Origin of the sequence: Anaeromyxobacter oryzisoli (assembly GCF_022690765.1) — a bacterium.
Lineage (GTDB): Bacteria > Myxococcota > Myxococcia > Myxococcales > Anaeromyxobacteraceae > Anaeromyxobacter > Anaeromyxobacter oryzisoli.
This window is the reverse complement of sequence record NZ_JALCZA010000008.1, coordinates 1-114,008: the sequence shown is the minus strand read 5'-3', so window position 1 is coordinate 114,008 and position 114,008 is coordinate 1. Positions and strand designations below refer to the sequence as shown.

Here is a 114,008-nt window from a genome sequence, read left to right as displayed (position 1 = left end):
GCGTTCCTCAACGTACCGTCGGCGGTCGGGCTGGCGGTGCTCGCGCGCCCGATCATCTCGCTCATCTACGAGCACGGCCGGTTCGGCGCGGCGGACACCGACGCCACCGGCCAGGCCCTGCTCTGCTACGCGCTCGGGCTGTACGCCTACTCCGGCGTGAAGGTGCTCGCGCCCGCCTTCTACGCGGTGGATCACGCGCGGGTCCCCGTCATCGGCAGCATCCTCGGGATGATCTCGAACGTGGCGCTGAACGCGGCGCTGTACCCGCTCCTCGGCTACCGCGGCGTCGCGCTCGGGACGTCCGTCGCGGCGGGCGTGAACTACGTGGTGCTCGCCTGGGCCTGGCGCCGGCGCGAGGGGACGCTCGGAGGGAAGGGGCTCGTCGTGCAGCTCTGCAAGGTGCTCGCGGCCTCGGCGGTCCTCGCCCTGGTGGCGTGGACGGTCCAGCGCGCCCTGGTGCAGGTCCTCCCGGCCCACAAGAGCCTCCCGCGCCAGCTCGTCCTCGGGCTCGTGCCCGTCCTCGCCGGCGCCGCCGCGTACCTCGCCGCGGCGTGGGCGCTGCGGATCGCCGAGCTCGGGGAGCTCCTGGGCGCGCTGCGCCGCCGGCGCGGTCGCGCTCGCGCCGGCGCGAGCGCGCCCCGGCCCTGACGCACGCTGCCTGCCTGCGCGGGGCGGACTCCTTCCTGCGGTCGCGCCCTTCGACTCCGGCGCGCAGGGCGCGCCTACGCTCAGGGCGAACGGAGCTTCGATCGCCTGCGCTGCTCGGTGGTCGTGTCCCACGCCCGGCGGCGCCCTTCAGGGACGTTCACCGCTCGCCCCGCCGGCTCCGGGCCGCACCGCGCGGGGCCGGTCCCCGCGGCCGGAGGAGGCGCGGCCCATCTCGGGCTCGATCGGCTCCCTGGGGCTTTGGCCGCCCGCCCAGACGCGTCCTACCTTGCCGCCAGGGCCCGGTCCACGGACCGGGCCGTCCGATGCATCGCGCGAGCGAGGCCCACGGAGGTTCGCGATGGACGACGGCGGCAAGGGTGAGGAGACGACGCAGCTCAGGCAGGAGGCGGAGGAGCTCGCGGCGGACATGCAGGCCCGCCTCGAGGGGCTCCGCGGTTACGCGGAGGACGTGGGGGACTTCATCCGGGCGTTCGCGCGGGAGCGGCCGGTCGCGGCGGTGGCGATCGCGGCGGGCGTCGGGTTCATCCTCGGGCGCATGCTGTCGCGTGCGTAGCGGAGGGGGCGATGGAGCAGCGGAGCGGGATGGGCGGCATGGCAGGACAGGAGGTCGACGAGCTGGCCGAGGCGCTGCGCGATCTCGGCGCTGAGGCGCGCGAGGCGGCGCGGCGGCTCGGGGAGGAGCTCGACCTCGATCGGCGCATGGCGGAGAACCCCATGGCGGTGCTCGGGGTGGCCGCCGCGGTCGGGTTCGTCGTCGGGGGCGGCGTCTGGCCGCTGCTCCGTCCGTTCCTGAAGGCGGCGGTGCGAACGGCGCTGTCGCCCGCGAACCTGCTCGCGATCGGCGCCGCCGTCGGGGCGATGCGCGCGGCGCGCGTCCCCGAGGAGCCGCCCGTGACGGCGGGGTCCACTTCGGGTGCGACACACTGACCGACCGGAGCATCGACGATCATCGACGGCCGGGAGCTGCTTCGATGGGGCCTTCCGTTGACCCGTGGCGGGGACGGACGCACCCTAGACGCCTCTCCAGAAAGCGGCGAGGCAAGCGATGATGGACGTGACGCGCGGTGCAGCGGGCGAGCTCGTCATCCGCATCGATGGGACCTTCGACCGGCAGGCCGCGTCGCGCCTGAACGGTTGGCTCGGCGAGGTGCCCCGGGATGCGCCGGTCGTGCTCGACTTCTCCCGGGTGCGGGAGCTCCAGGATCTCGGCCTCGCCGCCGTGGCCGGGGCGCTCGCAGGCCTCGGGGGCGTGCAGGTCCTGGGGCTGGGCTGGCACCAGCAGCGGCTGCTGCGCTACTTCGGCGTGGACATGTCGAAGCTCGGCGCCGGGCTCCGCGGTGACGAAGAGGTGCTCGGGTAGGGCGGCGGGCGCGCCGGTCTACTCGCGCCCGACGACGGCGGCGGCGCGCCGCTCCTTCTCCGCCGGCGTCTCCGCGGGCAGCCCCTCCTCGAGGAGCTGGGCGGCGATGGCGAGCGCCTTCCGGACCTTGTCCTTCACCTTCTCGTCGTTCTTGATCTTCTGGTAGGCCTTGAGGACGCGCTCCTCGTGCTTCGCGTTCGCCGCCTCGAGCTCGGCGACGCGCTTCTGGAGCTGCGCGCCCTGCCGCTCGATCTCCCCGCGGGCGCCGTCGGCCTCGCCGCGCGCGACGACCAGCTCGCCCCGGAGCTCGTCGAGCTCATGCTCGAGCGCGGTGGCCGCGTCGGCCCGCCGGCGCAGCTCGTCGATGCGGCGCTCGGCGGCGGCGAGCTTCTCGCGCGCCCCCGAGAGCTCGCCCTCCGCGGCGCGCGCCTGCTCGCCGGCGCGGCGCGACTCCGCTCGCGCGGCGTCGAGCTCCGCCTCGAGCTTCCGGAGCTGGGCGGCGGCCGACTCGGCCCTGCTGCGCGCCGCGGCGAGCTCCGCGTCCTTGTCGGAGAGGGCCGCCTCCGCCTCCTCGGCCCGGCGGATCGCGTCATCATCGTCGCGGGCGCGCGCGCGGGCGCGGGCCTGGCGCAGCTCGTCCTCGCTCCGGTCGGCCGGCGCGGCGCCGGCGTCACGCTCGCGCCCGGAGGGATCGTCGTGGAGCAGCCGGATGCCCGCCGCGCGGAGCCGATCCGCGCTCGCGCCGCGCACCGGCGGGCGGACCGCCTCGAGCTCGCGGTCGAGGTCTGCCGTGGGATCCGCCGTCGGCGCGAGCGAGCCCACCTCCTCCAGGGCGCGATCGAGGTCCAGCTCGGCGCCGGGCAGGTCGTCGCCGGCGGGAGCGGCCGCCGTGAGCGGCTCGTCGTCGCCGAGCGCACCGAGGGCGTCCCCGGCCTCGCCGCCGAGCTCGGCGCCGAGCGGGCCGTCGTCGGCAGCGGGCGGCTGCTCGTCGCCGGCGTCCAGCTCGAGGGCGTCCTGCCCTGCGGGGGCGGTGAGGCCGTCGAAGGCGTCGTCGAGCAGCGAGAGCGCCTCGTCGGCGCTGGTGCTCGCGGCGGGCTCCTCCGGGAGCGACTGGAGATCGAGCTCCGGCAGGTCGCCCTCGGCCTCCGGGAGGGCCTCGAGCCCCACCTCCTCGTCGAGCGAGACCAGCTCCTCCTCCGCGCCGTCGTCCCCGAGGCCGTCGCCTGCAGGAGCGCCCTCGGGCAGCCCCACCAGCCCGCCGAGCGTCTCGACGAGCGCGTCGGGGGAGTAGGGCTTCAGGAGGTACGCGTCGGCGCGGACCTTGAGGGCCCGGTGCTTCTCGAAGGTGTCGGCGGTCGCCTCGGCGCTCGTGAGCACGAGCGGGATGCCCTTCAGCGCGTCGTCCTTGCGGAGCTTCTGGCAGACGAGATAGCCGCTCATCCCCGGCAGCTCGACGCAGAGCACGATCGCCGCCGGGCCCCACTCGCGGGCGAGGTCGAGCCCTTCCTTGCCGTCGCCGGTGACGCGCACGTCGAAGCCCGTCTGCTCGAGGGCGTGCGACAGCTCCGCGGCGAACGCCGGGTCGTTCTCGATGAGGAGGATCTTCTTGGACATCGGGCGGCCCCGGCCTGGGCGATGGGCGCGACGATCGCGCGCCACCGTGCGGAAAAGGCTGGGGAATGTTACCCGCCGCCGGCCGTCAGGTCAAAACCGCGACCGGCCGCGCCGGGCCCTCGGGACGCTACCGACCGCCGTCCGCCTGCGCGGTCCGGACGAGATGGAACAGGGCCTGCTCGTCGAGATCGGACACGAGCGAGTAGACGATCTCGTCCTTGCGCCAGACCGCGACGTTGTAGCCGCCGGCGCTCGCGACCCGCACCACTCCCGGACCGAGCCGCACCTCCCGGCCGGGCGCGTCGAAGCGGCCGTCCGGATCGTCCACGATGAAGAGCCCGGCCTGACCCTGCGGGAGCCGATACCGGATGTACGCCGCCGGCCACTCGCGGAGGTTCGACAGGCGCGCGCCCAGCGGCGCGGCGCCGCCGGCCTCGAGGTGAGGCGGCGCGGGGCGGAAGGGGAGCTTCCCGCTGAACCACGGGACCATCGAGGCGGCGTCCACCTCGAGCGGCAGCGAGCGGTGGTGATGGTCGATGGCGTCGCGGACGAGGAGATCGTCCCCCGTGTGGATCGAGAGGACGACCAGGGCGCCAGCGGCGCACGCGGCCATCGTCGCGACCGGGACCGGGGAGAGCGCGCGTCGCCACAGCGGGCGCCGCTCGCGCGCGAGCGCACGCTCCACGCGCCCTCGCAGCTCGGGGGGAGCGCGGCCGGCCGAGGCGTCGGCGCCCATCGCGTCGCGGAGCTTCGCCTTCAGCGCGGCGCGGAGCCTCGCCTGCGCCTCGACGGCGGCGCGGCAGCGCGGGCACCCCATGAGGTGCGCCTCGGCTTCGGCGATCTCCTCGGGCTCGAACTCACCGTCGAGGTAGGCGTCGAGCGATCGTTCGAGCTCGGCGCAGTCCATCGTCGGGAGGGCGTTCGGCGACATGGCGCGCGTCCGGGGGCCGTCAGGCGGATTTGCCGCGCCTGCGGCGATAGGTCTCGAGGTCGATGCTCTGACCCTCGCCCGGATCCTGGAGGACGCCGGAGACGACCGCGTAGTTCGCGAGCGCCTTCTGGAGCAGCCGCCGGCCGCGGTACAGGCGGCTCATCACGGTGCCGACCGGGATGTCCAGGATCTCGGCGATCTCCTTGTACGAGAACTCCTGCAGATCGGCCAGGATCACGACCATCCGGAAGTCCACCGGCAGCGCGTCCACGGCCTTCAGCACGTCGTCGGAGAGCAGCCGGTCGAAGAAGTACTGCTCCGGGTTGGCTGCGTACTCGGCCGCCTCCCGGGAGACGAACCGCTCGTGCACGGCGTCGCGCTCCGACCCCTCCACGATGTTCCGCTCCTTCACGGAGCGGCGGTACCGGTTGATGAAGGTGTTGGTCAGGATCTTGAACAGCCACGCCTTCATGTTCGTGCCGCGCTCGAACTTGTCGAAGAAGCGGTACGCGCGCAGGAAGGTGTCCTGCACGAGGTCCTCGGCGTCGCGGTCGTTCTTGGTCAGCCGCAGGGCCGCCGAGAAGAGCGGGTCGATGTGCTTGAGCGCGAGATCCTGGAACTCGTCTCGCGTGAGATCGTTCTGGCGCAGGTCGAACATCGTGGAGTTCGTCTTCTCCTGGTTCGGTTCTATTCCAGACGCCGGGAGCCCGCTCCCTCCATCGTCTCGGCCTGGGAAACGGCCCGGCGCTCGCGGAGATTCCCGCCGCCCGGGCTCTCCCCGCGTCGGCCGGGGAGAGGGTGAGCGAGCATGCGGGAAGTACGGAGGAAATCCTAGCACCCAGGACGCCCGCGCCGCCCCCCGCCGATGGGCGACGCGGCGGGCCCCCGGAGGGGCGCGCATCGCGCGCGAAGCGTGGTAAGAACCCGCGCCCGACGCCCTGACGGACCACGGCGGCGCGCCGACCTCGATGGAACTGCCGAGATTGCTCTTCTCCGACGACCGGGGGCAGGTCTACGACCACCCCGGGCTGCTCGCGGCCGCCCGCACGGGCGACGCGCTCGTCGGTCCGCGGGAGCGCCCCATCGCGCTGCCGCCGGGGGGAACCCTCTGCATGCTGCCGGGGCGCCGTCCGGTCGGGATCGACCCGACCACGGGCGCGACCGTGGTGCTCGGCGAGGTGAAGGTCGGCCGGCGCCGGATCGTGCCGCACGCGGTGGGGGCGACCCTGCCGCCGGGCTTCACCCGCACCCTGCTGCCTGGCGCGGCGCGGCCGCCGCTCGCCACGGTGGACGAGGCGCCGGTGCTGCCGCAGTGGGCGTACACCGCGGCCGGGTTCGGCCCGGACGGACCGGTGGTGTGGGCGCTCCGGACGGACCGCCGCGGCCACTGGGATCCGCGGCGCCACTCGACGCCGGACCTGCCGGCCCGCGTCGAGCGGCTCGTCGCCACGGGGAACCCGATCTACCGCCAGCTCGCGCGGTGCGCCCTCGAGTGGCGCTGCTTCACGGCGCAGAACACGTTCTACGGTCGCGACGAGGGGGGGATCCCCTCGTCGGCGTCCTGCAACGCGGCGTGCGTCGGCTGCCTCTCCGAGCAGGCGGAGGGGATGCCGCCGTCCTCGCACGAGCGGATCGCGCGTCCGCCCACCGCCGAGGAGATGGCGGACGTGGCGGTGCGCCACCTCGAGACGGCGACCGGCCACGTGATGGTGAGCTTCGGCCAGGGCTGCGAGGGCGAGCCCCTCACGCGGTGGAAGGAGATCGAGCAGGCGATCCGCCTTGTCCGGCGCCGGACGCGCCGCGGCTCGATCCACGCGAACACGAACGGCTCGCTCCCGGACGCGCTCGCCCGCCTCGCCGACGCGGGCCTCGACTCGGTGCGGATCTCCACGAACAGCGCCTCGCCTGATCTCTATGCCGCCTACTACCGGCCGACGGGGTACGGGCTCGAGGACGTGATCCGCTCGATGCGGGTCGCGCGGAGGAAGGGCGTCTACGTCGCGGTCAACCTGCTCACGTTCCCGGGCGTCACCGACCGGGCGGGGGAGGCCGAGCGGCTCTGCGCGCTGGTGGCGGACACCGGCGTGGAGCAGGTGCAGACGCGACCGCTCGCGATCGACCCGGACGTCTACATGGGGCCGGCGGGGGGGGGGGGCGCGGGGGGGGCCCCTTTGGGGGGGGGGGGGGGGGGGCGGGCGCTGGCGCTCGCGCGCCCGGGGCTCGTGGTGGGGAACTTCTCGCGGGCGAAGGAGGAGCGGCCGGCGCGCCGCCGCGCCCGCGGCGTGGAGGTGAGAGGATGACGGGCGTCGAGGCCGAGCTGCCGCTGCGGAAGGACCTGGCCCGTCACCTGCGGGCCGGACACCCGTGGGTGTTCCGCAAGGCGGTGGAGCGCGCGCCGAACCGGCTCCCCGCGGGCGCGATCGTGGACGTGACGGAGGGCGGCCGGTTCGTCGCCCGCGGGTACTACGATCCGCATTCGGCGATCTCCGTGCGCATCCTCACGCGCGAGCCGGCCGAGGCCGTCGACGACGCCTTCTGGCGCCGCCGCGTCGCCCGGGCGGTGGCGCTCCGCCGGGAGCTCGTGCAGGGCACGAACGGCTGGCGCGTCGTGCACGGCGAGGCGGACGGGCTCCCCGGCGTCGTCGCCGACCGCTACGACCGGTTCGCGGTGCTGAAGCTCTACTCGGCCGGGCTCACCCCCCACCGCGCGGCGATCGTCGAGGCGCTCCGCGCGGAGGTGGAGGGGCTCGCCGGCGTGTACGGGCGCGACGAGCTCGCGCGGGACGACGACGGCGACGAGGGCAGCCCGCAGGGGCGCGTGCTGTGGGGGGCGGAGCCGCCGGAGCGGATCGCGGTGGACGAGCACGGGATGACGATCCTCGTGGACGTCCGGCGCGGCCAGAAGACCGGCCACTTCCTGGACCAGCGCGAGAACCGGCGGATGGTGCGCGAGCTCGCGGCGGGCCGGCCGGAGGCGCTGAACCTGTTCAGCTACACGGGCGGCTTCTCCGTGGCGGCGGCGCTCGGCGGCGCGAAGCACGTCGTGTCCGTGGACGTGGATCGCGACGCGATCGCGCTCGCGCGGGAGAACTTCCGCGCGAACCACCTCGACCCCGCCGATCACGCGTTCGCCACGGAGGACTGCTTCGACCTGCTCGCCCGCTACAGGAAGGAGGGGCGCCGCTTCGACCTGGTGGTGTGCGATCCGCCGGCGTTCGCGAAGTCGCAGAAGGCGGTCGAGGGCGCCATCGCCGGGTACGCGTCGCTGAACCGCGCGGCGCTCGCGGTGGTGGCGCCGGGCGGGCTGCTCGTCACCGCGAGCTGCTCGGCGCGCGTCTCGGCGGAGCAGTTCACGGAGGCGGTGAAGGAGGCGGCCTTCAAGGCGCGCGTCGATCTCGCGCTGGTCCGCGAGACGCGCCAGCCGCCGGATCACCCGGTGTCGCTCCAGTTCCGGGAGGGGCGATACCTCAAGTGCCTGGTCTTGAGGCGGCTGAGCTGAGGCTTCGCGGAGGGCGCAGGCGGGCGCAGCCGTCGGTCGGTACGCGCACCGTGCCCGTGCCCGTCACCGTGACCGTTCCCGTGCCCGCATCCCGCCTCCCGGTTCCCGTGGCCCGTGATCCGACGGCGTCGGACGACGGGGAGCGGGCCACGGGCCACGGGACTCGATTCACGGGTCACGGAGAAGCCGGTGACGGTGACGGGCACGGTCACGGGCGTGCGTGCGGCGCGTGCCCGCGGAGCAACCCGCGCGGTCTCCGTCAAATCGCCTCTCCCGGCCCCGGCGCGTGCTCCTCCCCGCAGCCCTCCATCGTCTGCTCGACCACCTGCTCGAGCTTCCCCGCCCGCGCCGCCTGGAGCAGCAGGTCGAGCTCCTCCCAGCGGGCGGACGGATCCACGCGGAGCAGCGCGCGGTAGGTCCTGAGGACGCTCTCGATGCCCGCGGTCTGGATGACGACCCAGTCCTTCTCCCGCGGGTGCTCCACCTGGTAGGCCGCCATCCCGAACATCGACTGGACCCAGAGCAGGCGGCCGTGGCGCTCCCCCTCGGCGTCCTGCGCGAGGGCGTCGAGCGGGCCGGAGCAGCCCTGCACGTTGATGTCGGGGATCTCCACGATCCACTGGATCAGCCAGCGCCGCGCCGCGTTCGCCTCCTTCGCGAGCGGCTGCTGCTCCAGCCTGCGCGTGGTCTCGACGGCGCGCCGGCGCTCGGCGGGCGTCGAGGGGCCGCGCGCGGCGGCGAGCGCGGGGGCGAGGGCGAGGCCAGCGACGAGGGCGGCGACGGCGAGCGATCGGCGGCTCAGGCGGCTCAAGGGTCGGTCTCCGGAGATGGTTCCTTCGTTTAATCGGGACGGCGGTGCATCACACGGACCCGGCCCGGCCCAGGATCCACCGGACGGCCTCGTCGAGCCAGCATTCTCGGGCGTCCCATCGCGACCCCCGCGGGGCGCCCGCGCGGGGATTCAGGATGCGCGTCCGAGGCGCGCCGCCAGGAGCATCGCGAGCAGGAGGGCGATCCCGATGGCGGCCGCGGCCCAGAGCCGATCCGGGACGCGCGCCGGGGAGAACCGGGTGGAGGGCTCGCCGGGATCGACGAGGACGACCGCCGCGGTCGCGGGGGGCGGGGTCGTGGCCACCCGGTAGGCGGACATGAGGGCCGAGAGCGCCAGCGCGCCGAACCCCAGCGTGAAGAGGACGGCCCGCAGCGGCGGCTCCGCCTCGGGTCCTCGCGGGACGCCCTCGGCGAGGACGAAGCCGGACGCGAGCCCGTTGTTCACCGCGTGCGCCATGATCGCGGTCCAGGTCGAGCCCGAGCGCCACGCGAGCCACCCGAATACCGCGCCGAGGACGGCGACGGCGGGGAAGCGCACCGGGTCGTGGAGGACCCCGAACAGCAAGGCGGAGATCGCGATGGCGACCGCCGGCGATCGCCGGAGCGCGATCGTCCGCTGGAGGTAGCCCCGGAAGGCGGTCTCCTCGCACACCGGCGCGAGGACGCTCGCGACGACCGCGATGGCGATCCGCTCGCCGAGCGGCGCGTCGAACACCCGCGCGACGTCGAAGAGCCGGAGGACGCGGGCGGGGAGGAGGCGCGACCAGAGCGCCATCACGCCGTTGGCCACCAGGAAGGCGGCCACGCCCACGAGGGCCGCGAGGGCGAGCTCCCTGGCGCGCGGCCGGCCGAGGCCGAGGAGCGCCACCGGGCGGAGGTTCGACCCCGCGGCGAAGATCACGGGCGGCAGGAAGAAGACGAACAGCTCGCTCCAGGCGATCCCGCCCGCCCGCGAGAGCGACTGCGCGACGAGCCCCGGCAGGAACAGCAGGACCAGCGTGAGGAAGAACAGGGTGGCGCTCTTGCGCGGCGGCGCCGGCGCGGGGGGCGGGCCGGGCGGCGCCGGGATCGCGGGGGAGGTGGGTTCCAAGCCCGGGCATGATAGCGAACCCTCGCGACCGGGCCACTGCGGCGCGTGCCGCTCGCCTGCGCGGGGCAGACTCCTCGCCTGCGCCCGGGCTTCCGATAAGATGCCCGCATGGACTTCCGGAGCCGGACCGTCGTGGTGTGCGTGGGCGGGGGCATCGCCGCCTACAAGGCGTGCGAGGTGGTTCGCCAGGTGGTGAAGGGGGGCGGGACCGCCCGCGTCGCGATGACCCCGGCGGCGACCCGCTTCGTCGCCCCGCTCACGTTCCAGGCGCTCTCCGGGGCGCCGGTGCTGACCGACGTGCTCGAGCCGCCGGCGGAGCTCTCGTACGGGCACCTCGAGCTCGCGCGCGCCGCCGACCTCGCGATCGTCGCGCCGGCCACCGCCGACCTGCTCGCCCGGATCCGCGCCGGCATGGCCGACGACGCGGTGACGACCACGCTGGTGGCGACGACCTGCCCCGTCCTGCTCGCGCCGGCGATGAACACCCGCATGTGGCGGAACGCGGCGGTGCAGGAGAACCTCGCCGTGCTGAAGGCGCGCGGGATGCACGTGGTCGGCCCCGGGGTCGGCGAGCTCGCCGACGGCGAGGTGGGGGAGGGGCGGATGGCCGATCCCGAGGAGATCGCCGTCGCCGCCGCCCGGATCCTCGGCCGGCGCGACCTCGCCGGGCGCAAGGTGCTCGTCACCGCCGGGCCGACCCGCGAGCCGATCGACCCCGTCCGCTTCGTCTCGAACCCGTCCTCCGGGAAGATGGGCTATGCGATCGCGGCGGTCGCGGCCCGGCGCGGCGCGGAGGTGACGCTCGTCTCCGGGCCGACCGCGCTCCCCGATCCCGCCGACGTGGAGACGGTCCGGGTGGACACCGCCGAGGAGATGGCGCGCGCGGTCGAGTCGTTCGCCGGGGCGATGGACCTCTTCGTGGGCGCGGCGGCGGTCTCGGACTACCGGCCGCGCACCGTCGCGTCGCACAAGATCAAGAAGGCCGAGGGCGAGGAGACCCTCGTGCTCGCCCGCACCCCGGACATCCTCGCCGGCCTAGGCGCCCGGTTCGCCGGGAAGGCCGGGGCGCCGGTGCTGGTGGGCTTCGCGGCCGAGACGGAGGAGGTGATCGCCCGCGCCCGCGAGAAGCTCAAGGGGAAGCGCTGCGATCTCGTGGTCGCGAACAAGGTCGGCGCACCCGGCGCCGGGTTCGGCGGGGACACGAACCGCGTCGCGCTCGTCTCGGCGACGGAGCTCGCCGAGATCGAGGGGCCGAAGGAGAAGGTCGCCGAGGCGATCCTCGACTGGATCGTCCCGGTGCTCGACGGGCGCCGGCCGCGCGATCCTGCCTGATAGCGAGCCCGGTCTACACCACCAGCTTCGCGATCGACGCGGGCAGGACGAGCTTGCCGTGGATCCCGCGCCGGAAGCTCTCGCGGGTCTCGGCGGCGATCTCCGTCGCGTCGCGGAACGGGATCCGGCGGTGCGAGGTCCGGTCCTTGAGCCGCTTGCGGAGGTCGCTCGCGAGCCGGATGTTGCGGCCGCCGGTCGCGTCGGCGCGCGCCGCCTGGCACCGCTCCCCCTCGGCGAGCAGGCCCAGGATGCCGTCGAGGGCGAGCGCGTTCGTCTCGGTGACGAGGTCCGGCTCGAGGATCAGGTGCCGCTCCCGCGCCAGGGCGTAGCGCGACACCTGCCGGAACGGGCTCAGGCGCGCGCTCGCGACGAGGCCGCGGAAGAGCTGCTTCGACACGCCGAACGGGATCACCGACGAGCCCACCAGGGCGCGCGCGAGGAACGCGTCGTGCCCGCGCATCTCGCGGGTCGAGACCTGGCGGGCGAGGCGCGACAGCCCGCGGTCCATCCGCTGGTCGTAGCGCAGCTCCCAGTACGCGTGGCGGGTGTTCGTCTTGTGGAACGACGCGACCGTCTTGAACGGCACGAAGTAGTTGTGCGCGATGGTGTCCGCGGCGAGGTGCGAGAGGAAGCCCAGGGCGAACGCCTGCTCGTCGCCGGGGCGCGCCTGCTTCAGCACGTTGAAGCCCACGCGCCAGTTGTGACAGTGGTACAGGTACCGCGCCATGTTCTTGCCGACGACGATGTCCGCGGCGAGCGAGCCGTAGAGGAACTCGTCCCCGAAGTCCTGGAGCAGCGCGCGGACGGAGGGCTGGACCACCCCGAGGTTCGCGAGCGCCTGGGCCGAGAAGCTCAGGTGCGCGAGGGGACCCCAGGCACGGGCGTCGGAGGGCCAGGCCAGGATGACGGCGGCGGCGACGAAGGGGAGTGCTGCGAGCAGGCGATGCAGCTTCATCGGCGCTCGATTCTAGGGACGCGGGCGCTGCCGCTGCAACGCGAAGTCCCGAAAAGTTCGAGGTGCGCGTGAGCGAGGACGCGAAGGGGACGCGGGAGACGGTCGCCGAGGCGGCGGAGGAGCTGGTGCGTCACCTCGTCTGGCTCGAGGCGGCGGGCGTCCGCGAGGTGCCGCCCGGAAAGCCCAAGTGCCCGCCGGCGCAGCTCGCCGCGCGCGCCGCGAGAGCCCAGGAGGCGGCCGGGGGAGCGGTCGCCGTGCCTCCTCCTGGTCCGTCGATCGCCCGAGCGGAGCGGCAGCCGTCCGGCCCCGTGAGCGCCCCGACGGCGGCGCGCGTGGCGGCCGCGCCCCGGCTGGCCGGGGGCGCGACGCCCGCCCCCGCGGCCCGCCCCTCGGCGGCGAAGGGCTGCGGGAGCGAGGCGCTCGTCGCGGTGCGCCGCGAGATCGGCGAGTGCGCCCGGTGCAAGCTCGCGGGCGGCCGGACGAACCTCGTGTTCGGGGTCGGGAACCCGCGGGCGGAGTTGGTCTTCGTGGGCGAGGGGCCGGGCGAGGACGAGGACCTCTCGGGAGAGCCCTTCGTGGGCAGGGCGGGCCAGCTCCTCACGAAGATGATCGAGGCGATGGGGTACCGCCGCGAGGAGGTCTACATCGCGAACGTCGTGAAGTGCCGCCCGCCGGGGAACCGGAACCCGGAGCCGGACGAGATCGCGGCGTGCGAGCCGTTCCTCCGCGCCCAGCTCGCCGCGATCGGGCCGAAGGTGATCGTCGCGCTCGGGAAGTTCGCCGCCCACACGCTGCTGCGCGAGACGACGCCGATCTCCAAGCTGCGCGGCCGCTGGCGCGAGTACGCCGGCGTGAAGCTCATGCCGACCTTCCACCCCGCCTACCTGCTCCGGAGCCCGGAGGAGAAGCGGAAGGCCTGGGAGGATCTCCAGGCCACGATGCGGGAGCTCGGGAGGCCCGTCCCCGGGAGGTGAGCCGTGATCGCCGCACTCCGCCAGCGCGGGGCGGGCCGGGCGTCGCACGCCGCGGCGGTGGCGCTGCTCCTCGCGGCGCGGGCGGGGGCGGCGGTGGGCGCGCCGGCGCCGCCCCCGACGACCGCACCGCGGGTGATCGCCGCGGAGGTGAAGGGGCCCATCACCTCCGGCACGGCGGAGTACCTCGCCGCCGCGCTCGCGCGCGCCAAGGCCGAGGGCGCGGCCGCGGTCGCGATCACGCTCGACACGCCCGGCGGCGCGCTGGACGCGACGCGCGAGATCGTCCAGGGGATGCTCGCGAGCGACGTCCCGGTGATCGTGTGGGTGGGACCGGCCGGCGCGCGGGCGGGCTCCGCCGGCGTCTTCCTCACCCTGGCCGCCCACGTCGCCGCGATGCACCCGACCTCCAACATCGGGGCGGCGCACCCGGTCACCGGGAGCGGCCGCGACGTGTCCGAGGAGGGCGGGAAGGACCTGGCGCGCAAGGTGGAGAACGACACCGCCGCGTTCGCCCGGAGCATCGCCGCCGCCCGCGGCCGGAACGCCGACTGGGCGGAGAAGGCGGTCCGGGAGAGCGTCTCCGTCACGGCGGACGAGGCGATCCGGCTGCACGTCGTGGACCTCGCCGCGCCCGACCTCGGCGCCGTCCTCGCGGCGGCGGACGGGCGCCGCGTCGTGACCGCCGCCGGTCCCCGGACGCTCGCGCTGCGCGGCGCCGCGGTGGAGCCCTTCGAGCCGACGGTCCGGCAGCGGCTCCTCATGTTCCTCGCCGACCCGAACGTGATGGCGATCCTGATGCTGGTCGGGCTCCTCGGGATCGCCGTCGAGTTCTACCACCCGGGCGCGATCCTCCCGGGCGTCGCGGGCGGCTTCTGCCTGTTCCTGGCCTTCCTCGCCATGCGGGTGATCCCCGTGAACGTGGGCGCGGTCCTGCTCGTGCTGGTGGGCGTCGGCCTCATGGTGACGGAGGCGTACCTCCCGTCGCACGGCGTCGCCGTCGCGGGCGGCGCCGCGCTGGCCGTGCTCGGGACGCTCTTCTTCGTCGACCGGTCCGCGCCCGGCGAGTGGTTCGACCCGTCGGCGCTGCGCCTCTCGCCGTGGGTGGTCTGGCCGACGCCGCTGGCGATCGCCGGGCTGATCGGGTTCATGGCCTGGAAGGTGGCGGGAGGCCGGCGGGTGCGGCTCCAGCTCGGCGCGCCCGCCCTGATCGGGGAGGTCGGCGACGCCCTCTCGGACGTGGGCCCCGGCGGGGGCGAGGTGTTCGTCCACGGTGAGTACTGGCAGGCGCGGAGCGCGGCGCCGATCCCCCGCGGCGCGCGCGTCCGGGTGGTGGCCGTGGAAGGGCTCACGCTCACCGTGGTGGCCGAGGGGCGCGCCGCGGGATAGAACGCTCGAGGGGGCCCCGGCGCGGAGTTGACCCTCCGTTCACCGGTGGCGGCCCTCGGAGGGACAAGCGATCATGCCGAACATCGTCGGCCTCGTCGTCCCCGTCGCGATCGTCGTCCTGTGGTTCCTCTCCGGCATCCGGATCGTGAACGAGTACGAGCAGGGCGTGGTCCTCCGCCTCGGCCGCTTCGCCGGGATCCGGACCGCGGGCCTCAAGTGGATCATCCCGTTCATCGACCGGATGATCATCATCGACATGCGCATCACGGCGGAGCAGGTCCCGCCCCAGGACGTGATCACCCGGGACAACGTCTCGATGAAGGTGAACGCGGTGATCTACTTCCGCGTGATGCAGGCGGATCGCGCGTTCCTGCAGGTCACCGACTTCCTCTTCGCGTCGAGCCAGCTCGCCCAGACCACGCTGCGGTCGGTGCTCGGCCAGGTGGATCTCGACGACCTCCTCTCCCAGCGTGACAAGATCAACCGGCAGCTCCAGGAGATCATCGACCGGCACACCGAGCCGTGGGGCGTGAAGGTCACCGCCGTGGAGGTGAAGCAGGTGGATCTCCCCGACGAGATGCGCCGGGCGATGGCGCGGCAGGCGGAGGCGGAGCGCGAGCGCCGGTCCAAGGTGATCGCGGCGGAGGGCGAGTTCCAGGCGGCGGAGAAGCTCAGCCAGGCCGCCGACGTGATCGCCCGGGCCCCCGGCGCCCTCCAGCTCCGGTACCTCCAGACGCTCGTGGAGATCTCCGCGGAGAAGAACTCGACGATCGTCTTCCCGCTGCCCCTCGACATCGTGAAGCCGTTCATGGAGGCGGCCAGCGCGGTGGGGCGATCGTTACCCAAGTGAGCGCCGCGAGCGGAAGGGCCTCGGGAGGCCTGCGGGGCCTGCACGCCCCGTTGACGCCCGCGCGCGGGGCTCCATATGTTCGGGGTGCCCGACGAGATCCTTCGGGCAGCTCCCCTTTCCGGAAGAGAGGTCGTCATGGCCGGTCGCGAGGTGGTCGTCGTGGGGGCGGCGCGCACGCCCGTCGGTTCGTTCCTCGGCTCGCTCGCCGCGGTGACCGCGCCTCGCCTCGGGGCGATCGCGATCCGCGCGGCCGTCGAGCGCGCCGGCCTCGCCCCCGGCGCGGTGGACGAGGTCGTGATGGGCAACGTGCTCCAGGCCGGCGAGGGTCAGGCGCCGGCCCGCCAGGCGACGATCTTCGCGGGGCTGCCCGAGACCACGCCCGCCTGGACGCTCAACAAGGTGTGCGGCTCCGGCTTGAAGGCGGTGATCGCCGGGGCGCAGGCGATCGCCCTCGGGGACGCGGAGGTGGTGGTCGCCGGCGGGATGGAGTCGATGTCCAACGTCCCGTACTACGACCGGGCCGCCCGCGGCGGCGCGCGGATGGGGAATGTCGAGCTCGTGGACGGGATGATCCACGACGGGCTCTGGGACGTGTACGGCCAGCAGCACATGGGGATGTGCGCGGAGCACTGCGCGACCACCCGGGGCATCTCGCGCGCGGCGCAGGACGAGTACGCGATCGAGTCCACCCGCCGCGCGATCGAGGCGGCGCGCTCCGGCGCCTTCCGGGCGGAGATCGTGCCGGTCGAGGTCGAGGGGAAGCGGGGCGAGAAGACGGTCGTCGCGGAGGACGACGGGCCGCGGAGCGCGCGCCCGGAGAAGATCCCGGCGCTGCGGCCGGTCTTCAAGAAGGACGGGACCGTCACCGCCGCCAACGCCTCGTCGATCAGCGACGGCGCCGCCGCGCTGGTGCTCATGTCCGCCGAGCGCGCCGAGCGCGAGGGCCGGGCGGTGCTCGGGCGGCTCCGCGCCTGGGGCGGGGCGGCGCGCGCGCCGGTGGAGTTCACGATCGCCCCGGCCGACGCGATCCGGGCGACGCTCGCGAAGGCGCGGCTCGAGCCGGCCGACGTGGACCTCTGGGAGATCAACGAGGCGTTCGCGGTGGTGTCCCTCGCGAACGCCGCGCTGCTCGGCCTCGATCCCCGCAAGGTGGACGTGCGGGGCGGGGCCGTGGCGCTCGGCCACCCCATCGGCGCCTCGGGCGCGCGGATCCTCGTGACGCTGCTGTACGCGATGAAGGACCTCGGGAAGCGGCGCGGCGTGGCCTCGCTCTGCATCGGCGGCGGCGAGGCGGTGGCGCTGCTCGTCGAGCGGTGAGCGGTAGCAGGGGAGGGACCATGGACAAGCGGGTCGAGTCGGCCGACGTCGCGGTCGCGGACGTGACGGACGGCGCGACCGTCATGGTGGGCGGGTTCGGCCTGTGCGGGAACCCGGAGAACCTGCTCCGCGCGCTCCACCGGAAGGGCGTGAAGGACCTCACCGTCGTCTCGAACAACTGCGGGACGACCGACCGCGGGCTCGGGGTGCTCCTCCAGGCGCGGCAGATCCGGAAGATGATCGCGTCCTACGTCGGCGAGAACAAGGAGTTCGAGCGCCAGTACCTCGCCGGCGAGATCGAGGTCGAGCTCGTGCCGCAGGGCACCCTCGCCGAGCGGATCCGCGCCGGCGGCGCCGGGATCGGCGGGTTCTACACCGCGACCGGCGTCGGGACGCAGGTGGCGGAGGGGAAGGAGACGCGGGTGCTCGCGGGGCGCGAGTACCTCCTCGAGCTGCCGCTCCGGGCGGACTTCGCCCTGGTGCGGGCCTGGCGGGCCGACACCTGGGGGAACCTCGTGTACCGGGAGACGACCCGGAACTTCCAGCCCATGATGGCCGCCGCGGCGGCGGTGACGATCGCCGAGGCGGAGCAGATCGTGGAGCCGGGCGAGCTCGATCCGGACCGGGTGCACACGCCGGGCATCTACGTGAAGCGGGTGGTGAAGGGGGAGCGGTACGAGCGGTGGATCGAGCGGCGCACGGTGCGGCCGCGGCCGGCTTCGGCGCCCGATGCGGAGCTTCGTTCGGAAGACGGTGCTCGGGGTGGGGCCCCGACGAGCTTCGATCGGGGAGGGGGCCCACCGTAAGGTGGGGAGGGGCGGAGCCCCTCCCCGCGGGACGGCGCGCGAGGCGCAGCCGAAGCGCGCCAGGGCCCCGCGAAGCAGGGGTGGGGCCCCGACGAGCTTTGCTCGGCGGGGCGGGGGCGCAGCCCCCGAGGAGACGACCATGCCGCTCACCCGCGACCAGATCGCCGCGCGCGTCGCCCGGGAGCTGCGCGACGGCTTCTACGTGAACCTCGGGATCGGGATCCCGACGCTCGTGTCGAACCACGTGCCTCCGGGCGTCGAGGTGGTGCTCCAGTCCGAGAACGGCATCCTCGGCGTCGGGCCGTATCCGTACGAGGGCGAGGAGGATCCGGACCTGATCAACGCCGGGAAGGAGACCGTCACCGTCGTGAAGGGCGCGGCGTTCTTCTCCTCGGCGGAGTCCTTCGCCATGATCCGCGGCGGCCACGTCGATCTCGCGATCCTCGGCGCGCTCGAGGTGTCGGAGCGCGGCGACCTCGCCAACTGGGTCGTGCCGGGGAAGATGGTGAAGGGGATGGGCGGCGGGATGGACCTCGTGGCCGGCGCGAAGCGGGTGGTGGTGACGATGGAGCACGCCACGAAGGACGGGAAGCCGAAGCTCCTGCGGCGGTGTACGCTGCCGCTCACCGGGCTCCGCTGCGTCTCGGCGATCTGCACCGACCGCGCCTGGATCGACGTCTCGAAGGACGGCCTCGTGCTCCGGGAGCTGGCGCCGGGGGAGACGGTCGAGTCGGTCCAGGCCCTCACCGAGCCCCGGCTGCTCGTGGGGCCCGACCTGACGACCCTGTCGTCCTGACGCACGAGCGCGGTCCTGCGCCGCGGGCGCCGGACCGGGAGGCACGCGTGACCGGACCGCTGTTCACCCTCTCCACCGACTTCGGGGCCGGCTCCGGGTACCCGGCGCAGATGAAGGCGGTGCTCCTCGCGGCGCACCCCGACGCGCGGATCGTGGACGTCACCCACGACATCCCGGCCTTCGACGTGCTCTCCGGGGCGCTCCTCCTCGAGGCCTGCCTGCCCTGGTTTCCGCGCGAGGCGATCCACGTCGCGGTGGTGGACCCCGGCGTCGGGACGCCGCGGCGGGCCCTCTGCGTCGTGGACGGCGAGGGGCGCCGCTTCCTCGCGCCGGACAACGGTCTCCTCACGCCGTTCCTCGCCCGCGGCGCGCGGGCGCACGCCGTCGTCGAGGGGGGCGTGCTCGCCACGCCGCGGAGCGCCACCTTCCACGGGCGCGATCTCTTCTGCCCCGCGGCCGCCTACCTCGCCCGCGGCGGGACCCCGGCCGCGCTCGGACCGGCGGTGGCGGAGCCGGTCAGGCTCGAGTGGCCGACCGCGGAGGTCGCGGGGGACGAGGTGCGCGGCACCACCCTGGCCCGGGATCCCTTCGGGAACCTCGTGACGTCGATCCGCGCGGCCGATCTCGCCTCCGCCGCCGTGCGCGCCGCGAGCGCCGGCGGCGAGGCCGCGCGCTGGGTCCGGACGTTCGGGGAGGCGCGTCCCGGCGAGCTGCTCGCGCTCGTCGGGAGCGGCGGCCGCGTCGAGATCGCGGTGCGCGAGGGGAGCGCGGCGGAGCGGCTCCGCGCCGTGCGCGGCGTGCCGGTCCGGCTCGTCCTTGGCCCCGCCGGGGGCGCCTGCTAGAGTTTCGGCGGATGGCGCAGACCGATCACAAGCCGCGAGCCCCGCGCCTCCACCACGAGATCCCGGTCGCCTACCGGACGGTGGGGAGCTTCCTCTCCGACTGGGCCACGAACATCAGCCGCGGCGGGCTCTTCATCAACACCCGGTCGCCGCTCCCGGTGGGCACCGCGGTGACGATCCTGATCCAGCTCCCCGGCGCGTCGTTCCCGTGCCGGCTCGAGGGGCGGGTCGCCCGCGTCACCCCGCTCGACGACCACGCGAGCGAGGTGCCGGGGATGGGGATCGAGTTCACCGGACTCGACGAGTCGCAGCAGCGCGAGCTCGACCAGTTCGTCGAGCGGCTCCGGAGCGAGCTCGACGAGGCGTAGGCCTCGCTCGCGCGCCGGCCGGCGATCCGCGCTAGAACCACCCCGTGCGCCTCCCGATCCTCGTCGAAGACCTCGCCCCCGGCGGCGAGGGAGTGGGCCACCACGGCGCCCGGGCGGTGTTCGTGCCGTTCACCGCGCCGGGGGATCGCGTCCTGGCGGAGGTGCCCCCGGGCGAGGGGGCGGCGCACGGGACGCTCGTCGCGGTGGAGGGAGCAGGCGCGGACCGGACGGCGCCCCCGTGCCGGCACTTCGGCCCGCGGACCGGGCCCGACACGGAGTGCGGCGGGTGCGAGTGGCTGCACGTCGCCTACGCGCGCCAGCTCGAGACCAAGGCGCGGACGCTCCACGAGGCGCTGCGCCGGATCGGGCGGCTCGCGCCTGGGAGCTACGGCGCGCGCCCCATCGCGCCGTCGCCGGCGCCCCTCCGCTACCGCGCGCGCGCCAAGTTCCACCTCGATCGCGCGAGCGCCCGCCTCGTCTTCTTCCGCCGGCGCTCGCACGAGCCGATCCGCCTCGCGGAGTGCCACCTGCTCGTGCCCGGGCTCGACCGGCTGCGCGAGGCGGTCGGGCCGGCGCTCGTCGCGGCGCGGCTCGCCGCGCGCGAGATCGCCCTCGAGTGGTCGGAGCACGCGCAGGCCGGTGCCGCCTGGCTCCTCCTCCCGGAGGTCACCCCCGCGGCGCGCGCCCGCGCGGCGGACCTGCTCGCGGCGGTGCCGGCGCTGGCGGGCGTGGTGCTCCAGGCGGAGGGCGGGGCGGCCCAGGTGGTCGGGGAGCCGGTGCTCCGGCACGCGCGCGTGCCGGGCAGCCCGGAGGCGGGGCTCCAGCGCTCGCGCCCGGACGTGTTCCAGCAGGCGAACCGCGGGGCGAACGCGCTCCTCGTCCAGACGGCGCTCGGGCTGCTCGCGCCGGAGGGGCTCGACGTCCTCGAGCTGCACTGCGGCGCCGGGAACTTCACCGGCCCGCTCGCGTCGCGGGCGCGCTCGGTCTGGGCGGTCGAGGTCCAGGGCCCGGCCCTCGACCTCGCCCGCGCCGATCTCGGGGGCGGGAACGTCCGGTTCTTCGCGGGCGACGCGCTGAAGCTCGCGCTCGCGTTCGGCCGCGAGCCGGGCGGTCCGGGCCGGTTCGGCGCCGCGCTGCTCGATCCGCCGCGGGAGGGCGCGCGGGGGATCGGCCCGGCGCTGCGCGATCTCGCGGTGCCCCGGGTCGTCTACGTGTCGTGCGACCCCGCCACCTTCGCGCGCGACCTGCGGGCCTGCGTGGAGGCCGGCTACCGCGTCGAGACCGTCGTCCCGGTGGACATGTTCCCGCAGACGCACCACGTCGAGGGCGTGGCGCTGCTGGTGCGGTGAGCGGCGGGATACGGGCGCTGACGGCACCGGGGCTCGGACCGAGCCCGAGCCCGCCACGCGTGCCGTCCCCCTGCCCCGGAGAGGTGGCCCGGGCACGCGGAACGCCGTGCGGCGGCCACGTGCCCGGTGAGACGGTATACTTGCGAGAGGACACGGACGGGCGAACGGTGGCCGTGATGCGGACGCACGGGGAGATCGACGCTCGGAGCCTCGCGCTCCATCGGCTCGTGGCCGAGAAGGTGCGCCACGAGCCCGCGCTGTTCGCGAAGGCCCAAGCCACGCTCGCGCGCTGGCTCGGCGAGTGTACGCCTCGGGAGCGTCGGTACCTGGAGGAGTGGCAGCGCGCGTTCCAGCAGGGGATGCAGACAGCCCTCGCGCTCGCGGAGGAGGATTCGGAGCGGGGGCGTACGCTGCGGCAGTCGTCTCCCTTCGCGGGGGTGATCGCGCCGCGGGAGCGGTTCGCGTTCCTGAGGGCCTGGAGAGACGCCCATGAAGCGCCAGGAGCTTGAGCACATCATCCGGGCGGCGGCCGCGGTGACCGGACACCGCGAGATCGTGGTCGTCGGCAGCTCTTCGCTCCTGGGCGCGGTGCCGGACCCGCCCGACGCGCTGAGGGAGTCGCTGGACGCGGACGTCTACCCGCTGCGCGCGCCCGAACTCGCCCAGGACATCGACGGAGCGCTCGGCGAGCTCTCGATGTTCCAGGAGCGGTTCCGGTACTACGCGCACGGCGTCGGGCCCGAGACCGCGACCTTGCCGGTCGGATGGGAAGGGCGGCTGGTGAAGGTGCAGGGCGGCGCGCGCGGGGCGGAGGCGTGACGGTTGCGCCGCACCGTTGCCGCGCGCTGCGCTAGGCTGGTGAGAGTGAAGCGTGTGTGGCACGTCGTCGCCGCCGCCCTGTTCAGCGTGGTCGCGTCCGGCTGCGGCCCGAGCGACCTCATCAGTCTCGGTCGCGAGCCCACCCTCGGCCAGTTCGCTTCGTACCTGCTGCTGCTCCCGATCTTTTTCGTCGCCAGGATCTTCCTCGAGGATCTCATCGGCGAGGCGGTCGGCATGCTCCTCGGCCGGCTCCTTCCTCCGTGGATCAAGACGCGGCGCGCGCTCTGGACCGGCGTGGCCGTGATGTGTCTCCTCACGCTCGCCGCCGTCGCCTACTGGAACCGCGCCGGTCGCGCCTGACCGCACCGCCACCTTGCAGAAAGGGGAGTGCCTCCGGGGCCTCGCCATCCCCGCGTGATCCCATGGCTCGCCGTGCCTTGCATCAATGCGACCGCGCGATTCGGGCTCGGCGGGCGCAGTGTCGCACCATCGTTTGACTATTGGAGTGGTACCGTGCGGACATGAGGACCTTCCTCGCCATCCTGCCCGCCGCGGCAGTGGTTCTCGCTTGCGGAGCCGGCGACTCGCCAACCTCGCCCCACGTCGATCTTCCCGGGACGGCCCCAACCTCGCCCCACGTCGACCTTCCCGGGACGGCCGCCCCGGTGACGGAGATCAGGACCAGCGGGGCGCCTCCCCCGGCCCCCGCTCGTGCCAGCTACTCCGATTTCACGGAGCCTGCGAGGCTGGTCATCCGCTCGCAGGAGGAGTGGGCCAGCGCCTGGGCGCTGATTCAAGGCAGCGCGGCCGCGTCGCCGCTGCCTCCGGTGGATTTCGGCGCGGACATGGTCGTCGTCGCCGCGACCGGCACGCGCCGCTCCGGTGGCTACGACATCATCATCCCTGACGCCGCGCTCGATGCGGGGACGCTCCGAGTCGGCGTCGTCGAGACGACTCCGGGAAGCAGCTGTGCCGTCGAGACCGTCCTCACCAGCCCCGTGGCGGCGGCGAGAGTCCCGCGCCATGACGGCCCGGTCGAGTTCGTGGACGAGACGGTCGCCGTCGCGTGCCAGTGATCCGCTCGGGTGCGCGGCGCACCACGTCGAGGGCGTGGCGCTTCTGATACGGTGAGGGCCACCCACGGGCGCACCGTGATCGGTGACGCCCCGGTGACACGTCGGGCGCACGCTCCAGGCGGTCCTCCGCATGCACCCCACGCTCCCGATCTTCCGCTTCCCCGCCCGCACCCTCCCCGGGCTGCTCGTCCACACCGCCCGCCGGATCCCGGGGACGGTGTTCATCCGGTTCATCGATCCCGCCGATCCGGGCGGGACCCCTCGGGAGATCACCTTCGCGGCGCTTCACGCGAGCGTCGCCCGCGCGGCCGCGTACCTGCGTGGCGTCGGGGTCGGCCCGGGCGACCGGGTCCTCCTCCTCGCCGAGAACGCGCCGGAGTGGCAGACGTTCTCGCTCGCCGCGCAGGCGCTCCGGGCGGAGCCGGCGGCGCTGTTCTCGAGCCTCTCCGCCGCGGCGGTGCAGGACATCGCGCGCCGCGTCCGCCCGCGCGTCGCGTTCGTCTCCGCGCCGCAGTGGGCGAAGCTCGCGCCGATCGCCCCGGAGCTCGCCGCCGGCGGCCTCGTGGCGGTCGTCTCGGCCTCGGCGATCGGCGCGCTCCCGCCCGGCGTGGCGTGGGCCGACGCGGCCGCGGTCACCGCCGACGGCGCGCCCGCGGAGGACCTGGACGCGCTCGCGGCGGCCGTGGGCGAGGAGGATCCGTTCCTCCTCCTCTTCACGAGCGGCACCACCGGCCGGCCGAAGGGCGTGCGCCTCCCGCAGCGCGCCATCGTCCATGCCATCGAGGGCGGCGCCATCGCCACCGGCACGGTCGAGGCGGATCTCGGCGTGCACTTCCTGCCGTTCGGTCACGTCGCCGGCCACGACCAGTTCGCGATCGCGCTGGCGCAGGGGCACGGCCTCGTGATGGTCGCCCGCCGCGAGGACATCGAGCGCAGCCTCGCGCTCCACCCGACCTACCTGTTCTCGGTGCCGCTCGTCTACGAGCGGATCCGGGGCGGGGTGGAGGAGAAGCTCGCGGGGCTCCCCGCGCCGGCGCGCGCGCTCGCGCGGGCGGCGCTCGCCGCGGCGCAGCGCGTGCGCGTGGACGGCTCCCGCGCGCTCCGCGATCGCGTCCTGACCCGCGTCGCCGACGTGCTCGTCGGGCGCGCGGTGCGGGCGCGGCTCGGCGGCCGGATCCGCGGGCTCTTCTCCGGCGGCGCGCCGGCCACGGTGGCGACCTTCCGGTTCTTCGAGGCGCTCGGGATCCCCTTCGTCGAGCTCTACGGGATGAGCGAGACGGCGGGCCTCGTCTCGTCGAACCTCTTCGGCGGGCTGCGCCGCGCCGGCGCCGCCGGCCTCGTCTCCCCGGATCACGAGGTCCGCATCGCCGAGGACGGGGAGCTGCTCGTCCGGGGCCCGCTGCTCCTGTCCGGGTACCTGGAGCCCGAGGACGCGGCCGGCGCCTACGACCCGGACGGCTTCTTCCGGACCGGGGACGTGGCGCGGTTCGACGAGGAGGGGCTCCTGCGGATCGCGGGGCGCAAGAAGCACCTGCTGGTCCTCTCGACCGGGAAGAAGCTCTCGCCCGAGCCCATCGAGCAGGCGATCGTGTCCGCCGCGCCGTTCCAGGGCGCGGTGCTCGTGGGAGAGGGGCGGCCGTTCGTCTCGGCGGCCGTCTTCGTCGCGCGCGAGGAGCTCGCGCGGCTCGCGGCGGCGGGCCAGGACGCCGCCGAGGAGCTCCTGCCGCGCGTCCGCGCGGCCCTCGCGGCGTTCAGCGAGTTCGAGAAGCCGAAGCGGCTGCTCGTCATCCCCGGCGCGCCGCAGGACCACCCGGACCTCGTGACGCCCACGCTCAAGCTGCGGCGCGAGGCCGTGCTCGACCGGTTCGGGGCGGGCGTCGCGCGGCTGTACGGCGCGGCCTGATGGCGCCACCCGCTTGCGTTGAGCGTCGCGAGGCACACGATGCCGTCGCCGAGCGGGGGCACACGACGACCGAGCAGCGCAGGCGTGCCTGGAAGGCACGTCGAGCAGCGCAGGGAGGAGTCTGCCCCGCGCAGGCAGGCAGCGTGCGCCGCAGCAGCTCAATGCGAGTAGGTGTCGCCATGAATCAGGGCGAGCGGAGCAGGGCCGCGCCGGCCGCCGCGCTCGCGCCGCGCGCGGCCTCCGCCTCGATCGCGGCGAGCCGCTCGACGAGCGCCGGGTGGCTGTAGTGCCACGCGCTGTACCAGGGGTGCGGGTGCAGGTTGGAGAGGTTCTCGCCGTTGAGCCGGACGAGCGCGCTCGCGAAGGCCGCCGGCGCGCGCGCGAGCCGGACCGCGTAGCGATCGGCCTGGTACTCGTGACGGCGGGAGAGCCGCGCGGCGAGCGGCGCGAGCCAGAAGACGAACGGCCCGGCGCAGAGCGAGAGCAGCGCCACCGCGGCGTGGAGCGAGGGGCCGTCGAAGCCGAAGGCGGCGTAGAGCGGCGCCCAGGGCACGACGCGGGAGAGCGCGTACAGGACGAGCAGCGTCCCGGCGAGCGAGAGCGCGAGCCGGCGGTGGACGTGGTGCGCGCGGTAGTGGCCGATCTCGTGGGCGAGGACGCTCGCCGCCTCGTCCACGCTCATGCTCGCGACCAGCGTGTCGAACAGCACGATGCGCGGGCGGAAGATCCCGGCGAAGTAGGCGTTCGAGTGGCCGGACCGGCGCGAGGCGTCCATCACGAACAGCCCGCGGTTCCGGAACCCGGCGTCGCGCGCCAGCGCCTCGAGGCGGGCGCGCAGCGCGCCCTCGGGGAGCGGCTGGAACCGGTTGAACAGCGGCGCGATGAGCACCGGGTACGCCCAGAGCAGGAGCACCTGCACGATGGTGAGGAACCCGAACAGCCAGAGCCACCAGAGCGCGCCCGTCGAGCGCATGAAGGCGTGGATCGCGTAGAGCAGCGGCACCCCGATCGCCGCCTGGAGGGCGAGCGCCTTCACGCGGTCGAGCGCCCAGAGCCGGGGCGTGGTCCGGTTGAAGCCGAAGCGCGCCTCGAGCACGAAGGTGTGCCAGAGCGAGAAGGGGAGGGAGAGCACCGCGGACCCGAGGGCGAGCGCCGCGAGGTACGCCACGAAGAGGTTCGCGCCGGAGAGCCCGCGCGCCCCGAGCGCGCGGTCGAGGGCGGGGAGCAGGCCGGAGAAGAGGACGGCGAGGGTCACCGCCGCCGAGAAGGTCCCCTCCAGCAGCCCGAAGCGGCCGCTGGCGAGGGTGTAGGCGCGGCTCCGCTCGGCCGTCTCCTCGGAGACGCGGCCGCTCAGGGGCGCGGGGACGCCGCGGGAGCGGGCGGCGTGGCGCAGGTTGAGGACGAGGAGCGCCGTCTCGACGGCGAACTGCACCGTGAAGAAGGCGAGGAAGAGCGGGACCACCGGAGGCGTCATGGACCGGGGTCATACCCCGGCGCCGGGGCGGACGCAGCCGCGGCGGGTGTTCCTCCTGTCGCCCGCCCGCGCGGGCGGGGAGCGGATGGCGCTCGTGCTCTCGCCCGGCGCGCGGTTCGCGCTGGCGCGGGCCGTCCAGGGCGAGGGCGGCGCCCCCCTCGCCGACGTGTTCCTCTTCGCGAGCGGGCTCTACTTCCGGGGGAAGCTCGCGTACGCGCTCGCCTTCGCCACGCCGCCGCCCGGCGTGCCGGGGGCGCTCGTCATCGCCCCCGGCGCCGGGCTCGTCCCGGTGCACGCCCGCGTCCGCGCCGCGGACCTGCGCGCGCTCGCCGAGGTGCGCGTCCACGCCAGGGAGCCGCGCTTCCGGGAGCCGCTCGAGCGCGACGCCCGCGCCCTCGCCGAGGCGCTCGGGCCGGGCGGCGAGGTGGTCCTGCTCGGGAGCGTCGCGAGCCCGAAGTACGTCGAGCCGCTGCTCGGGGTCCTCGGCGCGCGGCTGCTCTTCCCGCTCGCGTTCGTGGGCCGGGGGGACATGAGCCGGGGCGGGCTGCTCCTCCGTGCGGTCCGCGCCGGGACCGAGCTCGCCTACGGCCCCGTCGCCGGCGCCGTCCTCCACGGCCCACGGCCGCCGCGCCTCGAGCCGCTGCGGCGAGCTCCCGCTCCTCGCCCCCAACCCCGGCGTTGACTCCTCCCCCCGCCTTCCTTACGTTCCGCGCCCGATGTCCGACCTCGTCACGCTCTCGAAGAAGCCGGCCGCGCCGGGCCCCGCCGTCCCGTCCGCCGGCGCCCGGAAGGTGTTCGTCCACACCTTCGGCTGCCAGATGAACGAGTCGGACTCGCAGCGGATGATCGAGCTGCTCGGGCGTCACGCGTTCACGCGCGCCGCGACCGCCGACGAGGCCGACCTCATCCTCCTCAACACCTGCGCGGTCCGGGAGAAGGCGGAGCAGAAGCTGCTCTCCGCGCTCGGCCGCTACCGCGAGGTGAAGGCCCGCCGGGGCGCGCTCATCGCGGTGTCGGGGTGCGTCGCCCAGCAGGAGAAGGACCGGCTCCTCGCGCGCGTCCCGTACGTCGACTTCGTCTTCGGGCCGGACAACATCGGCAAGCTGCCGGAGATGGTGGACCGGGCCGGCGCCCGGGAGCGGTTCGCCGAGACGGGGTGGATGGACTCGGAGGAGTACCTCTTCCCCCGCGCGGATCCCGAGGCGGCCCGCGGCCGCGTCACCGCCTTCGTCACGGCGATGAAGGGCTGCGACAACGTCTGCGCCTTCTGCATCGTCCCGCACACCCGCGGGCGCGAGGTCTCGCGCCCTTACCCCGAGGTCGTGGCCGAGTGCGCCGACCTGGCCGCCGTGGGCGTGCGCGAGGTGACGCTCGTCGGCCAGAACGTGAACTCGTACGCGGGCGGCTGCACCTTCGCCGAGCTCCTCCGCCGCGTGGCGGCCATCCCGGCGCTCGCCCGGATCCGGTTCACGACCAGTCACCCGCACGATCTCTCCGACTCGCTGATCGACGTGTTCCGGGACGAGCCGAAGGTGATGCCGCACTTCCACCTGCCGGTGCAGTCCGGCTCGGACGCGGTGCTGGCGCGGATGCGGCGCGACTACACCGCCGCGGAGTACCTCGACCGCTTCGACCGGCTCCGCGCCGCGCGCCCCGGCGTCGCCGTCACCACCGACTTCATCGTCGGCTTCCCCGGCGAGACGGACGCGGACTTCGAGGCGTCGCTCGCGCTCCTCGAGCGGGCGCGCTTCGAGCAGAGCTTCAGCTTCGTCTTCAGCCCCCGCCCGCACACCGTGGCGGGGCTGAAGCTCGACACCGCCCCGGAGTGGCGCGAGGTCCCGCGCGACGTCGCGGTGGCGCGCCTCGAGCGGCTCCTCGCGGTGCAGCGGCGGATCGCCGCCGGGATCCTGGCGGCGGAGCTCGGGAAGGTCGTCGAGGTGCTGGTCGAGGGGCCCTCCGACGAGCCCGGCGAGCGGGTCGGGCGGACGCCGGAGAACCGGGTGGTCCACCTCGCCGCCGACGAGGCGTCGGCGCCGACCGGCGCGCGCGTGGCGGCGCGGATCACGCGCGCGGGCGGCAGCTCGCTCTCCGGGGTGCTCGCGTGACCGGCCCGATCGAGCCCGCCGGAGACGGCGCGCTCGCGTCGGGCGGCGCCGGCAGGCTCGGCCGGGCGGCCGCCGCGTTCGGCGTCCTGGCCGCCGTCTACGCGGGCGGGATCTTCTGGGCCTCGGATCAGCCGAACCCGTTCCCCTTCGTCCCGTCCGACCTCATGTCGCACGACAAGCTCCTGCACGCGGGCGCCTACGCCGGGCTCGCGCTGCTCCTGCGGCTCGCGCTCGCCGGGACCCGGCTGGCGGGGCCGGCGGCCCTCGCGGTCGCCGTCGCGGCGGCGAGCCTGTACGGCGTCACCGACGAGCTCCACCAGCGCTTCGTCCCGAACCGGCAGTGCGACGCCCTGGACTGGCTCGCCGACACCTCGGGCGCGCTCGTCGGCGCCGCGGTCGCGAGCGCGTTCTTGCGGCGCCGGGGGGCCGCGGGCTAGCATCCACCGTTGATGACGGTCATCCAGCCTTTCGGGGGGAAGGTTCCCCTTCTGCGTGCGCGGGTCTTCGCGGCGGAGGGGAGCGTGATCGTCGGCGACGTGGAGATCGGGGAGGACTCCTCGATCTGGTTCGGGGCGGTGATCCGGGGCGACGTGAACTCCATCCGGATCGGCGCCCGGACCAACGTGCAGGATCAATCCGTCGTGCACGTGACGACGGCCACGCACGCGACGGTCATCGGCGACGACGTCACCATCGGGCACCGCGCGGTGCTCCACGGCTGCACCGTCCACGACCGCTGCCTCGTGGGCATCGGCGCGATCGTGCTCGACGGCGCCGTGGTCGGGCCCGACGCCATGATCGGCGCGGGCGCGCTGGTGCCGCCCGGGGCCGTCGTGCCCCCCGGCACCCTGGTGATGGGCACGCCGGCGAGGCCGAAGCGGAGCCTCACCCCCGAGGAGATCGCGTCCCTGAAGAGGAGCGCGGAGCATTACGTGAGCACCGCCGCGCGGTACCGCGAACCCGGGGGTACGCCGCCGTGACCGCGCTCGAGGCGCTGCAGCGCTCGGTGCTCTTCAAGGACTTCTCCCCCGCAGGCCTCCAGATCTTCGCCGGGATCGCCCAGCAGAGGGCGCTCCCCGCCGGCACCCCGCTGTTCGTCGAGAACATGGTGGGGGAGTCGTTGTTCATCGTGAGGTCCGGCACGGTGCGCGTCACGCAGCGGACCGCCGCGGGCGAGCAGGAGCTCGCCGTCCTCGGGGCGGGCGAGCACCTCGGGGAGGTGGCGCTCCTCGGCAAGGGCGTGCGCCTCGTCTCCGCGGTCGCCGCGACGCCGTGCGAGGTGATCGAGATCACGCACCGCGACTTCTTCCGGAAGGCCGCCGAGAAGCCGAGCGCGTGCCTCAAGCTCGCGCTCGCGATCGCGGCGGATCTCGCCGCGCGCGTCGCGGAGAGCCGGGACGCGCTGCGCGAGCTGCCCGGCCGCAAGCCCGCCGGGTAGCCGCCCTCGCGGGCGGGAAGGGGAGCGGGCCGCGGTCCGTTTGGTACGGGTACGGGTCCGCTCCGCATGGCACGAACGACCCGGTGACGGCGAGCGGCACTTTGCGGTAATCCGTTCGATCGGAGGGACGAGGAGCCGATGCTCGAGTGGCTGGTCCAAATGCTGGGAGGGCACTCCCTCCACATCGGGTACGGCTTCGTCTTCGCGATGCTCGTCCTCTGCGGCTTCGGCCTGCCGCTGCCGGAGGACGTCATCCTGGTCACCGGCGGCGTGCTCGCCTGGCTGGAGGCGAGCCGACAGCTCGGGCTGGACACTGCGAGCGTCTCGCTCATGCTCGGCGATCCCGGGCTCCTGGCCATGATGTTCGTGGGGCTCGTCGGGATCGTCACCGGCGACTCGGTGATCTTCTTCGCCGGGCGCAAGTTCGGGGTCCGGGTGGCGGACTTCCGGCCGCTCCGGCGGGTGATCACGCCGGAGAAGCTCGAGAAGGTCGAGAAGCTCATGCGGCGGCGCGGCAACGTCGTCGTGGTGATCGCCCGGTACCTGCCGGGCATCCGGGCGCCCACCTACTTCACCGCGGGCCACGCGAGGCTCCCGTACTGGGAGTTCCTCGTCTTCGACGCCGCCGCGGCGCTCGTCTCCGCGCCGCTCTGGGTCTGCATCGGCTTCTACTTCGGCTCGAACATCGAGGACGCGGCGCGGTTCGCCGCGCGCTTCGGGCACTACATTTTGCTCGGCGTCTCGGTGGTGCTGCTCGGCATCGGGCTGCGGTGGCTGCAGACCCGTCGCGCGGCCGCGAGCGCGGCCGAGGCGGCGGCGCAGGGGGAGCGGGAGTAGCGCGGCGGCCGGCGGGAGCCCCGCCGGGCTAGCGCGCCTCGCGCCGGAACAGCCGCCGGAGGAGCCCGCCGGCGCCCTCGCCCTGCTCCGGCTGCTCCGGCGCGGGCGCCGGCTGCCCGTCGGCGACCGGGGGCGGCGTGGCCCCGGGCACCGCGAAGGTCCCGGTGGCCCCCTTCGCGATCCCCTGCTCCAGCCGGCGCTGCGCCGCCTCCGGCCCCTCGCGCGTGCTCATCACCGCCTGCACCTGGCGCCCGGAGTTGAGCTCGCGCGCGGTGACGGTGAGCAGGCACTCGGCGCCGAGCTCGAACGTGATGGCGATCCGCACCATGCCGCGCGGCCCGGGGGGGAGCCCCTCGAGCCGCAGCGTGCCGAGGTACTCGCACTGATCGGCGCGGTCGCTCTCGCCCTGGAGCACGACGAGCTCGAACTCGGTCTGGCCGTCGCGCGTCGTGGCGAGCCCGTACTGCTTGCGCGCGGGGAGCGGCGTGTTGCGCTCCATGATCGTCTTCACCCGCCCGCCGGGGAGGCCGAGGCCGATCGACATCGGGAGGACGTCGATGAGGACGACGCCCTCCGGGCTCTCCAGCGACTGGGCGAGGAGCGCCGCGCCGATCGCGACCGCCTCGTCGGGGTGGACCGCGCACGAGGGCGGCTTGCCGAAGAACGCGGCGACCTTGTCGTGCACCAGCGGCATGCGCGACTGTCCGCCGACGAGCAGGACCTCGTCGAGGTCGGCCGGGCGGAGCCCCTTGGCGTCGAGCACCTCCTGGCACACCGCGAGGGTGCGATCGACGAGGGGCTCGACGAGCCCGACGATCTCCTCCCGCGACAGGGTGGTCTCGAGCGACAGCGGCTCGCCGTCCTTCATGGCGAGGAACGGCAGGTTGATGGAGAGCTCGGTCCGCTGGGAGAGGGCGCACTTGGCGCGCTCGGCCGCGTCCACGAGCCGGGACAGGGCCACGCCGTCGCCGGAGAACGGCTCGCCGGCGCGCTCCTCCCAGACGGAGAGGAGCCGGTCCACGATCCGGGCGTCGAAGTCCACGCCGCCCAGGAACGTGTCGCCGCCGGTCGAGACGACCTCGTAGACGTTGTCGTTCAGCTCGAGGATGGACGCGTCGAAGGTGCCTCCGCCGAGATCGTAGACGAGGACGCGCTGGTTCAGGTGCCGGTCGAAGGCGTAGGCGAGGGCGGCGGCGGTGGGCTCGTTCAGGATCCGCTCGACCTGGAGGCCGGCGAGGGCGCCCGCGCTCCGCACCGCGGCGCGCTGCCGCTCGTTGTAGTAGGCGGGCACCGTGATGACGGCGCGGTTCACCTCGGCGCCGAGGTGGTTCTGCGCGACCTCCTTCACCTCGCGCAGCACGAGCGCCGAGATCTGCTCGAGGGTGAGGGTCTCGCTTCCGAGCCGGACCGCGGCCAGCCCGTCCGGCCCCTCGACGATCTCGTACGCGAACTTGCTCTTGATCTCCTGGACCACCGGCGAGTCGTAGGGGCGCCCCACGAGCCGCTTCGCGCCCCACACCGTCTGGCGGGGGTTCGCGAGGAGCTGGGCCTTGGCGAGGTGGCCGACGACGATCCGGGCGCGCGCGTTCAGCGCGACGATCGAGGGGACGGTGTTGTAGCCCTCGCGCGACGGGATCACGTAGGGCTTCCCGCCCTTCACGATGGCGGCGCAGGAGTTGGTCGTCCCGAGGTCGATGCCGATGATCGCCCGCGACGGCCGGGCGATGGGCTCCGGGCGATCGGGCAGCCCCGTCTCCAGGCGCGCAGGCCCGTCGGAGAGGCGCTCCGCGCGATGAGGCTGCGAGAGGTCCGCCTGGGCTGGCGCGGCGCTCGCCGGGGCGAGGGCGGGCGGTGGCGTCGCCGCCGCCTGCGGGCGCGCGGTAGGGGTGAGGACGGGCGGTGGGGTCGGGGTCTGCGGGCGCGGCGCGGGGGTGAGGACGGGCGGCGGGGTCGAGGTCTGAGGGCGCGGCGTAGGGGTGAGGACGGGCGGCGGGGTCGAGGTCTGAGGGCGCGGCGTGGGGGTGAGGACGGGGGGCGGGGTCGCGGCCCGCGGGCGTGAGGTGGGGGTGAGCGTGGGCGGCGGGGTGGGCGCGGGGCGCGGACTCGCCGGTGCGGGCGTCGCCCCCCGGCGCTCCTTCAGCGCCACCATGCGGTCCACGAGCGCGCGCGAGGGCTCGTCGAGCGCCGTGAACTGGACGCCCATCCCCGCTGCCGTCGCCGGGCGGGCGCCGGCGTTCTCCGCCTGGTGCCAGCGGACGACGCCCTGCGCGCGCAGGACGGTCTCGCCGCCGAGGAGCTTGAGCTCGAGCGAGAGCGGCGTGCCGAGCGGCTTCGGCTCGCGGCAACGGATGAAGATGCCGCCGCGCGAGACGTTCACGGCGAAGCGCTCCGCGAACGCGTCCACGCTGTCGTAGGACAGCTTCACCACGAGGGCGATCGGCGCGCGCCCCCCGCTCTGCTGGTCGTGAGGTCCCTCCACCGCCACGAGTATCCCTTTTGGGCTAGCCGCCCGGCAAGCGAGGTCGCGTGTGGGCGCCCGCCCACCCGGCGGGCCCGCGGGCGATCCGCCCGGCGCCGCGCCGCGACGAGAACGCTGGCGCGGCGCGGGGTTGGCTTCGTTCGGCCGGTCGTCTTGACGGGCGCGATCCCGGTCGTCTATACGTCCGCATGCTCAACCGTGACGACCTCCGCCTGGCACTGACGTTCGACGACGTCCTGCTCCTCCCGGCCGAGTCGGACGTGCTCCCGAAGTCGGTCGAGACGTCGACGCGCCTGACCCGCAACATCCAGATCAACATCCCGATCGTCTCCTCGGCGATGGACACCGTGACCGAGGCGCGGATGGCCATCGCGATGGCGGCGGTCGGCGGGCTCGGCTTCGTCCACAAGAACCTGCCCGTCGAGGAGCAGGCCGCCGAGGTGGCGAAGGTGAAGAAGTACGAGTCGGCCGTCGTGACCGACCCGATCACCATCGAGCCCGACGCGCCGCTGCACCGCGCCGTGGCGCTGATGCAGGAGAACGGGATCAGCGGCATCCCGGTCGTCCAGCGCGGTCGCCTCGTCGGCATCCTCACGAACCGCGACCTCCGGTTCGAGAAGAACCTCGAGCAGCGGGTCGAGCAGGTGATGACGAAGGAGCTCGTCACCGCGCGCGAGGGCGTCACGATCGAGGAGGCGAAGGACCTGCTGCACCGGCACCGGATCGAGAAGCTCCTCGTCGTGAACGAGGCCTTCGAGCTCCGCGGCCTCGTCACCATCAAGGACATCGAGAAGATCCAGAAGCACCCGAACGCCGCGAAGGACCGGAACGGCCGCCTGCTGTGCGGCGCCGCGATCGGGGTCGGGGCGGACCGGGAGGCGCGGATCCAGGCGCTCCTCAAGGCGGGCGCCGACGTCATCGCCGTGGACACCGCCCACGGCCACTCGAAGGGCGTCATCGAGGCGGTCCGCGCCACCAAGGCGAACTTCCGCAACGTCGAGCTGGTCGCGGGCAACGTCGCGACCGCCGAGGCGGCCGAGGCCCTGTGCAAGGCGGGCGTGGACGCGGTGAAGGTCGGCATCGGCCCGGGCTCCATCTGCACCACCCGCGTGGTCGCCGGCGTCGGCGTCCCGCAGATCACCGCGGTGGACGACTGCGCCCGCGCCGCCGAGAAGTACGGCGTGCCGGTCGTCTCCGACGGCGGCGTGAAGTACTCCGGCGACATGGTGAAGGCGCTCGCCGCCGGCGCGTCCTCGGTGATGATCGGCTCGCTCCTCGCCGGGACGGAGGAGGCGCCGGGCGAGGTGATCCTGTACCAGGGCCGCAGCTACAAGTCGTACCGGGGCATGGGCTCGATCGGCGCGATGAAGCTCGGGTCGAAGGATCGCTACTTCCAGTCCGACGTCTCCGACGTCGAGAAGCTCGTGCCGGAGGGCATCGAGGGGCGCGTCCCGTACAAGGGCACCGTCGAGATGAACCTCTTCCAGCTCGTGGGCGGCCTCCGCAGCGGCATGGGCTACCTCGGCTGCAAGACGATCGCCGAGCTGCGCACGAAGGCGAGGTTCGTCCGGATCTCCGCCTCCGGCCTCCGCGAGAGCCACGTGCACGACGTGATCATCACCCAGGAGGCGCCGAACTACCGCGTCGACTGACGGACACGTCGCGCCGTCGCCGCTCCTCACCTCGGCCCGTCTCCCGAAGCCCGGCGAGCCCGACGCCCGAGGCCCGAATCCGCAGCCCTCTCCCGAAAGATCGCCCCGTGGACATCCACTCCGAGAAGATCCTCATCCTCGACTTCGGCTCGCAGTACACCCAGCTCATCGCGCGGCGGCTGCGCGAGCTCGGCGTCTACTGCGAGATCCACCCGTGCACCGCCACGGCGGAGCAGATCCGGGCCTACGCGCCGCGCGGGATCGTCCTCTCCGGGAGCCCGGCCTCGGTGCTCGCCGAGGGGAGCCCGCGGGCGGACCGGATCGTGTTCGAGCTGGGCGTCCCGGTGCTCGGCATCTGCTACGGCCTCCAGCTCATGGCCCACGCCCTGGGCGGCAAGGTCGACAACGCGGCGCACCGCGAGTACGGACCCGCGACCATCGGCGTGAAGGGCTCCTCGCCGCTGTTCGAGGGGCTGCCCGCGAAGCTCGACGTCTGGATGAGCCACGGCGATCGCGTCGAGGCGCTGCCGCCCGGCTTCGAGCCGGTCGCCTCGACCCCGAGCGCGCCGTACGCGGCGGTGGAGGACCGGCGCCGGCGCTTCTACGCCATCCAGTTCCACCCCGAGGTCGTCCACACGCCGCGGGGGAAGGACGTCCTCTGGAACTTCGCCCACGGCGTGTGCGGCTGCTCCGGCTCCTGGTCGATGCGCGCCTACGTGGACGTCGCCGTCGAGCAGATCCGGGCGCAGGTGAAGGACGGCCACGTGATCTGCGCGCTCTCCGGCGGCGTGGACTCCGCGGTGGCCGCGCTCCTCGTCCACCGCGCCATCGGCGACCGGCTGCGCTGCATCTTCGTGGACAACGGCGTGCTCCGCGCCGGCGAGCGCAAGGCCGTGGAGGACGTCTTCGGGCGGATGTTCCACCTCCCGCTCGTCACCGTGGACGCGTCGCAGCGCTTCCTCTCGAAGCTCGCCGGCGTCACCGACCCCGAGCAGAAGCGGAAGATCATCGGGCGCGAGTTCATCGCGGTGTTCGAGGAGGAGGTCGAGCACTTCGCCGCGCACGGCGCGCGCGCCGGGTTCCTCGTCCAGGGCACGCTCTACCCGGACGTGATCGAGTCGGTCTCCTTCAAGGGGCCGTCCGCGACCATCAAGAGCCACCACAACGTCGGCGGCCTGCCCGAGGTGATGAAGCTCGCCCTCGTCGAGCCGCTGCGCGAGCTCTTCAAGGACGAGGTCCGGCGGCTCGGGCTCGAGCTCGGGCTCCCGGAGCAGATCGTCCGCCGCCAGCCGTTCCCCGGCCCCGGGCTCGCCATCCGCGTCCTCGGCGAGGTCACCGAGCCGCGCCTCGCGTTGCTCCGCAAGGCCGACGCCATCGTGCAGGAGGAGATCCGGGCCGCCGGGCTGTACGACCAGCTCTGGCAGGCGTTCGCGGTCCTCCTCCCCGTCCGGAGCGTCGGCGTGATGGGCGACGAGCGCACCTACGAGGCCACCTGCGCGATCCGGGCGATCGAGTCCACCGACGGGATGACCGGCGACTGGGCGCGCCTCCCGTACGAGCTGCTCGCGCGGATGTCCACGCGGATCATCAACGAGGTCCGCGGGATCAACCGCGTCGTGTACGACGTCTCGTCGAAGCCGCCGGCGACGATCGAGTGGGAGTAGGTGGGCGCAGGTCCGCCGTTTCACTCCGCGCAAGCGAGCAAAAACCGCGCAGCAAACGCAGCACGTCGTTTGCCCGAGGGACGTTCGGGGCTATCATCGCCGCCGATCGGAGGTCCCTCTTGATGCGACCGGTTCGCGTCCGCACCCGCCTCGTGTTGCTGACCCTCGGCGCCCTCGTCGCGGGTTGCCAGGATTACAACTTCAACCCGGTGGGGCACTGCCTCATCCAGCCCGGCCAGGAGCGGGTGACGCTGTCGAACATCTCGACGGCCGACGTGCTCTTCGTGGTGGACGACTCCGGGTCGATGGCAGGCGAGCAGCAGAAGCTCGCCGACAACTTCGCCGCCTTCATCTCGAACCTCGACGCCACCAACCAGGCGCGCCGTAACAACGGGCTCGAGCCCATCGACTTCCACATCGCCGTCACGACGACGTCGATCTTCATCAACAACCCGACCACCGCGGTCTGCCGGAGCGACTGCCCCGGCGCGGGCGCGGCGGACGTGTGCTGCTCGATGTCGGGCTCGACGCCGGTCGCGCCGATGAAGACCGCGAAGAGCTGCGCCGCGGACTCGGACTGCGGCGGCGCCGCGGGGAGCTGCACCGACCAGTGCGCCGGCTACCTCGGCGAGAAGATCTGCTGCGATCCGTCCACGAAGACGCTCACCGCCGCCTACCAGACGAACCAGACGTGCAGCGCGGTCGGCGCGGCGTGCGGCAAGCTCTCCAAGCACTACTACGTGCCGACCGACGGCACCTGCACGGGCGGCCTGGCGAGCAACGGACAGCTCTACCCGCACGGCGCCTTCGTCGGATTTGGCAACAACCCGCGGGTGATCCACTTCGACAAGGAGCTGTACCCCGCTCCCACCGATCCGCAGAACCCCGCCTGCGCCGCGGGTACGGTGTGCAACAAGCAGGGCTACACCTCGGCGCAGCTCCAGGCCTTCTTCAAGCAGAACGTCCTCGCGGGCACCTGCGGCTCGGGCGAGGAGCAGGGGCTCCAGGCCGGGCGCCTCGCGGTCCAGAAGGCCCTCGCCGGCCAGCAGCAGGACCGGAAGACGGACGGCACCGCCATCCCGGCCGACTGGCCGCACCAGAACTCCAAGCTCGTCCTCGTGTTCCTCGGCGACGAGGACGACTGCGCGTCCCCGGAGGACCCGGTGAACGGCATCATCCTCAGCGGCGGGCCGGGGGCCGACTCCTGCGTCTCCGACGCGGCGCTGCCCGACGGGCAGGGCAAGCACTACCCGGTGAGCCAGATCGTGGACTACTTCGGCGGCCTCGGCCGACCGCTCGGCGCCGCCTTCATCGTCTCGGCGAACAGCGAGACGTGCGAGGATCAGTCGTGCGTGGCGGGCATCTGCTGCGACTACCAGTGCACGGGGAGCGCCAGCGTCTGCAGCACCGACACGTGCGGCGGCCAGGGCCCGGGCACCCGGTTCCTCCAGGCCGCGGACGCGCTCCGCCAGAAGGGCGCAGACGTGGTGGCCGGCTCCATGTGCAACCCCAACTTCGGGACGATCCTCAATCGCATCGCCGAGATCGTGAAGCCGCCGTCGGGCCTCGTCCTGCCGAGCCAGCCCGCCGGCTCGGAGATCACCATCCTCCGGATCGCCGACTCCTCGGGCAAGACCGTGAAGACCTGCACCGGCCCCGCGCCCGCGGGGCTCACCGCCGCCGACGCGAACACCCAGGGTTACGACTGGTGGTTCACGGCGAGCGGCGATCAGCTCGCGAGCAACGATCCCTCCGTCGTGAGCCGCTTCATTTACATCAACAACAACCATCACTGTGAGGCGAACCCCGGCCAGACCTACTCGGCCGACTACCTCGGCCGGGTCCCCGCGGGCGGCTGCCTCACGCGCGCCGACTGCTACGCCGCCCTGGGCGGCATCCGCACGGGGACGCAGGCGGAGGCCTGGACCTGCTACGCCGGCGACAACGCGCCGGGCTCGGCGCAGCCGTTCGTTCAGCCGACCGCGGCGACCGCGACGACCCCGGGGAACCCGGGCACCTGCATCTGCGGCGACCTGGGGCCGGGCTCGTACTGACGTGATCGACGCTCGGTGAGCGGGACGGCGGGACGGCGGGATCGCGTCCCGCCCCCGCTCACCGTGGGTGTCGCCCGGTTCCGCCGCCGAGCCCGGTACACCTCTCTCCGGGTTGCTGCGCAGGCGAGGCGTGGTCAGCATGGGTAGGCCCATGCCCACCCGCTCGCTGCTCCCGTGCATCCTCCTCGTCGTCCTCGTCGCGTCCCCGGCGCTGGCCCAGCAGCAGCCCGCCGCCGGACCGCCGCCGCATGACGCGGTGCGCCAGGGCGACGTCGCCTCCCTCCTCGCGAAGGCCGACGCGGCGTACGCGAGGCGGGACGCGCCGGGCGCCCTCGACGAGGTCCGGTCGAGCCTCGAACAGGCCGAGCGGCGCGCCCCGAACGACTACGAGGTTCTGTGGCGGCTCGCGCGGCTCTACTTCTGGCTCTCGGACGACCCCGCGCTCCCGAACAAGGAGAAGAGCAGGCTGGGGAAGCGGGGCTGGGAGTACGGCGACAAGGCGATCGCGGCGAACCCGAACCGGGTGGAGGGCTACCACTTCGCCGCCGCGGGGATGGGGAACTACTCGCTCGGGATCGGCATCCTGCGGGCGCTGGGCGAGGGGATCGAGGGCAAGTTCAAGGACCGGCTCTCGCACGCGGAGCGGATCGACCCGAACTTCCAGAACGGGAGCATCCAGACCGCCTGGGGTCGCTTCTGGTTCAAGCTCCCGTGGCCGAAGTACGACGCGAAGCGCAGCGAGGCGGCGCTCCTCGCCGCGCTCAAGCGGAACCCCGACAACGTGCGGGCCCGGGTGTACCTGGCCGACCTCTACGAGAAGGAAGACGAGGGGAAGGCGGCCCGGGCCCAGCTCGAGAAGGCGCTCTCGGGCCAGCCGGGACGGTACGATGCTCCCGAGGAGCGGCGCTGGCAGGCGGTGGCGCGGGCGGAGCTCGAGCGGAGGTGAGGAGGGTCCGATGATCGCCGAGGTCGAGCCGAGGAAGGGCGCGCAGGTGGCGCAGAACCTGGTCGCGCTCTTCGAGGAGCGCGCCCGGGCCAGCGGCGCGCGCGTCGCCGTGAAGCACAAGCGCGGTGGGAGGTGGGAGGACGTCTCCTGGGCCGAGGCGGCGCGGCGGGCGCGGGACGTGGCGGACGGGCTCGCCGCGCTGGGGATCCGCGCCGGCGATCGGATCGCGGTGATCGGCGAGACGAACCTCGAGTGGATCCTCGCCGACCTCGGGATCCTCGGCGCAGGCGCCGTCACCGTGACGATCTACCAGTCGAACACCGCCGCCGAGTGCCAGTACATCCTGGCGGACTCCGGGGCGCGGCTCGTCTTCTGCGACTCCGCCGTCCAGGTGGCGAAGATCCGGCAGGTGCGGGGGCAGCTCCCGGCGCTCGAGCGGATCGTCCGGGCGCAGGGCCCGGCCGAGGACGGCTTCGAGCGCACGCTCGCGGAGGTGGAGCGCGCCGGCGCGGAGTGGCGGAGGGAGCACCCGCACGCCCACGAGGAGCGGATCGCGAAGCTCGGCCGCGACGACCCGGCGAGCTTCATCTACACGTCCGGCACGACCGGGAGGCCGAAGGGGGTCATCCTCACCCACGGCAACTGGGTGTACGAGGCGTACGCGGTCGAGGAGATCGAGATCATCGGCGAGGAGGACCTCGTCCTCATGTTCCTGCCGATGGCCCACTCCTTCGCGAAGGTCATCGAGGCGGTGTTCTTCGCGACCGGCGCGACCGCCGTGTTCGTCGAGTCGCTCGAGAAGATCGTGGAGAACGCCGCCGAGGTGCGGCCGACGGTGATCCCCGCGGTCCCGCGCATCTTCGAGAAGGCCTACAACACGGTGATCACGAAGGGGTTCGCCGCGCCCGGGCTCAAGGGCGCGCTGTTCCGCCTCGCGATGGAGAGCTTCGACCAGTACGCGGCGGCGAAGGAGCAGGGCCGGGATCACGCGTCGCTCGGCATGCTGGTCGGGCGGAAGCTCGTGTTCCCCAAGCTGGCGCACGCGCTGAGGGAGCGGTTCGGCGGGCGGGTGCGGCTCTTCGTGTCGGGCGGCGCGCCGCTCGCGCCGAAGATCGCCTGGTTCTTCGACCTGCTCGGCTTCACCATCCTCGAGGGCTACGGCCTCACCGAGACCTCCGCCGGCACGTTCGTGAACCGCCCCGGGCGGAACCGGATCGGCACCGTCGGACCGCCGGTGCCCGGCACGCAGGTGCGCATCGCCGAGGACGGCGAGATCCTGGTGAAGGGGGGCGGCGTGATGAAGGGCTACCACGGGGACCCCGCCGCGACGGCGGAGGTCCTGCAGGACGGGTGGCTCGCGACGGGCGACATCGGGCTCCTCGACGAGGCCGGTTACTTGAAGATCACCGACCGCAAGAAGGACATCATCGTCACCGCGGGCGGGAAGAACGTCGCTCCGCAGAACCTCGAGAACGAGCTCAAGACCGATCCGCTCGTCTCGCAGGTGATGGTCCACGGCGATCGGCGGAAGTTCCTCAGCGCGCTCGTCACCCTGAACGACGAGAACGCCCGCCGGTGGGCCGCCGAGAACGGGCTCCCCGCGGAGGGGCTCCACCAGGACCCGCGGATGCGCGCGCGCATCCAGGAGACGATCGACGCGCTCAACGCCCGGCAGGCCAGCTACGCGAGCATCAAGAAGTTCGCCATCCTGCCTCGCGACTTCACGCAGGAGGGCGGCGAGCTCACCCCGACGCTCAAGGTGAAGCGGAAGGTCGTCACGCAGCGCTACCAGGCGCTGCTCGACGCGTTCTACTCCGAGCAGGGGGATGAAGGCGGCGCCCGCCCGCGTTGACGAGGCCAACCGAGGCGGGGGGCCCACGGCCCCCACGAGGGCTCGCGCGGCACCCGCGGGAGGTGGTTAAGTGACCGTTCCCGTCGGCGCCGAGGCGGGGCGGGGGTCGCATGGAGCCGAGCCGCGTGCGCGTCCTGCTGGTGGAGGACGACGAGGACAACCGGGAGCTGATGGCCGAGGTGCTCGAGGCCTCCGGCTACGAGGTGTTCCCGGCGGCGAGCGGCCAGGAGGGGCTCCGCACGCTCTCGGAGCGCCAGGTGGACATCGTGGTCACCGACGTCGGGATGCCCGGGATGGGCGGCCTCGAGCTGGCCCGGGCGTCGAAGGCGATCGCCCCCGCCGTGCCCGTCGTGATCGTGACCGGCTGGGCCGAGCGCGAGGACATCACGCGCGCCCGTGGCAAGGAGGTGGACGCGGTGCTCGTGAAGCCGGTCGATCCGGACGCGCTCACCGGCGCCGTCGCGGAGGTCGTCCAGGGCCGCCGCCCCTCGCCTTGACAGGCGCGGGGAGTGCCAAATAGGTTCGTCGCGACCGATTCCCCAGTCGAGACCCTTCCGGCGGGAGCGCGGACATGGCCGAGCCAGCGTCGAGCGTGAAGGACGTCTTCGAGCGGATCCTCCCGGCCCGGCTCCAGGCCCGGCCGGACGTGGTCGCGAAGATCAACGCCGTGTACCGCTTCGACATCGGCGGCGCCGCCGGCGGGAGCTGGTCGCTGGACTGCACCGCGCCGGGCGGGAGGATCGCCGCCGGCCCCATCGAGGACGCGGACGCGGGCTGCGTCGTCGCGGCGACCGACCACGACTTCGTGGACATCGTGAACGGCAAGCTCAACGCGCAGATGGCCTTCATGTCCGGCAAGCTCCGGATCCAGGGCGACATCGGGCTCGCGCTGAAGCTGCAGCAGATCCTCACCTGATCGCGACCGGCCCGTGCCGCTCCCGCTCGAGGGGCTCCGCGTGCTCGACCTGTCCCGGCTGCTGCCGGGCCCGTACGCGACGCTCGTCCTCGCCGACCTCGGCGCCGACGTCGTGAGGGTGGAGGCGCTCGAGAACGGGGACTGGCTGCGGGAGCTGAGGCCGTTCCCCGGCGCGCACGCCGGCGCGTACCACGCCCTCAACCGGAACAAGCGCTCGATCGCCCTCGACCTGGCGCGCGACGAGGGACGGGGCGCCTTCCTCCGGCTCGCCGCGCGCGCCGACGTGGTGGTCGAGTCCTTCCGGCCGGGCGTCCTCGACCGCCTGGGCGTGGGCTGGGACGCGCTGCACGCCGCGAGCCCGCGCCTCGTCCTCTGCTCGATCACCGGCTACGGTCAGGACGGACCGTACGCCGGCCGCGCCGGTCACGACCTCGACTACTGCGCGATCTCCGGCGTGCTGGCGCTCTCCGGTCCGCCCGAGGCGCCGGCGCCGCCGGGGGTCCAGCTCGCGGACGTCGCCGGCGGATCCTGGCCGGCGGTGGCCGGGATCCTCGCCGCGCTCGTGGGGCGCGCGACCACCGGCGCGGGCGCGCACGTGGACGTCTCGATGACCGAGGGGGCGCTCGCGCTGCTCGCGATGCCGCTCGGGATGGCGGAGGCGCGCGGGAGCCCGCTGGTGCGGGGGCGCGAGCTGCTCACCGGCGGCGCCGCCTGTTACGGCGTGTACCGGACGCGGGACGGCCGACACGTCGCGCTCGGCGCCCTCGAGCCCCGGTTCTTCGCGGCGTTCTGCGCCGCGGTGGGCTGCCCCGAGCTCGCGGCGCGCCAGCTCGACGACGGCGGCGCCGGGCCGCGCGCCGAGCTCAAGGCGATCTTCGCGGAGCGGACGCGCGAGGAGTGGGCGGCCTTCGCGGCGGCGCACGACGTGTGCCTCGCGCCGGTGCTCGAGGGGGACGAGCCCCGGGCGGACCCGCAGCTCGTCGCGCGGGGCGCCTTCGTCGAGGTGGGGACGCCGTCCGAGGGGCGCGCCCTGCCGGGCGTCGCCTCGCCGGTGCGGCTCCGCGGCCTCACCGCGCCGCGGCGGCCGGCCCCGCGCCTCGGCGAGCACGGGGCGGAGGTCCTCGCCGAGGCCGGGTTCGGCGCGGAGGAGATCGCCGCGCTCCGCGCCGCCGGGGTTCTCGGAACGTGAAGCCCGTCCGGCAGCCCGGCCACCGGCCGGGCGCCCTCGCTTGACACGGCGCGGCGTCCACGGCGATCCTCCCGCGAGATGCGCGCGATCGTCGCCGCCGGCCTGGCGCTGTTCCTGGTCCTCACGGCCGCGGCCCCGCACGTCCACACGGGCCCGCACGGGCGCGAGGACTGCGCGGTCTGCGTCGCGCGGAACGCGGACGTCGCGCGCCCCGCCACCCCGGACGTCGCGCCCGTCCCCGTCGTGACCGCGGCGCCGCCGCCCGAACCGGGGCTCGCGCCCGTCTCGGGCGCCCCGCTCGGCGCCATCCCCGGGCAGTCACCTCCCCGCGAAGCGTAGGCCCCGAACGCGAGGCGGCGCCGTGTGCGCGCGCCTCGCTCCGTCGTGCCAATCTTCGTGGCGCGCCCCAGGCGCGCCGAGGTGTACTCCATGCGTCCCGTGATCGTGGCGAGCGTGCTCGCCGCGCTGTCGTGCCCGTGGACGGCTCGCGCTCATGATGGCGGCGACGTTCCGCCGTCACTGGAGCCGCATCCGCCGGAACGGTCGTCGCAACCGCCCTCGCAGCCGCAGCCGCAGCAGCCGCAATCACTGCCCCCCGCGCAGTCGCCTTCGGCGCAGCCGCCGCCGTCCGACGAGCAGCAGCGCAAGCTCGAGGAGGAGATCCGGAAGGAGCTCGGCGCGGCCCCCGGCGCGCCCCAGCCGGCGCCCGCGCCGCCCGGGACCTCCCCCGAAGCGAGCGGCGCCGCGCCGGCCCCGCAGGCGCCGCAGGGGGCACAGGGGGCGCAGGGCGGAAATCCCTACGCGCGCCTCCTGCTGATGCCCGACATCAGCGCGATCGGCTCCGTCGGGGCGGCGTTCGACAGCTACGACGTGGAGACGCGCTCGCCGCGCCCGGAGCTCTTCGGCCCGAAGAACCAGCCGAAGTTCTTCTTCCAGGAGCTCGAGCTCGGGCTCCAGGCGGTCGTCGATCCGTATGTCCGCGCCGACGCATTCGTGTCCTTCACGCCCGCGGGGGCGGACGTGGAGGAGGCGTACGCGACGACGCTCTCGCTGCCCGCCGGCCTGCAGGTCCGCGCGGGCAAGTTCTTCAGCCCGTTCGGGCGCATGAACCAGCAACACCCGCACGTCTGGGAGTTCGTGGACGCGCCCCTCGCCCGGACCCGGCTCCTCGCGGAGGAGACGCTCTCCGGCCCTGGCGTGGACGTGGCCTGGCTCGCGCCGCTGCCGTGGTACGCCGAGCTCCACCTCGCCGGCCAGGAGACCGCGCCGTTCGGGGAGGAGAAGGGCGGGCTCACTGGCCTGGCGCGGATCCTCCAGTACTTCCCGCTCGGCGAGAGCACGACCCTGGGCGTCGGCGTCTCCGCCGCGCGCCGCGGCGAGGGCACGCCAGGCGCGTTCCGGGATCTCGGCGGCGCCGACGTCTACCTGCGCGTCCGCCCGCTCCAGACCCGGGCGTACCTTGCGCTGCAAGGGGAGGTGTACCTCCGGAAGCTGCGCGGCGTCCCGGGCGCGGACTCGACCACGCGGAATGGCTGGTGGGCGCAGGCGTTCTGGAGGCGAGACGCGTGGTGGGGCTACGGCCTCCGGTACGAGGAGGCGCCGGGCGCCGCCCTCGACCTGGCCGGCGGCACCGAGCGGCGAACCTCCGCGGTGCTCGCCTGGCTCCCGTCGGAGTTCCAGCGGATCCGGCTGCAGGCCGGGTACGACCGGGCCCCGGGGGGCCGCGACGGGTTCGAGGCGCTCCTCCACCTCGAGTTCGGAATCGGCGCCCACGGCGCGCACCCCTTCTGACGGAGACCACCATTGACCTCGACTTCCCCGATCCCGATGCTCCTCCGCGGCGCGCTCGCCGCCCTGGCCGTGGCCGTCGCGGCGCTCCTGCCGCGCCCAGCCGCCGCCGCCCTCAAGGTCGTCACCACCACCGAGGGGCTGGCCGCCCTCGCGCGCGAGGTGGGCGGTGCGCGCGTGGACGTGGAGAGCCTGTCCCGCGGCGTGCAGGACCCGCACTTCGTGGACGCGAACCCGATGCTCGCGGTGAAGCTCCGCAACGCCGCCCTCCTGATCGACGTCGGCCTCGAGCTCGAGATCGGCTGGCTCCCGCCGCTCGTGAACCAGTCGCGCAACCCCGACATCCAGCCCTCCGGCAAGCGCCGGCTCACCGCCGCGAACGCGATCCGCGTGCTCGACGTGCCCACCGGCCCGGTGGACCGGAGCCTCGGCGATCTGCACCCCGCCGGGAACCCGCACTTCCTCGCCGATCCGCGCCGCGCGCTCCAGGTCGCGACGGCGATCGCCCGCAAGCTCTCCGCGCTCGACCCCGCCGGCGACGCCGACTACCAGCGCAACCTCGCGGCGTTCCGCGGCCGGCTCGAGGCCGCGATGGCGCGCTGGCAGGCCCAGCTCGCGGCCGTGAAGGGCCGGAAGATCTTCAGCCAGCACCGGACGATGACGTACTTCCTCGACTGGAGCGGGATCGTCTCGGCGGGGGAGATCGAGCCCCGCCCGGGCGTCCCGGCGCCGCCGAGCCACCTCGCGGAGCTGGTCGTGCGCGCGCAGCGCGACGGCGTGAAGGCGGTGACGATCGAGGACTACTACGACTCGAAGTCGGCCGAGGTGGTGGCGCGCCACGCGGGGGCGAAGCTCGTGCGGATCCCGGGCGACGTGGGCGGGGAGCCGGGGATCAAGACGTACGCCCAGTACCTCGACGCGGTGGTGGGCCGGATCGCCGGGGCGCTCCGATGACGGCCTACGTGTCGCCGCTCGTCGCGCTGGAGCGCGCCGCGATCGGCTACGGCGGCCGCGCGCTCCTCGAGGGCGTGGACCTCGCCGTCGCGCCCGGCGCGTTCCTCGCCCTCGTCGGCCCGAACGGCGGCGGGAAGACCACGGTGATCCGGTCGCTGCTCGGGGCGTTGCCGCTCGTCGGCGGCCACCTCGTGCGGCCGCGGCCGGTGCGGGTCGGCTACGTGCCGCAGCGTGAGCACGTCGATCCGGTGTGGCCGTTCACGGCGGGGGAGGTCGCGCTCATGGGGCGGATCCCCGGGCTCGGGCCGTGGCGGCGGCCCGGCGCCGCGGACCGGGACGCCGTGCGGCGGGCGATGGCCACCGTCGGGGTGGAGCACCTCGCCGACGCGCCGTACGGCGAGCTCTCGGGAGGGCAGCGCCAGCGCACGCTCATCGCGCGGGCGCTCGCCGCCGAGCCCGAGCTGCTCGTCCTCGACGAGCCGACGAACGGGATGGATCCCGCGGCCGAGCTGGCGACGATGGACCTGCTCGAGGAGCTGCACCGGGGCGGCGGCCTCGCGATCGTGATGGTCTCGCACCGGCTCGAGGCGGTGGCGAACTACGCCCGCGCCCTCGCGTTCGTGGACAAGGACCAGCGGCTGTTCCGGGTCGGCCTGCTCGAGGCGATGCTGCGACCGGAGGCGCTCGGCGCGCTCTACGGCCGGCCGGTCGCGGTGCGCGAGGTGGACGGGCGGCGCGTGGTGTACCCGGTGAACGGGCGGGCGGGGGAGCACGGGAGGCGGGCGTGAACGGGCTGGATGCCGTGCCGGCGGGCAAGCTCGCCGAGTTCCTCGCGGCGCGCGAGATCTGGGAGATCCCGCTCGCCGCCTCGATCCTCTCCGGGGCGCTGCTCGGCGTCCTGGGCGTCTACGTCGTGCTCCGGCGGACCGTGTTCGTCTCCGCGGCGCTCACCCAGCTCTCGACGCTCGGGCTCGTGGCGACGCTGCTCGTCGAGGAGCGGGTGCACATCGAGACCGAGCACGCGTCCGAGCAGCTCGCGGTGGCGATCCTGTTCTCCGTCGCCGGCGCGCTCCTCCTCGGGGCGTTCCGCCCGCGCCGGCTCCCGGCCGAGGCCGGCGTCGGCGCGGCCTGGGTGGTCGCGTCGGCCGCGGTCGTGCTCGGCGTGAGCCAGCTCGTCCACGCCGCGCACGACCTCGGCGGGATGGTGTTCGGGAACGCCGTGGCGGTGCCCGCCGGCGACCTCGCCGTGATCGCGGTGGTGGCGGTCGTCTGCGTCGCCGTGCACGCGCTGTTCGCGAAGGAGCTCGCGTTCGTGTCGTTCGACCCCGAGACCGCGCTCTCGCTCGGGATGCCCGTGCGCCGCTGGGACGCGCTGCTGTTCCTCACGATCGGGCTCGCGATCCCCGTGACCGCCCGCGCGCTCGGCGCGCTGCCCGTCTTCGCGTTCCTCACGCTCCCCGCCGCCGCCGCGCTCGCCGGCGGGGCCCGCTTCCGGGTCGCCTTCGCCATCGCCGGCGTGATCGGCGTGCTCTCCGCCGCCGCCGGCTATGTGCTGTCGTGGGTCTGGGAGATCCCCACCGGCGCGACCATGGTGGCGATCGCCGCGCTCTTCGTCGGGGCCGGCGCGCTCGTGCGGCGCCGCGGGCGGTGAGGGCGGCGAGGGCGATGAGGGCGGGGTGGCAACGGCAGGGCGGCAACAGCGGCGCCGGAGGCGGCGGAGGCGGTGAGGGCGGAGGCGGCGAGAGCGATCCCTCTGCGTGCGTGCGCAGCCCGCTCTTCCGCTCGCTCGCGGTCGGGGCCTGCGCTCGGCCCCCGGCGTTCAACCCTCGCCCGGGCCGTCAAAAATGTCTTGACCAGCGGGGGGCTCGCCTGTAGAACCCCGCCTCGCAACGACGCTTTTCCCACCTGACGCGGGGTGGAGCAGCCAGGTAGCTCGTCGGGCTCATAACCCGAAGGTCGCAGGTTCAAATCCTGCCCCCGCAACCAGTCTGAACGAACAGGCCGCCTCCCTCTGGAGCGCGGCCTGTTCCATTTCTGAGGGTCAGCTTCGCCGTGTAGCCCGTCCGGCCCGGGCGTCAGCTCGATCGACTCGACGACCTGGGCGAGCGCGGTCCGCGCCTGCTCGGGCCTCTTCGCCGCTAGGGCGTCCAGATCGCCAAGGGCCGTGAGGACCGCCGCGACCCAGACCCGGCTTCGCTTCGGCGCAGGGTGGCCCGCGCGAGCTGGGCGCGGAGGTCGCGCAATTTCGCCTCCTCGGTCCGAAGGCGGCGCGCGAGCGGCTCCGAGAACCCGATGCGCGCGAGGACGTCCGTCACCTTCTCGACGCGCGCCTCGGCAGCGGCGACCTCGGCGAGACGCGAGGTGTGCCCGGACCGCCCGGAGGGCGGCCGCGTTCAGGCCCAGTTCGCCGGTGGTCGTCTTGTTCGCGCAGGCGGTCGGCCACGGGTCAGCCATCGGGCTCGCTCAGCGCGCCTCCTCGAAATCCGCCTGAGCGTGAAGATGGCGCAGCGTGAGTCGGTCGCGACCGGCTCGGGTCGAGGTCATCCCCATTATCGCGCAGCGTGATCGAACGCCCGCGTGGGCGGCATGAAGCCTGACGACTGCGCCGCCGCCCATTTGGACGTCTGCGTCATGAGCGCGCGCCCCATCGTGCTCGGGACCGCACGCGCCGGCGACGCGTAGCGTTTTCCTGCCCTGCCACTCACGTCCGCACACGGCCGTTGTCGCGGGCTCGCGAGAGGCATCCAGAGCCCCGGGGGGATCATGAAACGAGACCTGTCTTGGATGGGCGTCTTGACCACCGTGATCTTGCTCGCGTCGGCCACGGACGCCAACGGGGACCCGGATTCGACGTCAGCAGTCGCGTCGGCCGAAGCTGCCGGCGAGGATGCGCAAGTGCCCGCAATCGGACCGACCTGGCTCGTGCTCGCGGTCGGCTACGACTCCGCGAGCATCTGGGATGGAGTGACATGGACGTCACACTCGATCCCCCGAGACGCGTGGTCTGAGTCGGGCGTCGTCTACACGCAGGTCGCGTGGAGTGGCTCATTGCTCGTTGCGATGGGGGCGACCGGCGGTCCCCCCGTCACCTCTACGTCTCGCGACGGCGTCACCTGGGAGTACCGCGGCCCGATATGGATGGGTGAGAGCCTCACGGGGCTAACCTGGGCGGGTACCTCGTTCGTGGCGGTGGGGTCGTTCGACGGGTACAACGCGATCTCGTTCACGTCGGTGGATGCGACCTCGCCCTGGACCGGACCGGTCATCGTGTATGAGGCTTCGTATTTCGACGGCCCGGCGTGGAACGGGTCCACGCTCGTCGCCTCCGGAGGAAAGGGGTGCATGTCACCGCCTTTCGACTGCCAAGGAATCCTCGGGACGTCGACCGACCTCCTCCACTGGACGGTCGTTCCGGTGCCGCAGCCCTTCACATCGATGGAGGTGATGCCGAACGGAACGTCGTTCATGGCTGTGGGGACCGACTCGACCTCCAGGTGCGTCTTCGGCACCTCGCCGGACGGTCAGAACTGGTCCGCCGCCCCGCTGCCGTTCGCGAAGGCCTGCTTCGCCGCCGCATCGGACGGTTCACAGTTCGTCGTGATCGGAACCAGTTCGTCCGACGCGCGCAGCGCCTTCGTGTCGCAGGACGGGGTCGCGTGGATGGGACCGTTCGCGCTCCCGCCCGGCGCAGATTACCGCGCGATCACGTGGAATGGCTCACGGTACGTCGCGGTCGGCTCGAGCGCCTCGGGCGACGCGATGTCCGCGACTTCCCCGGACGGCGAGACCTGGATCGGACCGGTCTCGGTCGGCTTGCGGTATGCCCAGACCAGAGGCGGCCTCATCTCGTTCGTCGCGCCACCTCGGATCGACAGGGTCAGCCCGGACGCGGCGCCCCCGAACGGCAAGGGATCGGTGCTCATCCGCGGAAATTACTTCCAGACCGGCGCCACGGTGACGTTCGGCGAAGCGCGCTCGACCCGCGTGCGCGTGACGAGCGCCGCGACGATCACGGTCACTCCGCCCGCGAACGATCCCGGCCCTGTCGACGTCACGGTCGTCAATCCCGACGGTCAGACGGCGACCCTCCCTGGAGCGTTCGTCTATCGCGCGCCGCGACGGTGAGCTGCGGAGCAGCGCGGCCGAATGCCGCTCGCCCACGATCTCGTAGAGGTCCTCGGGCGCCGGCGCGCGGAGCGGCTGGAGCCCGAAGTCGTCCAGGATGAGCAGGTCGGGACGTGCGAAGCTCGCGAGGCGGCGCTCGTACGTACCGTCCGCGCGCCGCGCGCCGAACTGGGCGAGTGCGCGGGTGGCCCGCATGAAGGCGACCTCGTATCCTCGTCTGGCCGTTTGGCCGCCCCCGCGCGCGTCGCGTTGTCGCAGCTCTGGACTGCGTCGGGAATCACATTGCGTGTACTTCGACAGCGCCCGTAGCATGGCGGCATGAACGGACTCGAGCCCGGCCTCGCCGGCGGCGCCCCGCTCGCCGCGTCGTCCCCCCTGGTCTCCGTCTTCCGGCGCGTCTTGGGGCCGGAGACCACCGCGCTCGAGGCCCGGGTCGTGTTCGTCGGGGCGCTCGTGTTCACCTGCCTCGTCGCCGCTGCCGCCGCCGCACGCGCGCCTGGGTGGGGCGCCCTCCAGTGGGCGCTGGCGATCGCGATCGCCTTCGACTTCGGCGGCGGGGTCGTCGGGAACGCGACCCGCTCCTCGGCGCGGTGGTCCCACCGGCCGGGCCAGAGCCGCGCCCGCGCGCTCTTCTACGCGGGGCACGTGCACCCGGTCGCGCTCGCCTGGGCGTTCGAGACGCCGTGGGCGCAGGCGGCCGCGCTCTACGGCGGGATGCTCGCGGCCGCGGCCATCGTGGAGCTCGCCCCGCGCGCCGTCGCGCGGCCGGTCGCCTTCGGCGCGGTGGCGCTCGGGCTCGTCATCGCCTCCGCGGTCGCGTGGCCCGTCGGCCTCGAGTGGTTCGCGCCGGTCTACCTGCTGAAGCTGGTCGGGCACGCGGTTCCGCCCGAGGCGTGAACGCCGCGGGACCTCGGCCTCGGCTACGCCGTCCGTTCCATTCCGGCCACGCAGAGAGCGAGCAAGGTGCAGCGGAAGATGGATCTCGCGCCATCGGGACGGCGGGGAACCAGGAGCGGGCGCAACGCGCGGCGGGGTAGGGGGCTCCCGGGCGGCGGTAGAGCAGCCACGCGGCGATGTGCCGGGTCGTCTCCGTCGCAGGTCAACGGCCCGGTCATCGGGCCATCGAGCGTTTGCCCGGAGCAAGACGCCGTTGCGCCCGGCGCGCGGTCACAGCGGTGACGGCCGTGGCGTCGCCGTGGCATGCTCGCGTGCGCTGCGCCGGCCCGCGGACGGCGCCGTCCAGCGGCGGAGCCAGCACGTGACGTCCTTCGATTTCGACAACGCGCCCGATCGGCGGAGTACCGACTCCATGAAGTGGGGCCGTTACACCGGGCGGGACGTGCTCCCGCTCTGGGTGGCGGACATGGACTTCGCAGCGGCGCCGCCCATCCTGGAGGCGCTGCGCGAGCGCGTGGCGCATGGCGTGTTCGGCTACGCCGAGCCCTGGCCGTCGCTCCTCAAGGCGACGACCGACCACCTGGCCGGCGAGTACGGCTGGGACGTCGATCCGTCGTGGATCGTGTGGCTCCCCGGCGTCGTTCCGGGGCTGAACGTCGCCCGCCGTGCCGTGGGCGGGACCGCCTTCACCGCCACCCCCATCTATCCGCCCTTCCTCTCCGCGCCGGAGGTGCTGCTCACCGCGCCGCTCCGCCGCGGCGAGGTCCGGTGGGAGTGGGACCTCCCCGCCGTCGAGCGGGCGCTCACGCCCGAGTGCCGCCTCTTCCTGCTCTGCCATCCGCACAACCCGACCGGCCGCGCCTGGGAGCTTGCGGAGCTCGAGGCCGTCCACGACCTCGCCCGCCGCCGAGACCTCGTCGTCTGCTCCGACGAGATCCACTGCGGCCTCGTCCTCGACGCCGGCCGGCGGCACCACCCCTTCGCGACCCTCTCCGAGGACGCTGCCCGGCGCAGCATCACGCTCATGGCGCCCTCCAAGACGTTCAATGTCCCGGGGTTGGGGTGCGCCTTCGCGGTCATCCCCGATCGCCCTCTTCGGCAGCGCTTCCAGCGCGCCATGCGCGGCATCATCCCTCACGTGAACGTGCTCGGCCTGGTTGCCTGCGAGGCCGCGTTCCGTCACGGAGGGCCGTGGCACCGGGCGCTCCTCGACTATCTGCGTGGCAATCGCGACCACCTCCTCGCCGCGCTCCGTTCCATGGCGCCGCTGGTCACGACGCCCGTGGAGGCCACGTATCTCGCCTGGATCGACGCGCGCGCGACGGGCCTGGCCGACCCGCAGCGCCACTTCGAGGCGGAGGGCGTCGGGCTCTCGGCGGGTCGGGCCTTCGGGCCGGGCGATCTCTACCAGGGCTTCGTCCGGCTCAACTTTGGTTGCCCGCGCGCCGTGCTCGACGAGGCGCTGTTGCGGATGCGCCGCGCCCTCGCGCGCGAAGAGCGGCGCTGATCACGCTACACGGTCCCGTGTCAGGCTTGCCGGTCAGCTGCACGACCGCGGCGAGCGCGCTCGACGCGGTGGACCGCATCGACGCCGCGCATCGCGATGCTCTCGAGGTCATCCGGTCCGGCAGCCGCTCGAAACACAGCGCCGACCCGGCGGAGCAGTGCTCTTCGCGCGCTCCCGGTTCGCCGCCCGCACCGCAACCCTCGAGCGCCCGCACGGTTGCGCTCCGCAACCCGCCTCGGCGTCGCCCGCGCCACCCCGAGGATGGTCGTCGCGTTGCGCGCGCTCACCTTACCCGTCGCGCCGCCTCCGGAGCCGCGGTCGCTCGCGCAGCGCCCGCGCGAGCTGGACCATTCCCTGCGCCGGCCCGGTCCGCGATCCCGAGCCGCACCGGGCCGACGCTCGAGCGGCTGTACCGCGTCCGCATCGACGAGGTGAGTGACCGTATGGGCCACATGGGCCAGCGGCCGGTCCGCGCCGCCGCCGCTCGCGCCGAGTGGCAGCCTGCTATGCGGCGGACGTCAGCTTCAGTCCGACGATCGACACCACGAGCAAGAGGATGAAGACGACGCGAGGTGCGGGCATCGTCTCGCCGAACAGGACGACGCCGCCGATGGCGGCACCGACTACGCCGATCCCCACCCACACCGCGTACGCAGTCCCGATCGGCAAGGTGCGCGCGGCTCGCGCGAGCAGCAGCATGCTCGCGACGATCGCCGTGCCCGTGAGGACGCTCGGGAGTGGGCGCGTGAAGCCGTGCGTGTACTTGAGACCGAGGGACCAGACGGCCTCGAGGACCCCTGCGATGACGAGAACGACCCAGGACATGGAACACGCCTCCACGGCCCGTCGTTCGTTCCTGGTACGGGTCGCCCTCGTCAGGGCTCGAGATGAGCGACCAACACCTAGCCGTCTTGGACCTTCGCGGCAACTGCTGACCGGCACCGACGGTCAGGCCTCCGGCCCGAACACGGCCAGCGCCCTCCCGTCGCGACGCACCCCGAGCTCCCACCGGAGCGCGTCCGGCGCCCGGCCGCGGACCCGGATCCAGCCCCGGTGGATGGCGTGCAGGTGATGCGCGGCGCAGAGGGCGATCTGGTTCTCTTCCGAGTCATCGCCGCCCTGCGAGCGGAAGCACACATGGTGCACGTGCGCGGCGGGGCGGCTGCACCCGGGCACCTGACAGCGGCACCGATCCCGCGCGAGGACCTTCCGCTTCCGCGCAGGGCGCGAGCGCTCCAGTTGCTTCACCGCTTCGGTCCACGTCTCGATGAAGTGCTCCGCGATGCGGACGACGCACTCCTCCGGGTTGAGCCAGTGACCTGCGGCGGCCCGAGCCGCGCGGAACGAGGCGTCGATGAGGAGGGCCACCCGGCGCGGCACATGGAGGGTCAGCCAGGCGCGCGCACACATCTGCGCGGGGAAGGGGCCCGTCGGCTTGCTCGGCGTGCCCGTCTCCGCCGCGGAGTCGTCGGTCCGGCTCGAGGGCGCACACATCTGCGCTGGTTCCGCCCCGGAGTTTGCAGGCAGCTCCGACGGCGCACACATCTGCGCTCGCTCCTCCCCGGAGTCGTGGGCCTGCCGCGACGGCGCACACATCTGCGCCGCGGCCCGCGCCTCGGCCTCGGCCCGAGCGGCGAGCTCGTCCTCGAGCTCACGCCGGAACGCGATGCAGGTCGAGGCCTCGGCGTGTGCGATCAGCGCCCGGACCGTGTCCTCGTCCGTGCTCGCTCCCGCCGCGCGAACGACGAGCCGTGCCTGCTCGTAGCTGACCCGGCCGCCCCGGAGCGCCTGCCGGAGCGCCGGCAGCGCATAGAGCCGGCGCTCCAGCGCGGCGCGCTGCGCGACGGTCCGCTCCGCCATTCCCAGGCGCTCGGCGCAGTAGTGGCCGAAGGTGGCGAAGCCCATGTCGCGCCAGAGCCCGACGTTCAGGACCAGCATGGCGAGGTGGCCGACCAGCTCGTCCCAGCGCTCGCGCATGGAGGCGAGGTGCCGAAGCTGCTCGTCGAGGAGCTCCGCGGGATCCCTCGCAGGCGCGCCGCCCGCGTCGCTCGAACCCCCATCGTCCAGGCCCACGCCGTTCGTCACGACGCCGACGACCGGCGCCGGCACCGCCTCGACCTGATCGAGCGCGGCCCAGCACGCCGTCTCTTCCTCGAGCGCCTCTCGCGCGGCATCGAGCCACTCCGCGCGCGACGCCTCCACGCTCCGCTCGTCCGCCTCCTCGTCCGCGTCCACCGGATGCGCGGCGAGGAACTCCTGGCAGATCGATTCGAACCGCTGCCACCGCGGCGAGGTCGCCCCGAGCAGCTTCCCCGCCAGGGCGAGCGCCTCGTCGAGCCGGGCCCGCGCCTCCGGGCCGAGCGCGACGTCCACTCGATCGAACCGCTCCTCCTCGGATTCGGCGCCAGCCGTCGCGCCGAGCCCGCCAAGTGGGTCAATCGCCCCGGTCGCGCCCTCCGGACGATCCTTGGTACCCGCCGCCCGTACCGCCACCTCGAGCGCCCGCACCGTCGCGGTCCGCGCACGCTCGACCCACTCGGCCTCCGCTTCGCCGAGCGCCACCCGCAAGATCGTGGTCGCCTTCCGCGCGCTCACCACGCCGGAGCGGACCGCCTCGCGGAGTCGTGGTCGCGTCTGCAATGCGCGCGCGAGCTGGACCATCCCCTGCGCGGTCCGGCCGGCGATCCCGAGCCGCTCGCGGGCGTAGTCGCCGATCCCCGAGTACCCGAGTCGCAGCGTCCGGTCGCCCTGGGCCAGGGCGAGGAGCCCCTCGCCGAGCGCGACATCCAGCGCGCCCCGCCCCCGAGCCACCCGGGCGAGGAGGCCGTCCACGAGCAGGGCCGCCTCCTCGCGAAGGACATGCGGCCGCTCGTGCGGCATCGGCGGGTCGAGCTGCCACGCGGCGCGGGCGAGCGCCTCGGGCGGCGGCACCGCCGAGGTTGCGTTCGAGCTGGCAGCGGCTTCGCACATCGTCCGGACGATTGCACGAGGGTCTGACATCCGGCGTGGTCGTGAATTGCGCGATTGGTGCGGTGAATTGCCGCCTGCTTGATCTCCCGGAGCCCGCGGTGCTCCTCGCTGCGGCAACGCCGGTCTCTCGCAGGCCATGGAGTCCGTGGCGGACTGCTGACGTCGCCGCCGCCGTCCTGGCGGCCGTGCTACGGTCCGAGCATGGGCACCTGGGATGCGGGACCGTTCGGGAACGACGCAGCGATGGACCTCGTTGGCACGGTCGTCGATTCGCTCATGGAGACCGTTGACGCATTCCTCGCCAATCCCCGGATCGACGAGACCTTCGACGAGGGCTTCGCGGCCATCGCCCTCCTGAACGAGGTCATGCAGCGGACAGCGGCGCGCCCGTGGCGCGACGGCGGCGGGGTGGCGGGTCCCCCCATCCGCGAAGCGTTCCTGCGCTGCTTCGACGAGCAGATCGACGGGATGGATCCTGCGCCAGGATCAAGGACGCGCAACGAGCGGCCCTCGACGCGGAGCTGGCGCGGTTCGTCCGGTTCCTCGAGGAGTGACGACACGGCGAAGGGGAGCGTCTCTGCGTGGTTGTTCGCGGAGCGAGCTTCGCTGATCGATCGCGTGGACCTCGGGCCGGCGCGCGTGCGCCCGCCGACCCAGGGGACGGCGGGGCTTGTTCCTTCGCTGGAGCCTTTCGGGGCCGCTCCCGCGTTCGCGCGCGGCGGTATCGTCGCGGTCGGGAGGCGATCATGGCGACGTCGATGCGGGACGCGGGGCGGGAGTTCCTCGCCCGCGGGCGCTTCGCGCTGGTGGGCGCGTCGCGCGACGGGAAGAGCTTCAGCCGGTACGTGCTCCGGGAGCTCGTCCGGCGCGGGTACGACGTCGTGCCGGTGAACCCGTCGGTGGCGGAGCTGGAGGGGCGGCGCTGCTTCCCGCGCGTCCAGGACATCACGCCGCCGGTCGGCGCGGCGCTGCTCATGACGCCGCCCGCCCGCACGAGCGACGCCGTGGGTGACTGCCTGGCGGCCGGCGTACGCCACGTGTGGATGCACCGCGGCACCGGCCCCGGTGCGGCGACGCCGGAGGCGATCGCCCGCTGCCGGGCCGCCGGCGTCGAGCCCATCGTCGATCTCTGCCCGTTCATGGCGCTGCCCGACGCCGGCTGGTTCCACCGGCTGCACGGCCGGCTCCGCGGCGTTCACCGGCGCCCGGCGACCGTCGTCCAGGGCGACGTCTAGTCGCCGCCAGCTCTCGTCCGCCGCTGGTCTCCGGTTGCTCTCCATCCCCGCGGGCTGGAACTCGCTTGTCTTCTCGGTGGCACCGGGCGATCCTCACCGCCCATGAAGACCCTCTTCCTCTGCGCTTTCGTGGTCATCGTCTCGGCCGTCGCAGCGCCTGCGCGTGCACAGGTGGCGGTCGACGTCCGGATCGGCTTCCAGGCTCCGCCGCCGCTCGTGGTCGTCAGCCCGGGCGTCCAGGTCGTCCCCGACTACGACGAGGAGGTCTTCTTCGCGGACGGCTGGTACTGGCTTCGCCGAGATGAGGTCTGGTATCGGACGCGCGATTACCGCGGCGGCTGGGTCCTGGTGGCGCCGCGAGCGGTGCCTGGTTCGCTCGTGACCCTCACGCCCGGTCAGTACAAGCACTGGCGGAAGGACGAAGAGAAGGCGGAACGGAAGGCGTGGAAGGAGCACGAGAAGGCGGAGAAGAAGGCCCGCAAGCACCACAAGGACTGACCGCCGCTCGAGGTCCTCGCGTCTGCCGCGCGTCTACCGCGTCTACCGCATGTTGGCGGCTTCGAGCGCGTCCTCGATCATCTTTCGCGGGGGCACGCCCGCGAGACCGTAGAGGCGTCAACCGAGCCCGACGTCGCGCGGTGCGTTCGGGTCGATGTCCTTGCCGTTCACCCTCACCGTGGGTGATCCCGGGAAGGCCTGTCGTTCGGCGTCGTCCACGGTGGCGATGATGAAGGTCTCGATCGTCGCCGTGGGATCGACCTCGGCGACGACCTGGCGCAGCAGCTCCAGCGCGCGCGCCCCGTGCCCACACCCCGGACTCATCAAGAGCTGAACCGTGACGGCCACCGTTCGAGCGTAGCACCAACCGCCGCCGACCGGCGGCCCGGAGCGGTCGGGCGTCGCCGAATGCATGATCGGAGAGATCCGGGCGGGGGACGGACGACATGCCCCCGCCACCCGGCGCCGACGGTGCGTGCGGGCTGTCCCGCCCGCGCTACCTGCTACCAGCCCTCCCGGTCGAAGTTCGCGGTGTGGCCGGGCCGGATCGCCTCCCCCCGGCGCAGCGCGCGCCAGAGCTCCCGGGCGTGCTCCGGCGCGTAGGGCCGGTGGACGAAGTGCACGCGGAAGCTTCGGGCGCCGGCATCCCGCAGGGCGGCGAGGCGCGGCGAGAGGTTGAACGGCGCGTCGTTCAGCGTGAAGGAGCGGCACCGCTCGTTCACGACCAGCGCCTTCCCGCCGTGGGAGGAGGTGAGCTCCATCCGGACGAAGGTGCAGTCGGCCGGGCCGGGGCAGCGCCCGGCGAGGTTGGCGTACGGGCACGACTCCGAGACGAAGAGCGGCGAGTCCTCGTACACCACCACCGCCGCGGCCGGGCCGAGCTGCCCGAGCAGCGCCGCCAGGTTCGCGCGGACGTCCTCGGTGGAGAGGGTGATCCGGCCGACGCCCATGTCCCGGAGCTGCCGGGCCGCGGCGCGGTTCACCGCGTAGAGGCTGGAGTCGGAGGAGAGATCGAGGCCGCCGGCGTCGCCGGGGACGAGGCCGAGCAGCGCCCAGGACGCCGGCCCGGTCAGCTCCCAGCGCCGGTACCCGGCCGCGCGCAGCGCCTCGACGCGGCCCCGGAGGGCCCGCTCCTCCCAACTCCGCACGACGAGGGGGAGCCCGAGCCGCAGCCGGTCCGGACCGGCCCGCGTGGCGAGCGCGTCCAGCCGCTCGACCAGGCCGCGGAGCGGGAGCAGGCCGAGATCGACGATCACGTCGTCGGTCCCCTCGAAGTCCTCGCGCTCGAAGGCGTCGAGGGTCTCGAGCCGATCCACCTTGACGGTGAACCCCACCCGCTCGGCGGGCGCGGGCGCGGGAGGAGGGGCGAGCTCGGCGCGCGCGGCGTCGGCCCGCGCCCGGACGTCGGCGGAGATCGCCGCGTCGAGCCCCTCGGCCAGCGCGCGCCGGGCCTCGTTGAGCCGGGACACCGGGACGAAGCGGCCGGCGGGGTCCCGCCAGTCGAGCGCCTCCAGCCGGAAGCGCGTGTCGCCCATCTTCTCGAAGGCGGCCCGGGCGCTCAGGGCCATCCTGGCGGGATCGCGCGCGGCCTCGAGGGCGCCGGGCACGGCCACCTCGGCCCGGACGGCCCGGCCCGGCGCGACCTCTGCGGTGGCCTCGAGCCGGAGCCCGGCGGCGGAGACCTCGGCGGTGACGTGCATGGGCCGACGCGCGCGCTGCGCGCCGAGGTTGGGCCGCTCGAGGTGGTAGCGGAGCTTCACCGCCTGGGAAGAGGAGAGGGAGACCGGCGCGCCGAGCGGGATGGTGGGGTAACCGTCGGGCAGCGGCACCTCCACCAGCGCCTCCGCCGGCGCCTCGAAGACCTCCGCGGCGGCGCCGCGCGTCACGACCCTCAGGGTGGCGACGCCGAACCCGAACGGTCGGTCGAGGCCGGGGATCTCCACCTGGAGCCCGTCGTGGCGCGCAAGGGCGCGGGCGGTCCGGAACCGGATCGCGGCGCCGTCGCCCGACCGCACCACCGCCTCGACCTTGCCGAGCGGCGCGCCGCGGTGGCCGACCAGGTCCCGGTCGGCCACGTCCTTCTCGAGGTGGGAGTCGAGGTAGAGCGTGGTCCAGGGGCGCGCGAAGGTGGCGCGCAGGTCCGCCTCCCGCTCCGACCGCTCCCCGGGCGGCAGCGTCCCGTCGAGCAGCCGGCGGTAGAAGTCCACCGCGGCGGCGACGTAGGTGGGCCCCTTCTTGCGCCCCTCGATCTTGAGGCACGCCACGCCGGCGTCCCGCAGCGCGCCCACGTGGTCGGGCAGGGCGAGGTCCTTCATGGAGAAGGCGAAGCCGGACCGCAGCCGCTCGGGGAGCGGGGAACCGTCCAGGGAGGTCACCTCCCACCGGTCGCGGCAGGGATACGCGCACGCGCCGCGGTTGCCGCTCCTCCCGAGCAGGTGCGAGGAGAACAGGCAGAGGCCGCTGTAGGCGTAGCAGAGCGCGCCGTGGAGGAAGGTCTCCACCTCCACCCCGGGCACCGAGGCGGCGTCGCGGATCTCCTCCAGCGTCATCTCGCGGGCGAGGGTGACCCGGGCGAAGCCGAGCTCGCGCAGCGTCTCCACCGCGGCGCGCGAGTGCGCGGCGAGCTGGGTGCTGGCGTGCAGCTCCAGCTCGGGGAAGTGGCGGCGGGCGACCCGCGCCACCCCGAGGTCCTGCACGATGACGGCGTCGACGCCGAGCTCGGCGAGGCTGCCCAGCGTGTCCACGAGCCCGTCCAGCTCGCCCTCCAGCACCAGCGTGTTCACCGTGACGAAGACGCGGCGGGCGGGGGTGAGGGCGCGGGCGTGGCCGAGGAACCGATCCAGCTCGTCGAGGGTGAAGTTCTGGGCGTCGGCGCGGGCGGAGTAGCGCTTCAGCCCGAGGTACACCGCGTCGGCCCCGTACTGGAGCGCGGCGAGGCCCGCCTCGAGCCCGCCCGCGGGCGCGAGGAGCTCGATGGGGCGTCGGGGGCGCTCTACGCCTGGTCTCGCGCGCGACACGGGAGGTCTCCGGGGTTCGCGGGAGCCGGCCGTCTCGGGCTCCCGCACCGCGGCACCCTAGCTCGGGAGCCTCTCCCGGGGAAGGGACCTTCGCCGCGCGGCGCCGCGACGTCGAGGCGAGGTGGCGCTCGCGCTCGAGCGCTCCTCTGGAGAGGCTGGAGCCGGCCGGGCGGCTAGCGAACCAGCAGCGCCTTCACCGCCTCCGGGGACAGCACCTTGCCGGCAGACCTGACCTCACCGTCCACGGCGAGCGCGGGCGTCGTCATCACGCCGAACTTCGCGATCTCGCGCAGGTCCTCGACCTTCTCGACGGACGCGTCGAGCCCGAGCTCCGCGACCGCCCTCTCGGCGTTGGCGGTGAGCGCCTTGCACTTCGCGCAGCCGGTCCCGAGCACCTGGATCTTCATGTCGTCCGTCCTCCTCACAGCACCGCGTTGAACAGCCACCCGACGAGCAGGATGCCGCTCGCGACGACGCCGACGAACGCCGCGATGAGCGGCGGTCGGAGCACCTTCCGCAGGATCACGATCTCGGGGAGCGAGAGCCCGATCACCGACATCATGAACGCGAGGACGGTGCCGAGCGCGGCGCCCTTCCCGAGCAGCGCCTCCACGACCGGGATGATGCCGGCGGCGTTCGAGTACATGGGCACGCCGATGACCACCGCGGCCGGTACGGACCACCAGGCGGACTTCCCCATGAAGCTCGCGAGCAGCCCCTCGGGCACGTACCCGTGCACGCCGGCCCCGACGGCGATGCCCGCCAGCACCCACGGCCAGACCTTCCCCACGACGTCCCGGACGGCCTCCCGGCCCTTCTCGACGCGGCCCACGAAGCCGAGGCGCTCCGCCTCGAACGCGGCGCCGCGCCTCATCGACTCGTAGACCCACGCCTCGACGTGGCGCTCGAGCTTCATCCGCCCCAGGATGAACCCCGCGGCGATGGCGACGGCGAGGCCGGTGAGGAGGTACAGCAGCGCCACCCGCCACCCGAAGAGGCCGAAGAGGAGCACGAGCGCGACCTCGTTCACCATCGGCGCCGAGACGAGGAACGAGAGCGTGACGCCGAGCGGGATCCCGACCTCGACGAAGCCGAGGAAGAGCGGCACCGCCGAGCACGAGCAGAAGGGTGTCACCACGCCGAGGAGCGCCGCGAGCACGTTCCCGACCGACTCGCGCCTCCCGGCGAGCAAGGCGCGGGTGCGCTCCGCCGTGAAGAACGAGCGGACGATCCCGACGAGGAACACGATGAGGCCGAGCAGGAGCAGGACCTTCGGCGCGTCGTACAGGAAGAACGCGACGCTCTGCCCGAGGTGCGAGGTCCGCCCGAGGCCGAGCAGGCCGAAGGCGATCCGCTCCGAGACGGGCTGGATGGCGGCGTAAGCGGCGAGCCAGACCAGGAGCGCGCCGGCGAGCGCGAGCGCCGTGCGCGCGGAGCGACCCGAGGACGACGCGACCCGGGCCGCCGCCGGGGGCGTGCAGCAGCACGGGGAGGGCGGCGAGTCCGGGCGGGCGACGGGCGGCTTCATGGGGACGGGCTCCTTCGATTCCTGCTCGCGTGGCGGGATCAGGGCGGGTGTAGAGGAAGCAGGCTGGCGGCCGGTCTCCCCGTTCATCGTCATCCGCCGCGTACGGTGCGTGACGCGTGCACGACGGCTTGCATCGCGCGGAAGGTCCATCGTAGAACATCGATGAAATGACCGCCACCTCGAACAAGGAAGCCTGCACGCCCCGGACCTCCCAGGAAGGGCCAGACGTCCGGCCCGTGGAAGGGCCCCAGGCCGACGAGGAGCTCGCGTCGCTCACCAAGGCGCTCGGGCACCCTGCGCGCGTGCAGATCATGCGGCTCCTCGTCCGCCGCGAGGCGTGCATCTGCGGCGACATCGTGGACGAGCTGCCGCTCGCGCAATCGACGGTGTCCCAGCACCTCAAGGTGCTGAAGGACGCGGGGCTCATCCGCGGCGAGATCGACGGCCCCCGCGTCTGCTACTGCGTCGAGCCCCGCACCCTGCGTCGTCTCAAGGCGCTCGTCGGAAGTCTCTGACGATGAAGGAGCCACGCATGTCCGAAGCCGCGCTCGCCGTCACCGACACGCGCCCCGGCGTCGTCCGCCTGCTCTCGTTCCTCGACCGCTACCTCACGCTCTGGATCTTCCTGGCCATGGCCGCGGGGATCGCGCTCGGCTGGGCGGTCCCGGGCGTCGTCCCCGCCCTCGACCGGCTCAGCGTCGGGACCACGTCGATCCCCATCGCCATCGGGCTGATCCTCATGATGTACCCGCCCCTCGCGAAGGTCCGGTACGAGGAGCTGCCGCGCGTCTTCCGGGACGGGAAGGTGCTCGCCCTCTCGCTCGTGCAGAACTGGATCGTGGGACCGCTGCTGATGTTCGCGCTCGCCGTGATCTTCCTGCGCGACCGGCCCGAGTACATGGTCGGGCTCATCCTGATCGGCCTCGCGCGCTGCATCGCGATGGTCATCGTCTGGAACGAGCTCGCGAGGGGCGACACCGAGTACTGCGCCGGGCTCGTCGCGTTCAACTCGATCTTCCAGGTGCTGTTCTTCCCGGTCTACGCCTGGATCTTCGTCACGGTGCTCCCGGGCTGGCTCGGGGTCCGCGGCGCGGAGGTCCACATCACCATCGGCGAGATCGCCCGGAGCGTCTTCGTCTACCTCGGGATCCCGTTCCTCGCCGGGATGGCGAGCCGGTTCGGGCTCCGGGCGTGGAAGGGCGAGGAGTGGTACCGCGAGGTCTTCATCCCGCGGATCTCGCCGATCACGCTCGTCGCGCTCCTGTTCACCATCGTCGTGATGTTCTCGCTCAAGGGCGAGGCCATCGTGCAGGTCCCGCTCGACGTCGTCCGCGTCGCGCTCCCGCTGCTCTGCTACTTCGCCGTCATGTTCTTCGTGTCCTTCTGGATGAGCCGGAAGGTCGGCGCGACGTACGGGCAGACGGCCACCCTGTCCTTCACGGCCGCGTCGAACAACTTCGAGCTCGCCATCGCGGTCGCCGTCGCCACGTTCGGCATGGCCCACGGCGCCGCGTTCGCCGCGGTGATCGGGCCGCTCGTCGAGGTGCCGGTGCTCATCGGGCTCGTGAACGTCGCCCTGCGGCTCCGCGAGCGCTGGTTCCCGGGCGAGACGGGCGTGCCGAGCTTGGCCGGGGCGGTCGAGGGGCCAGCGCGGACGCGGTGAGCGCCGGGCGGGAGCGGCTCGGCGCCGGGGAGGTCCCGGGCTCCCGGCGCGAGGCCGGGAGCTCGAGGGAGGACGTCCACGGGGGCTCCGCGATCCGAGCCGCGGAGAAGGCGAGGGGGGCGCCGCCTACCGCGCCCAGCCCCGATGCTCGATACTGCCGGGGATGACCTCGACGCCGCCGCTCCCGTCGCATCCCTTGCGCGTCCGCCACCTCGGAGACGGTCTGGGCCCGCCGCTCCCGCTCGACGTGCTCGTCGAGGGAGGTGCGTTCGGCAGCGGCACGCATCCGACCACGGTGAGCTGCCTCGAGCTCCTGGCCTCTCTCGCTCCCCTCGACGGCCTGGCGGTCCTCGATCTCGGGGCCGGCACCGGCATCCTCGGCATCGCCGCGGTCCGCCTCGGCGCCGCGAGCGCCCTCTGCGTGGATCTCAACCCCGCGGCGGTGGCCGGCGCTCGGCGCGCGGGCGAGGCGAACGGGCTCGCCGACAGGGTCTCGCACCGCGTGGGGACGGCGAGCGACCTCCCGGGTGAGGCGTTCGATCTCGTGGTCGCCAACATCGGCGGCGACCTCCTCATCGAAGAGGCGGCCGCGGTCGCGCCGCTCGCGCGTCAGGGCGGGAGGCTCCTGCTCTCGGGGGTGCTCCGAGCCTATGCGCCGGAGCTCGAGGCCGCCTATGCCGAGCGCGGCTGGCGCGTCGTCGAGCGCCGCTTCCCGGACGCGTTCTGCACCGTCCTGATGGCCGCGTGAACGCGGGGGCTTCACCGTCCGATGCTCAGGACGCGAGCCGGGCCGAGGCGGCGGCTGCGGCCGCCCGACGCTCCGTCACCCCGAGCCAGGCGGCGACCGGGAGCACCGCCAGGAGGACCGCCGCGCTCCCGACGTACGCCACGACGTCGGAGCGCACGAGCAGGACGGTCCCGAGGAGGGGACCGACGGTCGCGCCGGCGTCGCCGAAGAGCTGCATCGCGCCGACCACGCTGCCGCGCAGCTCGGGGCGGGCGACGTCGCCGGCGAGCGCGAGCAGCGGCGTCGTGACGGCGCCCATCCCGAGGCCGACGAGCGCGAGGCCGGCGCCGAGCGAGCCGGCGCCGGCGGCGAAGGCCGTCGCGAGCAGGCCCGCCGCCATCGCCGCGAGCCCGCAGGCGACGAGCGGCGCGCGCCTGCCCGCGCGGTCGGACGACCGTCCGGCGATCGCGGTGGAGGCGATCATGGCCGCGACGACCGCGCCCATGAAGACGCCGGACGCGGTCTGATCGGAGAGCCCGCCGATCGCGATCCCGCGCTCGTGGACGAGCAGCACGAGCGTGGTGAGGACGACCCCCTGCGCCGCGAGGTAGCTCGCGAAGTTCACGACGGCGATCCCGAGGACGCGCGGGTCCGCGATCGCCGCGAGCGACTGGCGCAGCGTCGGCCGCGTCGTCGCCGCGCCGCGCAGGTCCGGGATCATCCGCTGCCCCACGGCCGCGGCGACGACGGGCACCGCGACGCTCGCGCCGAACGCTGCGGCCGGCCCGAGGAGGCCCGCGAGGATCCCGCCCAGGACGAGGCCGGTGGGGACGCTCGCCGCCTGCGCCAGCCGGACGATGCCGGAGGCGAGCCCGCGGTGGTGAGGCCCCCCGGCGTTCAGGGCCAGGGTCTGGCTGCTCACGAAGACGCACGACGAGCCGGGCCCGTGGAGGAGGCGCCCCGCGAGGAAGAACGGCCCCGGGTGCCCGGACACGACGCCGAGCAGGTACATCGCGAAGACCGCGACCTGCAGCAGGAGGCCGGCGACGAAGACGCGCTTGCCGCCCACGCGGTCCACGAGGGCGCCGACGAGCGGGTTGCTGAGGACGCGGCCGAAGCGGTTCGCGGCCAGGATCACGCCGATGAACGGCAACGAGAGGCCGGCCTGGAGCCCGACGAGCGGCAGGATCGGGAACGCCATCCCTCCGCCGATGCCGGCGATGAGGACGCCCGGCGCGATGGCGAGCGCCGTGCGCCGGACCTCGGCCTCGTCCTGGATCGCGGTGGGTTGCACGCGGTCCGCGGGATACAGGATCGGCGCGCGCGCCGCAATCGCGCTCGACGGCGCCCCGCGAGCGCGCTTGACGAGCGGCTCCCGTTCCGGCAGCCTGCGCCGCAATTATGGACCTCGGTATCCACAATGAGCGGACCGGAGGGCGGCCGTGATCTTCGGCGCCTCCACCACGCACGCGCTCCGCGCGCTCGCGTACCTCGCCGCGAAGCCGGACGGCGAGGCGTCGCTGCGGCGCGAGCTCGCCCGCGAGGTCGGCGTCCCGGCCCCGTACCTCGCCAAGGTCCTCGGCGCGCTGGCGCGGGCAGGGGTCCTCATCGCGGCGCGGGGCGTCGGCGGCGGCTACCGCCTGGCGCGGCCCGCCGACCAGATCGCGCTCGTGGACGTCGTCGAGCCTTTCGAGGGCGACGGCGTCCGGCCGGGCTGCCTGCTGCGCCCCGGCGAGCCTTGCCGCGAGGACGGTCCCTGCTCGGCGCACGCGGCCTGGGCGCAGGTGAAGACCGTCTACGAGCGCTTCCTCCGGACGACGACGCTCGCCGACATCCAGGGCGGCCTCGTCGCGCCCGCCCGAGACGCACGCGCCGCGGGCCCGCGCCGGACCGGCCGCACCGGACGCAGCACCCACCCCAACCCGAAGAGGAGACCCACGACATGACACACCTCACCCTCGCGCTCGCGCTCGCGCTGGCGTCGACGCCCGGCGCGAAGAAGGCGCCGGCGAAGGCCGCAAAGGCCGACGCGTGCGTCACGTGCCACCAGGGGCTGTCCCCGCAGATCGTCGCGGACTGGAAGGCGTCGCGCCACGCGGCCCTCGGCGTCGGCTGCGCCGACTGCCACGGCGGCGATCACAAGACGAAGGAGGACGCGGCGAGCGCGCGCCTCCCGACCCCGGACACGTGCGGGTCGTGTCACGAAGCGCAGGTGGCCGGCTTCAAGAAGGGGAAGCACGCGTTCGCCTGGGCCGCGGTCAAGGCGATGCCGACCTTCCACTACCAGGCGCTCGCGGTCCGCGAGGGGCTCAAGGGCTGCGGCGGCTGCCACAAGCTGGGCCTGAAGTCGGACGCCGAGGCGAAGGAGCTGAGGGAGACCGCGGGCGGGTACGGGGTCGGGAGCTGCGACGCGTGCCACACGCGCCACCTGTTCTCGAAGGCGGAGGCGCGGCAGCCGGAGGCGTGCAAGACCTGCCACATGGGGTTCGATCACCCGCAGTGGGAGATGTACGACGGGTCCAAGCACGGCGTCCGCAACGACCTCAAGCGGACGAGGTCGCTCCCGGACACCGCCGCCGCTCCGACCTGCCAGACCTGCCACATGCAGGAGGGGAACCACGAGGTCCGGACCGCGTGGGGCTTCCTCGCCGTGCGCCTGCCGATGCCCGCGGGCGACAAGCAGTGGACGGACGATCGCGTGACCATCCTCCAGGGGCTCGGCGTCCTCGATCCGAGCGGCAAGCCGACGGCCCGGCTCGACGTGGTCAAGGCGGCGGACGTCGCGCGGCTCACGCAGGAGGCCTTCGACCAGGAGCGGTCGAAGATGCTCGACACCTGCACGAGGTGCCACGCCGGCAAGTTCGCGAAGAAGCAGCTCGAGCTCTCCGACGGGCTGATCCGCGACGTCGACCACCTCATGGCGGAGGCGATCCGCACCGTGGCCGGGCTCTACCAGGACGGCACGCTCGCCAAGCCCGCGAATTACGCGTACCCGTTCCCGGATCTGCTCACGTTCCACGACGCCCCCACGCCGATCGAGCAGAAGCTGTTCGTGATGTTCCTCGAGCACCGCATGCGGGCGTTCGAGGGGGCCTTCCACGCCAACCCGGACTACGTGACCTGGTACGGCTGGAGCGAGCTGCAGCGCGACCTGACGGAGATCCGGTCGATGGCGGACGAGCTGCGGCGCGCGAAGAGGATCGACGCGCGGCTGCAGGCGGCGGCGCCGGCGAAGAGGTAGCCTCCTCCAGCGTCCCCGATGGATCGGGCGGGCGTTCCCGTGAGGGGGCGCCCTCCCTCCGTCTAGGACGACGCTCCGGCTTCGCCGAACCGGGTCGAGAGCTCCTCCCGCGCGGCGCGTGAGCTCGTGGATGCGCGCGCGCTCGTCGCCGAGCCAGCGCTGCTCGGCGCTCGCGTGCCGTCGCCGAAGGGCGCCTCGTCCCTCGTGTCGTTCGCCGCGATCGACGCGACGGGGTGCGCCCGCGGAAGGACGCTCCCACGCCGCTCGGCGCATCGAGCGCGCGCCCGCAGTGCGGGCGATCCGGGCTCCGCCTCCAGCACGGTGGCGAACGCGCGGCGGGCCGCAAGCCCGTCGCGGAGCGACGCGAACCGACGAAGCGTCGAACGAGCCGGTCGGATAGACGAGGTGCTCCGGCGCGCGCGATGGGGCGGTGCTCCATCCTGGAGCAGGGGGGCGGGATGACCGAGAGACCTGCGATCGTGATCCTCGACGACGATCCAGTGGCCCTGAGCGCGTTGCTCGACGCGCTCGCCCGGCGCTTCGGGGCGGACTACCGGGTCGTCTCCCATCTCTCCGCAGGGGCGTGCCTCGACGCCCTCGCGGCGATGAAGGCGGCATCGGAAGAGGTGGCGCTGCTGGTGGCGGATCTGTGGATGCCGGAGATGACCGGGAGCGAGCTCCTGGCTCGGGCCCATCGCATCTACCCCGCCGCCAAGCGGGCGCTGCTCGTCGCCTGGGGGGACCGGGCGGCGTCGCCCTCCATCCTCCAGGGCTGCGCCTTCGGCGAGCTCGACAACTACCTCTACAAGCCGTGGAGCCCGGCCGAGGTCCACCTGTATCCGCTCGTCAGCGAGTTCCTGGCGGAGTGGACGCGCGCGTTTCGCCCAGGCCTCGAGCTCGTCAAGGTGATCGCGCCCGCTCCGTCTCCTCGGTCACACGAGCTGCGGGAGCTCCTGACGCGCAACGGGGTGCCGCACGGGTTCTATGCGTCGGGTACACCCGAAGCCGCGCAGAGCCTCGCGGAGACCGGGGTGTTGGACCGCGGTGCTCCCGTCGTCGTCCTCCTCGACGGGACGGCGCTCGTCGATCCGAGCAACGCGGCGCTGATGGACGCCGTCGGCGAGAGCCCGGAGGAGCTGCGGTGCGATCTGGCGATCGTGGGGGCCGGGCCCGCGGGCCTCGCGGCGGCCGTATATGCAGCGTCGGAGGGGCTGCGGACGCTCGTGGTCGAGCGGGAGGTCGTGGGCGGTCAGGCCGGTTCGAGCGTGCTCATCCGGAACTATCTCGGGTTCCCGCGCGGCATCTCCGGGGCCGAGCTCATGCAGCGCGCTTACCAGCAAGCGTGGCTCTTCGGCGCCAAGTACGTGTTCGCGCGGGAGGTCGCCGGGCTGTCCCAGTCCGGCGGGTACCGGGTCCTGTCGCTCTCCGATGGACGCGAGATCACCGCGCGTGCGGTCCTGGTCGCGACGGGGGCACGCTACCGCCGCCTGGACGTGCCCGGGATCGACCGATTCGTCGGCTCTGGCGTCTTCTACACGGCCTCCACCGACGCCAGCGTGGTCTCGGGGCGCGACGTGGCGGTCGCGGGCGGGGGCAACTCCGCCGGTCAGGCCGTGCTGCACCTCGCGCGGTACGCACGCCGGGTCTCGCTCCTCGTCCGAGGCGATGACCTGACGCAGCACATGTCGGACTACCTCGTCCAAGCGATCCGACGTACCGAGAACGTCGACGTTCGCTTGTCGACGGAGATCGTCGACGTGCAGGGGCTGCACCACATCGAGGAGGTCACGGTGCGCGATCGGTCCCGAGGTGTGCTGGAGAGCATCCCCACGCAGTTGCTGCTGGTGATGATCGGCGTACTCCCGCAGACCGAGTGGCTGGCGACGGCCGTGGAGTGCGATGATCGGGGCTTCATCGTCACCGGTGCCGACGTCACGCGCGACGTCGCCCGGCGACCGCTGCGCCTCGAGACCAGCATGCCGGGCGTCTTCGCGGCGGGCGACGTGAGGCACGGGTCGGTCAAGCGCGTCGCCTCGGCCGTCGGGGAGGGCGCCATCGCGGTCCAGCTCATCCACGAGTACTTGTCGGAGGAGCGCGCGGAGGACCCTGCTTCCGTTCCGGGGACTGCCGCCAGGCTGCCGACGGGAGGCGCGCTCCGCGCGCCCTCCGCGTGACGAACGCCATGACGCGGAATGACCTCGGCGTCGGGAGCGGAGCGCCCGGCGTCCGGACCCCGCGCGCGTTGCGGCCCTCGGCGACCCGTGTGGCAGGCGGTATCGAGCGCGACGCGCCCGCTGCGAGGCGGGACCCTCGCGAACGACGCAGCGGCGCTCGCTACCGGGTCGGCTCCGTCCGGATCGCGCGGATGAAGTCGACGAACATCGCCCGGTCGGAGTCGCGGTACTTCACCTTGGAGAGGTGGACGTCGATCCAGACCCCGTTCACGACGAGGTGAGCGTTGACGTGGTGCTGATCGAGCCGGATCCCCTTCGGGCCGGGGTCGGTGCTCTCGGTGACGAAGACGTCGCCGATCCGCGCCTCACGCCAGTCGCGCCGGCCAGGGTAGAGCTTCTTCAGCCTCGCGGAGAACAGGTCCCGGCAGGCCTCGCTCGACCGGCAGTCCTGCGCGGGCTCGAAGTTGAACGAGACGTTGAGCCCGGTCTTGCCGTCGGTCAGCATGTAGTAGGGGCGCGCGTCGTCCTTCTGCTCGATGCCGAGCGCGGCCGCGGGGAACGCGAGCGATCCCAGCCCCTCCGGGAGCGCGATCCGGTACGCGTCGCCTCGCCGCTCGATCGACGCGGCCTGCGCCGCATGGTCGAGTCGAGCCCGGCGCAGCAGCTCCAGGGCGCGCGGGACGACGGGGGAGCGGGGGCCGCTGGTCAGCAGCGTGAAGAGGCAGGCGGTCTCGCGGTCGAGGGCGAGCGCGCCCTGCACCAGGTACGGGAGCTCGCCGGGCTTGGGCGCGCGGTCCGTGGCGCCGAAGTAGAACCCCGCCTTTTCGCCACCGATCGGCGCGAGCGCGAGGGACTTCTCCACCGCGTTCCGGGCGACGTCATCCGCCATCCGCTGGACCTGGGCGCGGAGCGCGTCCCGCCCGAGGAGCTTGGCCCGCTTCGCCGGTGGGATCGGGAAGGCGGTCAGCTCCAGGGTGAAAGGCTCGCCGCTCGCGGGGGAGAGCGCGACGGTCGGGGGGATGCCGTCGTCGTTCCCGCGGACGCCGGCCCGCCAGCTCTCCGGAGCGGGGAGGTGCAGGGTGCCGACCCCCGGGATCCGCAGCGCGCGCTCACCGCCCGGTGCGGCGGCGGTGGGGCTCGGCGTGGCGAACGCGAAGATCAGCGCAGCGACCGCGGCGTGCATCCTCATGGTGCCTCGTCTCACGGTGAACGAACCGCCAGGGTACACCATCGGACGCAACCGAGGTCACGGAGCGAGGGGGGCTAGCCCCTCGGCCTTGCGCCGAGGCCTCGCTTCGCCGCGCTCGACTACGCGGTCGCCGCGGGCGGGACGCGCGGTGAGCGCGACGGCGCCCTCGCGGACGACGTCCCGTCGACGCCGGCGGCGCGACGGGGCTCCGGCCCCGCGACGCCGCCGCGCGTGCCGATGCGGAAGTACCCGACGAGCTGGCGCAGCGCCTCCGCCTGCGAGGCCATCTGCTCAGCGGTGGACGAGAGCTCCTCGGCCGCCGAGGCGTTGCGCTGCGTCACGGCCTCGACGCTCGCCATCGCCCGCCCGATCTGCTCGACGCTGCTCGTCTGCTCGCGGGACGCGGCCGCCACGTTCTCGACGAGCTTCGCGGTCTTGCCGATCGCGGGCACGAGGTCGCCCAGCAGCTTCCCCGACTGCTCGGCGACCGCGAGGCTCGAGGTGGCGTCGCCGCTGATCTGCTTCGCGGCGCCCTGGCTTCGCTCCGCGAGCTTGCGGACCTCCGCCGCGACGACGGAGAACCCCCGCCCGTGCTCGCCCGCGCGGGCGGCCTCGATGGCGGCGTTCAAGGCGAGCAGGTTCGTCTGGTACGCGATCTCCTCGACGATCCCGATCTTCTCGACGATCGACCGCATCGCGTCGACGGTGGCGGCCACGGCCGTGCCGCTCGCCTCCGCGTCGCGCGCGCCGCCGAGCGCCGCCTGCTCGGTCTCCCGGCTCGCCTGGGCGTTGCTGGCGATGGACGAGGACATCTGCTCGAGCTGCGCCGTGGTCTCCTCGACGGACGCCGCCTGCTCCCCGGTGCCCTGCGACAGCGTCTGGGCGGTGGACGACACCTGGTCGGACGCCAGGCCGAGCGCCTCGGCGCCGCCGCGGACCTCCCCGATGATCTCGCGCAGCCGGTCGGTCATGGTCCTCATCGCGGCGAGCGCCTGGCCGGCCTCGTCGGAGGAGGAGTCGTCGATCTCGACCGTCATGTCGCCGGCGCCGATCGCCTCGGCGGTCCGCGCGATCTTCTCGAGCGGCCGCAGGGCCCGGCGGACGACGAGGTACGTCGCCCCGACCACGAGGATCACCGAGACGGCGCCGACGAGGAGGAGCTCGCGCAGGAACGCGTGCAGCGCGGTGTACTTGTGCCCCTCCGGGACGGCGTAGGCGACGGTCCACCCCCACGCCGGGAACCGGTGGAAGGCCAGCCACGTCCGCTGCCCGTCGAGCGACACCCAGGTCGTGCCTTGCTCGCCGAGGTCCCGCGGCCCGCTCGCGCCGAGGTCGGAGCCGGGCGGCAGCGTGGGGTGGTGGATGACCTTGCCCGCGCCGTCCAGCACGAAGAGCTGGACGCCGTCGCTGCGCGTGGCGCCGTACCGCGCGACGACGCTCTCGAGGGCGCTCTTCTGCGCGCCCTGCACGTACGCCTCCACGCCGGCGAGCCCCGTGCGCTGCAGGTTCGCCTGCTCCGCCTCGAACTGGGCCACGATGCCGTCGAGCCGCTCGCCGTAGAGCGCGTCGTCCTTCTCGTTGATGAGGCGGGACGCCGTCGCGTAGACGGCGACGACGATGACCGCGAGCGTCGCGGCCATGACGAGCGACTGGATCCCGGTGACGCGGGTGCGGATCAGCATCGTGGCCTCGGCGCTACTGCACGACCTGCGCGTTGCGGACGATGCCGGGCGCGAACACGATGCCGGCCGCCTTCGCGAGCTTCAGGTTCATGAAGATCTTCGACTGCTTGTTCGTGGCGACGGGGATCGCGGACGGCGCCTCGCCCTTGAGGATGCGCAGCGCGGTGGTGGCCGCGTAGGCGCCCTGCTCCTCCTCGATCTTGGTGAAGCCGAGCATCGCGTAGGGCATCATGAAGTCGTACGCGGTCGCGGAGGGGACCTTCGTGTTGGCCGCCACGAACGCCTTCGCCTCGGCCTCGTTCCAGCCCTGGATGCCGGTGACGTTGCCGAGGAAGATCATGTCGGTGTCGCGCTGCATCTCGAGGAACGCCTGCTTCCACTCGGCGAACGTCTTCGCGAACTTCTCCTTCGCGAACGTGATGCCGAGCGTCTTCTTGTAGTGCGGGTTCTCGATGCGCTCGGTCTCGGAGTCCACGGTGAGGTAGCCGATGCGGCTCCCCTTCGCGTAGGCCCGGAGGTTCTTGAGCAGCTCCTTCACCGGCGCCACCTCGACGATCCCCGTCGCGTTCTTGTAGGGGAGGCCGTACTTGCTCGCGTCCCAGTTCACGCCGCAGAAGACGAAGGGGAGCCGCGCGTTCTTGTAATGGTCCTCGAGCACGTACCGGACGGCGGGATCGTCGGCGACGACGACGACGTCCGGCCTGTAGGCCTCGATCTCCGCCCTCGCCTTGTCCGCGGCCTGGTTGCGGAACGCGTCGTCCGGGTGGCGCTTGAGATCCATCCGGATGAACCGGAGCTCGACGCCCGAGCCCGCGAACGCGGCGCGCGCCCCCTTCTCCTCACCGTCACTCCAAGGATAGCCCTCGTGATACGAGTTCACGAAGAGCACCTTCTTGCCTGCGAGCGGCGCCGCCTGGGCGGTCGTGGTCGAGAGGGCGAGGAGGGCGGGAGCCAGCCGGAGCAACAGTCGGATCATGTGGGCCTCGTTGGGAGTCGTCGGCCGCGGCGTGATGCATCGTGTGGTCCAATAACGGAGCGTGTAACCCACCGGAAGCCGTCAGCCGGAGCGGCGCGCTCGCCGTGATTCGACGCGGCATGACCCGGGTGGCGTCGGCCCCATGGGTCGCGCAGTTCGTCACTGCGGCAAAATGCCGCAACGCCAGGCCCGGCGAGCGGGTCACCGGCCCGACCCAGCGCGACCAGTCGTTCGGGGATGACGCGTCGAAAAGAGGCGTGATGCCGTCGAAGCCTCGGCCCGACCCGGAAGCGCAGGCCAGTCGAAGCGCCGTTCGCCCTCAGCCCGGTGACGCCGAGCCCGGTGGCGCCGTGTTCTCCGGGGGAGCTCTGCGGCCCGGTCAGGGCCCTCCCGCCCGGAGCACGCTGAGCGTGTGCCGTCCCAACGCCCGGAACTCGTCGAAGTGCGTCGCGAGCAGATAGCTCCAGACGAAGAGCATGGAATGAAACACGCCGGGCGCCCTCACGCGCAGCGCTTCCCCCCAGCGGCCGATGGCCGTGCACACCGGGGCGGACCGGGCGATCTGGGCGAACCCCACCCCGAGCGCTGCCCCGGCCAGGATGTCCGAGGGCCAGTGGAGCCCGAGGTACACCCTGGGCAAGAGGACGAACACGAACACGTACGAGAACGCGATCCAGCCGAGCCGGCGCGAGGCGAACCAGATCCCGGCCGCGAGCATGCAGTAGAGGACCGCGTGATCGCTCGGGAACGAGCTCCAGCCGTCCAGGGGGCGGGTCACGAGCCCACACGCAGGATGGAGCCCGAGGGCGAGGTCGTGAAGCGGCCTCGTCCGGAACGGCAGCAGGACCGCGAGGGCGCGGGCGGCGGCGAGCGCGAAGATGGCCACCACCAGGACCGACAGGAGCTCGTCACGGCGCGCCCGGGCCCTGTCGTTCGCGAACAGCGCGAACCAGAGCAAGGCGAACAAGACGACCCCCTTCAGCATCGTGGCGCTCAGGAGGTACACGACCGCCTCGTCGAAGAGGCACGAGCGCGATTTGAAGCCGTCGAAGAAACGGACGATGGCCGCATCCAATTGGAGCATCTGCTCACCTCTGGCGAGCTACGGGTGCCGGCATCGCACTTACTCACTGGACCGATGGCCGGGTAGCCGCCATCGTCAGGGCCGTTCGAGGGGGCGCTCGCGTCATGGCCGATCGGGCCGTGCGCTCGAGGATCGAGTCCCGAGGGTGCTCGGTGGCTGGACCCGCGGGGGACGCAAGCCGCCGCCGTCTCACGTGGCGGCCGCGCTCGCGCGAATTCGTTCAGGCACCTGTCGTCGAGGGGCGCCCAAGAGGCGCGGCTCCCCGGCGCGCCGGGGCTTAGCCTTACCTAGCGGCGGACGGGATCCGCCGCGAGGAGAGGGGGAGGAAATGGCCTCGTACCTGGTGCTGTTCGGCTACACCGCGCAGGGCATGCAGCGCATCAAGGAGAGCCCGAAGCGCATCGATGCGTCGAAGCAAATCATCCGCCAGATGGGCGGCGAGGTGCGTGAGTTCTACGCGATCCTGGGGAGCCCGCACGACACGATGATCGTCCTCGAGGCCCCGAACGACGAGGCGGTCGCGAAGATGGTCCTCGCCATCGGCGCCCAGGGCAACGTCCGCACCGAGACCCATCGGATCTTCACCGAGGAGGAGTTCAAGAAGGTGGTCGGCTCGCTCCCCTGACGACCGGGAGGCGAGGGGCGGCGCGCTCCGGCCGCCCGGCGTGATCGAGGAGCGCTCCGTGCGGGGCCGAGCTCGTGGCGGGACGGCCCGTCACGGGGCTCGCCCGGGCCCGTGCCCCCGCGGCGGCGCGATCACGCCGCCGGCGCGGGCTTCAGCGTCAGCAGGTGCCCGATGATCATCGACCCGCCGACGAGCACGCCCAGCCCGTGCAGGAAGGCGGCGAGCATCCAGAAGCGCATCGGCGCCTGGGCCACCATGAAGGCCTGTCCCTGCACGCGCTCGAGGTAGGCCTGCAGGACGCCCGCCACCGCGAAGGCGAGGCTCATCCCGAGGAGCGACACGCTCGCGATCCAGAACCCCCAGTGGCCGAGGGCCGAGCGGTACTCGTCGGTCGGGAAGCGCCGGAGGCGCGGCACGGCGAAGTAGAAGAAGCTCAGGTTGACCAGCACGTACGCTCCGTAGAACGCCAGGTGTCCGTGCGAGACGGTCACCTGGCTCCCGTGCGTGTAGTAGTTGATCTGCGGGAGCGTGTGCGCGAAGCCGAAGGCGCCCGCGCCGACGAAGTGGAGCACCGCCATGCCGAAGAGGAAGACCCACGTGAGGCGCGGCCTGAGCGGCCGACGGCTCGCGCGCATGTGCCGCCAGGTGTCGACCAGCATCAACGCGATCGGGAGCGGCTCGAGCGCCGAGAAGACGCCGCCGGCCACCAGCCAGTACCTGGGCGCGCCGAGCCAGTAATAGTGGTGGCCGGTCCCGACGATGCCGGTGAAGAGGAAGAGCCCGAGCTCGACGTAGAGCCACTTCTCGACCACCCGGCGCTCGATCCCCGTGAGCTGGATGATCAGGAACGCGACGAGCGCCGCGGCGACGAGCTCCCAGGCCCCTTCGACCCAGAGGTGGACGACCCACCACCAGTAATACCAGTCCACGGCGAGGTTCCTGTAGAACGGGATGCCCACCAGGTAGAGCAGCGCGAGGAACGTGAGGCCGGCGAGGAGGCTCCCCTGGGTCGCGGTGAACCGACGCGCCCGGAGGACGGTCGCGCCGACGTTCGCGAGGAACATCAGCGCGCCGACGACGACGAGCACGTCGAGCGGGCGCGGGATCTCGAGCAGCGGCCGCCCCTGCGTCCAGCCGAAGAGGAACCCGACGAGCGCCACGACGCCGGTGCCGGCGAGGAGGACGAGCTGCGCGAGCGCGAGCCTCGGCCAGGCGAGCTCGGACTGGGTCTCCTCCGGGATCGCGTAGTACGTCGCGCCCATGAACCCGAGGAGCAGCCAGAGCACGAGCAGGTTCGTGTGCATCGCGCGCGCGGTCGAGAACGGGAAGACGTCCACGATCGCCTGTGGCAACGTGAACCAGTAGTTGAACGCGAGCCACAGCCCGAGCACGAGCTGCAGCCCGAACAGCAGGAGCGCGACGACGAAGTACGGATAGGCCACCCGCTGGCTCCGATAGGTCACGGCTCCCTCCCGCGGATGGGGGCGAGGCTCACGAGGAACTCGGCGATCACCTCGCGCTGCGCGGCCGGGACGTCGCCGAGCGCCGGCATCGACGTCCCCGGGGTGAAGCGCTGCGGGTCCGCGAGGTACGCCGCGATCCAGGGCGCGTCGCGGCGCGCGCCGATCCACTCGAGCCTCGGCCCGACGCGCCCGCCGGACTCGCCGAGCGCGTGGCACCCGAGGCAGCCCCCCTGCTGGACGAGCGCGGCGCCCGGCGAGAGCGCGGCGGTCGCGAGCAGCCGGCGGGTGGAGGCACGCCAGCGGGCCTCGGAGTCCTGCGGGGGCCAGTCGTGGTTGTCGATCTCGGAGACCCAGCGCAGGAACGCGGCGATGGCCTCCACCTCGGGAGCGGAGAGGTGCTGCTGCGGCATCTTCCGCCACGACGAGGCGAGCACCTGGGCCGGGCGCTCCAGGCGCGACCGGATCGTCTCCTCGCCCACGCGGGCGTACGCGCGCGTGAGGTCCGGGGCGTAGTAGGCCCCGAAGCCCAGGATGGTGTGGCAGTCGTTGCAGTTGCGCAGCTCGAAGGCGCGCTTCCCCGCGACGACGCGCTCGTCCAGACGATCCGCGTGGGTGAGCGCGGCGAAGTGGCGGTGCGTGTCCGCGGTCATGGCGAGGAACAGGACGAGCGACACGAGCGTCCCCGCCCAGAACACGAGCTTCGCCGAGCGTTCGGTCATGCGATCCCCCCGCCGGATGACGCCATTCGAGCGCCGGTCGGAGGTGCCGTCGACCGGTCGCTCGGGGACGGCCCTCGGGGACAGCCCTGGAAGGCTTGAGCCACGCCAGGAGGCGCCCCGCTCGCGTCCAGCTCCTGCGGCGCACGCCGCTCGCGCGCGCGGGCGAAGCTGGGGCTGCGCTGCTGCGGTGTCCCGGGTGCCAGCGGGACGGTCCTGCGCGAGCGGGAGACGCGCCGGTGCTATGGTCCGCCGCAAGGAACGGAGGCTGCTCATGCCGGACGAGGCCAAGCTGGCGAGGACCGTCGCGACCGCCATCCTGGGGATCGACACGCTCTGGGGAGGCGACGTGATGAACCCGTCGGGGACGGGCCGGTACATCGCCGACTCCTGGTTCTCCGACGAGCCGCTCCCCGAGGCGTACACGCACCCCGCGGCGGCGAGGCTGCGCGAGGCGGGCGGCGTCACCGCGCCGTCGTCGGACCAGGCCGCGATCGACGCGTACCTCGCGGCGGTGGACGTGCCGGCCGCGATCGAGGAGCTGACCGCGCGCGGGCGCGCGCTCGGCGGCCTGCGCGGCGCCTACCTCTCCGGAGAGGGCGAGTGCCTCCACGTCATGTGGGAGCTCGTCGAGGAGCTGCGCGGGCGCGGACCGAAGGTGCCTTACGAGCGTTGCGTGATCTGCTCGACCGGGACGCCCCCCGAGCCGTCGAGGCCGGAGCCGAAGCGGCAGCGCCTCGCGGAGCTGCTCCGCGTCCCGGCCGAGCCGGAGCGGCTCCTGGCGGCGGTCGATGCCTGGCGGCGCGAGCGGCTCGTCCCGCGCAAGGCGATCAAGCTCCTCGCCGACGGCTTCATCGCCCAGCTCGAGGAGGGCACCCGCCGGCACGTGGTGCCGTACCTCCCCGCCGCCCTCCACGCGGTCCCGCGCGCGAACATCGAGTTCCTGCTCGTCGAGGACGCCTGGTTCTCCGGCTCGATGAACTACGTCGGCCGGGCGCGGAACCCCGACGGCTCGCCGCGCTACGAGGCCACCTACGAGATCAACGCCGCGCTCGAGATCTCGGTGCCGGAGCTCGTGCAGCTCGTCTCCCACGAGGTGATCCCCGGTCACGTGACCAACTTCGCGCTCGCCCAGGCCTTGTACGTGCAGGGGAAGCTCGAGTTCGAGGGCACCGTGCTCACCATGAACACGCGGGGCGCGGCGCTCTCCGAGGGGCTCGCCAACAACGCCATCCTGATGGCGTTCGGCGCGAAGGAGGTCGCGGAGCTGCCCGACGTCGATCTGCAGATCGGCACGCTGCTGGCGCTCCTCCAGGACGACGCGAAGAACCAGTCGTCGTGGCTCACCTGGGAGGAGCGGCGCCCGCAGGACGAGGTCGCCCGGGTGCTCCGCGGCGAGTACCTGTGCTCCGAGGAGCGCGCCGAGAAGCTCTCCGGCGCCTGGGGCCGCCATCCGCTCAACGGGCGCATGTACCTACCGTGTTACCGCGCCGGCACCGAGAAGGTGGCCGAGCTCCGGCGGCGCCACCCGCCGGAGAGGGTGATCCCCGCGCTGTACCAGGTGCTCGGCCTGGTGGACGTGGTGACCATCGACCGCGTACTCTGAGGAGAATGGCGCGAGGCGAGCGCTGCTCTACATCGCGATGGCGGTGCTCCGGGGTGGACGCGCCCCCAACGCCAGAGCCCTCTCTGCGAGCCGGACCCCGCGCTCCCGGATCGGAGACAGCCATGACGGTCGCGCCGCACCGCCTGCTGAGTCGGTCGTTCCTGGCCACCGCGGCCCTCCTCGCGACACACGAGGTGGACTCGGGCTACTGGCGCGAGTGGGACCTCTTCCGCATCCCCGGCGGAGTCGGCCTGTTCCTGTTGCTGCACGTCGGGATCTTCTTGCTCCTGTTCTGGGGGTACGGTCAGGTGCACACCGGGACCCGCGCCGGGACCTGGATGTCCTTCGTGGTGGCCGGCGGAGCGCTGTTCGCGGGCGCGGCGCACGGCGCGTTCCTGCTCCTCGGACGGTCCGAGTTCCGCAGCCCGATCTCGATGGGCGTCCTCCTCGCGGTGACCGCCGGCGGTGTCGTCCTGCTGATCGCGAGCGTCTCCGTCATACGCCGTCCGACGGCGTGATCGTGCGTCGGCTGCGGCGCACGCGAGTCGCAGCACCGATCATCACACGACAGCTCCCGAGCGGCGAAGGGGCGCGAGCCGCGGAGAAGCGCCGCCACGCGGATCGCGTACGGCGTCCTGGCGCCCCCCGCCCCCTCGCCTCAGGGCACGATTCGCGTGGCCTGGAACGCGGCCGACCGCCAGGCATCGCCGCGCTTCACCCAGACCCAGGTCGTGCGGTAATCCCCCGCGACGTGCTTCCCGTTCGCCTCGATCGCCTTCACCGCGACCAGCGTGTTGGCGACGGCGGCGTCTCCGTACGTGCGAATGCTCATCTCGCGCATGTCGTACTTCTCGTACTTGAGCGCGCCCGACCTCACGTTGTCGACGAGCTGGGCCTTCGTCTCGGTCGCGCCGTCGCCGTGGATGCCGAGGTAGTCGTCCGTCACGTACTGCTCGAAGAAGCGGGCGTCCCCCTTCAACCGCGCCTGTTGGACCTGGTTCATGAGGGCCGCGATCTGCCGGCGGGCGTCGCCGGCCGGGGCGACCTGGGCGTCCGTCCGGGGCTGGCCGAGGCCGGCCGGCGCATGGAGCAGCGAGAGCGCCACGGCGCTCGAGGCGAGGAGCTTCGACGTCATCATGAGGCGTTCCTCCCCGTGAAGCCCGCGAGCCTGCGACGACGCGCGCGCGGCGGGCGCGAGGAACTTAACGGGCGGAGGGAGCGCAGGAAGACCTCGCGCGGGGTTCCAGCGGGCGAGGGCGTGGCCGCGCTGCGAGCAGGTGGCGGATGGCCCGCTCGAGCGGCCGGCCACGGGCACGGCACGGGCAGCGGCGCGCCGGGCGCTACAGCTGGGCCGTCGCGACCGCGACCGACGCCGGCCGAGGCGTCGGGAGGAACGACGCCCCTCGTGTCCGAGGTGGCGTCGCCTCGGACACGAAGGGTGAAGGAGCTCACCCCGCGAGGATCGCCGGGAGGGGGATCACCACTCTTCCTTCTGCTGCTGGACGAGCTGCTTGAAGTAGATCTCCGGGTTCGTCAGCTTCCGGGCCTCGGCGTGGGAGTACCCGAGCGCCTTGAAGTCGAGCACGCCGTTGACGCCGTGGCAGTTGATGCAGTTCAGGGCCTTCGAGCGCGTGACCAGGTGGTCGCTGCCGAAGTAGATGGTCTGCCACCCGGGGACGGCGTCCTTCGCGACCTGCGCCGGGTTCTTCATGCCGAGCGTCCGCGCGGCCGACTCGACGCCGGCGCGCGTGTCGCCGGTCGCCATCGGCGGCGCGAAGTCCATGGACAGGAGCTGCCCCGTCTTCCTGTCGTAGAACGCCTTCCCCATGTAGATCTTGAAGGGGTAGAGCTTGCTCTTCCCGTCCTTGCGGCTCCCGTGCGGGCCGATGAAGTGCGGCTCGTTCCGGACGGTCTTGTCGTACCAGGCGTAGACCGGGGCGGTCTCGTTGGCCTCCTTCTTCAGCGTGGTCGGCTCGTAGTACCCGTCCGCGCCCCGCTCCCAGACGGTGAAGTCCTTCGCCACGGCGCCGCCGGTCCGCGGGATGTGGCACGTCTGGCAGGCGATCCGGGCGGTGTGATCGTTGTAGGCGGCGAGCTTGTGCGGCTTCTCGCCGTGGCAGCCGGCGCAGGACAGCCGCACGCCGTCGTTCGCCCAGTTGTTCGGGTCGTAGCCCGTCGGCATCTTGTGGTTCTTGGCCGCGTGGCAGTCCACGCACACCATCCCCTTCGCCGCGTGGGCGTCCGTGTCCTTGTTGAAGGCGAAGCCGCGCTTCACGAGGACGCCGCCGCCGGCCGCCTCGTGGCACGTCATGCAGTTCTTCACCGTCGGCTTGCCGATGGACAGCGCCGCCTTGGTGCTCCGGTCCTGCCCCATGACCACGCGGCCCCGGTCGTCGAGGTGCGGCTTCCGCTGCCGGAAGTCGTAGTCGGTGGAGTGGCAGACGAGGCAGTCCACCGCCGCCTCCGCCTCGGGGCCGGTGCTCCCCACGTCGCTCAGGTGGTTGCCCGGGTGGCAGGTGTTGCACCCGGTGAACTTGGACTTCCCGGCGGCGTTCTTCGGCGTCTCCTTCAGGTCGTTCACGACGTCGTTGCCGTTGCACATCGTGTAGATGCGGTTCTTCATCCCGTACTCGGCTTTGGGATCCAGGTGCTCCACGTTGTCCACCCTGGAGGCGTGCTTCCAGTGGACCGTGCCGAGGAACTCCTTCGCCTTGCCGGGGTGGCAACGCTCGCAGGTGGACGGCCCCGCGTAGCCGGACTTCTCGATCTCGCTCTTGCCGGGATGCTCCGCGCGCGCGCTCGTCGCCTGCAGGAGCGCGAAGAGCATCGATCCGACGAGTGCCGAACGTCTCATGGGTGCTCCTCCCCGAAAATGAAAGCTCCCCCGGCCGAAACGGGCTCGAGCGGAGCGCTCGGCCTGTTCCGCCCGGGGGAGCAGATGGATTACGCCGGAGCCGTTTCGGCTAGCAGCCGGCGGTCTTGCGGAAGTACGTGCTGACGTTCTTCCCGTCCTTCGCCTCGTACTTGCACCGGATCTCGTCGCCCTCGACGATGCGGTGATCCTTGAACTTGTCGAGGGTCAGGTCGTCCTGGACGGTGATGACCACGGCCTCGCCCGTCTTGTTGTCCTTCAGGGTGGCCGTGGCGACCTTGGCGTCCTTGCCCGAGATCTCGATCTGGGTGATCACGCCGACCATCTTCGTCTCGGCGGCGCTGGCCTTGCCGGCGATCCCGACGAGCATCAGGGCGACGACGAGCATGCGCGCGACCACGAGCATGATTGAAGCTGGCTTCTTCATGATTGCCTCTCCTTGTCTGAAGCGACTGCGACCATCGGAAGAGTCGTGACCCGCCCGTGGCACGCGGCGCGGTGGAACCGGCGTGGCGAGGGAGTGCCGTCACCCCCTCGCCGCGCCCCTGCTAGAACTTCACCTCGAACGTCCCGTAGATGTCCTGCGCGGACTTCAGCGGCGGGAACATCTGGGCGTTCATCGGGCTCGCCGTGAGCTGCGAGATCTTCACGGGCGCGCCGACCCAGTTGTTGCTGCCGGTGTAATCGAAGTCGTAGTACTGGTAGCCGAGCTTGAAGAACGCCTTGCTCACGAACGAGGAGATCGGCGCGAGCGGCAGCTCCTGGATGAGGTACGCCTCGTAGACGTTGCCGCGCGCCCCGAGCTTGGCCGTCCACATGTCGTCCGAGGCCGGGTCGAACGGGATCCAGTACTTGGACCCGTGGTTGTACTCGAGGCCGATCTTCGTGGCGCTCGGCAGGTCGTAGCGGATCCCGGCGTAGCCGGCGTAGCCGGTGCGATCGTGGAAGTCACCCGCGTTCGCCATCAGGCCGGCGCCCGACTCCGGCGAGCCCGGGCCGGCGACCAGCGCCTGCTTGCCGTTCGGGTGCGTGATGCTCACGCCGACGCTGGCGAAGGCGTTGAGCGTGCCGGGGCCGAAGTCCTTGAGCGCGCTGAGGAGGCCGACGCCGTACCAGTCGATGTCGCCGAGCTCGTTCCCGACGGCGTTCGGGTTGTCGAAGATGTTGAACCCGCGGTTGTACTGGAAGTCGATCCGGATCGGGTCGATGTCCACCGGCACGACCTGGAGGCCGACCATGTCGGTGTCGTTCAGGCTGTTCGCGCCCATGCCCGTGTGGTTGTAGCCCGCCTCGAAGCCCCGGCCGGCGCAGAGCTTCGTGTACGCGCCGGGGAGGAAGCTGATGTCGGGGGCGTAGCCGATCGTCGCGCCGTCGAAGGCGTAGTCCACCAGCAGGCCCGGGACGCCGCCGTTACCGGGGCGCTCGTTGTCCTGCCGGAGGTGGGTCGGCGACCCGCCCGTCGAGGGACGGCGGCCGATGGAGATCCAGAACGGCTGCTCGCCGATGTTGCTCCAGGTCGCGAACACCTGGTCCACGCGGAGCGTGTTGTCGCTCGGGACGTGGCCGATCGTGCCGTCGAGGATGGAGGACCGGTCCGCGAAGAAGCCGGCGTTCGTGGCGTTGGCGGTCTCCATGCCGTACGTCTTGTACATGAGGAGGCGCGTCGAGACCGTCACGTCCTGCGTCGCCTTGGCCTTGAGGTTCAGGCCGAAGCGGTTGGTCATGAGCGTGTCGTTGTTCGGGTGGTACCCGGGCGTCGCCTGCGGCATGGCCCCGGGGCCCATGAACTGGAAGTAGTCGGGGACGGTGCCGCGCAGCGAGTCGAGCCGGAACCGGTAGTCTCCGCCGATCGTGAGCCACTTGCCGATCGACTTGTCCTCGACCTTCTTGGTCTGCGCCTTGAGCGCGTTCACTTCCTTCGTGAGCGCGTCCACCTTCTGCTGCAGGTCCTGGGGCTTGGCCTCGTCCGCCGCCTTCGCCGACGGCGGGAGCGCCAGGCTCACGAGCGCAGCGCCCGTGATGATCGTTCCAACGAAGCTCCGCATTCGAGCTCCTCCTCCTGTGCTACGTGGGGTGGGGTACGGCCGGGTCTCGCCGCCACGCTGGCGGCGTCCCTGCTGACTGAGAGTGACGGGGGCGGAAGCCAGTCGCCGGCGTCCTGCCGCTGGCTGGCCGCCGGTCCGGCACGGGGTGGCTCCCTCGACCGACGGCACGGCGGTGCTGTGCGTCTGCGTTCTCATTGCGCCTCGAGCCGGTCGGCCGGTCGGGTGTCCAAGGGTTCCCCTTGCGCACGCCGTGCCCCTGATGACGAGCACGAGGAGGCGGCATGACGAACGCGTGAAATCAGGCGGTTGGCGTACACCGCACCGGTTGCGTGAAACAAAACGTGTCGCAAGGGTGAAACGCGCTGTCGCGTCGTGCGACACGTGAGACGGGCTCGATGCGACGTCTCGAACTCCCTGTCCGGGCGCCCCGCGGTTCGCCGCACGCCGCGCTGGGGCCAGGCCCCCGCTGTCCCGAGGCGGAGCCGCGCGGGCGTGCTCTGGTCCGGCGGTGATCGTCCGGCTGCTCCTGCTGCTCCTCGTGCTGCCAGCGCCCGCCGCAGGCCAGGACGAGGCCGGCTCCGCCTCGACGGGCGAGCGGCTCTTCTCGGGCCGGACGCGCTTCGCCGGGGGAGGGCCTCCGTGCGCTGCGTGTCACGATATCGCCGGGCTGCCGTACCCCGGCGGCGGCACCATGGGGCCGGACCTCACCGGCAGCTACGCGAAGTTCGGGCCGGACGCCCTCGCCGTCGTGGTGAGGACGCTCTTCTTCCCGACGATGGACCCGGTCTTCACGGGGCGGCCCCTGACGCCGGCGGAGCAGCGCGACCTCACCGCGTTCTTCGCCCGCGCCGCGGCGAGCCCGCCGCCGCGCCCGATCACGGCGCGGCTGCTCCTCGCCGCCCTCGTCCTCCTCGCCGCGGCCGCCGGCCTCGTCGGGTGGCTCGGCCGCGCGCGCCTGCGCGGCGTGCGCGCGGCGCTGGTCGCCGGCGCGCGCCGCCGTTCACGGGAGGGCGGACCGTGACCTTCATCCGCGATCTCCTCGACCCGAAGGCACGCCGCTGGGAGGAGATGTACCGCAACCGGTGGCAGCACGACTCCGAGACGCGGAGCACGCACGGCGTGAACTGCACGGGCGGCTGCTCGTGGGTGGTCTACGTCAAGGAAGGGATCGTCACCTGGGAGATGCAGGCGACCGACTACCCGGCGCTCGAGGCGGGGCTCCCGGGACACGAGCCGCGCGGCTGCCAGCGCGGCATCGCCTTCTCCTGGCACGTCTACGCGCCGACCCGGGTGAAGTACCCGTACCTCCGCGGCGCGCTGGCGGACCTCTGGGCGCGCGCCCGGGCCGAGCACGCCGATCCGGTCGAGGCCTGGGCCTCCCTCGTCGAGGACGAGGCGTCGAGGCGGGCCTGGCAGCAGGCGCGCGGCCGGGGCGGCCTCCGCCGGGCCACCTGGGAGGAGGCGCTCGAGCTCGTCGCGGCGTCGCTCCTCTACACCGCGAAGCGCCACGGGCCGGACCGGGTGATCGGCTTCTCGCCGATCCCCGCCATGTCGATGGTGAGCTACGCGGCCGGCTCGCGCTTCCTGCAGCTCTTCGGGGGCGCGCTGCTCAGCTTCTACGACCTCTACGCCGACTTCCCCCCCGCGTCGCCCGAGACCTGGGGCGAGAAGACCGACGCGGCGGAGAGCGCGGACTGGTTCAACTCGAAGTACATCATCGTGGCCGGGTCGAACCTGTCGATGACCCGCACCCCCGACGTGCACTTCGCCGCCGAGGCGCGCCAGCACGGGACCAAGCTGGTGGTGCTCTCGCCGGACTTCAGCCAGGTGTCGAAGTACGCCGACTGGTGGCTCCCGGTGACGGCCGGGATGGACGGCGCGCTCTTCCTCGCCATGGCGCACGTCATCCTCGCGGAGTTCCACGCGCAGCGCGACGTCCCGTACTTCAGCCAGTACCTGCGCCGCTTCTCCGACGCGCCGTTCCTGGTCGTGCTCGAGCCGGGGGCCGCCGGCCACGCCCCGGCGCGGATGCTCCGGGCGAGCGAGCTCGCGCGCTACGCCGGCGAGGAGAACGGCGCCTGGAAGCCGCTGGTGCTCGACCGGGCCAGCGGCGCGCCACGCATGCCCCAGGGCTCGATGGGCTTCCGCTGGCAGGCGGAGGAGGGGCGCTGGAACCTCGAGCTGCGGGACGGCCGGGACGGGGCCGTGATCGACCCCCTGCTCACCCTCCTCGACCACCGGGACGAGGTGCTGCCCGTCGCCTTCGCCGAGCCGGGCGGCGGCAGGACGTTCCTGCGCGGCGTCCCGGTCCGCCACGTGGAGACGGACCACGGCACGGTGCGGGTCACCACCGTGCTCGACCTGCTCATGGCGCACTTCGGCGTCTCGCGCGGCCTCGAGGGCGACTACCCGCGCGGCTACGACGACGAGGAGGCGCCGTTCACGCCGGCGTGGCAGGAGCGCTACACCGGGATCGGCCGGGGCACCGTCGCCCGGCTGGCCCGGGAGTGGGCCACCACCGCCGAGCGCACGAACGGAAAGTGCACGGTCATCGTCGGCTCGGGCGTGAACCACTGGTACCACGCCAACCTCCAGTACCGCGCCGCGATCACGCCGCTGGTGCTGTGCGGCTGCGTGGGGGTGAACGGCGGCGGGCTCGGCCACTACACCGGCCAGGAGAAGCTCGCGCCGACGGCGTCCTGGGCGGCGCTGGCCATGGCGCTCGACTGGGGGGCCCCGCCCCGGCTCCAGAACGGCCCGTCCTTCCACTACGTCCACAGCGACCAGTGGCGCTACGAGGCCGGCATCCCGGACGTCCGCCCCGCCGCCGGCCCGTTCGCGCACGCGCACACGCTCGATCACCAGGTGGACGCGGTGCGCCGCGGGTGGCTCCCCTTCTACCCGCAGTTCGACCGGAGCCCGATCGAGCTGGTGCGCGACGCGGTGCGGGCCGGCGCGCGCTCCGAGGAGGAGATCTCCCGGTGGGTGGCCGAGCAGCTCCGCAGCCGCGCGCTCCGCTTCGCGGTGGAGGACCCCGACGCCCCGCAGAACTGGCCGCGCGTCTGGCTCATCTGGCGCGCCAACGCCCTGCTCTCCAGCGCGAAGGGGCACGAATACTTCCTGCGCCACTACCTCGGCCTGGAGGGCAGCGCGGTCGCCGACGACGGCGCGGCGGCGGACGTGGTGCGCGAGGCGGTGTTCCGCCGGCCGGCGCCGCGCGGGAAGCTCGACCTGGTCGTGGACGTGAACTTCCGGATCGACACCTCGGCGCTCTACGCCGACGTCGTCCTGCCGGCCGCCACCTGGTACGAGAAGGACGACCTCAACACCACCGACCTCCACTCGTACATCCACCCCCTCGGCGCGGCGGTGCCGCCGTGCTGGGAGTCGCGCACCGACTGGGAGACGTTCCGGGCGCTCGCCGAGAAGGTGAGCGCCCTCGCGCGCGTCCACTTCCCGGAGCCGTTCCGCGATCTGGTCGCGACGCCGCTCCTCCACGACACCCGCGACGAGATCGCCCAGCCCGAGGTGCGGGACTGGTCGCGCGGGGAGTGCGCGCCGGTGCCGGGCGTGTCGATGCCGCACCTCTCGGTGGTGGAGCGCGACTACCCGAACCTGCACCGGCGGTTCTGCGCCTTCGGCCCGCGCGTGCGCGAGGTGGGGGTCGAGGATCGCGGCGTCCACATGCCCGTGGCCGACCTCTACGACGCCTACGCGCGGGAGGCGCCGGCCACCGAGTGGAACGGCGTGCGGATGCCCTCGCTCGTGCAGCCGACCGAGGTCGCGAACGTGATCCTCCGGTTCGCGCCGGAGACCAACGGCGAGCTCGCCTGGCGCGGCTTCAAGGCGCAGGAGCGCCGGGTGGGGCTGCCCCTCGCGGATCTCGCCGAGCGCCACCGGGCGATCGCGTACGACTTCCTGTCGGTGGTGAAGCAGCCCCGCCGGATCCTGACGAGCCCGTGCTGGTCGGGCGTCACGAACGACGGCCGCGCCTACGCGCCCTTCGTCATCAACGTGGAGCGGCTCGTCCCGTGGCGGACCCTCACCGGCCGCCAGCACCTCTACCTCGATCACCCGGCGTACCGCGCCTTCGGCGAGTCGCTGCCCGCGTTCAAGCCCCGGCTCGACGTCGCGGCGGCCGGCGCGCTCGCGCGCTCCGGGGACGCCGCGCCGGGGATCACGCTCAACTGCCTCACGCCCCACGGCAAGTGGCACATGCACACGACCTACTACGACAACCTGCGGATGCTCACGCTGTCGCGAGGGGTCGAGCCGTTCTGGCTGAACGATCGCGACGCGGCGGAGATCGGCGTGGCCGACAACGACTGGGTGGAGGCGTTCAACGACGACGGGGTGGTGGTGACGCGGGCGGTGGTGAGCGCGCGCATCCCGCGCGGCGTCACCTTCTTCTACCACGCGCCCGAGCGCACCATCTCCTTCCCCCGCTCGCCGCTGCGCGGCGACCGGCGCGGCGGCGGCCACAACAGCCTCACGCGCCTGCGGCTCAAGCCGGTGCTGATGGTGGGCGGCTACGCCCAGCACTGCTACCGGTTCAACGACTACGGCCCGCCGGCCTCGGACCGGGACGGATGGGTGGTGGTGCGCCGACTCCCCGGCGCGCCTCGCTTCCACTGACGGTGTCGCGATGGACGTCCGCGCCCAGATCTCGATGGTGTTCCACCTGGACAAGTGCATCGGGTGCCACACCTGCAGCATCGCCTGCAAGAACCTCTGGACCGACCGTCGCGGCGCCGAGTACATGTGGTGGAACAACGTCGAGACCAAGCCGGGCACCGGCTACCCCACGCTCTACGAGGATCAGGCGCGGTACCGGGGCGGCTGGCGGGCGGGGACGGATCGCCCGCGCCTCGCGCTGGGCGGCCGCGCGAGCCTCCTCGCCCGCCTGTTCCACAACCCGCGCCTCCCCGCGCTCGACGACTACTACGAGCCCTGGACCTACCGGTACGAGGACCTCCTCGGCGCGCCGCCGGGCGACGAGCAGCCGGTCGCGACGCCGGTCTCGCTCGTCACCGGCGAGGAGATGGAGATCGAGGCCGGGCCGAACTGGGACGACGACCTGGGCGGCTCGGGGACGTACGCGCTGAACGACCCTTGCCTCGCGGCGCTCACGGAGGAGGAGCGGGCCCGGCTCCTGGACTTCGAGCGGCTGGTCTTCTTCTACCTGCCGCGCATCTGCAATCACTGCCTCAACCCCGGCTGCCTCGGGGCCTGCCCGGCCGGCGCCATCGCCAAGCGGGGCGAGGACGGGATCGTCCTCGTGAACCAGGAGAAGTGCCGCGGCTGGCGGATGTGCGTCTCGGGCTGCCCGTACAAGAAGACGTACTTCAACTGGTCCGCCGGGAAGGCGGAGAAGTGCATCCTCTGCTACCCGCGGCAGGAGACGCAGCAGGTCCCGGCCTGCATGCACTCCTGCGTCGGGCGGATCCGCTACCTGGGCGTCCTCCTCTACGACGCCGGCGGGATCGCCCGGGCGGCGTCGCTGCCGGCGGCCGAGCTGGTCGAGGCGCAGCGGGCGCTGGTGCTCGACCCCTCCGCCCCCGACGTCGTCGCCGCGGCGCGCGCGAGCGGCGTCCCCGAGCACGTCCTCGACGCCGCGGGGCGCTCGCCGGTCTACGCCTGGGTGAAGCGGTTCCGCCTCGCGCTCCCGCACCACCCGGAGTTCCGGACGCTGCCGATGCTCTTCTACGTCCCGCCGCTCCTCCCCGTGATGGCGACCACCACGAGCGGTCGCTACGAGGTGGTCGGCGACGAGCTGCTCGGCGCGGCCGACGCGGACCGGCTGCCGCTCCGGTACCTGGCGGCGCTCTTCACGGCCGGCGAGGTCGCGCCGGTGGCCGAGGTGTACCGGCGCCTCGTCGCGGTCCGCCTGCACCATCGCGCGGCGAGCGTCGGAGACGTGCCCGCCGAGCGGGCGGCGCGCGCCCTCGCGGAGGCGGGGCTCACCGCGGCGGAGGCGGAGGAGATCTACCGCCTCGGCGCCCTGGCGAGCTTCGACGAGCGGTTCGTCATCCCGCCCTTCTCCCGCGAGGCGGCCATCGCGGCGAGCGGCGACGTGCACGATCACCAGGAGGAGGAGGGCGCCGGGTTCCTGGTTCCCCCACGGCGCGGGTGGTGAGCGATGGACGCGAGCCTCTACACGGCGCTGTCGGAGCTGCTCGAGTACCCCGGGCCGCGCCTCGGGGGGCAGGTCGCGGCGTGCCTCGGCCGGCTGGGGCCGCGCCACGGGGACGCCGCGCGGCGGCTCGCGGAGTTCGCGCGGGCGGTCGAGGGCGCGCCGCGCGGGGCGCTCCAGGAGAGCTACGCCGCGGCGTTCGACCTCGACCCCACCTGCTCGCCGCACGTCGGGTTCCGCCTGCTCGGCCCGGATCCTCGCCGGGGCGTCTTCCTCGCGCGCCTCGCCGCGCGCTACCGGGAGCGGGGCTTCTCGGCCGGCCGGGAGCTGCCGGACCACGTGGCGGTGTTGCTCCGTTACCTGGCCCACGCGCCGGTCGAGCCGGACCGCGCCGAGCTGGTCGGCGACTGCCTGGTCCCGGCGCTCTCCAGCCTGGCGCGCGAGCTCGAGCGGCGGCGCCACCCGTACGCGCCGGTGGCCGAGGCGATCCGGCTCGTGCTGGAGGAGGACGCGCGGGAGGCGCCATGAGCGGCTTCTTCTTCGTGGCCTGGCCGGTCCTCGCCTGGGCGCTCGCGATCCTCGGCGGCCTCTACCGCTACTTCACGCTGCGCTACACCTACTCGAGCCTCTCGTCGCAGATGCTCGCCCCCGGGAGCCTCTACTGGGGATCCGTCCCGTGGCACTACGGGGTGGTCCCCATCCTGATCGCGCACCTCCTGGCCGGCGTCTTCCCGCGCGCGGCCGCGGCGGCGGTCTCCCCGCCGACCGCGCTCCTGGTGCTCGAGACCGCCGGGCTCGCCCTCGGGCTCCTCTCGCTGGTGGGGCTGGTGATCCTCTTCGCCCGCCGGCTCGGCCCGGCGCTGCGGCGGGTGACCTCGGGGATGGACTGGGTGGTGCTCCTCGTCCTCCTCGTCCAGGTCGTGACCGGGGTCGCGATCGCGCTCTTCGTCCGCTGGGGGGCTCGCTGGTACCCGTACACGGCCGCGCCGTGGTTCTGGTCGATCGCGCGGCTCGCGCCCGATCCGAGCCGGGTGGCGGTGCTCCCGACGCTCGCGCAGATCCACTTCATGAGCGGCTTCCTGGTGATCGCGCTCTTCCCGTTCACGCGCCTGGTGCACCTCGTGCCGTTCCCGATCACGTACCTCTGGCGCCCGTACCAGGTGGTGAGCTGGCTCGGGCGCCGGGGCCGGGGGAGGGCCGGGCCGTGATCGCGCCCGCCCCCAGCGGGCCGCCGGAGGGCGGCCGGCGCCGCTTCCTCTCGCGGCTCTCGATCCTCGCCGGCGCGGTCGCCGCGGCCCTGGTCGGGATCCCGAGCGGCCGGTTCCTGCTCGGGCTCCGCAAGGTGCCCCAGGTCTGGCGCAGGGTCGGGTCGCTCGACGGGTTCGCGATCGGCAACACGGTGGAGGTCACCTTCCTCGATCCCTCGCCGCTCCCCTGGTCCGGCGTGTCGGCGCGGACCGCCGCCTGGCTCCGGCGGATCGGCGACCAGCGGTTCCTCGCCTTCTCGGTGCACTGCACGCACCTGGGCTGCCCGGTCCGGTGGCTCCCCGACGCCGAGCTCTTCATGTGCCCCTGCCACGGCGGCGTGTTCTACGAGGACGGACGCGTCGCCTCGGGGCCGCCGCCGCGGCCGCTGGTCCAGTACCCGGTCCGGGTGCGTGGGGACGCGGTCGAGATCCTCACCAGCCCGGTCCCGATCACGGGCCCCCGGCCCGAGGCCTCGGAGCTCGGTCACTATAGAGGAGGCGCGAACGCATGCGAGCGCCGCGCGCGTGGCGGTGGTTCGACGAGCTGACCGGGCTCTCCCGAGGGCTCGGCCCCATCCTGCGCCACCCCGTCCCGCCGGCGGGCAGGAGCGCCTGGCTGTACGTGCTCGGGAGCGCGACGCTCGTCGCCTTCCTGCTCCAGGTCGTCACCGGGACGGCCCTCGCGACCGGGTACGTCACCTCCTCCGGCGACGCGTACGACAGCCTGCGGTTCATCAGCGGGACGGCGGTGGGGCGCGTCGTGCGCGGCGCCCACGCGTACGGCGCCTCCGCCATGGTGATCCTGATCGGCGCACACGCCATCCGCGTCTACCTGATGGGCGCGTACAAGTACCCGCGCCAGGTGAACTGGCTCTCCGGGGCGGCGCTGCTGCTGCTCACCCTGGGGATGGCGTTCACCGGCCAGCTCCTGCGCTGGGATCAGACCGGCTACTGGACGGCGGTCATCGCGGCGGAGCAGGCCGGCCGCACGCCCGCGCTCGGCGATTGGATCGGCCACTTCGTGCTGGCGGGCAGCACGGTGGGCGGCGCGACGCTCTCGCGGTTCTTCGCGACGCACGTGTTCTTCATCCCCGGGCTCGTCTACCTGGCCGTCGCGCTGCACCTCTACCTCGTGCTGCACAACGGCATCTCGGAGCCGCCGGTGCTCGGCCGGCCGGTCGAGCCGGCCACCTACCGCGCGTGGTACCGCGAGCACCTCGAGCGCGAGGGTCGTCCGTTCTGGCCGGAGGCGGCGTGGCGCGACGCGGTGTTCGCGATGCTCGTCGTCGCGGTCGTCCTCGGAGTCGCGGCGGCGCTCGGCCCGCCGGAGCTGGGTCGTCCACCCGACCCGACCCTCATCGACGCCTCCCCGCGGCCGGACTGGTACTTCCTCTGGTACTTCGCGGTCCTCTCGGTCATCCCGAAGTGGTCGGAGGACGTCGTGATCGTCCTCGGGCCGCTCCTCCTCGTCGTCTTCCTGGTGGCCCTGCCGCTCGTGGCGGGGCGGGGGGAGCGCCACCCGCTGGCGCGCCCCTGGGCGATCGCCGGCGTCGCGGCGGTGGTGGTCCTCGTCTGGCACGAGTCGCGGGTGGGGGCCGTCGCGCCGTGGTCGCCCCGCTTCGACGCCCGGCCGCTCCCGGCCGATGTCGTCGGCGCGACCGAGGGGCCGATCGCGACCGGCGCCCGGGTCTTCTACGACCGGGGTTGCCTGTACTGCCACCTCGTCTCCGGTCGCGGCGGCATCCGGGGCCCGGACCTGTCCACGGTCGGCGACCGGCTCTCCCGGGAGCAGCTGCTGACCCGGATCTACAGCGGGGCCGCGAACATGCCGTCCTACGTGACGAAGCTCCGCGGGCAGGAGCTCGAGAGCCTCCTGGCGTTCCTCGCCTCGCGGCAGCGCAACGCACCGTGACGCGCTTCGTGCTCCGGGCTCCGGGCCGAAGGAGGAGGACCGCGGAGCGGAGGCGCCGGAGTCGCTCCTGGCACGCTCCGCCCAGAGGCCCTAAACCGAGGCCCAAGGCCTGCGCCCCCTCACGGCGGCGCGGGGCTACAGCCTCGCTCGTGTCCGGCCTGGCGGATGGTGCGCACCAGGTCGATCAGCTCGACGGGCTTCACCAGGTACCCCGCGGCGCCGAGCTCGGCGGCCTTCACCCGCGCGGCCGGGTGGCCGGTGAGGATCACGACGGGGATCCCCGCCGTGTTCGGGTCGCTCCGCATCGCCTTCAGGAAGGCCTCCCCGTCGAGCCGGGGCATCATCATGTCGAGGAGGATCAACGACGGTCGGGCCCCCGCGCGCAGCAGCTCGAGCGCGGCGACGCCGTCGATCGCGGTCTGCACCTGGTAGCCCTCGGCCGAGAGCACCATCGCGACGATGTCGCGGATGTCGCGGTCGTCGTCCACGACGAGGACGTTCATCGGCCCCTCACGCCTCTCCCAGCCGCAGCGGCAGCTCGACGACGAAGGTCGCGCCGGCGCCGAGCTCGCTCTCGACGCGCACGGAGCCCCCCATCGCGGCGACGATCGTCTTCACGATGTGGAGCCCGAGCCCCAGCCCCCCGTAGTGACGGACCGACACGTTGCGCTCGAACGGCATGAAGATGCGCTCCTGGGCGGCGGGATCGACGCCGATCCCGTGGTCCCGGACGCTCAGGCGCGCGCGCTGCTCGAACTGCGAGACGGAGAGCTCGATGGGCTTGCCGAGGCCGAACTTGATCGCGTTGGAGAGCAGGTTGGCGACCACCTGCTCCATCCGGAACTTGTCCCACTGGCCGACGACGTGCGGCTGCGCGGTGATCGCGAGGGTCGAGCCGCTGCTGGCGAGCTCGCCGCCGAGCCGCTTCACGACGTCCTGGGCGACCTCCGCGAGGTCCACGTCCTCGAGCTGGAGCTGGAGCTGGCCGGTGCGCATCCGGCCGAGATCGAGGAGCTCGTCCACGAAGCGGGAGAGCCGGCGATCCTCCCGCTCGATCAGCTCGAGCGCGCGGGTCGGCGCCTCGGGCGCCAGCTTCTTCTGCACGAGCGCCTGGACGGCGAGGTGGATGGAGGTGATGGGGCCGCGGATCTCGTGCGCGGCGATCGAGAGGAAGTCGTCTCGCGCACGGAGCGCGTCCTCGGCGCCGTGATACAGGCGGGCGTTCTCGATCGCCATCGCGGCGCGGCGCCCCAGCTCCTCCACCAGCGCGACGTCGATCGCGGTGTACTTGCGATCCCGCTCGGCCCGGATGGTGATCGCCCCCACCAGGCGGCCCTTGATGAGCAGCGGCACCCCGAGGCAGTGCGTGGACCCGACGCGGTAGACCAGCGCGTTGCCGCCGAGCACGGTCGGGTGGACCTCGACGAACATCGGCCGGCGCGGCTCGCGCGAGACCGCCACGACCCGGCGCGGACCGCCGTCGCCGAAGAAGTCGACCGCGCAGCCGTCCCCCAGGTAGGGCACCGCCAGGCGCGCCATGTCGCCCAGCGCGTGCTCGATGTCCAGCGAGGCGAGCAGGCGGGTCGCGTCGGACAGGAACACCGCGTTGCTCAGGAGCTGCTCGCGCTCCAGCTCGACGAGGGTTCGCGCCGTGATGTCCCTGAGGTCCGCGAGGATGTGCGTCACCGGGCCGCTGCCCTCGAAGATCGGGATGAGGGTGATCTCCGCGTAGCGCGTCCCGGCCGGGAGCTCGGCCTTCTCCTCGTAGACGACCGACCGGCGCGCCGCGATGGCCCGCTCGTACTGCGACCGCACGAGCGTGACGTTGGCGCTCGGCACGACGTGCTCCATGGGAGCGTTCACCACCTGGTCGGCACGGTACCCGGTCACGCGCAGGAAGGCGTCGTTGACGGAGACGAACCGGTACCCACCCTCGCCCTCTACGCAGACCAGGTACACGGGATCCGACGTGTGGTCGTAGATGAGCGACAGGAGGCGGGCGTTCGTGCGCAGCTCTTCGGGTGCGCCCGACGCGCCAGGAAGTCCGGCCGAGATCATCTCCGCACCCATCCCTCTCGCGGGCAGCAGGACCCTCTATCAATGCTCACGCGCCGGGCCGACGTCGAGGGATCGACCGGGTTGGCGCCCGGCGGCAGCGGAGCGCTGCGTGCATCGACGCCGGCGGCGCCGCCCGCTCGGGCTCGACCGCGCGGCGGCGCTGCCAGCCGCGCCGGCTCGAACCGCGTCGCGGCCGACCTCGGCTCGGATCGAGCGCGCGCTCGCGTGCTTCCTCACGGCGCGGGACGGACCCTCCCGCCGCCGGAGCTCGGGCTCGCCGCCCGACGCTTCGCGCCGACGCGCGCCGACGCGCCGCGGTCGAGTGGGTCACCAAGCGTGTATGTGGCCGCGCACACGGGGGAACCTCCTGCCCGGCCCCGTCGCTCGTTGCGCATCCACCTCGGTGTGTGTTCGACTCGCCACGGGGCTGTGGCCCCGGTGACACGCACCGTCGAAGACCTCGGGATCCCCGGGCCGGCGGCGCGGCCCCGGAGCTGCAAGGGTGCAAGGGGAGGGCGGCCGGAGCCGCCTGGGAGACCACGACATGAACGGTCGTTCGATCGCTGCGGTCGTCGCCGCACTCGGCCTCGCCGCCTGCGCCCGGGGCTGCGGCGCCCCGCGCACCGGTGACGGCCTCGCCGTCGAGGCGTTGCCGGACGCGCCGAGCTTCTCGATCGCGCCCGAGGCGCTGCCCGGCGCGAACGGCGAGCTCGCGGTGGTCGTGGCGCGACCGCAGGGCGTGGTCGAGGGCGAGGTCCGACCGACGGTCACCTTCTCGAAGCCGGTCGTCGCGATGGGCTCGGTCGAGCTGGAGCGAGGCCTCCCCACCCCGATCTCCGTGGAGCCGGCGATCGACGGCGCCTGGCGCTGGCTCGGGTCGGCCACGACCGAGCTCGTGCCGAAGGGGCGCGTCCCGTTCGCGACGCGCTTCACGGTGACGGCGCCGAAGGGGCTCCGGGCCGCGGACGGGACCGTGCTCGCCGCGCCGTACACGTTCGGCTTCGAGACGCCACGGCCGCAGGTGCAGGTGGTCTCGCCGCGCGGGCCATGGGCCTCGTGGCTCGCCCCGCGCCAGCCGATCTCCGTCATCTTCAACCAATCGGTGAAGGACCTCGGGAAGCACCTCGACCTCGAGGTCGCCGGACGGTCCGGGTGGCCGGTCGCGGTGAAGGAGATCCGGCTCGCGGACGAGAAGCGGCGGGGCGGCCGCGAGGAGGCGGGGGGGCCGGCCCGGCCCGACGCGGCCCAGGGCGGGTTCGAGGACCGCCGGGTCCGGTACGAGATCACCCCCGCGCGCCCGCTGCCGCTCGACGCCAGGGTCGTCCTGCGGATCGCGCCCGGCCTGGAGAGCGCCGAGGGCCCGCTCGCGCTCGAGGGGCAGCAGGCCTGGGAGCTGCGCACCTACGGTCCGTTCCGGGCCGCCGCCATCGCGGCCTGCCCCTGGTCCAGCGGCGACTGCCCGCGCGGCCCCGTCCGCGTGACGCTCTCGAACCCCCCGGACCTGCCCTCGCTCGAGCGCGCGATCACCATCACGCCCCCCGTGAAGCTGGACTGGGACGAGGTGCACGCGAGCGAGAACACCGTGTGGCTCCCGGCCGTCTTCCGGCCCGGGACCCGCTACCGGATCGCCATCGGCACGACCGCGCGCGACGAGTTCGGGCAGGCGCTGGCGGCGCCGTTCCAGGCGGACTTCACCACGAGCGATCTCGAGCCGGGCTTCGACGTGGGCGGGGACGTGGCGCTGCTCGAGGCGAAGGGCGACGGCGCGCTCCCCGCCTCCGCGTGGAACGTGAAGGCGCTGCAGCTCCGCTTCGTCCCGCTCGACGTGCCGTCGATGGCGCGCTATCTCGCCCGCTCGGACGGGCCGCCGGCCGGCTTCTTCGACGCGGGCCTCTCCCGGACGATCGACGTCTCGACCCGGAAGAACGCGTCGCGCACGGTCCCCATCCCCGTCCGCGAGCTGCTCGCCGGCAAGGGGACCACGCTGTTCGCGTTGAGGGCGGAGGCGCCCGAGGTCCCGCGCGACGCGTCCCACGAGCGCACCCGACACGTGATCGGCCAGCTCACCGATCTCGCCGTCCACGCAAAGCTCGGCGCCGCGTCCGGCGTGGTCTGGGTCACCCGGCTCTCCGACGGGGAGCCGGTCGCGGGGGCCGAGCTCGCCCTCCACGATCGGACCGGCGCGCAGAAGTGGACGGGCACGACCGACGCGGACGGGCTCGCGCGCGTCCCCGGGCTGGCGCAGCTCGTCCCGGCCGAGCGCGCCGATCGCTGGCGGTTCGAGGCTCCCTTCGCGCTGGTCTCCGCGCGGCTCGGCGGCGACCTGGGCGTCACCCTGTCCACCTGGGCGGGCGGGCTCGATCCCTCCGCCTTCGACATGCCCACCGACTGGGAGGGCAACGCCGCGCAGGAGCTCGGCGGCCTCTTCGCCGAGCGCGGGATCTACCGGCCGGGCGAGACGGCTCACCTCAAGGGGATCGTCCGCCTGCGCCGCCTCGGGAGGATCGCCTCGCCGGGCGAGGCGACCGTCAAGGTGCGCGTCACGAGCGCGCGCGGGAAGGAGATCCACTCCGGCCAGGTGAAGCTCACCCCGTTCGGCACGTGGTCCACCGACGTCGCCGTGGACCGGGACGCGCCGCTCGGCGCGTACGAGGTGGCGGCGGAGGTGAAGGTCGGCGCCGAGACGCTCCGGTACGCCGGCGCGTTCCGCGTGGAGGAGTACCGCGCGCCGCAGTTCCGCGTGGACGTGACGGCGCCGCAGAAGGAGCAGGTCGCGGGCGACGCCCTCCGGGCCGAGGTCCTGGCGCGCTATCTCTTCGGCGGCGCCATGCCGGGGGGGGGCGTGCGCTGGACCGTGACGCGCGAGACGATCCCGTTCGAGCCGCCGGGCAACACGGGCTTCGCGTTCGGTCCGAGCTCCTGGTGGTGGGACGACGACGCGCCGGCGCCGAGCCGGGACGTCGCCGCCAGCGGAGGAGGGGAGACGGACCCGTCCGGCCTGCTCGCGGTGGACGCCGGGAAGGCCGAGGCGACCGGCGGGCGGACGTGGCGCTACACCGTCGAGGCCGAGGTCACCGACGTGAACCGGCAGCGGATCGCGAACCGGGCCGCGGTCACGGTGCACCCGGCCGCGGTCTACGCGGGCGTGCGGCGCCGCGGGACGGGCTTCGCCGAGGTCGGCAAGGCGGACGTGCTCGAGGTCGTCGCGGCCGCGCCGGACGGCCGGCGCGTGCGCTCGAAGGTCGAGCTGACCCTCAAGCGGCGCGAGTGGAGGTGGATCCGGAAGAAGGGCGTCGGCGGTCGCTGGAGCACCGAGAGCGAGCTCCAGGAGGAGGCGAAGGGCGGCTGCAAGCTCGAGACGGGTGCGAGCCCCGCGGAGTGCGTCTTCACGCCCCCCGCGGCCGGGCTGTACGTCGCGGAGGCGACCGTCACCGACGACCGGGGGCGCCGCCAGGTCACGCGCTCCCCGTTCTACGTGGTGGGGGCCGGGTGGGTGTCGTGGCAGCGCGAGGACACCGACCGCCTCGATCTCGTGGCCGACCGGCGCGTCTACGAGCCCGGGCAGACGGCCCGGGTGCTCGTGAAGAGCCCGTTCCCGTCCGCGGAGGCCGTCGTCACGGTCGAGCGCGAGGGCGTGCTGTCTGCGCGCCGCGTGACGCTCTCGGGCGCCGCCTCGACCATCGAGGTGCCGCTCCCGGAGCAGAGCATCCCGAACGTCTTCGTCTCCGTCGTGCTGGTCCGCGGGCGCGTCGAGACGAAGGACGCGCCGCCGGGGGACGCCGATCCCGGCCGGCCGCAGGTGCGCGTCGGGTACGTGAAGCTGGACGTCGAGAAGAAGGCCAAGCGGCTCTCGGTCGCCGTCGCGCCCGACGCGCGCGAGAAGCGCCCGCGCGATCGCGTGAAGGTGAGCCTCCGGGTCACGGACTGGCGGGGGAGGGGCACGCCCGCCGAGCTCACCGTGTGGGCGGTGGACGAGGGGGTGCTGCGGCTGACCGCGTACGAGCCGCCGGACCCGGTGGAGCTGATCCACCCCGAGCGCGGCGTGTCCGTCCTCACCGGCGAGCCGCTCATCCACCTCGTGGAGCGGCGCAGGTACGGCGAGAAGGGCGAGACCGCCGGCGGCGGCGGCGGGGACGGCGCCGGCGGCGGGTTCCGGTCCTCGTTCAAGACCACCGTGCTCTTCGCGCCGGAGGTCCGGACCGACGCCGAGGGGCGGGCCACTGTGACGTTCGAGCTCCCGGACAACCTCACGACCTACCGGATCATGGCCGTCGCGGTCTCGAGGGACGACCGGATGGGCAAGGGGGACTCGGCGGTGGCGGTCGCGAAGCCGCTCATGGCGCTGCCGGCGCTGCCGCGCGTGGCGCGCTCGGGGGACCGGTTCGAGGCCGGCGTGGTCGTGCACGCCCCCGGCGGGAAGGTCCGCGAGGCGGAGGTCCGGGCCGAGGCGATCGGGCTCGCGCTGAGCGGAAAGGCCGTGCGGCGGGTCACGCTCGACGGCAAGCCGCGCGAGGTGCGGTTCCCCTTCGAGGCGTCCACGCCCGGCGTCGCCACGCTCCGCTTCACCGTGACCGGCGCGGGTGAGCGCGACGGGGTGGAGCAGAAGCTGCCGGTGCTGGTGCCGGTCGAGCAGGAGGCGGTGGCGGTCCACGCGGACACGCGCGATCGCCGGCAGGAGGCGCTGCTCCCGCCCGGCGGAGTCCGCCGCGACGTGGGCGGGCTGGAGATCTCGCTCGCCTCCACCGCGCTCGGCGGGTTCGGCGAGAGCATGCGGCAGCTCGTGGAGTACCCGTACGGCTGCGCCGAGCAGCTCTCGTCGCGGCTCGTCCCGTTCATCGCCCTCCGCGAGCTCCAGGGCAAGTTCGGGCTGAAGCACGTGCCGGGGGCGAAGGCGCCGGAGCCGCCCGCGTGGGCCCGGGCCTGGCTGGGCGACGAGGTGTTCCGGACGTACCAGACCGACGATCCGGACGAGGTGGTGCGGCGCACCGTGAAGGCGCTCGAGACGCTGCAGGAGCCCGACGGCGGCTACCGGTACTGGTCCACGTCGAGCTGCTCGGGCGAGTGGGTCTCGTCCTACGTGGTGCTGGCGCTCGGGCGCGCTGCGGACCTCGGCTACCCCGTGGACCGGGCGGCGCTCGCGCGCGGTCAGGCCTACCTGGCCGGCACCGTCGCGGCGGGGCGGTGCACCCGCTGCGGCGGCCCGTGCGTCGCGCCCGACGACCCGACGCGCGTCTTCGCGCTGTACGCGCTGGCGAGGACGCGGGCGCCGCGGGCGTCGTACTACGGCGAGCTCGCCGGACGGCGAGGCGCCCTCCCGCTCTTCTCGAAGGCCATGCTCGCGGACGCGATGTTCGCCGGCGGCGGCGACCGGGGCGAGGCGCGCAGGGTGCTGCGGGAGGTGCTCGACCACGCCAAGGAGACGCCGGCCGAGGTCCACTTCGAGGAGACCGACGCGCAGACCTACGCCACGCTCTGGTCGTCCGACACCCGCACGACCGGGATCGTGCTCGGGACGCTCACCGACGTGGCGCCGGACCACCCGTTCGTCGGCAAGATCGCGGCCTACCTCGGCCGGATCCGGCAGAAGGACGGGAAGTTCCGGAACACCCAGGAGGCCGCCTTCGCGCTGATGGGGCTCGCCGAGGTGGCGCGGACGAAGGAGAAGGCCGCGCCGGACTTCACCGCCCGCGTCGCGCTGGGAGGGAAGGAGATCGCGACGGCGCCGTTCCAGGGGCGCTCCACGGAGGTGGTCCGCGAGGCGGTCCCGATGGCGGCGCTGCCGCGAGCCACCGCGCCGCTCCCGCTCGTCTTCCAGCGCGACGGGAAGGCGGGCGTCCTCTACTACGGCGCGATCCTCCGCTACGCGCCCGCGGCGGTCCCGAAGGATCCGCTCGAGCGCGGGATCTTCGTGCAGCGCTGGATCGAGCCGTACGACGGCGGCGGGCAGATCCACGCGGCCCGCGCCGGCGACCTGGTCCGCGTCCGCGTCCGCATCGGCACGCCGCAGGAGCGCCACTTCGTCGCCGTCGCGATCCCCATCCCCGCGGGGCTCGAGATCGTGGACACCACGCTCGCGAGCACGGCCCAGGCGCCGGCGCGGGCGGGGACCACCGGAGCGGCCTCGCCGGGCTCGACCGACGGGCCGGGCGAGGACTACGAGGCGGAGACCGCCGACGCCTACGGGGAGGACGGCACGCCCTGGGGCTCCCGGTTCTGGACGCCGTTCGGCCACGAGGAGCGGCGCGACGACCGGCTCGTGCTGTTCGCGGATCGGCTCCCCCCCGGCCTCCACGTGGCTAGCTTCGTGGCGCGGGCGACCACGCCGGGGTCCTTCGTGCTCTCGCCGGCGCACGCCGAGGAGATGTACGCGCCGGAGGTCTTCGGCCGGTCCGACGGCGGCGCGTTCGAGGTCCGGATGGACGAGCGGGTGGCGAGGCGGCGATGACGCCCGGCGTGCCGGGCGCGCGCGGCGCGTGGCGGGCGCTCGCCGCCGTCGCGGCGCTGCTCGCGCTCGGCGCCGCGGCGTTCGTCGCGGCGCCGCTCCCGGAGGGGCTGCTGGAGCGCCGGCCGGTCGCGGCGATCCGGTTCACCGATCGCACCGGGCGCCTGCTGCGCGAGGTGGCGTCGCGCGCGGACGGCCGGAGCGTGCCGCTGCCGCCGGGAGAGCCCGTCCCGCCGCTCGTCCGCGCGGCGTTCGTCGCCGCCGAGGACGCGCGCTTCGAGCACCACCCCGGCGTGGACCCGCTCGCGGTCCTCCGCGCGGGCTGGCAGCTCGTGGCGCGGCGGCGGATCGTCTCGGGCGCGTCCACCCTCACCATGCAGCTCGCGCGGCAGCTCGTGCCGCGGCCGCGCAGCTTCGCGGGGAAGGTCCGGGAGGGGCTCTGGGCGCTCCGGCTCGAGGCCCACCTCGACAAGGACGCGATCCTGCGCGCGTACCTCGACCGCGTGCCGCTCGGGCGCGACCTGTACGGCGTCGAGGCGGCGGCGGCCTGGTACTTCGGGCGGCCGGCGCGGACGCTCTCCGCGGGCCAGGCCGCCCTCCTGGCCGGGCTCGCGCGTGCGCCCGCCGCCCTCGACCCGTGGCGCCGGCCTGGCGCGGCGCGGGCGCGGACGGCGGACGTCCTCGCCCGGATGGCGGCGCGCGGGCTCCTCGACCGGCGCGCGGCGCAGCTCGCCAGCGAGGCACCGCTCGATCTCGTCCCGCCGGCGCGCGCGTTCGCGGCGCCGCACCTGGTCGAGGCCCTGGTGCGTGATCTGCCGGCGCTCGGCCTCGACGGCGCCGCCGAGGTGGAGACGTCGCTCGACCCGGGCCTCCAGCACGACGCGGAGGAGCTCGTCCGCGCCGAGCTCGCGGCCGATCCGCGCCTCGCCAACGCCGCCGCGCTGGTGGTGGAGAACGCCACCGGCGAGGTGCTGGCCTACGTCGGGTCCGCCGACTTCCTGGACGAGGCGCGGCAGGGTCAGAACGACGGCGCGCGCGCGCTCCGGCAGCCCGGGTCGGCGCTGAAGCCGTTCGCCTACGGGCTCGCCCTCGCCCGCGGGGACACGCCCGCGACCCTCCTCTCCGACGTCGAGGTGCGGCTCGCCACCCCGGCGGGCGACTGGGTCCCGCACAACTACGATCGGCGCGTCCACGGGCCGGTGCGGCTCCGGGCGGCCCTCCAGAACAGCTACAACGTCCCAGCGGTCAGGGTGGCGGAGCGCCTCGGCCCCGAGCACGTGCTCCGGACGCTCCGCGCCGCCGGCTTCGAGAGCCTCTCGAGCGGCGCGGATCGGTACGGCGCCGGGGTGGTGCTGGGGAACGGCGACGTCTCCCTCCGCGAGCTGGCGCGCGCCTATCGCGGGCTGGCGCGCGGCGGCGTGGTGGAGCCGCTGGTGGAGGTCCGCGCCGCGAAGGACGGCGCCGGGCGGCCCCTGCCGGTCCGCCCGGAGCTGCGCCCCCGGCGGTTCCTCCCGGGCGCGACGGTGGGGCTGCTCGCCGACATCCTCTCCGACGAGAACGCGCGGGCGCCCGCGTTCGGGCTCGACAACGCCCTCCGCCTGCCGTTCCCGGTCGCGGCGAAGACGGGGACGTCGCGGGCCTACGTGGACAACTGGACGATCGGCTACACCGTCGAGCGGACGGTCGCGGTCTGGGTGGGGAGCTTCGACGGGCGGCCCATGCACCAGGTCTCGGGGATCACGGGCGCCGGGCCGATCTTCGCGAGGCTGATGGTCCGGGCGATGCGGGGGATCGACCCCGCGCCGCTGGTGGACCGCTCGCGCTTCGAGCGCGCCGACATCTGCCCGCTCTCCGGGAAGCGCCTCGGCCCCGCCTGCCCCGCGCGCATGACCGAGGTGTTCCTGCCCGGCACCGCTCCGCGGGAGGCGTGCGACCTGCACCGGCGCGGCGCCGGCGGCGCGGCGGCGCTGGCGCTCCCGCCCGAGCTGCTGGGGTGGGCGCGCGCGGAGGGGATCGCCGCCGAGGCGGCGTCGAGCGCTCCGGCGCGCGGCGCGCTCCGCATCCTGCTCCCCGCGGACGGCGACGAGTACCTCGTGGAGGCCGGGTTCCCGGAGGACGCGCAGGGGATCCCGGTGCGCCTCGCGGTCCCGGCCGGCACGGCGACGGCCGAGCTGCGAGTGGGGGGCGAGGTGCTCACGCTCGCGCCGCCGTTCGAGGCCCGGCTCCCGCCGCGCCGGGGGCGCAACGTCCTGGAGGTCTGGCTGCCTGGCGCGCGCGCCCCGGCGGCGGTGAGCACCTTCACGGTCCACGGAGCGGCGAAGTGACGATGATCCCGCTCGGCCTCGCGGCGGTTCTCGCGATGAGCGCTCCGGTGGCGCGGCCGGTCGTCGAGGTCGAGCTGCTGGCGAAGGTCGCGCCGGGGGAGGCGGTGGTCTCATGGGCGCCACCCGCTTGCCTTGAGCGTCGCGAGGCACACGATGCCGTCGCCGAGCGGGGGCACACGACGAGCGAGCAGCGCAGGCGCTTCGAAGCTCCGTTCGCCCTGAGCGTAGGCGCGCGCTGCGCGCCGGAGTCGAAGGGCGAGCAGCGCAGGGAGGAGTCTGCCCCGCGCAGGCAGGCAGCGTGCGCCGCAGCAGCTCATGGCGAGTGGGTGTCGCCATCAGGCCGCGGGCGCAGCGTTCGCCTGGTCGCGCGCGGGGACGCGCTCGACGTGGACGGCCGCTCCGCGCCCGCGCTCGCGCTCCCGCCCGGACGGTGGAGGGTGACGATCCCGGGCGCGGCGCCGCGGACCTACGACGCCGCGATCGCCATCCGGGCCCGGAGGGGCGCGCTCCAGCTCCACGCCACGTACGAGCTGGAGCGGTACGTCGGCGCCGTCGTCGCGTCCGAGACGCCGCCAGGGACGCCGCGGGAGGCCCTCCGGGCCCAGGCGGTGGTGGTCCGCTCGTACGCGCTCGCGATCCGGGGCAGGCACCCCGGCGACGCGCTGTGCGACCTCGCCCATTGCCAGGTGCTGCGCGGTTCCGGGATCCCCGGCGCGCACCTCGCCGCCGCGACGAGCGCCGCGCGTGACACGGCCGGACAGGTGCTCGCGCTCCCGTCCGGCGAGATCGCGGTCGCCTCGTTCCACGCGGCGTGCGGCGGCCACACCGCGAACCCGGCGGAGGCGTTCGGGGGCGGCGGCACCGGGGCCGCCGGCGTGGCCGACCCGGGCTGCCCGCCGCTGGCGTGGCGCGCCGCGATCGACGGGGCCGCCCTCGCGGACGCCGTGCGCGATGCGCTCGCCCGGAGCGATCCCGCCGGGGCCGCCGGGGTCCCGACCGCCCTCCGCGCGGCGGAGCTGGAGCTGCGGCGAGGCGCAGGGGGATGGGTGGTGCAGGTCGCCGACGTGCGCGGCCGCTGGCGGCTCGGCGGCGACGCCTTCGCCCGGGCGGCGGACGCGGCCGTCGGGCGGGGCGTCGTTCGCAGCTCGCGCTTCTCGCTCGCCGACGCGGGGTCGGCGGTCGTGTTCCGCGGCGTCGGGCGCGGTCACGGCGTGGGGCTCTGCCAGGCAGGCGCCGCGAGGCGGGCGGCGTCGGGCCAGGGATACCGGATGATCCTGCGCGGCTACTTCCCGGACGCCGTCGTCCGAGCGGTCGCGCGGTCACACGCGCGGTCCCGTTCGTCCCGAGCCCTCGCTCGGCCGCCGCGGAGGGGGGGCGGGCCCTCCGGGAAGCAGAGTCGTAGGCGCGGGCTCCGCCGAGCCCTCCGGAGGGCTTGGTCCTTTCAGCGAGCGGATGCCGGGTCGCCGTGCGGCCTCTCCGGCTCCCGAGGCGGCGCGGCCCTGGCCACCCGGTGGACGCGGGCGCCGCCGCGCCTGCGATCGGGAGGGAGTCCTCCCGCCGACCGACCGTGCGCGAGCCGCCGGGGGACCGCATCGTTCTCGCGGAGGGGCAAACCATGGAAAGCAAGGCGAAGCTGGTGGGTCATCCCATCCATCCGATGCTCGTGGTGTTCCCGCTCGGATTGCTCGCGACGTCCTTCATCTTCGACATCATCCGGATGGCGACGGGCTCGCCCTCCCTCGGGACGGCGAGCTTCTACATGATCGCGGCGGGCGTGCTCGGCGGCCTCGCGGCGGCGGTGTTCGGGCTCGTGGACTGGCTCGGCCTCCCGCGCACCACGCGCGCCTGGCAGGTCGGAGCGCTCCACGGCGTCGGCAACGTCATCGTGGTGGTGCTGTTCATCGTGAGCTGGTGGCTGCGGCGGCCCGACCCGGGCCACGCGGGCACCGGAGCGTTCATCCTGTCCCTGATCGGCGTGGCGCTCGCGCTCGTCACGGGCTGGCTCGGGGGCGAGATGGTCGATCGGCTCGGCGTCGGCGTGGACACCGGCGCTCACCTGGACTCCCCGAGCTCGCTGAGCGATCGCCCCGCGACGGATCACTGGGTGCCGACGAGGCGCCTGGAGCCGCGGAAGGTGTGATGCGTGACCGGGCCCGTCACCCGTCACCGGGGTCTACTGAGGTGTGAACCGGGTCCGGGGCCCGTGGGCCGATCCACGATCCGAGTCCGACGATCGGCGGGTCACGGGCTACGGGGACACGGGACACGGGACACGGGACACGGGACACGGGACACGGGACACGGGACACGGGACACGGGAGGCGGGGCACGGGGATCGGTGACGGTCACGGTGACGGTGACGGTGACGGATCTCGGCCGAGCGGCCGTCGGGTCGCCGCCGTCGCTGGCCTCGGCCCCGGGGGCGTGCTAGGTCTCCGCGCCCTCGCCGCTGCCGCTCAGGGCCGTCCCGGTCCGAGCGGGCCGCACGACCCCGAACGCGCGTGAAACGTCGCAGCTCCGCTCTCCCCACCGTCTACGCCATCGACTTCGGCACCAGCAACTCGCTCCTCGCGGCGGCGAGCAGGGAGCGGGTGTTCGAGCCGGCGCCGCTCGATCCCGGCGCCGCGGATCCGACGATCCTGCGGAGCATCCTCTGCTTCCCGGACGCGGGCGGGGTGTTCGTCGGGGTGGAGGCGCTCCGCCAGTTCATCGAGCACGACGCGGAGGCCCGGCTGCTCCGCTCGATCAAGCACCACCTCGGGACGCGCTCGTTCCGCGGCACCCTGATCCGCGGCCGGCTCGTCTCGGCGGAGGAGCTGGTCGCGGCGCTGCTGCGCCAGATGCGTGAGCGGGCGGACCGCCACTACGGGGCGGAGATCCGGCGGGTGCTCCTGGGACGGCCGGTCCACTTCGACGGCGAGGACGACGTCTTCGCCGAGGGACGGCTGCGGAAGGCGGCGGAGCTGGCCGGGTTCGAGGAGGTCCACTTCCTGCCCGAGCCGGTGGCGGCCGCGCGGGCCTTCGGGGCGGCCGCCGAGCGGGAGGAGATCGCGCTCATCGGCGACTTCGGCGGCGGCACCTCGGACTTTACGGTGCTCCGGGTGGGCCCGCGCGCGCTGGAGCGGAAGGACGTGCTCGCGGTGGGCGGGGTGGCGGTGGCGGGCGACGCCCTCGACGCGGCCCTGATGCGCGCGCAGGTCGGGCGCCACTTCGGGGCGGAGGTGCAGTACCGCGCGCCCTTCGGGAGCAACGTGCTGCGGATGCCGCACGGGATCGTGCAGCACCTCTGCTCGCCGGCGCACCTGTCGATCCTCCAGCGGCGCGACGTCGCGAGCTTCCTCGCCGACGTGCGCCGGTGGTCGCTCTCGGACGAGGACCGCGCCCGGATGGATCAGCTCACGGTCCTGGTGGAGGAGACGCAGGGGTTCCAGCTCTTCGAGGCGATCGAGCGGGGGAAGCGGGAGCTCTCGTCGAAGCGGGTCGCGCAGATCGCGTTCTCGTACCCGGGGATCGAGGTGCGCGAGCGGGTCACGCGGGCCGGGTTCGAGGAGGCGAGCCGGCGCGCGGTGGACGAGATCCTGCGCTGCCTCGACGAGACGGTGAAGGCCTCCGGGGTCCGCTGCGAGGACATCGGGGCGGTCTGCTGCACCGGCGGGACCGCGAAGGTGCCCCGGCTCGCCGCGGAGATCCGCCGACGGTTCCCCGCCGCGCGCCTGGAGCAGTTCAAGGGCTTCCACTCCGTCGTGGAGGGGCTCGCGGCGGAGGCGCAGGCGATCGAGCGGGGGTAGGGGCGAAGGCGATCGTTCGAGGCGAGCGCCTCGCGACGGGTAGCGGGCCGCGCCCCGCGGCGGTCACCTGCGCAGCGTCGCCCCCCTGCGTGACGGCCGCGTGCGCCGTTCCGGCGGCGCGCGCCCGGATCAGCGCAGCCCCGGACGAGAAGGCGCCCGTCGCGAAGGCATGCACGATGATGCGCGACGCGCCGCTGCGCCCGCTGGACGGGAGCACCGGTGGGGCGGCGGCGTGAAGCCGTGGCCGACGGAGAGCCCCCGTCCGGACTCCGCGAGGGGAGGAGAGGCGCATGCCCGGCGACGCGACGCTGTGGACGGCGGCTCACTGCCGTCACTACGCGATGTGCAAGATCGACTACCTCGGCACGGGCGTCTGCCCGGCCGGCGTGGCGCGCCCCTACGTCGCCTACTTCCCGCAGGGGCGGATGGACATCGTGGACGCGCTCGCCCGCGGGCGGATCCCGGTCACCGAGGGGCTCCTCGACGTCGCCGACTCGTGCGATCTCTGCGGCGTCTGCGAGCTCCAGTGCCACTTCTACTCCTCGCTGCGGCCGCTGCCGGTCATGGCGGCCCTGAAGAGCGCCGCCGCGGAGCACCGCCGCAGCGGCGCGGCGACGGCGCGCGCCCCGTCGGACCCGCTCGTCGAGGAGCTCCGCGCGATCGTCGGGCGCGACTGGGCCGCGAACGATCCCGCGATCACGGTCGCCTACTCGCACGATCCCTACCCGCTCGGCCCGCACCACGTGCCGCGCGCCGTCGTCCTCCCGGGCTCGGCCGAGGAGGTCGAGGCCGTGATGCGGCTCGTCGCGCGCGAGCAGGTCCCGTTCGTCGTGCGCGGGAACGGCGGCAGCATCTACGGCAAGGTCTTCAGCGAGGGGCTGGTCCTCGACACGGCGCGGATGAAGGAGCTCGAGTTCGACCCGGCGAACTGGACCGTGACCGTGGGCCCCGGCGTCACCGCCTTCGAGCTCCAGCGCGAGGCCCTCCGCCGTGGGTTCCGGGTGAACGTCGGCGAGCCGACCGCGACCGTGGTCGGCAACGTCGTCTGCACGGGGCTGTTCTCGCCGTGGACCGCGGCCTACGGCATGGGCGCGGATCACGTGCTCGACATGGAGTTCGTGGATCACGCGGGGCGCCGCTTCCGCCTCGCGGACCCGGACGGCGCGGGCCCGGCGCACCTCGCGTACCGGCACCGCGTCGCGGAGGTCCCGGGCGTCTGCACGCGGGCCCAGATCCGGCTGCAACCGGTGACCGGCGACGAGGCGGGCCTGATCGTGCCCTTCGACGGGCTCGAGCCGGCGCTGCGCTACGCGCGCGACCTGGCGCGGCGGCGCATCGGCCTCGCCCTGGCGGTGCTCGGGCCGCACTTCATCGCGACGTTCCTCGCGCCGACCTGGGCGCTGGCGCAGGCGGCGCGGCGCGCCTTTCCCGAGGACCTGGGCTTCGGGTTCGGCGTCCTGGTCGTCGCGGACCGCTTCGGCCTGGACGCCGCGCGCGCGCTCGCGGGCAAGCCGGTCATCGACCAGGACCTCTTCCGCACGCTCGCGCTCGGGCTCCCCCGCGTGATCGAGCCCAAGACGCTCGACCTGCTCCGCGATCTCGAGGGCGATCGGCCCGCGGTGGAGGCGCTCGCGGATCCCGAGGTGCGCCCGGTGGTCCAGGCGGCCCTCGGTGCGACGCCGGCGACGATCGCCGCCGCGGTCGAGCCGGACCTGCGCGCGGCGTACGAACGGCTCTACGCGCGCCCCGAGCTCACGGACCTGCTCTGGCTCAACCAGTTCCGGATCCTGAGCGCGCGGCTGGCCCGTCACAAGCACTTCATGCCGCTCATCCTGTTCGTCCCGCTCGAGGGGCAGCTCATCACCGCGCTCGCGCGCCGGCTCGGGGAGATCGCCGAGGAGGCGGGGCTCGAGCACGCGTACGGGTTCGTCACGCCCATCGACATGGGGAAGCGCGCGGTGCTCGAGTACGACTGGTACGTCGATCAGGCCGATCCGGCGGACAAGGAGCGGACCGCGCGGGCCATGGACGCGGTGGTGCCGTGGCTCGACGGGTTGTGCGCGCAGCCCGGGTCCAACCTGACGTGGCTGAAGACGGTCTTCACGCAGGGGACGGCCCGGAAGGAGTCGTGGCTCTACCGCGACCTCTCCGATCGGGCCGACGCCGGCTGAGCGACGTCGTGACGGCGGCGCGCATCATGCTCACCGGCGGGACGGGGTTCCTCGGGAGCCACCTCGCCGCGCGCCTGCTCGAGGAGGGGCACGAGGTGACGGTCCTCGCGCGGGCCGCCGCGGACGTCGGCGCGGCGGAGCGGGTGCGCCGGGTGATGGACTGGCACGGCGTGGGTGGCGAGGCCCGGCGCCGGCTCCGCGTCGTCGAGGGGGATCTCCTGGCGGAGGACCTCGGCCTCGGGCGAGGCGAGCGCGCGCGGGTGTGCGCCGAGCTGGACGAGATCGTCCACTGCGCTTCGGAGACGTCGTTCGCGGAGCGCAGGCGCGAGCTCCTCGAGCGCGTCAACCTCGTCGGCCTCGCGCGGGTCCTCGACCTCGCGGCCGCGGCGCCGCGCCTCGCCGCGTTCCACCACGTGAGCACCGCCTACGCGGTCGGCCGGCGCGAGGGCGTGTGCCGCGAGGCCTGGCCGGATCCCGCGGCGCGGTTCCACAACCCGTACGAGGAGACGAAGTGCCGGGCCGAGCTGATGGTGCGGGCGAGGTGCGCCGCCGCCGGCGTGCGTGCCGTCGTCTACCGCCCTTCGATCGTCTGCGGCGACTCTCGCACCGGCAGGAGCCTGCTGTTCAACGCCGTCTACCACCCCGTCCGGGCGGCCGTCCTGCTGCGCGACGCGTACCTCGAGGATCTCCGGACGCGGGGGACCAGGGCCCGGGCGGCGGCCGTGAGCCTCGCGCCCGACGGGACGCTGAGGATGCCGCTCCGGGTGGAGTCCGAGGGGGCCGGTCTCGATCTCGTGCCCGTGGACTTCTTCACCGACGCGTTCGCCGCGGTTCGCGCGTCGGCCGCGTCCCAGGGCGTGTTCCACCTCGTCGCGGGCCGCTCGACGCCGCTCGCCGACCTGGTCGCCTTCACCTCGCGGATGTTCGGGCTGAGCGGCGTCCGCGCGGCCGCTCCGGCGGAGCTGGCGGCCACGCAACGCACCGTGCTCGAGGCCGCGTTCGACCGGATGACCGCGGTCTACCGTCCGTACATGTCCGATCGTCGCACGTTCGCGACGGATCGCTCGGGCCCGCTCCTCGCGCGGGCGGGCCTCCGCTGTCCCGACTTCGGGTACGAGGTGTTCGAGCGCTGCATGGCGTACGCCGTCGAAGCCGACTGGGGTGCGCCCCGCCTGATCGCCCCGCGGCCGGCCGGCCGCACGCCCGCGCGCTCGCAGGGGGTGGGCACGCGCGCCGGGGCGCGATATGGATGCGCCCCGATGGGCAACGGAGAGGACCGCGGGCAAGCGGGGATCGACGCTGCGGAGCTCGCGGCCACGCTCCGCGTGCTCGCGCGCGTGGCCGAGGACCGGACGGTCCTCGCCTCGATCGACGCGGCGGCGCGCGTGGAGCTCCAGCGCCTCGCCGGCGAGGTGGCGCGCCCGGACCTCCGCGCGCGCAAGCGGCTGCAGAAGGCGCTCCTCCGGGGCGAGCACCGCGCGAAGCGCGAGCAGGATGGGAGGTTGCGCCAGGAGACGGGCATCCAGGCGCTCCGCCAGGCGCCTGTGTTCGTCGCGCCGCTCCCGGAGCTGCCGGCGCCGGGCTCGGACGCGTCCGGGTGGTGGCCACGCCTCGTCCCCGCGGGCGAGCCTGGCGTCGGGGCCGCCGCCGCCGACGGGGGCGCCCCGCTCGAGAACGAGGGGCCGGAGCTGTCGGAGCCGCGCAAGTGCTACGTGTGCAAGGCGCCGTTCCGCAGGCTGCACCCGTTCTACGATCAGATGTGCCGCGCCTGCGGGGACGAGAACCTCGCGCGCCGGACGGCCACGGTGGACCTGCGCGGTCGGGTGGCCCTCGTCACCGGCGCGCGCGTGAAGATCGGCTACCAGGCGGCCCTGCTGCTCCTGCGGGCCGGGTGCACGGTGGTGGCGTGCACGCGGTTCCCGCGCGACGCGGCGGCGCGGTACGCGCGCGAGGCGGACTTCGATCGTTGGCGGGACCGGCTCTCGATCCAGGGCGTGGACCTGCGGCACACGCCGAGCGTGGAGCTGCTCTGCCAGCGGCTCGACGCGACCCTGCCGCGGCTCGACTTCCAGATCCACAACGCCTGCCAGACGGTGCGCCGCCCCCCGGGCTTCTACGCGCACCTCGTCGAGGGCGAGCAGGGGGAGCTCTCGCGCGTCCCGGACGCGGAACGCGCGCTGCTCCGCGACTACGAGGCGTTCCGCGCGACGCTCGGCCGTGACGGACGGGCGGCGGGCGTGACCGGGCCGGCGCTGCTCTCGCAGGCGGTCAGCGACGCCGACCTGCTCCTCCCCGGGCCGGGGGCCGTCGAGCTCTTCCCGCGCGGCGTGCTGGATCGCGACCTGCAGCAGGTGGACCTCCGCGCGCACAACTCGTGGCGCCTCCGCCTGCACGAGGTGCCGACGCTCGAGCTGCTCGAGGTGCTGCTCGTCAACGCGACCGCGCCGTTCGTGATGAGCGCGCGGCTCAGGCCGCTCATGCTGCGGGCGCGGGCCGCGCCGCCCGGCACCGCCACCAGCGCCGACCCGGCGCGCCACGTCGTCCTGGTGTCGGCTATGGAGGGGCAGTTCTACCGCGCGCACAAGACCGACCGGCACCCGCACACCAACATGGCGAAGGCGGCGCTGAACATGATCGTGCGCACCAGCGCCCCCGACTACGCGCGCGACGGCATCTACCTCAACGCGGTGGACACCGGGTGGGTGACCGACGAGGATCCCGCCCACCTCGCCGAGCGGAAGGTCGAGGAGCACGCCTTCTCGCCGCCGCTCGACGTCGTGGACGGCGCGGCGCGGATCGTGGCGCCGATCTTCGACGGGTTCCGCACCGGCCGGCACGCCGCCGGCCAGTTCTTCAAGGACTACCGGCCGGCGCCGTGGTGAGGCCCGGTGGTCCGGCGCCGCCGCGCTGCGGCGGCTCATAGCGCCTCTCGGTTGGGTCGGGCCCGTCGCGAGGCACACGATGCCGTCGCCGAGCCGGGGCACACGACGACGGAGCAGCGCAGGCGCTTCGAAGCTCCGTTCGCCCTGAGCGTAGGCGCGCGCTGCGCGCCGGAGTCGAAGGGCGAGCAGCGGACGGAGGAGTCTGCCCGGCGCAGGCAGGCAGCGTGCGCCGCAGCAGGGCTCAGCCCAATCGAGCGGCGCTGTCAGGTCGGCCCGCGCCGGGGCCCCGGGAGCTTCCAGCTTCGAGGAGGCGGGACGCCGAACAGGCCTCCCGCAGGAGGATCGAAGATGTCTGCGAAGGATGTGGCGGATGCGCGTCGCGGCGGGACGGTGGTGATCGTGAACGGGGAGGGGATGGGGCGCGGCGACGACGCGCTCGGCGCGAAGCTGCTCGGGAACTTCCTCCGGACCCTCACCACGCTCGAGGCGAAGCCGGACACGCTCGTCTTCTACAACGCCGGCGTGAAGCTGCTCGGCTCGGGCTCGGCGAGCCTCGAGGCGCTGCGCCAGCTCGAGGACGCCGGGGTGGACCTCCTCGCCTGCGTCACCTGCCTCGAGTTCTTCGGCCTCACGAAGGACCTCCAGGTCGGGCAGGTGAGCAACATGCGGGAGATCGCCCAGCGCACCCTCGCCGCGGCGAGCGTGGTCACGCTGTAGCGGGCCGAGGCGGCTCGCTCGCGTCCGCGCGGCACCGGCCGGAGCTCACGCTTCGGCCGGCGCCCGGCCACGCAGCACGAGACGGCCGATCATGATTCGAGAACGGGCAGCGGGGAGGGGTCCCACCGCAGGTGGGGAGGGGCAGCGCCCCTCCCCGCGGGACAGCGCGCGCCAGCGCGCGTGGGCCCCGCGGAGCCAGGGGTGGGGCGCCGGCGACCCTTCGACGAGCTCAGGGTGGACGGGGCGCGGGGCCGCAGCCCTGACCATTCATCACATCGTCCCGGCCCGCATCCGCTCCGCGAGGCGTTTCGCGCCCGGGGCCGCGGGTACGAGCGCGCCTGCACGGCGAGCGTGGGGCTGGCTCAAGAAGGAGGTGGAG

At 73.7% G+C, this 114,008-nt stretch carries 96 protein-coding genes, 1 tRNA gene and 2 pseudogenes (1 of these 99 running past the window's edge); 71 read left to right on the top strand and 28 right to left on the bottom strand.

The features are described 5' to 3' along the window. The 4 genes from murJ to MNZ27_RS04775 all read left to right on the top strand — a co-directional run. Window positions 1–648 carry the 3' portion of a murein biosynthesis integral membrane protein MurJ gene (gene murJ, locus MNZ27_RS04790; protein WP_242392894.1) on the top strand. Its footprint begins 981 nt before the window's first position, so the window shows 648 of its 1,629 coding nt (coding positions 982–1,629); the start codon falls outside the window, past its left edge; its stop codon occupies window positions 646–648. A 358-nt stretch (window positions 649–1,006) separates the two neighbouring features. After that, window positions 1,007–1,222 (top strand): glycine zipper domain-containing protein, encoded by a 216-nt coding sequence (locus tag MNZ27_RS04785; protein WP_242392893.1) that lies wholly within the window; start codon window positions 1,007–1,009, stop codon window positions 1,220–1,222. An 11-nt stretch (window positions 1,223–1,233) separates the two neighbouring features. Next, entirely contained in the window at window positions 1,234–1,596 is a 363-nt protein-coding gene (locus MNZ27_RS04780; protein ID WP_242392892.1) for a hypothetical protein, read from the top strand. A gap of 121 nt (window positions 1,597–1,717) precedes the next feature. Then, on the top strand, window positions 1,718–2,029 hold the full coding sequence (locus MNZ27_RS04775; protein WP_242392902.1) for an STAS domain-containing protein: 312 nt from the start codon (window positions 1,718–1,720) through the stop codon (window positions 2,027–2,029). 18 nt (window positions 2,030–2,047) lie between these two features. On the opposite strand, the gene MNZ27_RS04770 is transcribed toward MNZ27_RS04775, so the two are convergent. The 3 genes from MNZ27_RS04770 to MNZ27_RS04760 all read right to left on the bottom strand — a co-directional run bounded on the left by MNZ27_RS04770 (window position 2,048) and on the right by MNZ27_RS04760 (window position 5,232). After that, on the bottom strand, window positions 2,048–3,643 hold the full coding sequence (locus MNZ27_RS04770) for a response regulator transcription factor (protein WP_242392891.1): 1,596 nt from the start codon (window positions 3,641–3,643) through the stop codon (window positions 2,048–2,050). Window positions 3,644–3,770: 127 nt separating this feature from the next. Further along, window positions 3,771–4,574 carry an anti-sigma factor family protein gene (locus tag MNZ27_RS04765; RefSeq protein WP_242392890.1) on the bottom strand — a complete coding sequence of 268 codons (804 nt, stop codon included), beginning with the start codon at window positions 4,572–4,574 and terminating at the stop codon, window positions 3,771–3,773. A gap of 19 nt (window positions 4,575–4,593) precedes the next feature. Next, on the bottom strand, window positions 4,594–5,232 hold the full coding sequence (locus tag MNZ27_RS04760; protein WP_242392889.1) for a sigma-70 family RNA polymerase sigma factor: 639 nt from the start codon (window positions 5,230–5,232) through the stop codon (window positions 4,594–4,596). 316 nt (window positions 5,233–5,548) lie between these two features. Here MNZ27_RS04760 and MNZ27_RS04755 point away from each other — a divergent pair, with 316 nt between their 5' ends. Next, on the top strand, window positions 5,549–6,874 hold the full coding sequence (locus tag MNZ27_RS04755; RefSeq protein ID WP_242392901.1) for a radical SAM protein: 1,326 nt from the start codon (window positions 5,549–5,551) through the stop codon (window positions 6,872–6,874). Next, on the top strand, window positions 6,871–8,073 hold the full coding sequence (locus MNZ27_RS04750) for a class I SAM-dependent rRNA methyltransferase (protein WP_242392888.1): 1,203 nt from the start codon (window positions 6,871–6,873) through the stop codon (window positions 8,071–8,073). Before MNZ27_RS04755 ends, MNZ27_RS04750 begins: the two co-directional genes overlap by 4 nt. 259 nt (window positions 8,074–8,332) lie before the next feature. Here MNZ27_RS04750 and MNZ27_RS04745 read toward each other — a convergent pair whose 3' ends face one another. Next, the gene (locus tag MNZ27_RS04745; protein ID WP_242392887.1) at window positions 8,333–8,884 is read right to left on the bottom strand and encodes a hypothetical protein; all 552 of its coding nucleotides are present in this window, start codon (window positions 8,882–8,884) and stop codon (window positions 8,333–8,335) included. Between the two features lie 150 nt (window positions 8,885–9,034). Further along, window positions 9,035–9,994, bottom strand: a complete 960-nt coding sequence (locus tag MNZ27_RS04740) for a CPBP family intramembrane glutamic endopeptidase (RefSeq protein ID WP_242392886.1) — start codon at window positions 9,992–9,994, stop codon at window positions 9,035–9,037. A gap of 108 nt (window positions 9,995–10,102) precedes the next feature. Between MNZ27_RS04740 and coaBC the strand changes: the two genes are divergently transcribed. Then, window positions 10,103–11,326, top strand: coding sequence for a bifunctional phosphopantothenoylcysteine decarboxylase/phosphopantothenate--cysteine ligase CoaBC (coaBC, locus tag MNZ27_RS04735; protein ID WP_242392885.1), 1,224 nt, complete (start codon window positions 10,103–10,105; stop codon window positions 11,324–11,326). A 13-nt stretch (window positions 11,327–11,339) separates the two neighbouring features. On the opposite strand, the gene MNZ27_RS04730 is transcribed toward coaBC, so the two are convergent. Further along, entirely contained in the window at window positions 11,340–12,281 is a 942-nt protein-coding gene (locus MNZ27_RS04730; protein WP_242392884.1) for a zinc dependent phospholipase C family protein, read from the bottom strand. A 68-nt stretch (window positions 12,282–12,349) separates the two neighbouring features. On the opposite strand from MNZ27_RS04730, the gene MNZ27_RS04725 reads away from it, so the two are divergent. From MNZ27_RS04725 to MNZ27_RS04660, 14 genes are all read left to right on the top strand, one after another. Next, window positions 12,350–13,255, top strand: coding sequence for a uracil-DNA glycosylase (locus MNZ27_RS04725; RefSeq protein ID WP_242392883.1), 906 nt, complete (start codon window positions 12,350–12,352; stop codon window positions 13,253–13,255). A gap of 3 nt (window positions 13,256–13,258) precedes the next feature. Next, window positions 13,259–14,641 (top strand): NfeD family protein, encoded by a 1,383-nt coding sequence (locus MNZ27_RS04720; RefSeq protein ID WP_242392882.1) that lies wholly within the window; start codon window positions 13,259–13,261, stop codon window positions 14,639–14,641. Between the two features lie 73 nt (window positions 14,642–14,714). Further along, window positions 14,715–15,491 (top strand): slipin family protein, encoded by a 777-nt coding sequence (locus MNZ27_RS04715; RefSeq protein WP_242392881.1) that lies wholly within the window; start codon window positions 14,715–14,717, stop codon window positions 15,489–15,491. 135 nt (window positions 15,492–15,626) lie between these two features. After that, a complete protein-coding gene (locus MNZ27_RS04710) occupies window positions 15,627–16,808 on the top strand; it encodes an acetyl-CoA C-acetyltransferase (protein WP_242392880.1) in 1,182 nt (393 codons plus the stop codon). 20 nt (window positions 16,809–16,828) lie between these two features. Then, a complete protein-coding gene (locus MNZ27_RS04705) occupies window positions 16,829–17,614 on the top strand; it encodes a CoA transferase subunit A (RefSeq protein ID WP_242392879.1) in 786 nt (261 codons plus the stop codon). A gap of 139 nt (window positions 17,615–17,753) precedes the next feature. After that, entirely contained in the window at window positions 17,754–18,410 is a 657-nt protein-coding gene (locus tag MNZ27_RS04700) for a 3-oxoacid CoA-transferase subunit B (protein WP_242392878.1), read from the top strand. Between the two features lie 47 nt (window positions 18,411–18,457). Then, entirely contained in the window at window positions 18,458–19,252 is a 795-nt protein-coding gene (locus MNZ27_RS04695; protein ID WP_242392877.1) for an SAM hydrolase/SAM-dependent halogenase family protein, read from the top strand. Between the two features lie 11 nt (window positions 19,253–19,263). Further along, window positions 19,264–19,620: a TIGR02266 family protein gene (locus MNZ27_RS04690; protein WP_242392876.1), complete on the top strand. Its 357-nt coding sequence runs from the start codon at window positions 19,264–19,266 to the stop codon at window positions 19,618–19,620. Window positions 19,621–19,664: 44 nt separating this feature from the next. Then, complete coding sequence (locus MNZ27_RS23905) at window positions 19,665–20,969, top strand: class I SAM-dependent RNA methyltransferase (RefSeq protein WP_242392875.1); 1,305 nt, start codon at window positions 19,665–19,667, stop codon at window positions 20,967–20,969. Between the two features lie 176 nt (window positions 20,970–21,145). Then, complete coding sequence (locus MNZ27_RS04680; RefSeq protein ID WP_242392874.1) at window positions 21,146–21,478, top strand: hypothetical protein; 333 nt, start codon at window positions 21,146–21,148, stop codon at window positions 21,476–21,478. Continuing rightward, complete coding sequence (locus MNZ27_RS04675; protein ID WP_242392873.1) at window positions 21,459–21,788, top strand: DUF6036 family nucleotidyltransferase; 330 nt, start codon at window positions 21,459–21,461, stop codon at window positions 21,786–21,788. The genes MNZ27_RS04680 and MNZ27_RS04675 overlap by 20 nt, the downstream gene beginning before the upstream one ends. Before the next feature lie 45 nt (window positions 21,789–21,833). Further along, window positions 21,834–22,148, top strand: a complete 315-nt coding sequence (locus MNZ27_RS04670) for a hypothetical protein (RefSeq protein WP_242392872.1) — start codon at window positions 21,834–21,836, stop codon at window positions 22,146–22,148. A gap of 161 nt (window positions 22,149–22,309) precedes the next feature. Continuing rightward, a complete protein-coding gene (locus tag MNZ27_RS04665; RefSeq protein WP_242392871.1) occupies window positions 22,310–22,864 on the top strand; it encodes a protease complex subunit PrcB family protein in 555 nt (184 codons plus the stop codon). A gap of 130 nt (window positions 22,865–22,994) precedes the next feature. Next, the gene (locus tag MNZ27_RS04660; protein WP_242392870.1) at window positions 22,995–24,767 is read left to right on the top strand and encodes an AMP-dependent synthetase/ligase; all 1,773 of its coding nucleotides are present in this window, start codon (window positions 22,995–22,997) and stop codon (window positions 24,765–24,767) included. A gap of 184 nt (window positions 24,768–24,951) precedes the next feature. Here MNZ27_RS04660 and MNZ27_RS04655 read toward each other — a convergent pair whose 3' ends face one another. Next, complete coding sequence (locus MNZ27_RS04655) at window positions 24,952–26,241, bottom strand: M48 family metallopeptidase (protein WP_242392869.1); 1,290 nt, start codon at window positions 26,239–26,241, stop codon at window positions 24,952–24,954. Here MNZ27_RS04655 and MNZ27_RS04650 point away from each other — a divergent pair. From MNZ27_RS04650 to MNZ27_RS04625, 6 genes are all read left to right on the top strand, one after another. After that, the gene (locus MNZ27_RS04650; protein ID WP_242392868.1) at window positions 26,240–26,923 is read left to right on the top strand and encodes a hypothetical protein; all 684 of its coding nucleotides are present in this window, start codon (window positions 26,240–26,242) and stop codon (window positions 26,921–26,923) included. The genes MNZ27_RS04655 and MNZ27_RS04650 overlap by 2 nt on opposite strands. A gap of 34 nt (window positions 26,924–26,957) precedes the next feature. Beyond that, on the top strand, window positions 26,958–28,346 hold the full coding sequence (gene miaB, locus MNZ27_RS04645; protein WP_242392867.1) for a tRNA (N6-isopentenyl adenosine(37)-C2)-methylthiotransferase MiaB: 1,389 nt from the start codon (window positions 26,958–26,960) through the stop codon (window positions 28,344–28,346). Continuing rightward, on the top strand, window positions 28,343–28,783 hold the full coding sequence (locus MNZ27_RS04640; RefSeq protein ID WP_242392866.1) for a VanZ family protein: 441 nt from the start codon (window positions 28,343–28,345) through the stop codon (window positions 28,781–28,783). Before miaB ends, MNZ27_RS04640 begins: the two co-directional genes overlap by 4 nt. 12 nt (window positions 28,784–28,795) lie before the next feature. Further along, complete coding sequence (locus tag MNZ27_RS04635; protein ID WP_242392865.1) at window positions 28,796–29,326, top strand: gamma carbonic anhydrase family protein; 531 nt, start codon at window positions 28,796–28,798, stop codon at window positions 29,324–29,326. Beyond that, window positions 29,323–29,784 (top strand): cyclic nucleotide-binding domain-containing protein, encoded by a 462-nt coding sequence (locus MNZ27_RS04630; protein ID WP_242392864.1) that lies wholly within the window; start codon window positions 29,323–29,325, stop codon window positions 29,782–29,784. The genes MNZ27_RS04635 and MNZ27_RS04630 overlap by 4 nt, the downstream gene beginning before the upstream one ends. Window positions 29,785–29,922: 138 nt before the next feature. After that, on the top strand, window positions 29,923–30,621 hold the full coding sequence (locus MNZ27_RS04625) for a DedA family protein (RefSeq protein WP_242392863.1): 699 nt from the start codon (window positions 29,923–29,925) through the stop codon (window positions 30,619–30,621). 28 nt (window positions 30,622–30,649) lie between these two features. Here the strand turns inward: MNZ27_RS04625 and MNZ27_RS04620 are convergent, their stop codons facing one another. Then, window positions 30,650–33,100, bottom strand: a complete 2,451-nt coding sequence (locus tag MNZ27_RS04620; protein ID WP_242392862.1) for a TIGR02266 family protein — start codon at window positions 33,098–33,100, stop codon at window positions 30,650–30,652. A gap of 188 nt (window positions 33,101–33,288) precedes the next feature. On the opposite strand from MNZ27_RS04620, the gene guaB reads away from it, so the two are divergent. The 15 genes from guaB to MNZ27_RS04545 all read left to right on the top strand — a co-directional run bounded on the left by guaB (window position 33,289) and on the right by MNZ27_RS04545 (window position 50,240). Next, window positions 33,289–34,752, top strand: coding sequence for an IMP dehydrogenase (gene guaB, locus MNZ27_RS04615; protein ID WP_242392861.1), 1,464 nt, complete (start codon window positions 33,289–33,291; stop codon window positions 34,750–34,752). A gap of 107 nt (window positions 34,753–34,859) precedes the next feature. Continuing rightward, complete coding sequence (gene guaA / locus MNZ27_RS04610; protein WP_242392860.1) at window positions 34,860–36,416, top strand: glutamine-hydrolyzing GMP synthase; 1,557 nt, start codon at window positions 34,860–34,862, stop codon at window positions 36,414–36,416. 122 nt (window positions 36,417–36,538) lie between these two features. Further along, window positions 36,539–38,470, top strand: a complete 1,932-nt coding sequence (locus tag MNZ27_RS04605) for a hypothetical protein (protein ID WP_242392859.1) — start codon at window positions 36,539–36,541, stop codon at window positions 38,468–38,470. 151 nt (window positions 38,471–38,621) lie between these two features. Further along, the gene (locus tag MNZ27_RS04600; protein ID WP_242392858.1) at window positions 38,622–39,416 is read left to right on the top strand and encodes a tetratricopeptide repeat protein; all 795 of its coding nucleotides are present in this window, start codon (window positions 38,622–38,624) and stop codon (window positions 39,414–39,416) included. A 10-nt stretch (window positions 39,417–39,426) separates the two neighbouring features. After that, the gene (locus tag MNZ27_RS04595; protein WP_242392857.1) at window positions 39,427–41,268 is read left to right on the top strand and encodes an AMP-dependent synthetase/ligase; all 1,842 of its coding nucleotides are present in this window, start codon (window positions 39,427–39,429) and stop codon (window positions 41,266–41,268) included. Window positions 41,269–41,378: 110 nt separating this feature from the next. After that, a complete protein-coding gene (locus MNZ27_RS04590) occupies window positions 41,379–41,765 on the top strand; it encodes a response regulator (protein ID WP_242392856.1) in 387 nt (128 codons plus the stop codon). A 74-nt stretch (window positions 41,766–41,839) separates the two neighbouring features. Continuing rightward, entirely contained in the window at window positions 41,840–42,184 is a 345-nt protein-coding gene (locus tag MNZ27_RS04585) for an SCP2 sterol-binding domain-containing protein (protein WP_242392855.1), read from the top strand. Window positions 42,185–42,197: 13 nt separating this feature from the next. Beyond that, window positions 42,198–43,373 carry a CaiB/BaiF CoA transferase family protein gene (locus MNZ27_RS04580; RefSeq protein ID WP_242392854.1) on the top strand — a complete coding sequence of 392 codons (1,176 nt, stop codon included), beginning with the start codon at window positions 42,198–42,200 and terminating at the stop codon, window positions 43,371–43,373. Window positions 43,374–43,451: 78 nt separating this feature from the next. Next, window positions 43,452–43,712 carry a hypothetical protein gene (locus MNZ27_RS04575; protein WP_242392853.1) on the top strand — a complete coding sequence of 87 codons (261 nt, stop codon included), beginning with the start codon at window positions 43,452–43,454 and terminating at the stop codon, window positions 43,710–43,712. Window positions 43,713–43,802: 90 nt separating this feature from the next. Continuing rightward, window positions 43,803–45,164 carry a hypothetical protein gene (locus MNZ27_RS04570; protein ID WP_242392852.1) on the top strand — a complete coding sequence of 454 codons (1,362 nt, stop codon included), beginning with the start codon at window positions 43,803–43,805 and terminating at the stop codon, window positions 45,162–45,164. A gap of 12 nt (window positions 45,165–45,176) precedes the next feature. Beyond that, window positions 45,177–46,115 (top strand): metal ABC transporter substrate-binding protein, encoded by a 939-nt coding sequence (locus MNZ27_RS04565; protein ID WP_242392851.1) that lies wholly within the window; start codon window positions 45,177–45,179, stop codon window positions 46,113–46,115. Between the two features lie 8 nt (window positions 46,116–46,123). Beyond that, entirely contained in the window at window positions 46,124–46,903 is a 780-nt protein-coding gene (locus MNZ27_RS04560) for a metal ABC transporter ATP-binding protein (protein WP_242392850.1), read from the top strand. Continuing rightward, window positions 46,900–47,766 (top strand): metal ABC transporter permease, encoded by an 867-nt coding sequence (locus tag MNZ27_RS04555; protein ID WP_242392849.1) that lies wholly within the window; start codon window positions 46,900–46,902, stop codon window positions 47,764–47,766. Before MNZ27_RS04560 ends, MNZ27_RS04555 begins: the two co-directional genes overlap by 4 nt. 258 nt (window positions 47,767–48,024) lie before the next feature. Continuing rightward, window positions 48,025–48,101 (top strand) — tRNA-Met (locus tag MNZ27_RS04550). 816 nt (window positions 48,102–48,917) lie between these two features. Beyond that, window positions 48,918–50,240 carry an IPT/TIG domain-containing protein gene (locus tag MNZ27_RS04545; RefSeq protein ID WP_242392900.1) on the top strand — a complete coding sequence of 441 codons (1,323 nt, stop codon included), beginning with the start codon at window positions 48,918–48,920 and terminating at the stop codon, window positions 50,238–50,240. Window positions 50,241–50,267: 27 nt separating this feature from the next. Here MNZ27_RS04545 and MNZ27_RS24215 read toward each other — a convergent pair. Further along, window positions 50,268–50,552 (bottom strand): annotated as a pseudogene (locus tag MNZ27_RS24215) (ATP-binding protein); the annotation flags it as partial. A gap of 6 nt (window positions 50,553–50,558) precedes the next feature. Between MNZ27_RS24215 and MNZ27_RS04540 the strand changes: the two are divergent. Continuing rightward, window positions 50,559–51,137: a hypothetical protein gene (locus MNZ27_RS04540; RefSeq protein WP_242392848.1), complete on the top strand. Its 579-nt coding sequence runs from the start codon at window positions 50,559–50,561 to the stop codon at window positions 51,135–51,137. A 361-nt stretch (window positions 51,138–51,498) separates the two neighbouring features. Beyond that, entirely contained in the window at window positions 51,499–52,644 is a 1,146-nt protein-coding gene (locus MNZ27_RS04535; protein WP_242392847.1) for a MalY/PatB family protein, read from the top strand. 504 nt (window positions 52,645–53,148) lie between these two features. Here the strand turns inward: MNZ27_RS04535 and sugE are convergent. Together sugE and MNZ27_RS04525 are read right to left on the bottom strand one after the other, a co-directional pair. After that, complete coding sequence (gene sugE / locus MNZ27_RS04530; RefSeq protein ID WP_242392846.1) at window positions 53,149–53,469, bottom strand: quaternary ammonium compound efflux SMR transporter SugE; 321 nt, start codon at window positions 53,467–53,469, stop codon at window positions 53,149–53,151. 123 nt (window positions 53,470–53,592) lie between these two features. Continuing rightward, window positions 53,593–55,614 carry an HNH endonuclease signature motif containing protein gene (locus MNZ27_RS04525; RefSeq protein WP_242392845.1) on the bottom strand — a complete coding sequence of 674 codons (2,022 nt, stop codon included), beginning with the start codon at window positions 55,612–55,614 and terminating at the stop codon, window positions 53,593–53,595. 201 nt (window positions 55,615–55,815) lie between these two features. On the opposite strand from MNZ27_RS04525, the gene MNZ27_RS24210 reads away from it, so the two are divergent. The 3 genes from MNZ27_RS24210 (at window position 55,816) to MNZ27_RS04515 (ending at window position 57,347) form a co-directional block, all read left to right on the top strand. Further along, on the top strand, window positions 55,816–56,505 hold the full coding sequence (locus MNZ27_RS24210) for a DUF4259 domain-containing protein (protein WP_408629679.1): 690 nt from the start codon (window positions 55,816–55,818) through the stop codon (window positions 56,503–56,505). After that, a complete protein-coding gene (locus tag MNZ27_RS04520; protein WP_408629678.1) occupies window positions 56,421–56,849 on the top strand; it encodes a CoA-binding protein in 429 nt (142 codons plus the stop codon). The genes MNZ27_RS24210 and MNZ27_RS04520 overlap by 85 nt, the downstream gene beginning before the upstream one ends. Window positions 56,850–56,951: 102 nt before the next feature. Next, window positions 56,952–57,347 carry a hypothetical protein gene (locus MNZ27_RS04515; protein WP_242392843.1) on the top strand — a complete coding sequence of 132 codons (396 nt, stop codon included), beginning with the start codon at window positions 56,952–56,954 and terminating at the stop codon, window positions 57,345–57,347. Between the two features lie 42 nt (window positions 57,348–57,389). Here the strand turns inward: MNZ27_RS04515 and MNZ27_RS04510 are convergent, their stop codons facing one another. The 4 genes from MNZ27_RS04510 to MNZ27_RS04495 form a co-directional block, all read right to left on the bottom strand. After that, on the bottom strand, window positions 57,390–57,671 hold the full coding sequence (locus MNZ27_RS04510) for a DF family (seleno)protein (protein WP_456298393.1): 282 nt from the start codon (window positions 57,669–57,671) through the stop codon (window positions 57,390–57,392). A gap of 179 nt (window positions 57,672–57,850) precedes the next feature. Continuing rightward, window positions 57,851–60,364 (bottom strand): peptidase U32 family protein, encoded by a 2,514-nt coding sequence (locus MNZ27_RS04505; protein ID WP_242392841.1) that lies wholly within the window; start codon window positions 60,362–60,364, stop codon window positions 57,851–57,853. A 173-nt stretch (window positions 60,365–60,537) separates the two neighbouring features. After that, window positions 60,538–60,771, bottom strand: a complete 234-nt coding sequence (locus MNZ27_RS04500) for a thioredoxin family protein (RefSeq protein WP_242392840.1) — start codon at window positions 60,769–60,771, stop codon at window positions 60,538–60,540. Between the two features lie 14 nt (window positions 60,772–60,785). After that, complete coding sequence (locus MNZ27_RS04495) at window positions 60,786–61,892, bottom strand: permease (RefSeq protein ID WP_242392839.1); 1,107 nt, start codon at window positions 61,890–61,892, stop codon at window positions 60,786–60,788. A 167-nt stretch (window positions 61,893–62,059) separates the two neighbouring features. Between MNZ27_RS04495 and MNZ27_RS04490 the strand changes: the two genes are divergently transcribed. The 3 genes from MNZ27_RS04490 (at window position 62,060) to MNZ27_RS04480 (ending at window position 64,303) form a co-directional block, all read left to right on the top strand. Then, window positions 62,060–62,407, top strand: coding sequence for an ArsR/SmtB family transcription factor (locus MNZ27_RS04490; RefSeq protein WP_242392838.1), 348 nt, complete (start codon window positions 62,060–62,062; stop codon window positions 62,405–62,407). A gap of 17 nt (window positions 62,408–62,424) precedes the next feature. Continuing rightward, complete coding sequence (gene arsB, locus MNZ27_RS04485) at window positions 62,425–63,555, top strand: ACR3 family arsenite efflux transporter (protein ID WP_242392837.1); 1,131 nt, start codon at window positions 62,425–62,427, stop codon at window positions 63,553–63,555. Window positions 63,556–63,718: 163 nt separating this feature from the next. Beyond that, window positions 63,719–64,303 carry a 50S ribosomal protein L11 methyltransferase gene (locus MNZ27_RS04480; protein WP_242392836.1) on the top strand — a complete coding sequence of 195 codons (585 nt, stop codon included), beginning with the start codon at window positions 63,719–63,721 and terminating at the stop codon, window positions 64,301–64,303. Between the two features lie 25 nt (window positions 64,304–64,328). Here the strand turns inward: MNZ27_RS04480 and MNZ27_RS04475 are convergent, their stop codons facing one another. Further along, window positions 64,329–65,576 (bottom strand): MFS transporter, encoded by a 1,248-nt coding sequence (locus tag MNZ27_RS04475; protein ID WP_242392835.1) that lies wholly within the window; start codon window positions 65,574–65,576, stop codon window positions 64,329–64,331. A gap of 148 nt (window positions 65,577–65,724) precedes the next feature. On the opposite strand from MNZ27_RS04475, the gene MNZ27_RS04470 reads away from it, so the two are divergent. From MNZ27_RS04470 to MNZ27_RS04460, 3 genes are all read left to right on the top strand, one after another. Continuing rightward, complete coding sequence (locus tag MNZ27_RS04470) at window positions 65,725–66,228, top strand: RrF2 family transcriptional regulator (protein WP_242392834.1); 504 nt, start codon at window positions 65,725–65,727, stop codon at window positions 66,226–66,228. Further along, the gene (locus tag MNZ27_RS04465) at window positions 66,225–67,523 is read left to right on the top strand and encodes a multiheme c-type cytochrome (protein WP_242392833.1); all 1,299 of its coding nucleotides are present in this window, start codon (window positions 66,225–66,227) and stop codon (window positions 67,521–67,523) included. Before MNZ27_RS04470 ends, MNZ27_RS04465 begins: the two co-directional genes overlap by 4 nt. A gap of 458 nt (window positions 67,524–67,981) precedes the next feature. Continuing rightward, a complete protein-coding gene (locus tag MNZ27_RS04460; RefSeq protein ID WP_242392832.1) occupies window positions 67,982–69,697 on the top strand; it encodes an FAD-dependent oxidoreductase in 1,716 nt (571 codons plus the stop codon). A gap of 160 nt (window positions 69,698–69,857) precedes the next feature. Here the strand turns inward: MNZ27_RS04460 and MNZ27_RS04455 are convergent, their stop codons facing one another. The 4 genes from MNZ27_RS04455 to MNZ27_RS04440 form a co-directional block, all read right to left on the bottom strand. Continuing rightward, window positions 69,858–70,886: a hypothetical protein gene (locus MNZ27_RS04455; RefSeq protein ID WP_242392831.1), complete on the bottom strand. Its 1,029-nt coding sequence runs from the start codon at window positions 70,884–70,886 to the stop codon at window positions 69,858–69,860. Between the two features lie 119 nt (window positions 70,887–71,005). Further along, window positions 71,006–72,568 carry a methyl-accepting chemotaxis protein gene (locus MNZ27_RS04450; protein WP_242392830.1) on the bottom strand — a complete coding sequence of 521 codons (1,563 nt, stop codon included), beginning with the start codon at window positions 72,566–72,568 and terminating at the stop codon, window positions 71,006–71,008. Between the two features lie 13 nt (window positions 72,569–72,581). Next, window positions 72,582–73,544 (bottom strand): ABC transporter substrate-binding protein, encoded by a 963-nt coding sequence (locus MNZ27_RS04445; RefSeq protein WP_242392829.1) that lies wholly within the window; start codon window positions 73,542–73,544, stop codon window positions 72,582–72,584. Window positions 73,545–73,923: 379 nt separating this feature from the next. Further along, complete coding sequence (locus MNZ27_RS04440) at window positions 73,924–74,628, bottom strand: phosphatase PAP2 family protein (protein WP_242392828.1); 705 nt, start codon at window positions 74,626–74,628, stop codon at window positions 73,924–73,926. Between the two features lie 328 nt (window positions 74,629–74,956). On the opposite strand from MNZ27_RS04440, the gene MNZ27_RS04435 reads away from it, so the two are divergent. After that, complete coding sequence (locus tag MNZ27_RS04435; RefSeq protein WP_242392827.1) at window positions 74,957–75,253, top strand: GYD domain-containing protein; 297 nt, start codon at window positions 74,957–74,959, stop codon at window positions 75,251–75,253. A 131-nt stretch (window positions 75,254–75,384) separates the two neighbouring features. Here MNZ27_RS04435 and MNZ27_RS04430 read toward each other — a convergent pair whose 3' ends face one another. Then, window positions 75,385–76,716, bottom strand: coding sequence for a cbb3-type cytochrome c oxidase subunit I (locus MNZ27_RS04430; protein ID WP_242392826.1), 1,332 nt, complete (start codon window positions 76,714–76,716; stop codon window positions 75,385–75,387). After that, a complete protein-coding gene (locus tag MNZ27_RS04425) occupies window positions 76,713–77,435 on the bottom strand; it encodes a c-type cytochrome (RefSeq protein ID WP_242392825.1) in 723 nt (240 codons plus the stop codon). The genes MNZ27_RS04430 and MNZ27_RS04425 overlap by 4 nt, the downstream gene beginning before the upstream one ends. Before the next feature lie 271 nt (window positions 77,436–77,706). Between MNZ27_RS04425 and MNZ27_RS04420 the strand changes: the two genes are divergently transcribed. Further along, window positions 77,707–79,038: a hypothetical protein gene (locus MNZ27_RS04420; RefSeq protein ID WP_242392824.1), complete on the top strand. Its 1,332-nt coding sequence runs from the start codon at window positions 77,707–77,709 to the stop codon at window positions 79,036–79,038. Between the two features lie 122 nt (window positions 79,039–79,160). Then, complete coding sequence (locus MNZ27_RS04415; RefSeq protein ID WP_242392823.1) at window positions 79,161–79,556, top strand: DUF6713 family protein; 396 nt, start codon at window positions 79,161–79,163, stop codon at window positions 79,554–79,556. A 140-nt stretch (window positions 79,557–79,696) separates the two neighbouring features. Here MNZ27_RS04415 and MNZ27_RS04410 read toward each other — a convergent pair whose 3' ends face one another. The 4 genes from MNZ27_RS04410 to MNZ27_RS04395 form a co-directional block, all read right to left on the bottom strand. Beyond that, on the bottom strand, window positions 79,697–80,176 hold the full coding sequence (locus MNZ27_RS04410) for a nuclear transport factor 2 family protein (RefSeq protein ID WP_242392822.1): 480 nt from the start codon (window positions 80,174–80,176) through the stop codon (window positions 79,697–79,699). Window positions 80,177–80,515: 339 nt separating this feature from the next. After that, a complete protein-coding gene (locus tag MNZ27_RS04405; RefSeq protein WP_242392821.1) occupies window positions 80,516–81,892 on the bottom strand; it encodes a multiheme c-type cytochrome in 1,377 nt (458 codons plus the stop codon). Between the two features lie 109 nt (window positions 81,893–82,001). Then, complete coding sequence (locus MNZ27_RS04400) at window positions 82,002–82,337, bottom strand: hypothetical protein (RefSeq protein WP_242392820.1); 336 nt, start codon at window positions 82,335–82,337, stop codon at window positions 82,002–82,004. Window positions 82,338–82,458: 121 nt separating this feature from the next. Beyond that, window positions 82,459–83,955: a DUF3373 domain-containing protein gene (locus tag MNZ27_RS04395; protein WP_242392819.1), complete on the bottom strand. Its 1,497-nt coding sequence runs from the start codon at window positions 83,953–83,955 to the stop codon at window positions 82,459–82,461. A gap of 508 nt (window positions 83,956–84,463) precedes the next feature. On the opposite strand from MNZ27_RS04395, the gene MNZ27_RS23900 reads away from it, so the two are divergent. The 7 genes from MNZ27_RS23900 to MNZ27_RS04360 are packed head-to-tail and all read left to right on the top strand — an operon-like array spanning window position 84,464 to window position 93,247. Then, window positions 84,464–84,976: a cytochrome c gene (locus tag MNZ27_RS23900; RefSeq protein ID WP_242392818.1), complete on the top strand. Its 513-nt coding sequence runs from the start codon at window positions 84,464–84,466 to the stop codon at window positions 84,974–84,976. After that, window positions 84,973–88,590 (top strand): nitrate reductase subunit alpha, encoded by a 3,618-nt coding sequence (locus MNZ27_RS04385; protein ID WP_242392817.1) that lies wholly within the window; start codon window positions 84,973–84,975, stop codon window positions 88,588–88,590. Before MNZ27_RS23900 ends, MNZ27_RS04385 begins: the two co-directional genes overlap by 4 nt. Before the next feature lie 10 nt (window positions 88,591–88,600). Next, window positions 88,601–90,091 carry a nitrate reductase subunit beta gene (gene narH, locus MNZ27_RS04380; RefSeq protein WP_277957564.1) on the top strand — a complete coding sequence of 497 codons (1,491 nt, stop codon included), beginning with the start codon at window positions 88,601–88,603 and terminating at the stop codon, window positions 90,089–90,091. Between the two features lie 3 nt (window positions 90,092–90,094). Then, window positions 90,095–90,616, top strand: coding sequence for a nitrate reductase molybdenum cofactor assembly chaperone (locus MNZ27_RS04375; protein ID WP_242392816.1), 522 nt, complete (start codon window positions 90,095–90,097; stop codon window positions 90,614–90,616). After that, complete coding sequence (narI, locus tag MNZ27_RS04370; RefSeq protein ID WP_242392815.1) at window positions 90,613–91,296, top strand: respiratory nitrate reductase subunit gamma; 684 nt, start codon at window positions 90,613–90,615, stop codon at window positions 91,294–91,296. Before MNZ27_RS04375 ends, narI begins: the two co-directional genes overlap by 4 nt. Next, window positions 91,293–91,883, top strand: coding sequence for a QcrA and Rieske domain-containing protein (locus MNZ27_RS04365; protein ID WP_242392814.1), 591 nt, complete (start codon window positions 91,293–91,295; stop codon window positions 91,881–91,883). The genes narI and MNZ27_RS04365 overlap by 4 nt, the downstream gene beginning before the upstream one ends. Beyond that, window positions 91,844–93,247, top strand: a complete 1,404-nt coding sequence (locus MNZ27_RS04360; RefSeq protein WP_242392813.1) for a menaquinol-cytochrome c reductase cytochrome b/c subunit — start codon at window positions 91,844–91,846, stop codon at window positions 93,245–93,247. Before MNZ27_RS04365 ends, MNZ27_RS04360 begins: the two co-directional genes overlap by 40 nt. Window positions 93,248–93,366: 119 nt before the next feature. Here MNZ27_RS04360 and MNZ27_RS04355 read toward each other — a convergent pair whose 3' ends face one another. Continuing rightward, complete coding sequence (locus tag MNZ27_RS04355; protein WP_242392812.1) at window positions 93,367–93,750, bottom strand: response regulator; 384 nt, start codon at window positions 93,748–93,750, stop codon at window positions 93,367–93,369. A gap of 7 nt (window positions 93,751–93,757) precedes the next feature. Continuing rightward, entirely contained in the window at window positions 93,758–95,305 is a 1,548-nt protein-coding gene (locus tag MNZ27_RS04350) for a sensor histidine kinase (RefSeq protein WP_242392811.1), read from the bottom strand. Window positions 95,306–95,849: 544 nt separating this feature from the next. On the opposite strand from MNZ27_RS04350, the gene MNZ27_RS04345 reads away from it, so the two are divergent. The 8 genes and pseudogenes from MNZ27_RS04345 (at window position 95,850) to yedF (ending at window position 113,629) form a co-directional block, all read left to right on the top strand. Continuing rightward, on the top strand, window positions 95,850–101,750 hold the full coding sequence (locus tag MNZ27_RS04345) for an alpha-2-macroglobulin family protein (RefSeq protein ID WP_242392810.1): 5,901 nt from the start codon (window positions 95,850–95,852) through the stop codon (window positions 101,748–101,750). Beyond that, a complete protein-coding gene (pbpC, locus tag MNZ27_RS04340) occupies window positions 101,747–104,071 on the top strand; it encodes a penicillin-binding protein 1C (RefSeq protein WP_242392809.1) in 2,325 nt (774 codons plus the stop codon). Before MNZ27_RS04345 ends, pbpC begins: the two co-directional genes overlap by 4 nt. A gap of 2 nt (window positions 104,072–104,073) precedes the next feature. Then, window positions 104,074–105,315, top strand: a pseudogene (locus MNZ27_RS04335) (SpoIID/LytB domain-containing protein); the annotation flags it as partial. A 371-nt stretch (window positions 105,316–105,686) separates the two neighbouring features. After that, window positions 105,687–106,211 (top strand): DUF2231 domain-containing protein, encoded by a 525-nt coding sequence (locus MNZ27_RS04330; RefSeq protein ID WP_242392808.1) that lies wholly within the window; start codon window positions 105,687–105,689, stop codon window positions 106,209–106,211. Between the two features lie 361 nt (window positions 106,212–106,572). Next, window positions 106,573–107,859 (top strand): Hsp70 family protein, encoded by a 1,287-nt coding sequence (locus MNZ27_RS04325; protein WP_242392807.1) that lies wholly within the window; start codon window positions 106,573–106,575, stop codon window positions 107,857–107,859. A gap of 290 nt (window positions 107,860–108,149) precedes the next feature. Next, entirely contained in the window at window positions 108,150–110,030 is a 1,881-nt protein-coding gene (locus MNZ27_RS04320; RefSeq protein ID WP_242392806.1) for an FAD-binding oxidoreductase, read from the top strand. An 8-nt stretch (window positions 110,031–110,038) separates the two neighbouring features. After that, window positions 110,039–112,912 carry an SDR family NAD(P)-dependent oxidoreductase gene (locus MNZ27_RS04315; protein ID WP_242392805.1) on the top strand — a complete coding sequence of 958 codons (2,874 nt, stop codon included), beginning with the start codon at window positions 110,039–110,041 and terminating at the stop codon, window positions 112,910–112,912. 348 nt (window positions 112,913–113,260) lie between these two features. Next, window positions 113,261–113,629 carry a sulfurtransferase-like selenium metabolism protein YedF gene (gene yedF, locus MNZ27_RS04310; RefSeq protein WP_242392804.1) on the top strand — a complete coding sequence of 123 codons (369 nt, stop codon included), beginning with the start codon at window positions 113,261–113,263 and terminating at the stop codon, window positions 113,627–113,629. The last annotated feature ends 379 nt before the right edge of the window (window positions 113,630–114,008 follow it).

Bases quoted from the DNA above. Each gene is read 5' to 3' on its own strand.
- MNZ27_RS04785 (WP_242392893.1), top strand. From the start codon at position 1,007: ATGGACGACGGCGGCAAGGGTGAGGAGACGACGCAGCTCAGGCAGGAG.
- MNZ27_RS04780 (WP_242392892.1), top strand. From the start codon at position 1,234: ATGGAGCAGCGGAGCGGGATGGGCGGCATGGCAGGACAGGAGGTCGAC.
- MNZ27_RS04775 (WP_242392902.1), top strand. From the start codon at position 1,718: ATGGACGTGACGCGCGGTGCAGCGGGCGAGCTCGTCATCCGCATCGAT.
- MNZ27_RS04770 (WP_242392891.1), bottom strand. From the start codon at position 3,643: ATGTCCAAGAAGATCCTCCTCATCGAGAACGACCCGGCGTTCGCCGCG.
- MNZ27_RS04765 (WP_242392890.1), bottom strand. From the start codon at position 4,574: ATGTCGCCGAACGCCCTCCCGACGATGGACTGCGCCGAGCTCGAACGA.
- MNZ27_RS04760 (WP_242392889.1), bottom strand. From the start codon at position 5,232: ATGTTCGACCTGCGCCAGAACGATCTCACGCGAGACGAGTTCCAGGAT.
- MNZ27_RS04750 (WP_242392888.1), top strand. From the start codon at position 6,871: ATGACGGGCGTCGAGGCCGAGCTGCCGCTGCGGAAGGACCTGGCCCGT.
- coaBC (WP_242392885.1), top strand. From the start codon at position 10,103: ATGGACTTCCGGAGCCGGACCGTCGTGGTGTGCGTGGGCGGGGGCATC.
- MNZ27_RS04730 (WP_242392884.1), bottom strand. From the start codon at position 12,281: ATGAAGCTGCATCGCCTGCTCGCAGCACTCCCCTTCGTCGCCGCCGCC.
- MNZ27_RS04715 (WP_242392881.1), top strand. From the start codon at position 14,715: ATGCCGAACATCGTCGGCCTCGTCGTCCCCGTCGCGATCGTCGTCCTG.
- MNZ27_RS04710 (WP_242392880.1), top strand. From the start codon at position 15,627: ATGGCCGGTCGCGAGGTGGTCGTCGTGGGGGCGGCGCGCACGCCCGTC.
- MNZ27_RS04705 (WP_242392879.1), top strand. From the start codon at position 16,829: ATGGACAAGCGGGTCGAGTCGGCCGACGTCGCGGTCGCGGACGTGACG.
- MNZ27_RS04700 (WP_242392878.1), top strand. From the start codon at position 17,754: ATGCCGCTCACCCGCGACCAGATCGCCGCGCGCGTCGCCCGGGAGCTG.
- MNZ27_RS04690 (WP_242392876.1), top strand. From the start codon at position 19,264: ATGGCGCAGACCGATCACAAGCCGCGAGCCCCGCGCCTCCACCACGAG.
- MNZ27_RS04680 (WP_242392874.1), top strand. From the start codon at position 21,146: ATGCGGACGCACGGGGAGATCGACGCTCGGAGCCTCGCGCTCCATCGG.
- MNZ27_RS04675 (WP_242392873.1), top strand. From the start codon at position 21,459: ATGAAGCGCCAGGAGCTTGAGCACATCATCCGGGCGGCGGCCGCGGTG.
- MNZ27_RS04665 (WP_242392871.1), top strand. From the start codon at position 22,310: ATGAGGACCTTCCTCGCCATCCTGCCCGCCGCGGCAGTGGTTCTCGCT.
- MNZ27_RS04660 (WP_242392870.1), top strand. From the start codon at position 22,995: ATGCACCCCACGCTCCCGATCTTCCGCTTCCCCGCCCGCACCCTCCCC.
- MNZ27_RS04650 (WP_242392868.1), top strand. From the start codon at position 26,240: ATGGACCGGGGTCATACCCCGGCGCCGGGGCGGACGCAGCCGCGGCGG.
- MNZ27_RS04655 (WP_242392869.1), bottom strand. From the start codon at position 26,241: ATGACGCCTCCGGTGGTCCCGCTCTTCCTCGCCTTCTTCACGGTGCAG.
- miaB (WP_242392867.1), top strand. From the start codon at position 26,958: ATGTCCGACCTCGTCACGCTCTCGAAGAAGCCGGCCGCGCCGGGCCCC.
- MNZ27_RS04635 (WP_242392865.1), top strand. From the start codon at position 28,796: ATGACGGTCATCCAGCCTTTCGGGGGGAAGGTTCCCCTTCTGCGTGCG.
- MNZ27_RS04625 (WP_242392863.1), top strand. From the start codon at position 29,923: ATGCTCGAGTGGCTGGTCCAAATGCTGGGAGGGCACTCCCTCCACATC.
- guaB (WP_242392861.1), top strand. From the start codon at position 33,289: ATGCTCAACCGTGACGACCTCCGCCTGGCACTGACGTTCGACGACGTC.
- MNZ27_RS04605 (WP_242392859.1), top strand. From the start codon at position 36,539: ATGCGACCGGTTCGCGTCCGCACCCGCCTCGTGTTGCTGACCCTCGGC.
- MNZ27_RS04600 (WP_242392858.1), top strand. From the start codon at position 38,622: ATGCCCACCCGCTCGCTGCTCCCGTGCATCCTCCTCGTCGTCCTCGTC.
- MNZ27_RS04595 (WP_242392857.1), top strand. From the start codon at position 39,427: ATGATCGCCGAGGTCGAGCCGAGGAAGGGCGCGCAGGTGGCGCAGAAC.
- MNZ27_RS04590 (WP_242392856.1), top strand. From the start codon at position 41,379: ATGGAGCCGAGCCGCGTGCGCGTCCTGCTGGTGGAGGACGACGAGGAC.
- MNZ27_RS04585 (WP_242392855.1), top strand. From the start codon at position 41,840: ATGGCCGAGCCAGCGTCGAGCGTGAAGGACGTCTTCGAGCGGATCCTC.
- MNZ27_RS04575 (WP_242392853.1), top strand. From the start codon at position 43,452: ATGCGCGCGATCGTCGCCGCCGGCCTGGCGCTGTTCCTGGTCCTCACG.
- MNZ27_RS04570 (WP_242392852.1), top strand. From the start codon at position 43,803: ATGCGTCCCGTGATCGTGGCGAGCGTGCTCGCCGCGCTGTCGTGCCCG.
- MNZ27_RS04540 (WP_242392848.1), top strand. From the start codon at position 50,559: ATGAACGGACTCGAGCCCGGCCTCGCCGGCGGCGCCCCGCTCGCCGCG.
- sugE (WP_242392846.1), bottom strand. From the start codon at position 53,469: ATGTCCTGGGTCGTTCTCGTCATCGCAGGGGTCCTCGAGGCCGTCTGG.
- MNZ27_RS04525 (WP_242392845.1), bottom strand. From the start codon at position 55,614: ATGTGCGAAGCCGCTGCCAGCTCGAACGCAACCTCGGCGGTGCCGCCG.
- MNZ27_RS24210 (WP_408629679.1), top strand. From the start codon at position 55,816: ATGGGCACCTGGGATGCGGGACCGTTCGGGAACGACGCAGCGATGGAC.
- MNZ27_RS04515 (WP_242392843.1), top strand. From the start codon at position 56,952: ATGAAGACCCTCTTCCTCTGCGCTTTCGTGGTCATCGTCTCGGCCGTC.
- MNZ27_RS04500 (WP_242392840.1), bottom strand. From the start codon at position 60,771: ATGAAGATCCAGGTGCTCGGGACCGGCTGCGCGAAGTGCAAGGCGCTC.
- MNZ27_RS04495 (WP_242392839.1), bottom strand. From the start codon at position 61,892: ATGAAGCCGCCCGTCGCCCGCCCGGACTCGCCGCCCTCCCCGTGCTGC.
- MNZ27_RS04490 (WP_242392838.1), top strand. From the start codon at position 62,060: ATGACCGCCACCTCGAACAAGGAAGCCTGCACGCCCCGGACCTCCCAG.
- arsB (WP_242392837.1), top strand. From the start codon at position 62,425: ATGTCCGAAGCCGCGCTCGCCGTCACCGACACGCGCCCCGGCGTCGTC.
- MNZ27_RS04480 (WP_242392836.1), top strand. From the start codon at position 63,719: ATGACCTCGACGCCGCCGCTCCCGTCGCATCCCTTGCGCGTCCGCCAC.
- MNZ27_RS04465 (WP_242392833.1), top strand. From the start codon at position 66,225: ATGACACACCTCACCCTCGCGCTCGCGCTCGCGCTGGCGTCGACGCCC.
- MNZ27_RS04460 (WP_242392832.1), top strand. From the start codon at position 67,982: ATGACCGAGAGACCTGCGATCGTGATCCTCGACGACGATCCAGTGGCC.
- MNZ27_RS04455 (WP_242392831.1), bottom strand. From the start codon at position 70,886: ATGAGGATGCACGCCGCGGTCGCTGCGCTGATCTTCGCGTTCGCCACG.
- MNZ27_RS04450 (WP_242392830.1), bottom strand. From the start codon at position 72,568: ATGCTGATCCGCACCCGCGTCACCGGGATCCAGTCGCTCGTCATGGCC.
- MNZ27_RS04445 (WP_242392829.1), bottom strand. From the start codon at position 73,544: ATGATCCGACTGTTGCTCCGGCTGGCTCCCGCCCTCCTCGCCCTCTCG.
- MNZ27_RS04440 (WP_242392828.1), bottom strand. From the start codon at position 74,628: ATGCTCCAATTGGATGCGGCCATCGTCCGTTTCTTCGACGGCTTCAAA.
- MNZ27_RS04435 (WP_242392827.1), top strand. From the start codon at position 74,957: ATGGCCTCGTACCTGGTGCTGTTCGGCTACACCGCGCAGGGCATGCAG.
- MNZ27_RS04425 (WP_242392825.1), bottom strand. From the start codon at position 77,435: ATGACCGAACGCTCGGCGAAGCTCGTGTTCTGGGCGGGGACGCTCGTG.
- MNZ27_RS04420 (WP_242392824.1), top strand. From the start codon at position 77,707: ATGCCGGACGAGGCCAAGCTGGCGAGGACCGTCGCGACCGCCATCCTG.
- MNZ27_RS04415 (WP_242392823.1), top strand. From the start codon at position 79,161: ATGACGGTCGCGCCGCACCGCCTGCTGAGTCGGTCGTTCCTGGCCACC.
- MNZ27_RS04410 (WP_242392822.1), bottom strand. From the start codon at position 80,176: ATGATGACGTCGAAGCTCCTCGCCTCGAGCGCCGTGGCGCTCTCGCTG.
- MNZ27_RS04405 (WP_242392821.1), bottom strand. From the start codon at position 81,892: ATGAGACGTTCGGCACTCGTCGGATCGATGCTCTTCGCGCTCCTGCAG.
- MNZ27_RS04400 (WP_242392820.1), bottom strand. From the start codon at position 82,337: ATGAAGAAGCCAGCTTCAATCATGCTCGTGGTCGCGCGCATGCTCGTC.
- MNZ27_RS04395 (WP_242392819.1), bottom strand. From the start codon at position 83,955: ATGCGGAGCTTCGTTGGAACGATCATCACGGGCGCTGCGCTCGTGAGC.
- narH (WP_277957564.1), top strand. From the start codon at position 88,601: ATGGACGTCCGCGCCCAGATCTCGATGGTGTTCCACCTGGACAAGTGC.
- MNZ27_RS04375 (WP_242392816.1), top strand. From the start codon at position 90,095: ATGGACGCGAGCCTCTACACGGCGCTGTCGGAGCTGCTCGAGTACCCC.
- narI (WP_242392815.1), top strand. From the start codon at position 90,613: ATGAGCGGCTTCTTCTTCGTGGCCTGGCCGGTCCTCGCCTGGGCGCTC.
- MNZ27_RS04360 (WP_242392813.1), top strand. From the start codon at position 91,844: ATGCGAGCGCCGCGCGCGTGGCGGTGGTTCGACGAGCTGACCGGGCTC.
- MNZ27_RS04355 (WP_242392812.1), bottom strand. From the start codon at position 93,750: ATGAACGTCCTCGTCGTGGACGACGACCGCGACATCCGCGACATCGTC.
- MNZ27_RS04350 (WP_242392811.1), bottom strand. From the start codon at position 95,305: ATGATCTCGGCCGGACTTCCTGGCGCGTCGGGCGCACCCGAAGAGCTG.
- MNZ27_RS04345 (WP_242392810.1), top strand. From the start codon at position 95,850: ATGAACGGTCGTTCGATCGCTGCGGTCGTCGCCGCACTCGGCCTCGCC.
- pbpC (WP_242392809.1), top strand. From the start codon at position 101,747: ATGACGCCCGGCGTGCCGGGCGCGCGCGGCGCGTGGCGGGCGCTCGCC.
- MNZ27_RS04330 (WP_242392808.1), top strand. From the start codon at position 105,687: ATGGAAAGCAAGGCGAAGCTGGTGGGTCATCCCATCCATCCGATGCTC.
- MNZ27_RS04320 (WP_242392806.1), top strand. From the start codon at position 108,150: ATGCCCGGCGACGCGACGCTGTGGACGGCGGCTCACTGCCGTCACTAC.
- yedF (WP_242392804.1), top strand. From the start codon at position 113,261: ATGTCTGCGAAGGATGTGGCGGATGCGCGTCGCGGCGGGACGGTGGTG.